The 111,855-nt window shown below is 64.2% G+C and carries 108 protein-coding genes, 1 tRNA gene and 1 pseudogene (2 of these 110 running past the window's edge); 28 read left to right on the top strand and 82 right to left on the bottom strand.

The genetic code is table 11. The features are described 5' to 3' along the window. The 5 genes and pseudogenes from MacB4_RS04085 to MacB4_RS04110 all read right to left on the bottom strand — a co-directional run. Nucleotides 1–218: the 5' portion of an IS1595 family transposase gene (locus tag MacB4_RS04085; RefSeq protein WP_206864567.1), read on the bottom strand. 730 nt of this gene lie to the left of the window's left edge; only the first 218 of its 948 coding nucleotides appear in the window; its start codon is at nt 216–218; the stop codon falls past the left edge of the window. Between the two features lie 565 nt (nt 219–783). After that, a complete protein-coding gene (locus MacB4_RS04095; RefSeq protein ID WP_206864568.1) occupies nt 784–1,770 on the bottom strand; it encodes an NAD-dependent epimerase/dehydratase family protein in 987 nt (328 codons plus the stop codon). Nucleotides 1,771–1,898: 128 nt separating this feature from the next. Further along, nucleotides 1,899–3,143: a WcaI family glycosyltransferase gene (locus tag MacB4_RS04100; protein WP_206864569.1), complete on the bottom strand. Its 1,245-nt coding sequence runs from the start codon at nt 3,141–3,143 to the stop codon at nt 1,899–1,901. Between the two features lie 184 nt (nt 3,144–3,327). Further along, nucleotides 3,328–4,595: pseudogene (locus MacB4_RS04105) on the bottom strand (RNA-guided endonuclease InsQ/TnpB family protein). Then, nucleotides 4,589–5,224 carry an IS607 family transposase gene (locus tag MacB4_RS04110; RefSeq protein WP_206864570.1) on the bottom strand — a complete coding sequence of 212 codons (636 nt, stop codon included), beginning with the start codon at nt 5,222–5,224 and terminating at the stop codon, nt 4,589–4,591. Before MacB4_RS04110 ends, MacB4_RS04105 begins: the two are co-directional and overlap by 7 nt. 318 nt (nt 5,225–5,542) lie before the next feature. On the opposite strand from MacB4_RS04110, the gene MacB4_RS04115 reads away from it, so the two are divergent. From MacB4_RS04115 to MacB4_RS04140, 6 genes are all read left to right on the top strand, one after another. Beyond that, nucleotides 5,543–5,872 carry a hypothetical protein gene (locus MacB4_RS04115; protein WP_206865049.1) on the top strand — a complete coding sequence of 110 codons (330 nt, stop codon included), beginning with the start codon at nt 5,543–5,545 and terminating at the stop codon, nt 5,870–5,872. A 322-nt stretch (nt 5,873–6,194) separates the two neighbouring features. After that, on the top strand, nt 6,195–6,503 hold the full coding sequence (locus MacB4_RS04120; RefSeq protein ID WP_206865050.1) for a hypothetical protein: 309 nt from the start codon (nt 6,195–6,197) through the stop codon (nt 6,501–6,503). A 274-nt stretch (nt 6,504–6,777) separates the two neighbouring features. Continuing rightward, nucleotides 6,778–7,077, top strand: a complete 300-nt coding sequence (locus MacB4_RS04125; RefSeq protein ID WP_206864571.1) for a transposase — start codon at nt 6,778–6,780, stop codon at nt 7,075–7,077. Beyond that, nucleotides 7,077–8,639: a zinc ribbon domain-containing protein gene (locus MacB4_RS04130; protein WP_206864572.1), complete on the top strand. Its 1,563-nt coding sequence runs from the start codon at nt 7,077–7,079 to the stop codon at nt 8,637–8,639. Before MacB4_RS04125 ends, MacB4_RS04130 begins: the two co-directional genes overlap by 1 nt. A gap of 115 nt (nt 8,640–8,754) precedes the next feature. Continuing rightward, nucleotides 8,755–9,126, top strand: coding sequence for a hypothetical protein (locus MacB4_RS11210; RefSeq protein ID WP_242529325.1), 372 nt, complete (start codon nt 8,755–8,757; stop codon nt 9,124–9,126). Between the two features lie 320 nt (nt 9,127–9,446). After that, a complete protein-coding gene (locus MacB4_RS04140; protein ID WP_206864573.1) occupies nt 9,447–9,692 on the top strand; it encodes a hypothetical protein in 246 nt (81 codons plus the stop codon). Between the two features lie 148 nt (nt 9,693–9,840). Here MacB4_RS04140 and MacB4_RS04145 read toward each other — a convergent pair whose 3' ends face one another. Next, on the bottom strand, nt 9,841–10,272 hold the full coding sequence (locus MacB4_RS04145; RefSeq protein WP_206864574.1) for a hypothetical protein: 432 nt from the start codon (nt 10,270–10,272) through the stop codon (nt 9,841–9,843). An 86-nt stretch (nt 10,273–10,358) separates the two neighbouring features. Here MacB4_RS04145 and MacB4_RS04150 point away from each other — a divergent pair, with 86 nt between their 5' ends. After that, entirely contained in the window at nt 10,359–11,033 is a 675-nt protein-coding gene (locus MacB4_RS04150) for an acyl-homoserine-lactone synthase (protein ID WP_206864575.1), read from the top strand. Here the strand turns inward: MacB4_RS04150 and MacB4_RS04155 are convergent. The 3 genes from MacB4_RS04155 to MacB4_RS04165 form a co-directional block, all read right to left on the bottom strand. Beyond that, nucleotides 10,994–11,986: an autoinducer binding domain-containing protein gene (locus tag MacB4_RS04155; protein WP_206864576.1), complete on the bottom strand. Its 993-nt coding sequence runs from the start codon at nt 11,984–11,986 to the stop codon at nt 10,994–10,996. The genes MacB4_RS04150 and MacB4_RS04155 overlap by 40 nt on opposite strands. A 238-nt stretch (nt 11,987–12,224) precedes the next feature. After that, nucleotides 12,225–12,980 (bottom strand): response regulator transcription factor, encoded by a 756-nt coding sequence (locus tag MacB4_RS04160; protein ID WP_206864577.1) that lies wholly within the window; start codon nt 12,978–12,980, stop codon nt 12,225–12,227. 974 nt (nt 12,981–13,954) lie between these two features. Beyond that, nucleotides 13,955–15,223, bottom strand: a complete 1,269-nt coding sequence (locus tag MacB4_RS04165; RefSeq protein WP_206864578.1) for a nucleotidyltransferase family protein — start codon at nt 15,221–15,223, stop codon at nt 13,955–13,957. Nucleotides 15,224–15,358: 135 nt separating this feature from the next. Between MacB4_RS04165 and MacB4_RS04170 the strand changes: the two genes are divergently transcribed. Continuing rightward, nucleotides 15,359–15,946, top strand: coding sequence for a lasso peptide biosynthesis B2 protein (locus tag MacB4_RS04170; RefSeq protein WP_206864579.1), 588 nt, complete (start codon nt 15,359–15,361; stop codon nt 15,944–15,946). A 116-nt stretch (nt 15,947–16,062) separates the two neighbouring features. Here the strand turns inward: MacB4_RS04170 and MacB4_RS04175 are convergent, their stop codons facing one another. The 34 genes from MacB4_RS04175 to MacB4_RS04335 form a co-directional block, all read right to left on the bottom strand. Beyond that, nucleotides 16,063–17,967, bottom strand: a complete 1,905-nt coding sequence (locus tag MacB4_RS04175) for an asparagine synthetase B (protein ID WP_206864580.1) — start codon at nt 17,965–17,967, stop codon at nt 16,063–16,065. A gap of 5 nt (nt 17,968–17,972) precedes the next feature. After that, nucleotides 17,973–18,209: a PqqD family protein gene (locus MacB4_RS04180; RefSeq protein WP_206864581.1), complete on the bottom strand. Its 237-nt coding sequence runs from the start codon at nt 18,207–18,209 to the stop codon at nt 17,973–17,975. 105 nt (nt 18,210–18,314) lie between these two features. Further along, entirely contained in the window at nt 18,315–18,500 is a 186-nt protein-coding gene (locus MacB4_RS04185; RefSeq protein WP_206864582.1) for a lasso RiPP family leader peptide-containing protein, read from the bottom strand. Nucleotides 18,501–18,523: 23 nt separating this feature from the next. Next, entirely contained in the window at nt 18,524–19,594 is a 1,071-nt protein-coding gene (locus tag MacB4_RS04190; RefSeq protein WP_206864583.1) for a radical SAM protein, read from the bottom strand. Then, on the bottom strand, nt 19,591–20,556 hold the full coding sequence (locus MacB4_RS04195; protein WP_206864584.1) for a hypothetical protein: 966 nt from the start codon (nt 20,554–20,556) through the stop codon (nt 19,591–19,593). The genes MacB4_RS04190 and MacB4_RS04195 overlap by 4 nt, the downstream gene beginning before the upstream one ends. Nucleotides 20,557–21,542: 986 nt before the next feature. Beyond that, entirely contained in the window at nt 21,543–22,205 is a 663-nt protein-coding gene (locus MacB4_RS04200) for an FkbM family methyltransferase (RefSeq protein WP_242529326.1), read from the bottom strand. Between the two features lie 875 nt (nt 22,206–23,080). Then, the gene (locus tag MacB4_RS04205) at nt 23,081–26,539 is read right to left on the bottom strand and encodes a beta-galactosidase (protein ID WP_206864585.1); all 3,459 of its coding nucleotides are present in this window, start codon (nt 26,537–26,539) and stop codon (nt 23,081–23,083) included. 155 nt (nt 26,540–26,694) lie between these two features. Beyond that, entirely contained in the window at nt 26,695–27,303 is a 609-nt protein-coding gene (locus MacB4_RS04210) for a putative colanic acid biosynthesis acetyltransferase (protein WP_206864937.1), read from the bottom strand. Nucleotides 27,304–27,361: 58 nt separating this feature from the next. Then, nucleotides 27,362–28,120 (bottom strand): class I SAM-dependent methyltransferase, encoded by a 759-nt coding sequence (locus tag MacB4_RS04215; protein WP_206864586.1) that lies wholly within the window; start codon nt 28,118–28,120, stop codon nt 27,362–27,364. Nucleotides 28,121–28,241: 121 nt separating this feature from the next. After that, nucleotides 28,242–29,327 (bottom strand): exostosin family protein, encoded by a 1,086-nt coding sequence (locus tag MacB4_RS04220; protein ID WP_206864587.1) that lies wholly within the window; start codon nt 29,325–29,327, stop codon nt 28,242–28,244. A 21-nt stretch (nt 29,328–29,348) separates the two neighbouring features. Further along, nucleotides 29,349–30,632: a glycosyltransferase family 4 protein gene (locus MacB4_RS04225; RefSeq protein WP_206864588.1), complete on the bottom strand. Its 1,284-nt coding sequence runs from the start codon at nt 30,630–30,632 to the stop codon at nt 29,349–29,351. A 124-nt stretch (nt 30,633–30,756) separates the two neighbouring features. Next, nucleotides 30,757–31,605 carry a bifunctional 2-polyprenyl-6-hydroxyphenol methylase/3-demethylubiquinol 3-O-methyltransferase UbiG gene (locus tag MacB4_RS04230; RefSeq protein ID WP_206864589.1) on the bottom strand — a complete coding sequence of 283 codons (849 nt, stop codon included), beginning with the start codon at nt 31,603–31,605 and terminating at the stop codon, nt 30,757–30,759. Between the two features lie 62 nt (nt 31,606–31,667). Continuing rightward, on the bottom strand, nt 31,668–32,489 hold the full coding sequence (locus tag MacB4_RS04235) for a glycosyltransferase family 2 protein (RefSeq protein ID WP_206864590.1): 822 nt from the start codon (nt 32,487–32,489) through the stop codon (nt 31,668–31,670). 219 nt (nt 32,490–32,708) lie between these two features. Continuing rightward, complete coding sequence (locus MacB4_RS04240; RefSeq protein WP_370569417.1) at nt 32,709–33,050, bottom strand: transposase; 342 nt, start codon at nt 33,048–33,050, stop codon at nt 32,709–32,711. Continuing rightward, on the bottom strand, nt 33,051–34,544 hold the full coding sequence (gene ltrA / locus MacB4_RS04245) for a group II intron reverse transcriptase/maturase (RefSeq protein WP_206863265.1): 1,494 nt from the start codon (nt 34,542–34,544) through the stop codon (nt 33,051–33,053). Nucleotides 34,545–34,841: 297 nt separating this feature from the next. Further along, nucleotides 34,842–35,966: an IS1380 family transposase gene (locus MacB4_RS04250; protein WP_242529327.1), complete on the bottom strand. Its 1,125-nt coding sequence runs from the start codon at nt 35,964–35,966 to the stop codon at nt 34,842–34,844. Beyond that, nucleotides 35,963–36,421 (bottom strand): hypothetical protein, encoded by a 459-nt coding sequence (locus MacB4_RS04255; protein ID WP_206864591.1) that lies wholly within the window; start codon nt 36,419–36,421, stop codon nt 35,963–35,965. Before MacB4_RS04255 ends, MacB4_RS04250 begins: the two co-directional genes overlap by 4 nt. Before the next feature lie 33 nt (nt 36,422–36,454). Next, on the bottom strand, nt 36,455–37,657 hold the full coding sequence (locus MacB4_RS04260) for a glycosyltransferase (protein WP_206864592.1): 1,203 nt from the start codon (nt 37,655–37,657) through the stop codon (nt 36,455–36,457). Next, entirely contained in the window at nt 37,654–39,180 is a 1,527-nt protein-coding gene (locus MacB4_RS04265; RefSeq protein ID WP_206864593.1) for a hypothetical protein, read from the bottom strand. Before MacB4_RS04265 ends, MacB4_RS04260 begins: the two co-directional genes overlap by 4 nt. Next, nucleotides 39,177–40,316 carry a glycosyltransferase family 4 protein gene (locus MacB4_RS04270; RefSeq protein ID WP_206864595.1) on the bottom strand — a complete coding sequence of 380 codons (1,140 nt, stop codon included), beginning with the start codon at nt 40,314–40,316 and terminating at the stop codon, nt 39,177–39,179. The genes MacB4_RS04265 and MacB4_RS04270 overlap by 4 nt, the downstream gene beginning before the upstream one ends. Nucleotides 40,317–40,395: 79 nt before the next feature. Next, nucleotides 40,396–41,571, bottom strand: a complete 1,176-nt coding sequence (locus MacB4_RS04275; protein WP_206864596.1) for a glycosyltransferase family 4 protein — start codon at nt 41,569–41,571, stop codon at nt 40,396–40,398. A 136-nt stretch (nt 41,572–41,707) separates the two neighbouring features. Then, nucleotides 41,708–43,390 carry a murein biosynthesis integral membrane protein MurJ gene (gene murJ, locus MacB4_RS04280; RefSeq protein ID WP_206864598.1) on the bottom strand — a complete coding sequence of 561 codons (1,683 nt, stop codon included), beginning with the start codon at nt 43,388–43,390 and terminating at the stop codon, nt 41,708–41,710. Between the two features lie 261 nt (nt 43,391–43,651). Continuing rightward, on the bottom strand, nt 43,652–43,834 hold the full coding sequence (locus MacB4_RS04285) for a transposase (RefSeq protein ID WP_206864601.1): 183 nt from the start codon (nt 43,832–43,834) through the stop codon (nt 43,652–43,654). 723 nt (nt 43,835–44,557) lie between these two features. After that, nucleotides 44,558–45,103 carry a TylF/MycF/NovP-related O-methyltransferase gene (locus MacB4_RS04290; protein WP_242529328.1) on the bottom strand — a complete coding sequence of 182 codons (546 nt, stop codon included), beginning with the start codon at nt 45,101–45,103 and terminating at the stop codon, nt 44,558–44,560. 41 nt (nt 45,104–45,144) lie between these two features. Continuing rightward, nucleotides 45,145–46,353 (bottom strand): ISL3 family transposase, encoded by a 1,209-nt coding sequence (locus MacB4_RS04295; RefSeq protein ID WP_206864604.1) that lies wholly within the window; start codon nt 46,351–46,353, stop codon nt 45,145–45,147. Nucleotides 46,354–46,529: 176 nt separating this feature from the next. After that, nucleotides 46,530–46,847, bottom strand: a complete 318-nt coding sequence (locus MacB4_RS04300) for a TylF/MycF/NovP-related O-methyltransferase (protein ID WP_206864606.1) — start codon at nt 46,845–46,847, stop codon at nt 46,530–46,532. Nucleotides 46,848–46,996: 149 nt separating this feature from the next. Then, the gene (locus MacB4_RS11215) at nt 46,997–47,482 is read right to left on the bottom strand and encodes a transposase (protein ID WP_242529329.1); all 486 of its coding nucleotides are present in this window, start codon (nt 47,480–47,482) and stop codon (nt 46,997–46,999) included. 13 nt (nt 47,483–47,495) lie between these two features. Beyond that, nucleotides 47,496–48,104 (bottom strand): transposase, encoded by a 609-nt coding sequence (locus MacB4_RS11220; RefSeq protein WP_242529330.1) that lies wholly within the window; start codon nt 48,102–48,104, stop codon nt 47,496–47,498. A 355-nt stretch (nt 48,105–48,459) separates the two neighbouring features. Next, nucleotides 48,460–49,848, bottom strand: coding sequence for an O-antigen ligase (locus MacB4_RS04310; protein ID WP_206864608.1), 1,389 nt, complete (start codon nt 49,846–49,848; stop codon nt 48,460–48,462). Between the two features lie 55 nt (nt 49,849–49,903). Further along, on the bottom strand, nt 49,904–51,076 hold the full coding sequence (locus MacB4_RS04315) for a hypothetical protein (RefSeq protein WP_206864609.1): 1,173 nt from the start codon (nt 51,074–51,076) through the stop codon (nt 49,904–49,906). Then, a complete protein-coding gene (locus tag MacB4_RS04320) occupies nt 51,054–53,327 on the bottom strand; it encodes a polysaccharide biosynthesis tyrosine autokinase (protein WP_206864611.1) in 2,274 nt (757 codons plus the stop codon). Before MacB4_RS04320 ends, MacB4_RS04315 begins: the two co-directional genes overlap by 23 nt. 6 nt (nt 53,328–53,333) lie before the next feature. Continuing rightward, on the bottom strand, nt 53,334–54,443 hold the full coding sequence (locus tag MacB4_RS04325; RefSeq protein WP_206864613.1) for a polysaccharide biosynthesis/export family protein: 1,110 nt from the start codon (nt 54,441–54,443) through the stop codon (nt 53,334–53,336). 52 nt (nt 54,444–54,495) lie between these two features. After that, the gene (locus tag MacB4_RS04330; protein WP_206864615.1) at nt 54,496–55,488 is read right to left on the bottom strand and encodes a hypothetical protein; all 993 of its coding nucleotides are present in this window, start codon (nt 55,486–55,488) and stop codon (nt 54,496–54,498) included. Between the two features lie 129 nt (nt 55,489–55,617). After that, nucleotides 55,618–57,072, bottom strand: a complete 1,455-nt coding sequence (locus MacB4_RS04335; protein WP_206864616.1) for a sugar transferase — start codon at nt 57,070–57,072, stop codon at nt 55,618–55,620. An 889-nt stretch (nt 57,073–57,961) separates the two neighbouring features. Here MacB4_RS04335 and rmuC point away from each other — a divergent pair. Beyond that, nucleotides 57,962–59,446 carry a DNA recombination protein RmuC gene (rmuC, locus tag MacB4_RS04340; RefSeq protein WP_206864617.1) on the top strand — a complete coding sequence of 495 codons (1,485 nt, stop codon included), beginning with the start codon at nt 57,962–57,964 and terminating at the stop codon, nt 59,444–59,446. Nucleotides 59,447–59,510: 64 nt separating this feature from the next. On the opposite strand, the gene MacB4_RS04345 is transcribed toward rmuC, so the two are convergent. Beyond that, nucleotides 59,511–59,915, bottom strand: a complete 405-nt coding sequence (locus tag MacB4_RS04345) for a hypothetical protein (protein ID WP_206864619.1) — start codon at nt 59,913–59,915, stop codon at nt 59,511–59,513. A gap of 276 nt (nt 59,916–60,191) precedes the next feature. Here MacB4_RS04345 and MacB4_RS04350 point away from each other — a divergent pair, with 276 nt between their 5' ends. Further along, nucleotides 60,192–60,779, top strand: a complete 588-nt coding sequence (locus MacB4_RS04350) for a C40 family peptidase (protein ID WP_242529331.1) — start codon at nt 60,192–60,194, stop codon at nt 60,777–60,779. On the opposite strand, the gene MacB4_RS04355 is transcribed toward MacB4_RS04350, so the two are convergent. From MacB4_RS04355 to MacB4_RS04380, 6 genes are read right to left on the bottom strand one after another with little or no spacing between them, the layout of a single operon-like run. Beyond that, on the bottom strand, nt 60,776–61,261 hold the full coding sequence (locus MacB4_RS04355) for a hydrogenase maturation protease (protein ID WP_206864623.1): 486 nt from the start codon (nt 61,259–61,261) through the stop codon (nt 60,776–60,778). The genes MacB4_RS04350 and MacB4_RS04355 overlap by 4 nt on opposite strands. Continuing rightward, nucleotides 61,258–62,547 carry a Ni/Fe hydrogenase subunit alpha gene (locus tag MacB4_RS04360; protein ID WP_206864625.1) on the bottom strand — a complete coding sequence of 430 codons (1,290 nt, stop codon included), beginning with the start codon at nt 62,545–62,547 and terminating at the stop codon, nt 61,258–61,260. Before MacB4_RS04360 ends, MacB4_RS04355 begins: the two co-directional genes overlap by 4 nt. After that, nucleotides 62,537–63,316 (bottom strand): oxidoreductase, encoded by a 780-nt coding sequence (locus MacB4_RS04365; protein WP_206864626.1) that lies wholly within the window; start codon nt 63,314–63,316, stop codon nt 62,537–62,539. The genes MacB4_RS04360 and MacB4_RS04365 overlap by 11 nt, the downstream gene beginning before the upstream one ends. A gap of 2 nt (nt 63,317–63,318) precedes the next feature. Further along, on the bottom strand, nt 63,319–64,146 hold the full coding sequence (locus MacB4_RS04370) for an FAD/NAD(P)-binding protein (protein ID WP_206864628.1): 828 nt from the start codon (nt 64,144–64,146) through the stop codon (nt 63,319–63,321). A 3-nt stretch (nt 64,147–64,149) separates the two neighbouring features. After that, complete coding sequence (locus MacB4_RS04375; RefSeq protein ID WP_206864630.1) at nt 64,150–64,614, bottom strand: cyclic nucleotide-binding domain-containing protein; 465 nt, start codon at nt 64,612–64,614, stop codon at nt 64,150–64,152. After that, complete coding sequence (locus MacB4_RS04380) at nt 64,607–65,752, bottom strand: 4Fe-4S dicluster domain-containing protein (RefSeq protein WP_206864631.1); 1,146 nt, start codon at nt 65,750–65,752, stop codon at nt 64,607–64,609. The genes MacB4_RS04375 and MacB4_RS04380 overlap by 8 nt, the downstream gene beginning before the upstream one ends. A gap of 164 nt (nt 65,753–65,916) precedes the next feature. On the opposite strand from MacB4_RS04380, the gene MacB4_RS04385 reads away from it, so the two are divergent. Both MacB4_RS04385 and MacB4_RS04390 read left to right on the top strand, forming a co-directional pair. Next, nucleotides 65,917–66,585 carry a hypothetical protein gene (locus MacB4_RS04385; protein WP_206864633.1) on the top strand — a complete coding sequence of 223 codons (669 nt, stop codon included), beginning with the start codon at nt 65,917–65,919 and terminating at the stop codon, nt 66,583–66,585. 12 nt (nt 66,586–66,597) lie between these two features. After that, nucleotides 66,598–68,085, top strand: a complete 1,488-nt coding sequence (locus tag MacB4_RS04390; protein ID WP_206864635.1) for a hypothetical protein — start codon at nt 66,598–66,600, stop codon at nt 68,083–68,085. Between the two features lie 106 nt (nt 68,086–68,191). Here MacB4_RS04390 and MacB4_RS04395 read toward each other — a convergent pair whose 3' ends face one another. The 4 genes from MacB4_RS04395 to MacB4_RS04410 form a co-directional block, all read right to left on the bottom strand. Beyond that, the gene (locus MacB4_RS04395) at nt 68,192–68,356 is read right to left on the bottom strand and encodes a hypothetical protein (protein ID WP_206864637.1); all 165 of its coding nucleotides are present in this window, start codon (nt 68,354–68,356) and stop codon (nt 68,192–68,194) included. A gap of 129 nt (nt 68,357–68,485) precedes the next feature. Further along, complete coding sequence (locus MacB4_RS04400) at nt 68,486–68,677, bottom strand: hypothetical protein (RefSeq protein WP_024807867.1); 192 nt, start codon at nt 68,675–68,677, stop codon at nt 68,486–68,488. Nucleotides 68,678–68,991: 314 nt separating this feature from the next. Further along, entirely contained in the window at nt 68,992–70,014 is a 1,023-nt protein-coding gene (locus tag MacB4_RS04405; RefSeq protein ID WP_206864638.1) for a ParA family protein, read from the bottom strand. Beyond that, nucleotides 70,011–70,166 carry a helix-turn-helix domain-containing protein gene (locus MacB4_RS04410; protein WP_370569405.1) on the bottom strand — a complete coding sequence of 52 codons (156 nt, stop codon included), beginning with the start codon at nt 70,164–70,166 and terminating at the stop codon, nt 70,011–70,013. Before MacB4_RS04410 ends, MacB4_RS04405 begins: the two co-directional genes overlap by 4 nt. A gap of 358 nt (nt 70,167–70,524) precedes the next feature. Between MacB4_RS04410 and MacB4_RS04415 the strand changes: the two genes are divergently transcribed. After that, nucleotides 70,525–73,620 (top strand): DNA polymerase III subunit alpha, encoded by a 3,096-nt coding sequence (locus tag MacB4_RS04415; RefSeq protein WP_206864639.1) that lies wholly within the window; start codon nt 70,525–70,527, stop codon nt 73,618–73,620. Nucleotides 73,621–73,661: 41 nt separating this feature from the next. Here MacB4_RS04415 and MacB4_RS04420 read toward each other — a convergent pair whose 3' ends face one another. Beyond that, complete coding sequence (locus MacB4_RS04420; RefSeq protein WP_206864641.1) at nt 73,662–74,054, bottom strand: SCP2 sterol-binding domain-containing protein; 393 nt, start codon at nt 74,052–74,054, stop codon at nt 73,662–73,664. Between the two features lie 116 nt (nt 74,055–74,170). Between MacB4_RS04420 and ppk1 the strand changes: the two genes are divergently transcribed. Next, a complete protein-coding gene (gene ppk1 / locus MacB4_RS04425) occupies nt 74,171–76,357 on the top strand; it encodes a polyphosphate kinase 1 (protein ID WP_206864643.1) in 2,187 nt (728 codons plus the stop codon). Between the two features lie 21 nt (nt 76,358–76,378). Here the strand turns inward: ppk1 and MacB4_RS04430 are convergent, their stop codons facing one another. From MacB4_RS04430 to MacB4_RS04440, 3 genes are read right to left on the bottom strand one after another with little or no spacing between them, the layout of a single operon-like run. After that, nucleotides 76,379–76,690 carry an FmdB family zinc ribbon protein gene (locus tag MacB4_RS04430; protein ID WP_206864645.1) on the bottom strand — a complete coding sequence of 104 codons (312 nt, stop codon included), beginning with the start codon at nt 76,688–76,690 and terminating at the stop codon, nt 76,379–76,381. 23 nt (nt 76,691–76,713) lie between these two features. After that, a complete protein-coding gene (locus MacB4_RS04435; RefSeq protein WP_206864647.1) occupies nt 76,714–78,540 on the bottom strand; it encodes a GreA/GreB family elongation factor in 1,827 nt (608 codons plus the stop codon). Nucleotides 78,541–78,591: 51 nt separating this feature from the next. Continuing rightward, a complete protein-coding gene (locus tag MacB4_RS04440; protein WP_206864648.1) occupies nt 78,592–79,332 on the bottom strand; it encodes a metalloregulator ArsR/SmtB family transcription factor in 741 nt (246 codons plus the stop codon). Nucleotides 79,333–79,561: 229 nt separating this feature from the next. Between MacB4_RS04440 and serA the strand changes: the two genes are divergently transcribed. The 3 genes from serA (at nt 79,562) to MacB4_RS04455 (ending at nt 82,112) form a co-directional block, all read left to right on the top strand. After that, nucleotides 79,562–81,157, top strand: coding sequence for a phosphoglycerate dehydrogenase (serA, locus tag MacB4_RS04445; RefSeq protein ID WP_206864649.1), 1,596 nt, complete (start codon nt 79,562–79,564; stop codon nt 81,155–81,157). 179 nt (nt 81,158–81,336) lie between these two features. Continuing rightward, on the top strand, nt 81,337–81,720 hold the full coding sequence (locus tag MacB4_RS04450) for a hypothetical protein (RefSeq protein WP_206864650.1): 384 nt from the start codon (nt 81,337–81,339) through the stop codon (nt 81,718–81,720). After that, the gene (locus tag MacB4_RS04455) at nt 81,720–82,112 is read left to right on the top strand and encodes a DUF488 domain-containing protein (protein ID WP_206864651.1); all 393 of its coding nucleotides are present in this window, start codon (nt 81,720–81,722) and stop codon (nt 82,110–82,112) included. Before MacB4_RS04450 ends, MacB4_RS04455 begins: the two co-directional genes overlap by 1 nt. Here MacB4_RS04455 and MacB4_RS04460 read toward each other — a convergent pair. From MacB4_RS04460 to MacB4_RS04485, 6 genes are all read right to left on the bottom strand, one after another. Beyond that, nucleotides 82,109–82,804 (bottom strand): HAD family hydrolase, encoded by a 696-nt coding sequence (locus MacB4_RS04460; protein WP_206864652.1) that lies wholly within the window; start codon nt 82,802–82,804, stop codon nt 82,109–82,111. The genes MacB4_RS04455 and MacB4_RS04460 overlap by 4 nt on opposite strands. A gap of 11 nt (nt 82,805–82,815) precedes the next feature. Then, nucleotides 82,816–83,439 (bottom strand): histidine phosphatase family protein, encoded by a 624-nt coding sequence (locus tag MacB4_RS04465; RefSeq protein WP_242529332.1) that lies wholly within the window; start codon nt 83,437–83,439, stop codon nt 82,816–82,818. A gap of 35 nt (nt 83,440–83,474) precedes the next feature. Continuing rightward, a complete protein-coding gene (gene tkt, locus MacB4_RS04470; RefSeq protein WP_206864653.1) occupies nt 83,475–85,529 on the bottom strand; it encodes a transketolase in 2,055 nt (684 codons plus the stop codon). Between the two features lie 248 nt (nt 85,530–85,777). Beyond that, the gene (locus tag MacB4_RS04475; protein WP_206864654.1) at nt 85,778–86,731 is read right to left on the bottom strand and encodes an AAA family ATPase; all 954 of its coding nucleotides are present in this window, start codon (nt 86,729–86,731) and stop codon (nt 85,778–85,780) included. Between the two features lie 36 nt (nt 86,732–86,767). Beyond that, the gene (locus MacB4_RS04480) at nt 86,768–87,184 is read right to left on the bottom strand and encodes a ribulose bisphosphate carboxylase small subunit (RefSeq protein ID WP_206864252.1); all 417 of its coding nucleotides are present in this window, start codon (nt 87,182–87,184) and stop codon (nt 86,768–86,770) included. A gap of 16 nt (nt 87,185–87,200) precedes the next feature. Beyond that, nucleotides 87,201–88,655 carry a form I ribulose bisphosphate carboxylase large subunit gene (locus MacB4_RS04485; protein WP_206864939.1) on the bottom strand — a complete coding sequence of 485 codons (1,455 nt, stop codon included), beginning with the start codon at nt 88,653–88,655 and terminating at the stop codon, nt 87,201–87,203. Between the two features lie 552 nt (nt 88,656–89,207). Here MacB4_RS04485 and rplU point away from each other — a divergent pair. The 4 genes from rplU (at nt 89,208) to MacB4_RS04505 (ending at nt 91,300) form a co-directional block, all read left to right on the top strand. Beyond that, entirely contained in the window at nt 89,208–89,540 is a 333-nt protein-coding gene (rplU, locus tag MacB4_RS04490) for a 50S ribosomal protein L21 (RefSeq protein ID WP_206864655.1), read from the top strand. 6 nt (nt 89,541–89,546) lie between these two features. Next, on the top strand, nt 89,547–89,801 hold the full coding sequence (gene rpmA, locus MacB4_RS04495; protein WP_206864656.1) for a 50S ribosomal protein L27: 255 nt from the start codon (nt 89,547–89,549) through the stop codon (nt 89,799–89,801). Nucleotides 89,802–89,864: 63 nt separating this feature from the next. Further along, nucleotides 89,865–90,950, top strand: coding sequence for a GTPase ObgE (obgE, locus tag MacB4_RS04500; RefSeq protein ID WP_206864657.1), 1,086 nt, complete (start codon nt 89,865–89,867; stop codon nt 90,948–90,950). Then, a complete protein-coding gene (locus tag MacB4_RS04505) occupies nt 90,947–91,300 on the top strand; it encodes a hypothetical protein (protein WP_206864658.1) in 354 nt (117 codons plus the stop codon). Before obgE ends, MacB4_RS04505 begins: the two co-directional genes overlap by 4 nt. A 354-nt stretch (nt 91,301–91,654) precedes the next feature. On the opposite strand, the gene MacB4_RS04510 is transcribed toward MacB4_RS04505, so the two are convergent. The 13 genes from MacB4_RS04510 to pyrF all read right to left on the bottom strand — a co-directional run bounded on the left by MacB4_RS04510 (nt 91,655) and on the right by pyrF (nt 103,012). After that, nucleotides 91,655–92,062, bottom strand: a complete 408-nt coding sequence (locus tag MacB4_RS04510; protein ID WP_206864659.1) for a YraN family protein — start codon at nt 92,060–92,062, stop codon at nt 91,655–91,657. A 2-nt stretch (nt 92,063–92,064) separates the two neighbouring features. Beyond that, nucleotides 92,065–92,751, bottom strand: coding sequence for a ribonuclease HII (locus MacB4_RS04515; RefSeq protein ID WP_242529333.1), 687 nt, complete (start codon nt 92,749–92,751; stop codon nt 92,065–92,067). A 92-nt stretch (nt 92,752–92,843) separates the two neighbouring features. Further along, nucleotides 92,844–93,182 (bottom strand): 50S ribosomal protein L19, encoded by a 339-nt coding sequence (gene rplS / locus MacB4_RS04520; RefSeq protein WP_206864660.1) that lies wholly within the window; start codon nt 93,180–93,182, stop codon nt 92,844–92,846. After that, a complete protein-coding gene (trmD, locus tag MacB4_RS04525; protein ID WP_206864661.1) occupies nt 93,160–93,876 on the bottom strand; it encodes a tRNA (guanosine(37)-N1)-methyltransferase TrmD in 717 nt (238 codons plus the stop codon). Before trmD ends, rplS begins: the two co-directional genes overlap by 23 nt. Before the next feature lie 19 nt (nt 93,877–93,895). Beyond that, nucleotides 93,896–94,174 carry a 30S ribosomal protein S16 gene (gene rpsP, locus MacB4_RS04530; protein ID WP_206864662.1) on the bottom strand — a complete coding sequence of 93 codons (279 nt, stop codon included), beginning with the start codon at nt 94,172–94,174 and terminating at the stop codon, nt 93,896–93,898. 24 nt (nt 94,175–94,198) lie between these two features. After that, the gene (gene ffh, locus MacB4_RS04535) at nt 94,199–95,527 is read right to left on the bottom strand and encodes a signal recognition particle protein (protein WP_206864663.1); all 1,329 of its coding nucleotides are present in this window, start codon (nt 95,525–95,527) and stop codon (nt 94,199–94,201) included. A 27-nt stretch (nt 95,528–95,554) separates the two neighbouring features. Continuing rightward, the gene (locus MacB4_RS04540) at nt 95,555–96,964 is read right to left on the bottom strand and encodes a proteasome accessory factor PafA2 family protein (RefSeq protein ID WP_206864664.1); all 1,410 of its coding nucleotides are present in this window, start codon (nt 96,962–96,964) and stop codon (nt 95,555–95,557) included. A 3-nt stretch (nt 96,965–96,967) separates the two neighbouring features. Beyond that, nucleotides 96,968–97,744, bottom strand: a complete 777-nt coding sequence (locus MacB4_RS04545; RefSeq protein ID WP_206864665.1) for a proteasome subunit alpha — start codon at nt 97,742–97,744, stop codon at nt 96,968–96,970. Nucleotides 97,745–97,973: 229 nt separating this feature from the next. Beyond that, complete coding sequence (locus MacB4_RS04550) at nt 97,974–98,771, bottom strand: proteasome subunit alpha (protein WP_206864666.1); 798 nt, start codon at nt 98,769–98,771, stop codon at nt 97,974–97,976. Between the two features lie 4 nt (nt 98,772–98,775). Continuing rightward, on the bottom strand, nt 98,776–98,952 hold the full coding sequence (locus MacB4_RS04555; protein ID WP_206864667.1) for a ubiquitin-like protein UBact: 177 nt from the start codon (nt 98,950–98,952) through the stop codon (nt 98,776–98,778). A 29-nt stretch (nt 98,953–98,981) separates the two neighbouring features. Beyond that, nucleotides 98,982–100,532, bottom strand: coding sequence for a proteasome accessory factor PafA2 family protein (locus MacB4_RS04560; RefSeq protein WP_206864668.1), 1,551 nt, complete (start codon nt 100,530–100,532; stop codon nt 98,982–98,984). 38 nt (nt 100,533–100,570) lie between these two features. After that, the gene (locus MacB4_RS04565) at nt 100,571–102,226 is read right to left on the bottom strand and encodes an AAA family ATPase (protein WP_242529334.1); all 1,656 of its coding nucleotides are present in this window, start codon (nt 102,224–102,226) and stop codon (nt 100,571–100,573) included. A gap of 87 nt (nt 102,227–102,313) precedes the next feature. Further along, on the bottom strand, nt 102,314–103,012 hold the full coding sequence (pyrF, locus tag MacB4_RS04570; protein WP_242529335.1) for an orotidine-5'-phosphate decarboxylase: 699 nt from the start codon (nt 103,010–103,012) through the stop codon (nt 102,314–102,316). On the opposite strand from pyrF, the gene ispE reads away from it, so the two are divergent. From ispE to MacB4_RS04585, 3 genes are all read left to right on the top strand, one after another. Continuing rightward, a complete protein-coding gene (gene ispE, locus MacB4_RS04575; RefSeq protein ID WP_206864670.1) occupies nt 102,981–103,880 on the top strand; it encodes a 4-(cytidine 5'-diphospho)-2-C-methyl-D-erythritol kinase in 900 nt (299 codons plus the stop codon). The two genes, pyrF and ispE, sit on opposite strands and share 32 nt — an antisense overlap. Nucleotides 103,881–104,022: 142 nt before the next feature. After that, nucleotides 104,023–105,198, top strand: a complete 1,176-nt coding sequence (locus tag MacB4_RS04580; RefSeq protein ID WP_206864671.1) for an NAD(P)/FAD-dependent oxidoreductase — start codon at nt 104,023–104,025, stop codon at nt 105,196–105,198. 13 nt (nt 105,199–105,211) lie between these two features. Continuing rightward, on the top strand, nt 105,212–105,892 hold the full coding sequence (locus MacB4_RS04585) for a radical SAM protein (RefSeq protein WP_206864672.1): 681 nt from the start codon (nt 105,212–105,214) through the stop codon (nt 105,890–105,892). Nucleotides 105,893–105,950: 58 nt separating this feature from the next. Here MacB4_RS04585 and MacB4_RS04590 read toward each other — a convergent pair whose 3' ends face one another. The 5 genes from MacB4_RS04590 to MacB4_RS04610 form a co-directional block, all read right to left on the bottom strand. After that, complete coding sequence (locus tag MacB4_RS04590; protein WP_206864673.1) at nt 105,951–106,172, bottom strand: hypothetical protein; 222 nt, start codon at nt 106,170–106,172, stop codon at nt 105,951–105,953. Nucleotides 106,173–106,283: 111 nt separating this feature from the next. Further along, nucleotides 106,284–107,024: a hypothetical protein gene (locus MacB4_RS04595; RefSeq protein WP_206864674.1), complete on the bottom strand. Its 741-nt coding sequence runs from the start codon at nt 107,022–107,024 to the stop codon at nt 106,284–106,286. Nucleotides 107,025–107,121: 97 nt separating this feature from the next. Further along, nucleotides 107,122–107,949 carry a PDZ domain-containing protein gene (locus MacB4_RS04600; RefSeq protein ID WP_206864675.1) on the bottom strand — a complete coding sequence of 276 codons (828 nt, stop codon included), beginning with the start codon at nt 107,947–107,949 and terminating at the stop codon, nt 107,122–107,124. Then, on the bottom strand, nt 107,946–108,299 hold the full coding sequence (locus tag MacB4_RS04605) for a DUF167 domain-containing protein (RefSeq protein ID WP_206864676.1): 354 nt from the start codon (nt 108,297–108,299) through the stop codon (nt 107,946–107,948). The genes MacB4_RS04600 and MacB4_RS04605 overlap by 4 nt, the downstream gene beginning before the upstream one ends. Continuing rightward, nucleotides 108,296–109,222, bottom strand: coding sequence for an aldo/keto reductase (locus MacB4_RS04610; RefSeq protein ID WP_206864677.1), 927 nt, complete (start codon nt 109,220–109,222; stop codon nt 108,296–108,298). The genes MacB4_RS04605 and MacB4_RS04610 overlap by 4 nt, the downstream gene beginning before the upstream one ends. A gap of 283 nt (nt 109,223–109,505) precedes the next feature. Between MacB4_RS04610 and MacB4_RS04615 the strand changes: the two genes are divergently transcribed. The 4 genes from MacB4_RS04615 to MacB4_RS04630 all read left to right on the top strand — a co-directional run. After that, entirely contained in the window at nt 109,506–109,889 is a 384-nt protein-coding gene (locus tag MacB4_RS04615; protein WP_206864678.1) for a 6-carboxytetrahydropterin synthase, read from the top strand. After that, a complete protein-coding gene (gene lysS / locus MacB4_RS04620) occupies nt 109,886–111,340 on the top strand; it encodes a lysine--tRNA ligase (protein ID WP_206864679.1) in 1,455 nt (484 codons plus the stop codon). Before MacB4_RS04615 ends, lysS begins: the two co-directional genes overlap by 4 nt. A 75-nt stretch (nt 111,341–111,415) precedes the next feature. After that, nucleotides 111,416–111,488: transfer RNA gene (locus MacB4_RS04625), tRNA-Ala, on the top strand. Nucleotides 111,489–111,533: 45 nt separating this feature from the next. Further along, a protein-coding gene (locus tag MacB4_RS04630) for an O-acetyl-ADP-ribose deacetylase (RefSeq protein WP_206864680.1) crosses the window boundary here: on the top strand, nt 111,534–111,855 show its 5' portion. 227 nt of this gene lie beyond the right edge of the window; only the first 322 of its 549 coding nucleotides appear in the window; the start codon lies at nt 111,534–111,536; the stop codon falls past the right edge of the window.

Raw genomic sequence — 111,855 nt, forward strand, 5'->3', positions numbered from 1 at the left:
CGGTGCATCGGCGTGCCAGCGGTGACCGAGAACTGCCGGTAGCACGCGGTGCATTGCCAGCGGCGGATCGTCCGCAGCCAGCAGGCGTGGTTGACGCATCCGCACACCGGGCAGATCGGGCCGTCCGGCCAGCGGGCGCGCTCAAACCACGCCCGCGCGGCGTCCTCGTCCGGGAAGAGATCGTGGAAGGCGCGGAGCGTGAGGGCGGTGCTGATCATGATCAAAATCTAGGGATGGTGGCGGTCTGCGTCAAGCTGATAGGCCCGCCGGGAGATACCGCTGCAGGAGGGAGCGAACGATCCGCCACTCCGCAGGAGAGACGGCGATCGGAAACTCCGCCTCGTCCTGGCTCATCGAAGCCTCCTCTTCCGCTGACCGAGCAGATGCTTCCCTTCTCCCAGGAAATCGGGGATCGAGGCCATCACCGTACGAGCGGCTTTATGGGCAAGCTCGTAGGTGAGCTCAAAGCGCTAAATCCACCCATCGCGCAGCGGGAGATCGGCGCTCTCCCCCCGGTAGCGTTCCCAGCCCTCCTCGAGCCTGGCGACCGCCTTTTCCAACGGTTCGACCGAGATCATGCTTTTCGACCGTTCCGCATGACCGCAGGAAGGTAGGCCCCTTTCCTACGAGAAGCGCAATCGACTTGCGTCATTCCCTTTCGATTCGGATGGATTCATTTTGCCAGCCGAAAGCCCAGAGGGAGCTCCCCCCGGAGGAGATCCCGCCGATGTTGCCGCCGCTCGGGCCCTCCTCCGCCCAAGCGAAGCGCGGCAAGGCCACGCTCTACGCCGTAGGCTTCTTTGCTCCCCGGTCTCGCGCCACCTGCTCGGCGATCCAAGCATACGTGAGCGCAATCCCTTTTTCCAACGGCTGCGCGGGTGCCCAGCCGAGCTTCTCCCGGATCAGCCGGTTGTCCGAGTTCCTTCCCCGGATCCCCAAGGGCCCCGGAATGTTCCGGATCGAAACGCTCTTCCCCGCCACCCGGGCGACCAGACGAGCCAGGTCGTTGATCCGGATCATCTCCTCGGATCCAATGTTGACCGGCCCGGAAAAGCCTGAGCGCATCAGCCGGCAGCTCCCTTCCAGGCACTCGTCGATGTAGAGGAAGGAGCGGGTCTGCTGACCATCCCCCCAGACCTCGATCTCCCCGCCCTCGGGGATCTGCGCGATCTTCCGGCAGAGGGCGGCGGGTGCCTTCTCGCGACCTCCCCTCCAGGTCCCCTCGGGTCCGAAGATATTGTGGTAGCGGGCCACCCGCACCTCCATCCCGTAGTTCCGGGCGAAGGCGAGGTAGAGACGCTCGCTGAAGAGCTTTTCCCAGCCATACTCGCTGTCGGGAGCGGCCGGATAGGCGCTCTCCTCGGTGCAGAGCGGGTTCTCGGGGTCTTCCTGGTTGTAGGCCGGATACATGCAGGCCGAGGAGGAGTAGAAGATCCGCTTGGCGCGCCTCCGCCGGCAAGCATCGAGCATGTTGAGGTTGATCGTCGCCGAATTGTGGAGAATGTCCGCGTCGTGCTCGCCGGTAAAGACGAAGCCCGCTCCCCCCATGTCGGCCGCGAGCTGATAGACCTCGTCAAAACCCCGGTCGACGACGAGCCGGCAGAAATCCGGATCTCGCAAGTCTCCCTGGACGAAATCATCGGCCTCGGTCGGGCTGAACTCGGGGAACTTGAGATCGACCCCCCGAACCCAAAATCCTTCCTTCCTGAGCCTCCGCACCAGATGGCTCCCGATGAACCCCCCCGCCCCGCAAACGAGTGCTTCCGGCATGAGTCCTCCTTCTTGCTCCGTTTTTGGTCTTCCTCTTCTGAGGCCAGAGATTCCGCTCGTCAAGCCCACGCAAGCGAATCCCGGTCTTCCTCAGAGGCGTTCGTTTCCGTCCGCCTCTGCCTCCGGATTCAGGGTGCTCCTTTCCGAGAGCCCAGCTCCTCGATCGCCCGCTCCATCGCCGAGAGGGCCGCCTCCCGCGACCAGCGGGCCTCTGCATGGTTCCGTCCAGCAATCCCCATCCTCCGCCGTCGCTCGGGATCGCGCCAGAGCGCAACCACCGCCTCCGCCAGCGCCTTCCCGTCCTCGGGCGGAACGCTCACCCCGGCTCCCGACTCCTCCGCGACCCGCGCGACCTCGCTCCCCGGCCCGACGGAGACGACCAGCGGCCGACCGGCGGCCAAAAGGGTCATCACCTTCGAGGGGAAGACGATGTCCCCGACCTCCCGTTTCTGGGTGACCAGGCAGAGATCGCTTGCCGCCAGCAGCCGATGGAACTCCTCCCGGGGGAGGAGCGGCAGGAAGACCAGGTTCCTCAAGCCCATCGCCCGGGCTCGCTCCTCGAGCCCCGGCCGGGCCGCCCCATCGCCAACGAGCAGGTAGAGGATCTCGGGATTCCCCGCAGTCGCCCGGGCGGCCTCCAAGACGACCTCCAGGCCCTGCTTGATCCCCATGTTGCCCGAGTGGACGACCAGGAATCGGTCGGTCCATGCCCGCTCCTCGCAGATCCCCTTCTTCTCGATCTCCAGCGGGATCGAGAAGAGGCTCGGGTTGGCCCAGTCGGGAAGGAGAACCACCTTCTCGCGCAAGAATCCCTTATCGAGGATCTTCCGCTCCATCCCCTGGGTTAGCGTCGCCACCCTTCCCGCACCCGCGTAGGCCGCCTTTTCGAGGCCATAGAGCAGGGAAAGAAACGGTCCCGGCCGAAGCATCCCCAGATCGCGGGCGGCGTCGGGCTGGAGATCGGCCACGTGGAAGAGATAGGGCACCCGCCACATTCCGGACAGAAAGCGCGCCGCCATGCCTAGCGCCAGCGGGGGGGAGACAACGTAGAGGAGATCTGGCTTCCGGGAGCCCAAGGCCCGCACGGTCGCCGAGGCGACGAAGCTCGCCTCGTGGAGGATCCGCTTCTTGGCATCGACCCGCTCGGGCACATAGAGGGGGCAGCGGAGGATCCGAACCCCGTTCCGCTCCTCGGAGACGAACCCCTTTCCCCGATACTCCGCGGCCACCTGCCACTGGGGGTAGTAGGGGAGCCCCGTGACCATCGTCACATGGTGGCCCCGGCTCGCCAGGTACTCGCAGCGGCCGGTGTTGAAGACTGCAATCCCGGTCTCCTCCGGCCAGTAGTTGATGCCCAGGAAAAGAATCCGCATGGTTTCCCCTCTCCCCCGACCGACCGGCGCAGACCGGCTTGCCGCAGGTCATCCGCGAACCCAGGCATCATAAGGCCTCTGCCCCATTTGGCGAACCCAATCTGGAGCGCTCCGCCGCAACGGGTCAGAACCCGGCTCTCCTCTTCCCCGCTTGTCTCCCTCCCCTCTTTCCCCCGGCCCCTCATTACCGACGGGCTCCCGCCGAAGGGGCGGTCCGCTCCCGAACCGTTCCGTCAGACTTGCTCATTCCTGCTAGAACAGGAACAAAGCCGACTTCCTGCTTCGCAGAGGCTGGTTTCACCCGGCGCTTGCGTGCCGAGCCAGAGCCCTCCTCTCCACAGGCTGATACCGTGGAACTCACGGCCACATTCTTGAGATTCATCGCGGCGTTCACGTCCCGGTCATGCTCCGCTCCGCAGGCCGGACAGGTCCACTCCCGCACCGAGAGCGGCAAGCTCTCCAGCCGATGGCCGCAGTGGGAGCCGGTCTTGCGGCTGGAGAAGAACCGATCGGCGACCACCACCTCTCCGCCCCGCATCGCGGCCTTGTACTCCAGCGGCCGCCGCAACTCGAAGAAGCCCATGTCGCCGATCGACCGGGCCAGACGCCGGTTGCCCATCATGCCGCGCACGTTCAGGTCCTCGACGCCGATGAGCGAAAACCGGCGCCTGAGGCCAGCCGACTGCTTGTGCAGGGCGTCCAGGCGGCCATTGGCGATTCGGGCGTGCAGCCTCGCCAGCTTCTCCTTGGCCTTGCGCCGGTTGGCCGACCCCTTCCTCTTGCGGCTCAGGCTCCGCGAGAGCCTGCGCAAGCGGCCCAGCCGCGCCTTGTGCGGCTTGGGGCCAGGCACCTTCTCCCCTGTCGAGAGCGTCGCCAGCGCCCAGACGCCCAGATCCACGCCAACCACGCCTTGGCTTTCGGCTTCTGGCGGACGCAACCCCTCCGGCATCTCGACAACGATGCGGACGAACCAGCGGTCGGCCACCCGGGAGACCGTAGCTGACATCACCGTCCCAGGAAAACGCAACGTCTCGCGCAGGCGCACCCAGCCAAGATTCGGGATGCGCATGCGGGAGCCGTCGAGAGGTCGAACTGGTCGTTGGTGAGCGTGAACCGGTCGTGGAAGCCCTTCCTGCGAAAGGTCGGGTATCTGGCGCGACCGGCCAAAAAGTTCTGGAATGCCTTTCCCAGCTGGATGATCGCCATCTGCGGGGCGCACTTGGTGACTTCGAGCATCCAGGGGAAGCGCTCGCGCTTGATGGCGTTGAGCTGGCGGCGCAAAGAATATTGCGATGGCTTGGGCAATCTCTTGTCGGCCTTCCCTGCCTCGTATTGCCCTTTCCACTCCGCAAGCGCCCAGTTGTAGGCGAACCGTGCCGTGCCCGCAGCTTTGGCGAAATAGGTCGCCTGCGCGTTGTTCGGATCGAGGGCGATCTTGTGGGCGATCAGCATTGCGCCGCCTCCACGGCGGCCCTGACACCTTCGAGCAGCTTCTGGCTCTTGCGCGAGCGAGCTCCGTACAGCCTGGCGCTGAAGACCGTGATGATCTCGAGCACGTCTTTCGCCAAGTCTTCCTCGAAGGTCGTGTCTTCGCCTTGGCAGAGGATCACGACCTCGACGCCCTTGGCCTCGCAGATGGCAAACACAAGCTCCGCCCCAAAGCGCAGCAGCCGGTCCTTGTGGGTGATAACCAATCTGCCGACTTTTCCGTCGAGGACGGCATCGAGCAGCTTCTTCAGTCCCTTCTTGTGATAGTTCATGCCCGAACCCAGGTCCGAGATGACCTCGAACGTCCATCGTTGCCGGGCGCAGTAGCGTTCCAGAACCTGCTTCTGCCTCTCCAGGTCCTCCTTCGGGTCGTGGCTGGATACGCGGGCGTAGGCGATGGTTGGACGCGGCGCCTCGGGCCCACGGAACCCCTCAGGCCGCAGCCGCGCCAGGTCGTAGCGCCGTCGCCCTCCAGGCGTCCGTTCGTGCGGCATGAGCCTTCCCTCGCGCTCCCATCGCCGCAGCGTCTGCGCCGCGACGCCCAGAAACTCCGCAGCCTCGCCAATGCTGACCATCTTGCGCGACAAACTCATCAAAGTTACCAAATAAGCATGAATAAGCATGAACGAGCAAGACGTTTGTTAACTGCTCGAGCCCTCGGCGGCGGCTCCCGGAGAGAATGGAAAAGCTTTTTTTGAACATCGTTACCGACGACTGCGTTTCTTCAATTAGAAGCCTCGAACGAGTCGTTTTCCTCCTCTAACGATTCCCGAAAGGACGGCGCGGTACGCAAACCGCGCCGTTCCTTTTTGGAAACCCCTGACGACAAGGGCGCGGTCGCGGTCTCTCCCTCTCGATCGGGTGGCTCCATTCTGGTTGCCGATCCCACCTTTTCGCACTACACATAAGACATGGACTGGCCCCAAACCCTGACGCTCCTCGGTGGGCTGGCCGCCATCCTCTTTAGTCTCTTCCATCAGTTCGACAAGCGCTTCGAACAAGTCGACAAGCGCTTCGAACAAGTCGACAAGCGCTTCGAACAGGTCGACAAGCGCTTCGAACAGGTCGATAAGCGCATCGATGATCTCCGAGCGGAGATGATCAACCGCTTCGAGCAGGTCGACAAGCGCTTCGAGCAGGTCGACAAGAGAATCGGCGACTTGCGAGCCGATACGACCACCCGCCTCGATCGAATCGAGCGGCTCCTCGAACGGCTTCTCAAGCCCGAGCTGAGCCGCTAAGGACCATGCCCTCGGCCTTCCCTCGGGAAGGCGCTCTTCGCCCTTCGACTGCGACGCTTCAGGCAACCCGAAAGCTGCAGGGGACGACCGGACGAAGAGGAATTTTGAACGCCAGCGCCAGAGGCCGCGTCAAACTTTCCAGAAGCCTCGAACGAATCGTTTTCCTCCTCTAACGATTCCCGAAAGGACGGCGCGGTACGCAAACCGCGCCGTTCCTTTTTGAAAACCCTCTCACGACAAGGGCGCGGTCCCGGTCTCTCCCTCTCGATCGGGTGGCTCCATTCGGGTTGCCCCTGCCGCCCTTTCGCACTACAAATAAGCCATGGACTGGCCCCAAACCCTGACGCTCCTCGGTGGGCTGGCCGCCATCCTCTTTAGTCTCTTCCATCAGTTCGACAAGCGCTTCGAACAAGTCGACAAGCGCTTCGAACAAGTCGACAAGCGCTTCGAACAAGTCGACAAGCGCTTCGAACAGGTCGATAAGCGCATCGATGATCTTCGGGCGGAGATGATCAACCGCTTCGAGCAGGTCGACAAGAGAATCGACGACTTGCGGGCCGACACAACCACCCGCCTCGATCGAATCGAGCGGCTCCTCGAACGGCTGCTCAAGCCCGAGCTGAGCCGCTAAGGACCATGCCCTCGGCCTTCCCTCGGGAAGGCGCCCTCTCTCTCCCGCTGCGGCGCTTCAGGCAACCCGAAAGCTGAAGGGGACGACCGGGCGAAGAGGAATTTGGAACGCCAGCGCCAGAGGCCGCGTCAAACTTTCCAGAAACCTCGAACGAATCGTTTTCCTCCTCAAACGATTCCTCGAAGCGGCGGCGCGGCAGAAGACCGCGCCGTTCCTTTTTGGTAATCCTATCCGGGCCTATCAGCTTGACGCAGACCGCCACCATCCCTAGATTTTGATCCTGACCGGCACCGCCCTCACGCTCCGCGCCTTCCCCGATCTCTTCCCGGACGAGGACGCCGCGCGGGCGTGGTTTGAGCGCGCCCGCTGGCCGGACGGCCCGATGTGCCCGGTGTGCGGATGCGTCAACCACGCTTCCTGGCTGCGGACGATCCGCCGCTGGGAATGCACCGCCTGCCACCGACAGTTCTCGGTCACCGCTGGCACGCCGATGCACCGCACCCACCTGCCGATGCTCACCTGGGGCGGCGTTGGGCGCACGCTGCCTTACCGCTTTCTCACGGGAACCGCCTGATGGCCCGCACGAAGCCCGAGCATCCGCCCGTCCATCGCACCGACCTGCTGCCGTCGAACCTGACGGCCAGCAAAGAGGCGGCCGTGCGCGCGCTGCTCAGAGCCTACCGCCGGGGTGCGGTGCTACTGGGCCGGGAAGAGTGGCGGCTCTTCTTTGAGACGGGCCGCTTGGAGAAGAACCACGACGTGGACAAGGTCACCTTCGCCGCCGTCATCGGCGCGGCCAACCGCGTCCAGATGGCCCGCTGGCAGGTCGTCGGGCAGCTCCAGGGCTGGATCGGCAACCGGGCCAACGAGTTTCGAGACCTGGTCAACCACAGCACGCTGGCACCCGCCACCAAGCAGATGCTCCACGCCATCAACGGCATGGGCGCGTGGTTCTGGCGCGGCGAGGTGGCGAGGAGAGAGACGGGCGAGGTGATTCCGGTCTCCGTGCGACGGCTGGCGCGCGCCATGATGCGCCACTGCATGGCGCGGCATCGCCGCCCGGACCTCTCGCGCATCTCCATGCGCCTCGACCACCGCGCGGGGAGCATCGCCCGCCCCATCCAGGCGACGCAGCGCGGCAGGGTCGGCTGGTGGGTGAGCCTCTCCACGCTCGAGAAGGGGCGCAAGATCGCCATCCCGCTGCTCACCTACGACTACCATGCCAAGCGCCCTGGCCGCGTGACCAACGGCATCCAGGTGAACGAGCGCGAGGGTCGCCTGAGCTTCGGCGTGGTGACCGACATGGGCGAGCTCTGCGCCAAAAGCCGCGCCGCCTACGAAGGCCACGGCGCGCTGGCGCTTGATTTTGGGCTGTCCACGCTCTTGGCCACATCCGATGGCCGGTTGCTCGGCCAGGGATGGCTCAAGCGGCTCAAGCGGTACGACGCGCTGCTTGCCGTGATCGCGGCCAGCCAGCACCGTGCCGGACGCAGGCCGCGGGAGAGCCAGCGGTATCGGGCGCTGGTGGAGGATGTGCGCGGCTTCCTTCGCACCGAGGTTGGCCGCGTGCTCAACCGCCTTGTCGAGCAGGGCAAGCCCAAGGAGTTGGTGCTGGAGCGGCTCGACTTCCGCTACTCCGACCTCTCAAGGCGGCTCAACGCGATCCTGCGCAACTGCGGACGCTCGATCGTCCAGGAGAAGTTGCGCGACCTGGAGGAGCGCTTCGGAATCCCCTCCGCCGAGGTCAACGCCGCATACACCTCTCAGGCATGTTCCAGTTGCGGCTATGTGGACCAGCGGAACCGCCGCGACCAGAAGACCTTCGTCTGCCTTTGGTGCGGTCACCACATGCACGCCGACCTCAATGCGGCGGCCAACATCGAAGCGCGCCGTGCGCGCCCCAATGGTTGGCTCTTCCAGGGGAAGGCTGCGGTCCTTGCTGAGCTCGTGCGCGAGTTCGGGGAGCGACCTGTCCGGGCGCTGGGCCTGGGCAGAACCGGGAGCCGGGGTGCCCCCGCCGACCCACGATCCACCAATCCCTACTTCGGTGGAGTGCCGTCGACCGTGGTGAGGTCATCCGAACGCCGCGAGGCGTCCATGAAATCGCCCGATCCTCCAGCCCTTGTGGCTGCCTGAGTCAACGCGATAGTACCCATCCTATCACAACAAGCGCGCGGTTCCAGATGCTTCCTTCCGCTCGGAGATCTCCATTCGGGTTGCCCCTGCCGCCCTTTCGCACTACAAATAAGCCATGGACTGGCCCCAAACGCTCACGCTGCTCGGAGCCCTTGCGGGCGTCCTCTACGGCCTCTTCCATCAGTTCGACAAGCGCTTGGAGGCGGTGGATAAGCGCTTCGAGACACTCGACAAGCGCTTCGAACAAGTCGATAAACGCTTCGAACAAGTCGATAAACGCTTCGAACAAGTCGATAAACGCTTCGAACAAGTCGACAAGCGCTTCGAACAGGTCGATAAGCGCATCGATGATCTCCGAGCGGAGATGATCAACCGCTTCGAGCAGGTCGATAAGAGAATCGGCGACTTGCGAGCCGACACGACCACCCGCCTCGATCGAATCGAGCGGCTCCTCGAACGGCTGCTCAAGCCCGAGCTGAGCCGCTAAGGACCATGCCCTCGGCCTTCCCTCGGGAAGGCGCCCTCTCTCTCCCGCTGCGGCGCTTCGCCAAACCAGAAACCAGAGGGGGACGACCGGACGAAGAGGAATTTTGAACGCCAGCGCCGGAAGCCGCGTCAAACTTCACAGATACCTCGAACGAATCGTTTTCCTCCTCTAACGATTCCTCGAAGCGACGGCGCGGGTAAAACCGCGCCGCCCTTTTTTCTGGATGCTCGCTCCCGCGACAGCGCCTCCTCGCGTCCCCCTTCCCGTGCGTCCGATCCCTTTCGGTTGCCCCGCCAAGGCCTTCTTACCACAAGTATGCTATGGGCTGGCCCCAAACCCTGGCGCTCCTCGGTGGACTGGCCGCCATCCTCTTCAGCCTCTTTCACCAGTTCGACAAACGCTTCGAGCAGGTCGATAAACGCTTCGATGATCTTCGAGCGGAGATGATCAACCGCTTCGAGCAGGTCGACAAGAGAATCGGCGACTTGCGAGCCGACACGACCACCCGCCTCGATCGAATCGAGCGGCTCCTTGAACGGCTGCTCAAGCCGGAGCCAAGCCACTAAGGAGAGCCGTCTGCTCCCCTCGCTCTTCCTTCCGCCCCGGCAAGCCGCACCCTTGAGCGCGGGGAACGACGCGAAGCTTTGAACGCCGTGCCGTTCTTTTTTGGACGGGTGGATTTCCGACGCGGCCATCCGGCCGGCTCAGGCGGCGCTAGGTAGATCGAGGGCGCTGACCGGTCAGCGGTCGGCTTCCCCGCGCCCTTTTGCTTGGGTGCCGCCTCTCCAGAATCTCGAGCTTCTCCGAAAGGCGATCGAGCTCCTCCGCCAAGTGCCCTACGGCTCGCCAGAGCCGATCATTCTCGGAAGCCACCTCCTTGCCTTCTTCCCGAAGCCAGGACGCACCCTCGCTTCCGGCCCCGATCCATTCCCGGACCATCCGCTGTGCGCTCTCGATCTCCTCCTGCAACAGAAGGGTCTCCTCGATCGCCCGCTCTGCCGGACCGGCCTCTTCTCCCAGGCCGAATCCCTTCTCCGATCGAATCTCTTCCCAATAGGGCAGGGCGTGTACCCAGCCCCGCAGCAGGCGCACATTCGGGCGGTTCTCGCCGTTCGACTCGTCTTCTTTCTTCGCACTTCGCCCCATGAGGGCAACCTACCTCAGGGGCGCCCAGGTGTAACCTATCCCTTCGGGTAGTTTTTTTGCCCGCTGCTTCTCCCCATGCTCTCGCCATGCACTACCAACCCGTTCATCTGCATGAGCAAGAGTTCTGCCTTCGAACCCTCACCAGCGAGAAGGAAAGGGAGCTCGCCTACCGGTTTCGCTATCGCATCTTCTGCCGCGCGCTCCGTTGGATCTCTCCTTCCGCGCCAGGGATCGACCGGGACCAATATGACGATGGGGCGACCCTCCTCGGCGTCTTCGAGGAGTCGGGACAGCTTCGCGCCATGGTCCGCATCCTGCCGCCGACCCGGCCCTTCATGCTGGAAAGCGATTTTGCCCCGCTGCTCGCTCCCGAGCATTCCGTCCGCAAGTCTCCTGACACGATCGAGCTGACCCGGTTCGCGGTCGATCCCTCGGCAGCACAAACACGCGGGCTTTCCCAGAGGCTCTCCCTCTTGCTCTACAAGGGCCTCTACCAGTGGTGCCATCTCAACAAAGTTCGATATGCCTACCTGGTCGTCGAGAAATACTTCTTCCGCGCCATCCAGCTAGCGGGTTTCCCCTGCCGCCGCATCGGTCCCCTCCACCGGCTGCCCCCGGCGAACGTCGAGTCGCTGGCCGCGATCTTCGATATGGATCATTTTGCCTCGGAGGCGCGCACAAAGCGCCCGCAATTGGAGGCGTGGTTGAACGCGGCCCCGAATCAGAGCGCGCGGTGCTCCATCGCGAGCGCAATGGCATGAGAACGGTTGGAGGCCTGCAGCTTGGCCAGGATGTTCTTCACATGGAACTTGACCGTCGCCTCGCTGACGCGAAGGATCCGGCTCACCTCCCAGTTGCTCTTCCCCTCCTTCATCCAGCGCATCACCTCGAGCTCCCGGAGCGAGAGCGCATCGATCCGGGCCGGGTTGGCGGGAATCCCGCTCACCCGAATGATCGCCCCATTGAGATGGGGGATGAGATGCTGGAATACGGAGCGGTGACGGATCTCGCTTTCGAGCTCCCTTCCCGACACCGAAAAAAGCGTTGCTTGGCAAGACTTCGCATCACGAATACCGCAGGTCAAGCCATACGCCATTCCAAAGTCCTTCGCTTCGCGGGTGAACGCACTAGCTTGCCTGCTCTGAGCCTCCCGGAGCACCGGAGACCAAGCTACCATTTGGAAGGTTGCCGCATACCTCTGAACAATGGGATCGAGCCTCACATACCCATTGCAAAAGTATCGGCGCAGCCACTCCTCGGGATAGTCATGCACGGCGCTCGTCGCCAATCGCGCCTCTTGGCGAGCCGGATCAAAATAGCTAGCTACCGCGAGGATGCTCGTCGCGGGAATGAGCTTGGCGACGCGGGCGAGAAGCTCCGGAAATTCAGCGGGATCCCGAAGGCAGGCCAACGCATAGTCGAGTTCGAGCAGCTCCCCCAGCTCCTTCTTGGTCAAGAGCAGCTCCAAGGACCGGCCCGAGCGCCGCACCGGAGAAGTCGCCGCTCGCCGCAAGGCTCCGACATCTCGCCCCATGCCCGGAACCCGCAACCGCGAGGATGGGATCGTCCATCGCTCGCCCTGATGCGCAAAGGGAGCCTCCGGCGTGGATCCCCCATGGGCGGCCGGGAGAGAAACGTCCTGGGACTCTTGCAAGACGCCCTGCAGCCGAACTGTGCCTCCCTGACCCGGCTCCTGCGGGGTGGGGGAGGGCATGGCAACTCGATTTTCCGGCCTTTCCATCTCTTGAATCTCCCCCCCGCTACCCTTCGGGCTTGTGGCGACCGCTCTGCGCTCTCAGGAATGGATACCGCTTCTTTCCTATATTCGCCAAATCTTTCTTTAATCCCGGAGCCCGACATGGCCACCGTCAAATGCAGCAACTTCCCCTCAGCCCTTGCCCCGTCGAAGCCCTTGGGACAATCGCATGGCTCCACTCCTCGACGTGACCCCCTCACTCGCGCGGAAGCAGAAAGAGGGAATCGCCGAGCTGGTAACCGACGCCCCGAATGGTTCGAATCGGATTGATTTGCTCGTTCTGCTTCAGCTTCCGACGCAGGTTCGAGAGATGGACGTAGATCACGGACTGCAGGGGGGTGATCCGGTTGGGCTCTCTCCAGACATCGCGCGCGAGCATCTCCGGGGTCACCACCTCGTTGACATGCTGGATGAGATAGAGCAACAGCTCGAATTCCTTCGTCGTCAGGGAGATCTCCCGCGACCCAAGCCAGACCCGGTGCATCCCGATGTCGATCGTGAGGTCACCGATGCACTTGCGCAGCGCCGTCGTTTCCGCATTCCTCCGCAGGAGGGCTGCGACGCGCGCGAGGAGCTCGTCCTCCGGCAAATCGAGCGAAGCCACATCGTCGGCTCCGGCCGCCAGCGCCGTCACCGCATGCGCGGAGCAATCCCGAGGTCCCAGGGCCAATTTTGCCACGTGTCGGAACCGGCCCTGGAGCACCTCGAGCAGCTTCTTCCCGCTGCGGCTCACCACCTCGGACCCGATGATGACCACCGAGATCGCCTCGGTCGCCAAGCAGAAGAACGCCTCTTCGGTCGTCCGCATGACCACGCAGCGGTATCCGTGCCTTTGAAGCGCTCGCTGCATCACCCGAGCCCGCTCGGCTTGCGCTTCGACGATCAAGATGACCCCGGTCCCGCCGCGCCCTTGCTCCGCCACGGAGCCATTTTCGGATTCAGCCACAGCCATGCTTTAGGTTCCCTACCCCGGCCATCGAGCAACGCCGCAGATCAAGCCGGCGGTATGGGCTACGTGGAGGGGCACGGCGAACAGTCTCTGTGATGACGCCGATCATAGGTTTCCCACCCATCGTCCGGAAGCATGCCGAGAATAGCTCCGCGTCGTGCAAGAGCGAAAATGAGGTAGCGTATAGGAAAGACCCCGAGGCGCTGTCAACGGTTTTTCTCTTAACGGAGCCTGCGGCTCCCCGGAAAGGCCCGCCCCTGCGCTGCGTGCCGCTCCCTCGGAGCAGAATCCGTTGCCGATGGATCCTTAGACACATTTTTTGGCAATCGTAACTCCATATAGGAATTACACAAGGGACTTTTGGGGCGGGAATCCGCGGCGAATGCCCTCGCCTCGGTCCCCTTTTTGCGGATTCTTCGGCCGCGATTTGTCCCCATCGCGGGGTTTCGCGCACCTGAGAGGTGGCCCGAGTCGATTGGGAGGATTTGCGCCTGCGAAGCGCTCTTCGTGAGCGGGCATGGAGCAAGATTTCTGCTCGATTTGGCTGCATGCGTGCTCTGGAAAGGGCAAAAGGTCCGCTTTGGGAGCAAGGCTTCCCGCGATGGAAGAGGTGGGTTGTGGAGAGAGGGGCCAGGACAATGGGCGGATTCTCTCCTTTTTCCCAGGCCTCGGCTTGGGAGACCACCTCGGGCTCCCTCGACCAGCGGCTCAAGGTGCGATCGGCAAACTGGGGGTGGAAGCGCGCCACCTCTTGTCCATAAAGAGGGATGTCGGTGGCATCCAGCCCGAGCACCACCGCCTTGGGCGGTTGGGGATGCGAGGCACGGGAGAGATCGACCAGCAACCGGTCGATCGCTTCGGTCGCGCCGTTGATCTTGTAGTCGCGCAAGGCGAAGACCCAGCCGTTCCAGGCGGCTTACGCGGATCTGTGCCCGTCAGATCCTCTTCCCGATCCCTTTTGTGGCTCAGGTGAGCCATCAGCGGATCGGTGCGCAGTGGCTCCTGTTCCTGGAGCTCCTCCCCGGCGTAATCCCGAAGATGCGCCGCAGCCGCGCTCCCGCCCGTCGCAAATAGAGCCAAGGCAGCCAGCGCGGTTTGGCTCCCGCATACTTCCACCGCATGTAGGGCTCAGGAGGAAAACAGAGCTCCACCAGGAACTGGAGCTTGTTTCGCATGCCGGCGATCGCCTGGAAATCGGCCCGGAACCGGCAGGAGGCGGACGCCTGGAGATAGCGATCGGCGCGTCCCGGAGACCCCGGCAGGGACAGCGCCCGATCGGCGGATTCCGGCAGGAGGGTGCCGAAGAGCGTGCGGGCCCGCTCGACGCTCTCCCGGCAGGTCATGCGCAACCCCTTCCGTTCCGCAAGCTCCGCGAATTCCCGGCACTCCGAAGCTGAGAGTTTTCCCAGGAGACAATGGATGTCGTAGAACCAGATCAACCGATCGCCGCCATAGTGGCGCACGCCATCCACGTAATAGGGCACCTGCTGATGAACGGCCGGATGGAGACAGGCGAGGAGAAGCGCATAGACCGGCCGGACGGCGATCGCCTCCGTGCTCAAGCCCGGGAGAGTCTCGGTTTCAGCGCAGACTTCCTCATACGACAAGAGATGCGACAGGAACTCGGAATTGCTGATCCGCCAGTGCAGATCAAGGACATGCTCCTGATGGGAAACCGAATCGATCCACTCAAATCCCGCCTCATAGGTGATAAACTCCCCGCTCACGTTGGGCTGGCGGATGAGCCCCAAGGATCCGAGCTCCCGGATTGCCCGATCCCGCTGATCGGGAGGAATGACCAAATCGGTATCGCCCCGCGTGCGCAAGAAGGGCGCGGGGTAGAGGGAGTAGGCCAACGCCGTGCCTTTAAAAAGAACGGGCCTTGCTCCGATCTTTGACAGTCGTCCCAGCGCTTGCTGCAAAAGCCATCGGTGCCGCAGTTCCCACATCGCTTGCGCGAAGGCCTGATTCCGGCAGGCCTCGGAAACGGCTCGCGGCATGCCCCACCCACCACCCCCAGATCCGGTCTCCTGCAGCCGGTGGTGCACCAGCGCCTGAACGCCGTGGTAGGCGCTCCGCTCCAGAAAACGGCTCGCGAACTCCTCCCGCTCCCGAGATGGCCACTGGGGGTTTTCCCCGCGCAAGATCGCGCAGATCAGTTCTTCCACGTCCGTCATGGCAGCCCCCTGCCCATCCCCGGAGCCAGGAATCAACCGCTTTCCGGCTCCACAGACCCGCACGGCCATCGGATCCCAAAAACCATTCCTCTTCTCCTTTCCCTCGTCCTTCCTCGCCCTTACAATTGCGCCCCATACAACGGCATGCGCTCGACGACAAGAGGTTTGCCATTCGAGTGCATGTTTTAGAACGACCCTCTCTCCATGGATCGCATAACCACTCTTTCTGCGAATCGTCCTTCTCCAGCCCCCTCCGGAGATCCCGCGACCACGGCTCGATACGATACGGGAGGCTCCTGCGGACCCCTCTCCCGGCAAGCGGCCACGCCGACGGGACACATCCTCCCGCTCATCCTTGCAAGATCGACCTGGGTCCGCCTCCTCCACCTAGGTCCCCGGAAGCTGGCAGCCCTCGCTCTCGCCTATCCCTCTCTTTGGACGGTCCGCATCGGGCTCCGTCGGCTGCCGTTCTCCCGCTTCCGAAGCCTTCTCGCCCGGGTTTCTCCAGCGGGCCTTCTCCCTCCCCTTCCCCTCTGCTGGGCCATCGAAGCTCTCTCCCGGCGCCTCCCCTGGTCGAGCTGCCTCATTCAGGCGGCGGCGGGTCACCTCCTCCTCGCCCTCTCCGGTACCCCGAGCCAGCTCGTCATCGGAGTCCGCCAACACGGAGCGGAGCTTGAGGCGCATGCCTGGCTCGAAAGCGGCGGACGCGTGATTCTCGATCCGATGCCGCAGGGGCGGTTCCAAAAGATCGACAGGATCGGTTCTGCGCACCCTCCCGAGACGCTCACGTAGGTTCTCCGACTCTGGGGGCCTGTCCGGGAGAGAGCGCTTCGCGCGAACTACTCTTCCTCAGCACCTCCCGGAGAGACCAAGCCGCTGCGCCGGCTCTTCCCTCCCCGAGCAGAGCCTTAGCCCGTTCCCCGCTTGGGACGCGGAGGCCGCTCCATCCAGCCCTTGCCCGATTCGAGTCCCCGGAGCCAGAGAGCGAGAACCTTGGCCCGCCAGAGCGTCATGCAATCTGCCGGGTTCGGGGAGCCCTGGTAGCGATGCCAGGCCTTCTCGAGCTCTGCCCATTCCCAATACGGTTCCAGCAGAGGCTTGTCCTCCTTCCATAGGCCCTGGAGCTGCACCTGGTCATGCCGGTGGAGCAGGAGCGTCAAGGCCTGGCTCTGATCGCTCTTGTCCCGGCGCAGCCGGACCTTCTCGGGCACGATCCCCCGCACCGCTTCGCGCAACACATGGCGGGTCAGCCCATCCCGGAGCTTCTGGGCGCTCGGCAGCCCCAGGCACCATTCGACCACCTCGGGATCGAAGAAGGGGTGGGCCGGCTCGATCCCCCACCAGGCAGCCTCCTTGTCGAGCCCTTCAAAGATCGTCGAGAGGACCGCCGCCTCCAGGCGATGGCGGTGCATCCGCTGAACCGATCCTCCCACCGCAAGCTGCAAGCGCCGCGCGGCAAAGATCCGATCGGCAAGATGGTGCTTTTGGGCCAGCCCCCGGTTCAGCAGCGAGGGGAGCCCCTCTCCCCCCGCTTGCCGAATCCGGAACCATGCTTGGCGTGCCCATGCCGGCAGCGCGGGCCGGAGCACGTGTGCCCTCCAGACATCCGCCGCCGAAAAGCCGTGTCCGGCAGCCAAGAGCCGCGCCTCCCGGGAGAGAGTCCGCCATCTTCCCCCCCGAGCGAGCTCGGCGAGCCGCTCCACTCCGTGAGAGACGACCGTGTCCCCATCGAACCCGTCAAAGATGAGCTCCACTCCCGCGGCCGCTGCCTCCCGATAGAGAGCCACGTTGAGAAAGAGGTTGTAGCCGAGGACAAGCCCGTCCTGCCGATAGAGCCACTGCTCGATCTCCCCGAGCGGATCGAGCAAATCCGCCCGAACCCGATGGCACCGCAGGCCATGATGGGCGACCACCTCCTCGAGAAAGGCGCTCTCGTCGCATTCCGGGATCGTCGGAAAGACCGCGGCAATCACCTCCGGCCCTCTCCCATCCGCCAACTGCTCCGCAAGCAGCCCCGTAATCGAGGAGGAATCGATCCCGCCACTCAGGAGAACCCCGGCGCGCCCTCCGGGCCGGAGTCGGCGCGCAACCGCCCGAGAGAGCCTCCGGTAGAGCTCCTCCGCCATCTCCCGATCGTTCGCCTCCCCGATGGTTGCAGGGCCAAGCGTCCAGTATCGTTGGCTCCGGACTCCCTCTCGGTCGACCTCCATCCAGTGCGCCGGCGGGAGCCGAAAAATCCGCTCATAGGGCGTTCCCGAGGCCTCCGCCGCCATTCCGGCCACGAAGTCGACGATCGCCGACTCCCTCGGCCGACGAAGAACCCCAGGGACGGCAAAGAGCCCCTTGATCTCCGAGGCAAAGGCAAAGAAGCCGCCGCCTCCAGGCTTCCAGAAGTAGCAGAGCGGTCGAACGCCGAAGCGATCGCGGGCCAAGTAAAGGGTTTCCCTCCGCGCATCCCAGAGCGCGAAGGCAAATTCTCCCCGGAGGCGCCCAGCGCAGCCGCGCTGCCAGCGCGCATACGCCTCCGCCACCAGCAGCTCGACCGAGGCTTCCGGCGGAAGATCGAGCTCTGCCCGCAGCTCCTCCTGGTTATCGATACGGCCATCGAAGACTACGGGCGCTTCCGGCTGGGGAGACCTCGGGCCCACGCCCGAGGCGCCTGGGGGCGCGCCCTCTTCGAAAAGGCCAAGCCCCTCCGAGGTGAAAAAGCGCCTCCCCCCCTTTCCGCGGTGGGCGAGGGCTTCCGCCATCGGGAGCAGGGCCGATTCGAAGGCTCCCCCGCCGGGGGACCAGATACCTCCGATCGCGGCCATCGGAGCTACCGCGTGGCCCCGACCCGTCGCACCATGCGCCGTTCCAGCAACTCTTGGAGCAGAGCCTCGGCATCCGCCGAGCAGCGGTCCTCCTCCACCTCAAACTCCCCGACCAGCGCCGTTACCAGCGCCTCGAGGGAGATCGGCTCGGCCAGCAGCTCCCAAACCCGGGTCCCCACGCCATCAAGCTGGTAGTAGATTCCCTCCTCCGTATGGAGGATCACCACCGACTTCTCGACCATGATCGAGACCGCTTCGCTAGCTCTTTCAACGCGATCGCCCTGAGCAAAGCTCACTCGGGCACCTCTTCGGAACTCTCTTCCCAAGCGACCACAGACCGCCGGGCCTTAGCCAAGGACAGTAGCCGTCGAGACGATGCTTCCTGTCAGAAGCGTATCGGTGAGCAAGACGCCGCTATTCTTTGTGAGCTCTTCGACCGAGCCATGGACAATCAGCTTTGGCGCCTCGTAGGGCTTCCGGCGTTTCTCCCCTGCCTTTTGATTGCGTTCAGGCATTCCGTTTTCGTTCTTCATCTCGTTTCCTCCTGTTTGTCGGTTCATCCACATCCTCTAGCGCAGCCAGACAGGCTCGCGCCGGCTGCTCTCTCTTGCCCTGCCCCCATCCGTGCCGCTTCCGCTCGCACGCCCATGGGCTTGCCAGCCCTTCTCGCCAACAAATGGGCCGCCAGCACTAGGCGGATCTGCGGATCGGCAAGCCTCTTCCGGATTTTGGCCACAAACGACGGATCGTTGGTGAGCCGCAGGCAAACTTGACAGATGCCCGCAAATCGTTGCGACGAGAGCTCGTCGTTTTCCTCAATCAGCTTCCCCATCGCCCGGGGGCCGATGGCGTAGATCGCGTGAAGCACCGGATCGGAAGCTCCCCGAGCGAGGATCCGATCGAGCGGCTCCTCGAGCGCATTCCCCAGGATGAGGGGAGAGCCAGGCTCGGCCTCGAGCGAGGGACCGCAGCAGGCATAGACCGTGCCATCCCAACGGACGACCGGCAGGACGACCGAAGGGCAGAATCCCGCCGGGGGCCCGCTCGACCAGTCGAAGCTTTCCACGGGCAGGCTGGCGGCCCGTCCAACCGGCACGACCTCCATCGCCTCGTGCGCTTGGGCAGAAGCAGCAAACTCCGCGTAATATGCCGCGCGCGCCTCCGGAGAGTCGCTGGCCCGGAAGGCGGAACGGATGATCGGACGAAGCCCCAGGTTCGCCGCCGTTTGGGCCACTCGGACCGCAGCCTCCCTCCGCAAGAAGACCTCATGGAAGGGATCCCAGCTGATCACCAGCTGCCGGAGGCCCGCCTCCGCCAGCTCCGAGAGCACAGGCTCGATCCGCTCCTCGTCTTTGGCCCAACCGCAGCCGGTCACAAGCGAAACAGTCAAGCCGAGTTTGCTTGCCAGGGCGACCAGGCTCCGGATCTCCTCCGGGTAGAGCAGCGGCTCCCCGCCGGTGAAGCAGAGCTGCGTGCTGACCCGTGCCGCCTCCCCGATGTAGCGCGCCGCATCCTTGGGATCCATCTTTCCCTCGTCCCCGGGAGAAGAGCGGGTGACGCAGTGGCCACACGCCAGAGGGCAGCGCCGCGTGTACATGAGGCCCACGGTCTTCCAGGCAAAGCTCATCTTGCTCCTGTTGCTTCGAGCTCGAGCTGGCGGTAGAGCAGCTCCAAGACCGCTTCCAGCTTCCTCCGGTCCCTGGGAACATCGAGCCCGACCACCGGAAGCTCCCGGGACAGCTTTCCAAGCCCCTCGAGGTCTGGCCGATCGCGCCAGCGAAAGCGCGCGATCCGATGCGCACAGAGCTGGAGCAACGCTTCCGGCAATGGTAAGAGGCGGATAGCGGGTGCGGACCAGCCGGGCACTGGCCGTAGCAGGCAGAAAAGCGCTAGCGGCACGGGTTCCCCAGCCGGGTCTTCCACCCGGCGGCCCAAGGATTCGGGCAGCCGCTCGGGCCGGTGGTAGGGATGGGCGGGCAACCCGTTCCACTCCCCATGGGAACAGACGATCGGGAGCTTGTCGTCGCAAACAAAGCGGTGGCCGCGACTCATCGCAAAGCCGGTCAAGGTCGTCTTTCCGGCGCCGCTGCCACCGAGGAAAGCGACCCCGCGACCCCCGACCTCGATGCAGCCGGCATGGAGGAGGGTAAATGCCCCAGCAGAGGAGAGGAAGAGCGGGAGAACATGCTCGGTCAGCCAGTAGGGGAGAACGCCACGATGCTCTGGATGCATCCTCCAGCGGATCTGCTGCGACGCCACATCCCAATCAAAGACGCCGCGACCTTCCACCGCCATGCGAATCCTCTGGGGATCCCCCTCTTCGGCAAAGCGCGCATAATGAATCCGCCGTCCTTGGCATCGACCCTCCGAACGGTCCAGCGGCTCCTCTCCCTCCCAGAGCTCTCCCTCCCGAATCGTGAGCGGTCGTCGCCCCCGGCCTTCCCAAAGGCCAGAGGGTAACGGAGGGAGTGGTGCTGGCAGCCGGATCGGCGCTCCATAGGCAAAGGTCACTGGCTCGGGCCTGTCGGAATGGCGGCATGGATCTTCTACCAGGGAGGAGAAGGCGCTCTCGTGGGTTCCACCGCTCATGAACCGGCAAGGTTTGTATCCTAAAGGTACCTTTAGCTCAAATAGAAAGCGATTTGCCCAACTTCCCCCTCTCTTGGATTTTCGCTCCGGGGCGCAAAAACAATCACAGCACCAAAGCAGAGCTCCGCTCGCTCCCTCTCTTGACTCAGGACGGGCGCCCGATCATGGCGATGGCTCTCCTCTTGGCGAAGGACGCTCTACGCTGTCTGCCCGGGGCCAGCGTCTCATTGGTCCGGTTCGAGGGAACCTAGGCATCCCCCAGGCAGAAGACCTCCCTCGTCCACCATCTTTCCTGGATCGATGCGAACCTCGGCCTGACTGTCGCCGCGGTAGAGCTCGACCCGCAGACGAATATCTCCGCGATGTTCCGGGAAGCAGACCGTTCGAAGAACTCTGGCTCGACAACCGCCATCCCGATACGCTCCTCGCCGTCATGAATTCCCCGGCCCGAAGCCTTCCAGGGTGGACGCCGTAGAGCCGAAGCTGCTGGTCATCGCGCCTTCCTCTTTTCCGACGGATCGATGATCAGAATCCCGCAGCCATCATAATCGCGCTCATTGCGAGTGGCCACGGGAGCCTCATGGATTCGAGCGATGGCGGCAATCCGGGAGCAAAATTGACCGATGCGATGCCGCGTAGGCTCTGGCGGCCGTGCAGCTCTGAAAGGCCGGTTGCGATCATGGAAGTCTTTCTCAGGAATCTCCTTCATGGTGCGGCAACGCCGACTTTCGGGCAGGATCGTCGCCCCGCAGCGGAATTCGGCCTCCCCGGCCGCATGAAAGAAATGGACGACGTCATCGATCGGATGGCCGAACGCGTGGCGATAAGGGCGACTGAGGAAGCCAGAGGCAGGGTTCCCCCGGAAACAACGGAGCCGGGGAAGAGAAGATCCTGAGAGGGAAGAGCTCAAAGGAAGCGGGGTCCGCTCTGGCGCACACGAGCTCGCCCTGGTCTCCTCTGAAGCTAGTCTTAGCAGGAGACGCGCCTTACCGATTCGGGCATCCTGTTTTTAGAGGCACCGGACTCGATTCAGCCGATCCGGGATTCCTTGGCTCCAGTCGCCAATGCCCACCCGGATCGATCGGGTGGAACTCGTAGTCCGGCAGAAGCTTTCTTGCCTCCGCGAGCAGTTCTTCGCTGTGAAATTCCACAAGAAAGAGAGGCTTTCGCTCCCGTAGGAGAGGTCCCATTCCGCGGAACACTTCGATTTCCGCCCCTTCCACATCCATCTTCACCACATCCGGAGCACCGATACGCTCCGCGAGCTTCTCCATCGTAGAAACGGCAACCAGGATCGTCTCGGCTGCCGTCAATTTCTCCTGCCCCATGCGCAAGTGGCTCATGGGACCAGATCTCTCCAACGCCATCGTCCCTTCGCATGAGCTTAAGGCAGTCTCCACCACTTGGACATTTTCCAAGAGATTCCTCGCCACCGCAGCCCGAAGGCGCCGGACATTCTCCGGATCGGGCTCAATCGCGATGACCTGCCCTCGGGGCCCAGCACGCTGACTCCCGAGGAGGGTGTAGAAACCAACATTCGCTCCGATATCCCAATACGACATTCCTGGCTGGATCGCGCGACTGAGGGCCTCCTGGAACTCCTCCTCCCGCCGGCCCGTAAGAAAACCCTTTTCCGTTTTGAGGTTCAACAGGAGCCACCTCCCCCGGCACGGACCGAAGGCCACTCGCGCCCAGGATGGACCCCCCGGCAGCAACGGATCCAGGACCGGCCGAAGGAGCCGGGAGCCGAATCTATCGTATCGAAACCAAGCGGTTACCCAGGGCGGCACATAGCCTAGGGCCTTTCCGAGAAGATTCGATAGCGGATTCACCATGTTCTCCAATTTGGCATACTTGATTCCATGCGCTTGCCTCAACGCGTCACAATCGCTTTATTGACGAAGAAGTAATTCGGTCGAACACTATTCCCTCCGAAGCTGAAGCTGACTGCAAAGGCAAAAGCGGCTTCTTCCGAATCTAAGCTGTGCCCATCACTTCATTCGTAGCCGCACAGCACGGCCTGTTGATGCGCAGGCAGAATCCCCTGCGCAGCGGAGCGGAGCAGGGCGTTTCCCCAAGAACGACTGAAATGATCGGTACGCTGGACCTTCCTCCCCGTTCATCCGCATAGCCGGAGCATTCGGTGTCTGATTGCCCAGCGACGGATGCGGGGGCCGCCGTCGTGAAAGGCGACATACCCGCCTAGCGCAAGCGCAGGCTCGGCGAACCGCCTCGCATGCTGCCTCTTCGCTGTTTCAAGTCGGTAGGGACGGAAGATCACCTTCCCTTCCGAACCCAGTGGCAGCGCCGCAGCAAAAAGCTTGTTTGCGTCCATTCCGCAAGCAGCCACCAGGGAGCCCGGCCTGGCCATCCGCCGTCAAGGATGATCGACGAAGCCGAAGTGTCCTTGACGGCTTCCTCTCTCCCAAAAATCCATCGAAGACGGAGGGCAAGAACCCCACTTCTTGCCATCCGTTCACGGAAAATCCGCTTTCCTTACCCACTCCATTCAGCGGAGCAGGATTCATTCTATCCGTTCGAGCCGGAGGATCGCGACCTCCCGGGGCAAGAGAGCTACCGGCAAGCCCTCTTTCCTGAGGGAATCCGCGCTCACGATGCCGCGGTTGGACCGGGTAATGAGCTCCGAAACCTGGTAACGCCCTTCCGGGAGCAGCGGAAGGCGAATATTCCCTCTTTCGCTCTTTTCTCCATTGTCGAACCACATGAGCCGCCCCGCGAGGCAATAGTAGATCTCCTTCGACTTGCTCTTGAGGAGGTTCGGCCAGAAATGAACGTTTGTACTTTCGAGAAAGAGAGGCACCCCTCCCCAGGAAGCCACGTCGCGAAGGAAGGGATAGGAGGGATCTCCCGTGCCATGTCCTTCGCTCACCAAGGGCGGGACGATCGCGGAGGCCCAGATCACCACTACCTTGCCCTTTCCGAATGGCCTCCAGCTTATCGCCGGTTCTCCAGGCTCATCCACAAAGCGCGCCAGAGCCTGGGCGTCTGGCGGCGATGCATACCCCTGTCCGCAGGTATGCAACTCGAATGGACCAGCGCCTGCGGGAAAGATGGTCCCCGGAACCGCCTTGGCTTTCGCATAATAGCGCACTTCTGGATTGACAGGTGGCTGAAAGCCGAGCGCGCGGAGCAGAATCCAGTCCTCTCCCGGTCGATCCGGACTCTTTCGGCCGGCCCCGGCGCACAAAACAAGAATCCCACCGTTTTTTGCATAGTCCACTAGCTCCTGAATGCGTCTTTCTCGCAACCGTTCCTGCTCCGCCTGAATGACAAAGAGCATCTTGCCTTGCCAAGCCTTGGGTAGGGAGCCGACACCGAAGGTCAGAGCGGACTGCGCCAGGGTCATCATATCCCCGGGATCGCAATTATGAAAACTCTCAGAGAAGAGATACGCGTCATAAGGCATCGAAGCGGTTGCTCTTAGCTCCCCCAGGATCGGAACGAACCGCTCCAGGCGATCGAGGGATGCCGGCGGGTTGTACCAGCTCCCGGGATGATTCGGATCCTTCGGCCAGAGATAGGTTCTCAGGCCGATGCAATTCGCTCCACCGCCCAAAGCCGCAGTGAACACCGTGTCATCGATCCGCGTGGGATAATCGCCCCAGACCATCGAAACCGATTCGCTTCGTTCCTCAAATCCGATCTCGGCCCGCTCCATCATGGCGCCCCCAAGGGTAGCCGGATCCTGCGCCCCGCCGTTGGCCATCGCGCAACCGTGGTCTCGCATCCACTGCTCCACCTCCCAGGAATAGAATCCTTCGACAAAGATCAGCCGCTTCGGATCCTCCTTGCGGATGGCTTCGACGATCTTCTGGTGAAAGGAGCCCAAACGCGCGGAATAGAAGTCCGACCAGTCCGCCTTCCAGCTCTCCGAAGAAGCCGGCGAAGGAGCTTCCACCTCCTCCCAATGGGCGAACTTGGTCCGCCAGCGATGATTCAGCTCGTCCAGCGTCGTCCACCGTCGTTGACATTCCTCCCGAAACTCAGCCTGAGTTTCCGGTTCGTAGCCGGCCGGCACGCGGCCGTAAGTCTCATCCATGACGAAATAGCCGTGGAGCGCCGGAGAGGCGCGATATCGAGCAGCCAACCGGGAAAAGAGGGCCACGATTCGCTCCTTGAGCGGCGGAGCCAGGTAATTGAGTCGTCCCCCGTGGAAGAGATAGATCGGAGTGATCCCGAACATCTGGTGATTCCTGTCTTCCGCGTAGTCGGAAGGCACCCATTCCGGCAGAGCTTCCGCTTCAAAGGTAATCCAGAGGAAGATGCCGATTCTTTTTTCCTTAGCGTGATTCAAGATGCGATCGAGCTCACTCCAGTCGTACACTCCGGGATAGGGTTCGAGAACCGACCAGGGGACAACCCATTCGATTGCGCGAAAGAGAGGCGGCAAGCTCGCCACGGCGTCGGCGAAACTCTTCCAGCGATGGGGCACGTCGGCCGTCCTGTCGAAGATTGGCGTAACGGAGAGCAGCGGTGTCTTTCGCTCCAGCTCCTCTTGAAACGAGGGGACCTCGGCAGGAATCGGCTCGGACCTCTCGGCCAGGCCTGAAGAGCCATCCAATTTCGCAAAGAGACGGGTCACTCGATCGAAAGGACGCATCCCCGTCCCTACCTCGGCTTCGATCTCGTAGAGCCCGGGGGACAAGGTCCGAAGGTCGAGCGTATAGACGAACGGATCCTCCCCCTGCCAAGCGGGTTGCACCTCGATCGATCGAAGCTCCTCTCCCCACGGGTAGCGCCGAACGCGGATCTTGTAAAGGAACTCGCCCGGAGGACGAAAAAAGGCCACCGGAACGAGAAAGGGTTCCTGCGGGCTGTAGAGATACGAATGATCGCGAGCCGTAGAGCCGATCCTCACGTATTGATTGGGAACCTGCCGAGACAACGGCCACTGTGCCGCCTTCTCCCCGGGCCTTCCGGGGATGAAGAGGCGATATTCCCTTTCTTCTATCTTGTCGGGCAGAATGCTCTCGATGTTGGACTCTCGAGCACGGACCAGGACCCAATAGGTTCCCGGGTTCCGAACGGGAATCCTCAACGGCTCGGTCAACTGGACCAGATTCACCCCTTGGCCCTCCTTTCCTGGCTCCAAATCATAGGTGGCTCCGCCGGCGAGGATCGGCATCGCGGCATACTCGTCTCGAACCTCCCAGCTAACCTGAAGCATGCGTGCCGAATCGCTGCAATCAGCCAGGGTCAGCGACGGGGTGGGATCCAGTTCTCCGTAGCTTTCCTGATCATTCAGCTGATAGTAAAATGCGGATTCGGAAGGGACGAGCCGGGCGACCGCAAAATCCCAGAACAGAAGGTTGGTCGGCCGGTCCACGCCTTCATAGTGTCCTTCCAGATAGAGTCCGAGCAGCGTATAGGGTGGATGGGGCGGGGGATTGCCCGGAATGGACGACGCATATCCGCCCTTTTCCACATCGCCGAGCGCCGGGACCCGAAATCGGACGACTCCCACGGAAGTGAATGAGGTCGTATAGCGACTTCCCCGATAGATTCCTTCCTGGCCCGAGCCGATCGACTCGGTATAGAAGCGATATTCCCTCCCCGCGCCGTCCCGGATCAGCAGGTCAAGCTTGAGCTGGGTTGCGTGGGGATTGTCCTTGATCCCCAAAAAGGTCAGGGTATTGGCCCAGCGAGGGATCTCGAGCGGCTGCTGCAAAAGCAGCCTCTGCATATTTCCTGGACGGCAGGAGAAAACGAGGTGCAAACGGCCTCGTTCCTGGTTGTAAACGAACCCGTTGGTCGGGCTGGGAGCCTCCCAACTCTCGACATTGACCAAGCGAGGGAGCGGTTCGATCCGGATCCCCGTCCCAGGTGCAGCGGCAAGGCGCCCGCTCAAGAGCAAGAGCAGCCCCGCTCCCCACACGGCATACCGCAGGAGCGCGCGCTCATGGAGCCGAGGGCGCAGGCAGCGCACTCTTCGCCCACTGCCCCTTTCCGCGTCGCTATGCATGACGCTTCTCAGGCTTGCATCTCGGAAGAGCCTGCGGCCCGCCAAAAAGGCGAGCGGCGCGTTTCCCGTCGGTGTTGAGCCCCCTTGATCAGGGGATGCGGCGGAGGATTCTTCTCGATCCCTCATCGCCCAGGCCAGCCCGAACCGATGCCTGTCTATCCTCCGGATGCTTCTCTTCTTGGCCCCGACTCACCCGCGCAGCCACTCCGCTCCCGCCTGCGCCGGGGGCGCGCGGGGTTCCCGTAGCAGATCCATCCGGAAGGTAAATCGGCAAAAACGCTGCTTCGGGCTCCAACCACCGCGCCGGAGCCGATCCGCACTCCGGGCGCAACGAAGACGTCCGTGGCCAACCATACTCCGTCCTCGAGGTGAATCGCCTTGCCGAAAATCGGAAAATCCGGCTGCTCCGGGTCGTGGCTCCCTGCACAGAGATAGGAACGCTGGGACACCACCGAGTGCGCGCCGATCTCGATGGGACCGAGGCTATAGAGGACCGCCTGATCTCCGATCCAGGAGTAATCTCCAATAACGGTCTTCCACGGATAGACGATCTCCGCCGTAGGACGGATCCGCACGTGTTTGCCGATCCGAGCTCCAAACAGCCGCAACAGCAGCCTTCGCCAGGGATAGGCAAATTGGGGAGAGAGCCGAAAGAGAGTCGCCTGGACAATCCACCAGAGCTGCACGAACCACCCGGGCCGGCCGCGGAACCCGGGGGGGAGCCGGAATTGATCGAGCCGTTGCCACGGTCCGACCGACGCCATTTCCATTTTCTCGGTGGTGGGCGGAGAAAACGCCGCTTCGTCCATCGCCATCTCCTCCTTAGCTTGACTTCGGGGACAGCGGCCCCGAAGCGGGCCTTCGTTGCGCAAAGACAAACAAGGTGACGGCCAGAAACGAGGGAGCCCATCGCTGATAGAAGCTCCCCATCCGATAGGCAAGGCGCGAAAAAGAGAGATAGGCGGGCTCCGCGTTATGGCCCAGGACCTGTCCCTCGAATCCAGACCGGGCCAAAGCCGTCCGCAGGGCGGGAATCGTGTTGCAACGATAGAACGTCCGCCAAGCGGAAATCTCCTTTCCCTCCGGCCGTTCTTGAACCTGATTGCGCATGCTCTTATGCCAACGGTTGGGAATCAGGGCCGAACAGAGCCCAAAGTAGCTCCAGAGGTTGGGAGTCCTCAGGCAGAGGAAGCCTTCCGGCCGCAGCACCCGCGCGCTTTCTGCAAAGAAATGGCTCGGCTCCTCCAGATGCTCCACCACCCAGTCGGCCAGGAGCAGATCGACGGACCCGTCCTCGAGCGGCCACCGCGGCCCCTCGATGCGCCGGAACTCGTCGACCAGAGGGTTTTCCGCTCCTGCCGGATCCAGATCCAGACCGATCACATGCCGGGAGGGGCCACGCAGCATGCGAAGCTTCCTCCGCACCTCTACCGGGTCGCGAGCGCCTTCCCCTACTCCGCAGCCGACATCAGCGATCTCCCGACAAGAAGGGAGCAGTGCCTGAATGCGAAGATAGAAGGCCAGCGTCCCGTCGACGGCCGTAAACCCTCCAAAGAGACTTTCGGGGTAAACCTTTTCCATGAGGCTTCCCCGATCCAGGGAAAGCTGACGAGGCCATTGACTCATTCGATCCTCTTCACTCCTTTCTCCTACCACGATTGCGTGCGCCTACGCCATGTCAGGCCAGCACCCTGCTGAGCACCTAGCGCTCGCCCTTCTCCTTGAATCGCGGCCCGCCTCGCCAAAGGATCGATAGTCCGCGTTCGCGGACTCCGCGATTCGCCCGGTCAAGGGCGGCGCCCAAGGAATGGTGGCGCAGCAGCTCCACTCTCCGACGGACGTCGTGGCCAAGCCCCGAGCGAAAACGCCACCTCTCGACGAGCGACCGCTCCCATTCTCCGGCTAAGCCCCGAAGGACAAACTCTCCCACCTCCCTTTGCAGCTTTGCCTTGTAGAAGCGCCACCATTGGCGGATCTCCCTCTGAGAGGCGTCGAGAGACGCGGGATCGGAAGCGAGCCTGCGCATATAGGACGCCCCCTCCCCCCAGCTCCTCACCGAAGGCAGCGGGTTTTCGCCAAGCAGCGACCGAAAATAATCGAAAGCGAACCGATGCTCGACGATCGGGATACATCCTGCTTCCAATGCCTCATAAACCCGAAAGGTCTCAAGGACGACATTGCCCATCGGGCAGGGGCAGAATGCGGCGTCCCGAAGCCAGCTGAGATATTCTTCTCGTGAGAGAGGGGGACTGCCGCCGGGTTGGCTCAGCCGGACCTGGTTCGGAACCACATGCACAAGCTCGGCAACCATCTGATGCCGTGCCCAGTTCCGGTTTCCGGCAAAGGTCCAGATCGACCGCCTTCGACTGGCGGGATCCGCCTCTTCCTTTTCTTGGGTTCCATTGGTCCAACCTAGCGGGACGACGCAAATGCCCGGATGGGCAAAGAGGCGCGCATGATAGTTCCGGAGGATAAAGCGAAAATGCCGATAGGCTTCGTATCCACCGCAAAACCATTCATCGGAGAGATGGAAGAGCCCGATTCGAGGCAGGCTCGAGACCTTTCGGAGAAAGGCGGGATCGAGTCGATCCAAGGGATGCACGTTGCTGCTCAATACCAGGAGCGAATTTTCCTCGAGCGGATCGAGATCGGGGATTCTCCGCTCGGTGAGACGCCAACCCGAAAAAAGAAAGCGGATCCACTCCTCTTCCAGAACCCCGGTTTGACACCAGAGAAGGGTCAGCGAGGGGGGCGCTTCGTTCCTCTCCTTGGCCATTCTCGTTTGCATAGGGACTCACAAGATCTTCGTTCAGGAGGTTGGTTCGGCTCCGATCGGGCCGCGGCTTCTTGCGGAGCGCGGCCGCTCCTTGCGCTTGGCGAGCGCATCCAAGACCCGCCTGCCATACGTCTCCCAGGAATAGGCCTTCTCCACCTTCTTTCTCGCCGCTTCCCCCATCCTCCGACGGAGGCCAGGATCTTCTGCCAGATGGATCAATGCCTCCCGGAGGGCGGCTCGATCTCCTGCCGGCACCACGAAGCCTTCCACGCCCCCCTCGAGGATCTCTCCCGAACCGGCATGGGTCGTCGTGACCACCGGCAGGCCACTCGCCATCGCCTCCAAGACCACCAAGGCACAGGCGTCTTCTAACGTGGGCAGAACGAAGAGATCGGCTTGACGCATCTGCGCCGCCACCCTCTCAGGCAGCCCGGCTCCCTCGTACTCGACATTCTCCGGTAGATTCTCCAGGACCTCCGGGCTGACGACCGGTCCCAGCAGCTGGAACCGAATCGGCATCCCGACCAGGGAGCGAGCGGTTTGGAGCAGAAGAGGGATCCCTTTCCGGTGCGCCATCTGGCCGACATAGAGGCAGCGCACGAAAGAATCGCCCCTTTCGGGCTTCCGGACAATCGGATGGAAGGCGGACAGATCGACTCCATAGGGAATCTGTTCGATCGCCTCCTCCGGAACTCCTCTTCGTCTAAGCTGTTCGGCAACGAAGCGGGATGGGACAAGCACCATGTCTGCCGCCTCGAGCTCAGCCTCTACCCGGCGAGCCACCCATGGAGGAACCAGCTCCTGATGGGCAGCGCCCCGCAGACCCGCTAGCTCGCGCAAGTAGCGATTCTGGTCTGCTGGATGGCTATTCACGAAATTGAGGCAGCACAACAGGCCGCGGCGGCGAGCCTCGCGGAAGCTCTCCCAACTGGCCGCGTACATTCCAATCAGACAATCGGCGGCTTGCCATGGCAGGCGAGAGGCTACCCCCTGCGCAAATCGCTTTTTCACCCAGTACATCATCGCATTGGATACCGGCGGCAACTTGCGGCCGACCATCCGTCGAGCGAGGACATGCAGGAGCTCCTCCGGGCTTGCCACGGTCCGAATCCTGCTTGCCGAAATACCCGGAAAGGCCCTCCTCCCCAACTCCGCTCCGATTTTCCGACCGAAGACGGGGAGCCGGGAAGCCCAGGGCTGGGCTCCGGCGAAATAGAGAGTGGTGTAGAAGCATTCGAGGGAGCTCTCCCCATCAGCGGCCCGCGCAATGGCAAGGATCGAATTCTCCCGATAGGGAGTGGTGACGACAAGGCTCATTGGCTTTTGACTCCGTGCTTGGTCCGCCTTCTTCCGCAGCGTCTTCGCACCACCTCCCGATCCAACGAATAGAGCGATGATGCTTGCTCGTCCCGGCTTCGGCGACTCTCCGCTCCTTCTTCTATCACGCCGCATCCGATGGGGCTGCAGCGCCATCCTCCGGAAGCCCAGGAGGTGGCGGGGAGCCCGGAGTCGGATAGCGCGGCTTGTAGGCGACCAGCCCGATGCTGAAAAGGGGCCAGTGCAGCAAGGAGCTGATCCACGGATCGCAAAGGGCGATCGCTGGCCGAAACGGGAGAGCGACTCCCCACCCTAGCCAGGGATGGAGAGAGCCGACCTTCCGCATCAGGGCCGTCACCTTCTGGCTACACCATCCGCTGCAGTAAGAGATCTCCTCGACCCACAGGCCCGCCTCCCGGCAAAGCTCCCGCAACATCGTCGGGGTATATCCCCTCCGCACATGCCAACCCAACTCCTCCCGCTGAAAGGGTCCATCGTCCTCCCTGCTGATTGCCCGATAGAGAAAATTGGGGGTCGTCAGCAGGAGCCGACCCCCCGGAACCAGGCATGCCGCCATGGACCGGAAGAGAGCGGCATCGTCCAGAATGTGCTCCACCGCCTCTAGACAGAGCACGACGTCAAAATGGCCTTTCCACGGTTTCTGCTCGTGGAGGAGCCGAGCATCCCACACCAGGAACTTTGCCCTCTTCGCGCCCGAAAGATCGGCTCGGGCGGCCGCCGCGTCCAAATCGGCCTTGCTCCAGCTCATCCCGAGCGCCTCGTATCCGCGCAAGCTTGCGGCGATCGTAAATGCTCCGCTTCCGCAACCAACATCGAGCAGCCGTTCCCCGTTGGCGGTTCGAGGAAGCCGCCGGCAGAGCCAGCGCCACCGGTCCCAGACCAGCGTGTCCCCGTGCAACAGCCCGGCCCGATACCCCAGCATATGGAACAAGAGATGACGATCGATTCGCATTGGTGCTCCCACTTTCTTTCGCCATGCATGGCCTGGCTCGCCAAGCCGCCCCAGCGCGGCTCCTACCCCTCCCGATAGGGACGCCACGTTACCGCTCGCCCCCGTAGCGAGAGAGAGGCCGGGGGTGGGCCATACCGGCCCCGCAAGAAGTCGATGAGCGCACGCGCCCGCCCAAGCCCGAACTCGCCAACGCGATAGTTCTTAGTATCGATACAAAGGAGACGCACCGTGTTCAGCAAGAAGAGCGACGCCCGAAGCCCCGCTGCGATCGGTCCGCCGTACCGCAGGGCCAGGAAGAGCGAGTTTCGGCCATGCAGGTAGGAATAGATCAGAGAAGGAGCTACCCGGCCCGGGTTGTCCACCGTGGCCCCCCAGACGAGGACGACGCGCCACCCCGCACGGCTCGCCCGCAATCCAAAGTCGTACTCTTCCCCGTAGCAGAAGAAACGCTCGTCGAAGAACAGGTCGAGATCTCGGATGCAGCGCCTTCGGACCGCAAAGAGGGTCGCGTTCGCAAAGACCACGTCCTTCTGCTCTCCCTTTTTGCCGGCTTGGCAGCGAATGCTCCTCGGCCCGCGAACCGGAGAAAAGTGAGGATAGACCGGAGAACTCTCCGCATCCTGATCTGGGCATGCGATCCCGATCGACGCGTCGGAGAGCATCGCCTCTGCGAGCAATTCCATGCAGTCGTTCCGAGGCATGACATCATGCGAGGCCAAAAAGCAGAACTCATCTTCGGAGGGTTCCGCAAGCCACCGCCGAAGCAGGACATTGAGCGCTCCTCCAAATCCCCGGTTTTCGGGAATCTCGACGAGCTCCACATCTTGCGGCAAGCCGCGGCGGAGCTGCGCTCGCTTCTCCGGCTCCGAGCCGTTATCCGCCATTTCTCACCAACGCGAGCTTTCGCGCAAGAAAGGAAGGGCCGAGTCGATTGCGAGGATGTTCGGCGAGGAAAGGGTCTTCGTGAGTGGGGATGGAGCAAGATTTTTGCTCGATTTGGCTTAATGCGAGCTCTGTAAAGGGCAAAAATCCGCTTTGGGAACAAGGCTCCGCCCGATGGGAGGCTCTACTGCAGGGGGAAGCGCTCTGGTTTTCAGGGATGCTCAGCAACGCAGCATCTGGAAGACGTGGGTGAAGAGGTGCTTCCAAGGATAGGCGCTGCTCATCGACAAGAGGACGCGTCGGACGCTGACACGGACCAGCGTGCCGATCTTGACGAGCTTGAGCCGGAGGGTGTCGACCTGGGCGTTGGCCCACTCCGTTCCTTGCAGAGCCAGCCGTCGCAGCGCTTCGACCAGGGCATAGGCCAAAGCCGAAAAGTAGAGGCGAAGCTGATTGCTGGCCATTTGCGCGGTCGAGAGGCGCTCGGCAAAGAGGTAGAGCTGTTTTCCCGGTAGGGACGCTCCTTGCGGAACGCCCCCCGGACAGATCCGTGCAAGCCCGATTCAGGCACACGGCTCCCACCTTGGGTGCTTGACGGCGAAGCGACGCTCGGGCCAAGGATGCAGAATACGCGGTGGTGGCAGCCAGGCATCAACGAGTTTGGGCATTTGCTTCCAGGTCAACTGACCGCGCTGGCCACGCCGTGACAACGCGCGCTTCCAGAGCTGTGCAATGCGAACCCGAAACAGCCGCAGCGCCGGATAGTTCGTCGGCACTGCGTGGTATGCATAAAAGCCCCTGACCACCTGCGCCAGCCATTTTCCTTGATCAGGAATCGGCTGGTGCCGCCTTCGCTGCAATTCCTCTTTCACGCGCTGTATCGTGCGCTGCAGACGGTCGCGGCGGGTTCTTCGCAGAAGTTGGAAGCCACCCGTGCGCTTCTGGCCACAGATCATGGTAAAGCCGAGAAAGTTGAAGGTCTCCGGTTTGCCCCGACCACGTTCTTTTCGATTGAGAGCCGCAAAACGGCCAAACCGAATGATCCGTGTCTTGTCCGGATGCAGTTGCAGCGAGAATGCCTTCGACCGCGTCCCCATCTCCGCCAGAAACCGCTGGGCATCGGCTTCATACTCAAAGCCGAGGACACTATCATCGGCGTAGCGCACTACGATCATGTCCCCGCGGGCGTGGCGTTTCCGCCACTGTTGCGCCCAGAGATCGAACACGTAATGCAAATAGACGTTGGCCAACAGGGGCGACACCGTCGCACCCTGAGGCGTGCCTGCTTCGCTCTCCGTGACAACCTCCGCCTCCAGTACTCCCGCCTTCAGCCATTTGCGGATCAGACGGAGGATGCGCTCGTCGCCGATTCGATGCTCCAGGAAACGAATAAGCCATTCATGACTCACCGTGTCGAAAAAGCTTCGATAATCTGCGTCGAGTATCCAGTTCACCTTCCGTCGTTGAATGCCGGTTGCCAAAGCATCCAGCGCATCGTGCTGACTGCGCTTCGGCCGGAATCCATACGAGAACCCGAGGAAATCTTCCTCGTAGATCGCATTCAGCACCGCCACCACCGCCCGCTGGAGGAGCTTATCCTCCAACGACGCGATGCCCAACGGCCGCTGCCGCCCATCCGGCTTTGGAATGTACTTCCTCCGGCTGGGCAGTGCCCGGTACGCGCCCCGACGAACCCGATCATGCAGACCTTGCAGATTGCTCTCCAGGTTTGCCTCGTAGTCCGACCATCTCACCCCGTCCACTCCGGGAGCCGCGTTGCGCTTGAGTGCGTAAAACGACTGACGGAGTAGATCGACGCTGATATGGTGGAGCAGCGCAGTGAACCGTTCCTTCTTCCTCGCCTTTGCTACTTGCCGTACACGCTCCAGCGCCTGTGACACGCGAACCCGGCCCTGAGTCCGGTCCGTGCTTTGCTGATGCGTGTTCCCCTCGGTCCTCGCCCTTGGCTCCACCGGCTCCGCCGCCGGTTTCCCGGCCTTGTTCGTCGGCTTCTCAGCTACTATGGCGAGGTCAGACTTCTTGGGTCCGTTCATCATCGGCTTTGGCTCCTCACCTTCCCGATGCGGACCGGTAGTGCTTGCCGGTCAGGCCCAAGATCTCCCGGTTCCCGTACGAAGAGCGTGCGCACATGCCAGGTTCTAAAGACCACGCCGAACCGATCGAAGGCTCGCGTTATCGCCTCCGGCCGTGTTGCCTTCCACGTCAAAGACCGTGTCAGCGTTCGGAACATAAACCATTTTCGCGGCTCCATGGCTGGCCTGTGCGTACCCTTGTCAACGCTTCACCGTTGTCCTCACGGTCAACGGCGCATGACTCAGGGCCACTGTGATTCGCTATTTCTTCAGTGTAGTGGACTTGCACCACCTACTCTTCGCCGGTTTTGCCGGCGCACCCTTGATCCGATTCTCCATCTCTCCGCGCGCGCAGTAGAGCTTCTCGTAGAGGGCCTGGGCGGGCCACTCCTCGGTGGAGAGAGAGGTGACGACAAAGCGCGGATTCTTTCCTTTCTCCAAGTACTCAGCTATGGAGACCACTCGGCGCTCCCTCGACCAGCTACTCAAGGTGCGATAGGCAAACTCGGAAAAGACGCGAGCCGGTTTGCCCGTGGACTCGTGCAGACGACGGGCCTGCTTCATCGACGCCTCAATGGGTCGGCACAAGCGCTCGTTGCGAATCAGGCCGAAGAGGAAGTCGACCTGATTGGCTTCGCACCAGGCCATGATCTCTTCCCGGCAGAAGCCCGAGTCGGCCCGGAGCACGATCTTGACCTCGGGCCAATGGGTGCGGAGTTGTCCCACGATCCGGATGATCTCGGCAAGGGATCCCTCCGCCGCATCCTGGTTCGATGGCCGAAGCCGCACGCCGAGGAGCTGATCTTCGGCGAAGATGTAGAGCGGCAAATAACAATACGCATCATAATAGCCATGGAAGAAGCGCTCGGGCTGATGGCCGTAAAGAGGGATGTCGGTCGCATCCAGATCGAGCACCACCTCCTTGGGAGCCTGGGGATGCGATTCAAGGTAGAGATCGACCAACAGCCGGTCGATCGCTTCGGCCGAGTAGTCGATCTTGTGGTAGCGTTCGCTTCGACCTACCAGTTCCAGGCGGTTGAGCGTACTCTTGCCCGCCAGATCCGCTTCCAGATCCCTTTTACCGCTTAGGAGAGCCACCAAAGGATCGGTACGCAGCTGCTCGTGGTCATTGAGATCCTCGTAGCCCAGCGCAATCCCGAAGATGCGCTGCGCTAGCATCTCCCGCACCCGATGCACAATGCGCCCCGGATGGCGTCGATCCCGGAAGCAACGCTCCAGCCGTCTTAACAACCCGATCTTCCGATCCGCTTCTCGTAAGAGGATCGCGCCCCCATCACTCGAAACCCGACCCGCGGTAAATCCCGCTTCCACCCGACGCGAAAAATGGGCTGTAAATCCAAAAGTCTCTTGGCTACACTCTGTCATCGAAGGCCGCTTTCCTTCCTGGTTGTAATAACGTATCGTTCACGCACTTTATACCAGGGAAAGGCGGCCTTTCCTATGCTCTTTTGCAGGCTTTTTGCTTCCCGTTTTGGTCGGCCTTCGTGAGAAATGGCGGCTAGCCGTACCGTGATCTTCTCCTGCCACTCTGGGTAGTTCTCGACCGTGACGACAAAGCAGCCGTGGGCGGCAAAGAAGATGGTCGATCCTCCGCCTCCAAACTCGAAAACCTTCATTCCCGGACGAAGGCGCCTGGAGAGCCAATCGATGCAAGAGTAGGAAATCCATGGCAGACCCAAGGCGAGCGTTCCCTTCCCATCGAAACGATTGCCCAGATACCGGATCCCGTCCTGCGGGCGCTCGAGGAGCTGGATCGCGGCGAGCAGCATGCGCGTTCCCCGGCTCTTTCGAATCAGAGTGACCTTCCACGCTGCGTCCATTGGCTTTCTCTCCTCCTCCTCTTTTTGGATGCTTCATTCCGCCCGATTGCCTCTCCCCTCGCCCGTTCCGGATCCGCGGGCCGGCCCCGAAAGGCGTTCATAAAAGGAGAGCAGATCGCCCCGCACGGCTTCGCAGGAGTACCGCTCCGCAAAGAAGCGGCGTGCGTTCCGGGACATCCTCTCGCGTAGCTCCGCATTCCCCAGGATTTCCAGCATTCGCCCGGCTACTCCATCCAAATCTTCCAGGCGCACGAGGCATCCTGCTCCCGCCTCGACGGCCGCCCCGACATTGGCTTCGGCGGTGATCAGGATGGGCACTCCGGCACCGAGCGCCTCGATCACCGCCATGGGCAGGCCTTCGTTGCGGGAAAGCGTGACAAAGAGAGAAGCCGAACTGAGAAGAGCCCACTTTTCCGCGTCATACACCGGGCCGACAAAGTGCACATGGGCTTTCCCTGCCATCTGGGATGCTTGGGTTCGTACCCATGCGCCGTAAGAGCCCTGGTCGGGTCCCGCAACGACCAGATGCACATCGGGCCGACTCCGGTAGACGCGCTCAAAGGCGCTGAGAATCTCAAGGACTCCCTTCTGCGGGCTGATCCGCCCCAGGAAAAGGATCACCGGCCCATCCCATGAGATCCTCGCCGCACCCCGTTCCTTTTCTTCCTGGGAGAGGGACGGAATCCTGACGAAGTTGGGGATGACGACCGATCCGGGATGCGGAGGAAGGGCGCAGAGCTCTTTTTCCTCCTCGACCAGGAAGCGGATCGCGGCTGCGCGCCGCCACGCCTCTTCCAGCAGGAGCTTTTGAAAGAGAAGCTTTTTCCAGAGTTTTTTCTTCCGATCCTGTCGAGAGGCTTGCCCATGCGGCGTGAACACGTAGGGGACTCCGCTCTCGAAAGCGGCGCGCGCGGCGGCAACAGCCACATCGAGCCAGACTCCTTGAATATCCAGGAGGTCGTAGTCGCGAATGTGGCTCCGGACCCAACCGATTAGCTCCGGAGAACGATACATCCAGCGGTTCCATCCGTTTCCCACGGGGAACACCGAACAGCTGGCCCGCGCATCGAGCCGGGCTCTCTCCTCGTCCCGGCTCGCTCCAAGGTCGGTCGTCAGCACCCGCAAGCCCCACCCCGCCGAGCAGAGGAGCTCGCTCAGGGCCGAAACGGCGCTCGCCAATCCTCCCGAGCTCCGCGCCAGAAGGGGAGCCAGCACGAGGACCCGAGGGGGCCTCACGGAACTTCCGCCCTCCGTTTCCTCTCGACGATCATCCGCAAAGCGCCGCAGCTCACGATCAAGATCGCCAAGATGACGAGGCCGGCTTGATAGGTCGTTACCGCTCGAAGCTGCATCTGGAGCAGCAGCAGGAGGTAGGCGTAGCAGAGCATGGCTCCCTCCCTTTTGGGAAGCGGGTAAAGGGGGCCGAGAAGCCAGCGGGTTCCCAGCCCAAAGACGAAAGCCCCGACGAACAGGCCGCTCAGCCCTCCGGCCCCGACCAGATCGCCGACGATCGAGCGGCTGGCCCACCAAGAGCGGGTATCATCGCCCAGGTCGCGCGGATCGGGTTTTCCCGGCCAAAAGACCCTGGGAACAAAGGTGATGGCCACAAATTTCCCAATCTCACCCGCAGCCCAGAGAAAACCGATCGGTCCCTGGTGAGACTCCACTCCCCCATCCCGCTCCAAGGAGTCGACCAAATTCGCGATCCAGTAGAGATTGTCATCCCGCTTGGATCCCCCAAGCTCGAGCTCGGGCCTTTCGATATCCTGGGCCGCTTCCCATCCGTAGCCCCTCACCGACACCATGAAATCGGTCAGGGGAGTCAGCACGATGAGTCCGGCGAGCGTCCCGGCCAGAAGCCGCCGGAGATTGCCGCGCCGTTCGATGAAGCGCACCATGAGAGGCAAGCCGATCGCTTGGAGAACAGAGCCGCGCGCTCCCTCCAGGACGAGCGTCACCAGATTCAAGGCGACAACGCCGGCCAAGATCGCTTTCCTTCCGAAGGAAAGGTCGGAGGTCCAAGCCCGCATGGCGCAAAAGGGGACCAGGAGAAAGAAAGTCTGGGTAAAGAAGAGCAGGCCTCGCCAGTCTCCGACCGGTCCCGAATGCAATTCGTTCCCCTCGAGCCCGACCGACCGGGACGCAAGCAGATCCTCCACAACTAAGGCAAAGTTCCCGTTGGCCAGGAGCAACCGCTTGGCATACTCCATCCCGAACGTCAGCAGCGCCGCCCAAAAGTAGAGGCCGGGCTTCAGGCTAAAGTCTGCCCAGCGGAGCAGGCCCGCGAGCGGGCTCCGCTTCGGACGAAAGGCCGACCAGCCCAGGAAGGCGAGGGCGACGAAGAGCGCACCCAGCGTCTCCGAGAGAAAAACCACTCGAAGGGGAAATCCCTCCATTCGCCGGAGCAGGGCCATATCGAGGACGAAGAGATAGATGCAGCCAGCGCCCAGCACGACGCCGGGGCTCACCAACGCCCCCGGGTCCTTCCAGAGAGCAGCTACGATCCCCAGGCAAATGGCCGCCAGGGTGCCCACTCCGATCGCCTGTGCCAAGCCTTCGGACGGCCCCACGATCCCCTCGAGCAGCCAAGCGCCGAGCACCACCGAAAGGACTCCCGCCGCTATCCAGACCCCCCAGAGTGAAGGAAGCTCCGGAATGGGAGAGTCGGGCCGCCCTTTCGCCCTCCCCTCCCGGAAAGCAGCCGGGTCCCGATGCGCCTGCCCTCGAATGACCCTGGAAAACGCCGGCTGCACGCTCATCCGCCTCGAGCCTCGCGCGCGGCGCGGGCTGCACTCATGAGCCCTTTCGCCCATTGCTGCGGGCCGAAGCCCTGAATGATCCGCTCCGATTCCTTCCCCAAGGCCCTGCGCTCTTCCTCGGCCATCGAGGCCACCCGCATCAGGAGCGCCGCCAGGCCGTCGGTGTCGCCCGGGGAAAAAAGGAAGCCGTTTGCCGAGCCGACGAGATCGGGAGCGGACCCGCAGGTTTCCGATGCGACGACCGGCAGCCCGGCGGCCATCGCTTCGTTCACGACCAGGCCCCAAGGCTCGATCGTGCTGGGAAGAACCAAGCCATCGGCAAATGCGTAATAGGGCGGGAGATCCGAAGTCGGGACAAATCCCCGCACCAGCACCTCCGGGATCCGATGCTCCTCGATATGACGCTCGAGATCCGCGCGCTGGGGACCATCGCCCAAGAGAAGCAGGCTCCTATCCCCCCCCCGGTCTCGATAGGAGCGGTAGGCTCGCAAAAGACCAAAGACGTTTTTTTCAGGCGCCAGCCGCCCTACGAAAACAAAATAGCGCGGCGGAAGCCCGAGTCGTTTCCGCCAAGTTCCTTCCTCCGCGCGAGCTCTGCTGACACCCGAGGCAAAGAAGTCGTTATCGACGATGGAGTGTGGTCCCCAAATTCGATCGGAGGGGATACCCAATTCGACGAGATAGTCGCGATGCGCGCGCCCGCCGACGAACCCGGTGTTGTACAATCGGGGAACGATCGACCGCTTGAGCGCTTCCACGAAAAAATTCCGCTGCTTGTCGTGTCGCGTTGTCTCAAAGAGCAGGACGCTCCCCCGCCGCCTCCGCAAGGCCCACCATGCTGGCGCGCGAAGGACACCCCAACCGTATCCGGCCGTTGCCACTACATCCGGCGCAATCCGGTCGAGAAACTCCCTCATGCGGGAGCAGGCTTCCTTGTGGTCGATCTGCTCGAGCGCCCCCGAGCAAAGGCTGAACAAGGGAATGCCCCGTTCCTCGCTTTCGCCAAGCCACGGATGACTCTTCTGGTTTTGGGAAAGCTCAAGAAAGACCGGGTCGACGCCGCCCTCGTTCAAGAGCGCCCGCGCCCTTGCCATGTGATAGGGCCCGAAATGGGCATAGAATACCAGAAGCTTCATTGTCTTGCGAATGGCTCGATCATCGCCGGAGCTCTGCTTTTCGACCCTTCCTTCTAGCGATCCTTCTAGCGATCCACCTCTAGCCTTGTGTGGCTCCACCCATCAATCTTCCATAGGCTTCCCCGAGGAGCCTCGCATAATTCTCCCAGCCGAACGCGCGTTTCGCTTCCCGCGCCGCCTCCTCTCCCATCCTTGCGAGGAGCGTGCGATCACGATACAGGCTCTCCAGTGCCTCCCCAATCCGCTCCGGAGAACGAATCGGAACCACGAAGCCGGTGCTCTTCGGGACGATCATATCGGCCGCACCCGTATTTTCCGTTACGATCACCGGAAGCCCGCAAGCCATCGCTTCCAAGCAAACCACCCCAAAGCCATCCTCGATCGAGGGGAGAACGAAGACCGATGCGCTCCGATAGTAGCAGGGAAGCTCGCCGTTGGCGATGAAAGGGATATGCTTGTACTGCCCCTCGTACCGCCTTAATGCGCGTCTCATCGGTTCGCTCATGGTTCCGATGAGGAGAAGCTCAGCATCCGGCAGTCCAAGCAATCTCCAGGCCTCGAGCAGGTCGATATGCCCTTTTCTTGGGGAGATATGAGCGACGCAGAGAACGCGAAAGGGAGCGCGGACCGGCCGCTCTCGAGATCCCGGCGTAAACCGGGCCAAGTTGACCCCGTAGGGAAGAAGGTGGATGCGTTCCTCGGGGAAGCCGTTTTGAAGAAAGGAGCGCTTGAGCCATCGGGAAGCGATCAGCAGATGATCGACCGATTCCAATTCCTCCAGCAACCGCTCGTTGCCCGATCGCACCTTGTCGCCGGAGGCAAACCCAAGACGGTCTTCCTCCTCTTGCAGGAGGGCTGCCAACGCGCGGGGATGCGCGTTGACGGCTTCGCCGAGGAGAACGCTTCCCTCGGCCTTTCCCCTCCGCAGGATGCGCCGTGCTGTGCCGTGAAGCAGGAGGTGCCAAAGAGGAGCGGGCGTCCACGAACGAAGTACTCCCGCCTCCCACCAGTCATGGAGGGAGGGAAGAAGCCGCTGCGTCGGCGCCTCTCCGAAGAGGCGAGCGCTGGCCCGCATGAGGTACTCCTTTCCCCACAGGTTGACGCCGACGCCCGGGCGGGTAGGGAAGAGCTGCGGGCCGATCCGGTGCGAGTAGTAAAAACGGTTGAGGACCTCCCATTCGGCTAGATACGGCGCGTAGTTATGGAAGTGAAATCTTCCGCAAACCCCTAAATTGACCCATCCGCGATGCCGCATAGACCGCGCTATCCTTACTGGACAGGGCAACGAAGGCCAAAATCTGACGGGCTTCCGGAAGAGAGACGATCGCCCTCGCACAGCGCTCCCGCTCCGGGAGGCTTTGTCCATCTCCGCCTCTCGGCCCTCGCCCATTTTACCCAAACAGCCGCAATCCCCTTAAGCCCCGCTGCCAGGAAAAGGCGCATGTCTTCATGATCGCTCGCAGCTGCCATCCGGCGTACACGAGCAGGCGAGCCGCCTCGGAAAGGCCCAGAGCGCTGAGGATAAGAAGATAGGTGATTACGGAACAGGTAGAAGCAAGCCCCAGCCGCAGCACGGAACCGACCAGGGATCCAGAGGAGATCCATTGGCTGGCCCAGTAGGCGACCAGGCCCGCGGCGGTGCTGGCAACAAGCATCCTCGCCAGAAAGTGGCTCCAGGCCTGCCCTGATCTCGAATCGGCGCTTCGTGAAGAAAAGGCCAAGCAGAGGAAGGTCATCCATCCAATGCTCGGATTGAGCCACGCCAACCCGAGAAGGCCGAACTTCCGCGCCGTTGCCTCGGACAACGCCATCACCAGAATCGCTCCCAACACCGAAATGATGCTGGGAAAGAGGGTTTCGCCGCGAGAGTAGAAGCCTTTTTGCAAAAAGGCGGTTCCCGCGGCGGCCGGAATCGCAAGGCCCAAAATCGCGACCACCATGCTCGTTTCTTCGATGGCCGCCCCCGAAAAGGCACCTCGCGCAAAGAGCACCGATACCAAGTCGCGGCTCAGGATGACGCAAAGAAGCATGAGTGGAGTCGAGAGAAAGATCATCCACCGCAACCCCTCCTGCCAGAGCCGCTGGAATTCCCCTGGCTCTCTCCCGCCCCACGCCTCCGACATTCGCGGAAAAAGCACCGTCGCAAGCGCCCCCGGGACAATCAGCCCGAGCTGCAAGATCTTCCACGCATATCCAAAGCTGGCAACCGAGCCTGCGGCGAGCAGAGATGTCGCCCGCGTCAAGAAGATGACACCGACGTATCCGACACCCATGGTCAGAAAAAGCGGCACTCCATTCCAAAAAAATGCTCCCAGCCTCGGCGAGCAGATCCTTCCAACCCAAGGAGAGACCCCTCCTCGCCGCGCCAGCGGCAGGAGCCTGCCTAGGAACAAGATGCCGACCAGAGAGCATCCGAGGATCGGCGCGAGAACCAGGCGATCCGGCCCGCCCCAGAGAATCGCTCCGAGCAGGATCAGGTTGTAGAGTGCTTGCGCGGCGGGCTGGACCCAGAAAATGCCATGGCATTGAAAGAGCCCGGTCAAGATCCCGGACCAGGCGAGCGGGAGGATTGCCAGGCAGAACGAGCGCACGAAGGCGGTTGCGGCGGTGAGCCCGGCCGCATCAAGCCCAGGGGCGAGCCACCGAGCAAGGAGGGGAGCGCACAGGCTTCCTCCGATCGCAATCCCAATGCCGATCGCCAAGAAAATGAGCCCGAGCTCGGAAATGACCCGCCAGCCTTCGCTGGCCCGCTTCTCCCGCGTCGCTTCGGAGAACAACGGGACCACAAGATTGGGCAATATCCCCCAGGCGACCGATTGCGCGAAAAGGAAGAAGACAAGCCCGACCCGATACCCGTCAACCAGGGAACCGACGCCATAACGCCATCCCAGGGCGATCTCCACGAGAAACCCGGATAGCGGACCCAGGACCGAGAGGATGCTGAGTCCAACCGCACTCCGCGCGATGCGATGGGGAGCCGACTCTTCCCGATCAGGAAGAGCATTGCCCCCGGCTTCCGCCTCGGACGGAAGCGACACAGAAGCCAGCATCGACTCTTCCCGATCGGTTTCCATCCTCAATTCTTCCTCTCCATCAAAGGATCCGCATGCGCCAAGCCCTAGGCGCTTCCAAGCCTCGGCCCCCGAATCTTCCTCTATGTACCGTTCTTGTCGGTATATCCAGAGCGCGCACCGACCGGGCTTCGTTTCTTATCCGCCAGCTGCAGATCTCCTCGGCAACAGCCCTCCGGGCACTCTTGCGGCGGTCCGCGCCGAGGTAAGGTGCATGCTTCGCGACGGGAGTCGAAGCGCAGCTTGCGATGCCCCTTGGCTGTTTCAAGCAGGTTGAGCCGGAAAATGGAGCCGCAACTTCCCGGCTTTGAGGAACGCGGCAATCTGCAGGTAGCGGAAGCTCCGAAAGTTTCTGGCCATCCTTTTGGCAAGCTGAATCAGCCCGTGGATCGCTTCGTTGGTTCCGTTGGTGATCCAACTCTGAAGAAAGGTGATGATTCCTCCCATGCGCTCTTTTGATTCTGCTGGACAGTCTTCGGAAGGAAGGCAAGCCGGCTGTGATCGTCCCACGGCAGCCACCAGCAAAGCTCTTGAGGATCCTCCCGGAAGAGGATCTCTTGGGGCGCATCTCGCAACCCAATTTCTCTTGGCCAGAACGGGTCCTCGCTCTTTTGTGTGGGTAGTGCCGTCGAAGGAAGCCGGCGTCCCGGACGGAGGAACCGATGACCCCGCTTGAAATCGCGCCGGATCTTCCGAGTATGCTCCTGCGAGCGGAGCTCGCTCCCGGTCACCTTCCATTCGGAACCGGGTGGCAGTGCCGCAGCGAAAAGCTTGTTCGCGTCCATCCCTCCAGCATCCACTAGGCAGCCCGGTGTGGAAATCCGTTGTCAAGTAGGATCGGCGAAGCCGAAGTGTCCTTAACGATCTGCTCTCTCTCCACAATCTGTCAGAAACGGATGGCAAGAAGCGGAGGGCTTGCCGTCCTCACAATGGAATATGAAATCTCAAGCGCTCTCTATCCACTCCATTCACCGGGGACCCCGGACTCTTCCTCTTTACTCGACTGAGATTAAGTTACATCGAGCCCACATCTTGCTCCATCCCCGCTCACGAAAACCCCTACCCTGCCGCAACTCGTCTCAATCGCGTCAACCTACGCTTTTTCGCGCGAAACCTTGCGATGGTGAGAAATGGCGGCTAAATGACTGCACAACGCAGCAAGCAGCCTGTTTAGGCTTTTTTCTGGAAAAAGACCCCGCTTCCATCGATCGTTGCTATACGTAACGTCAGGCCACGTCCTGCGAGGAAGTCCGTAACGGCTGTTTTACACATCGGGACGACATCGTAATCATCAACTATAATCCAGCCACCCTCGGGGATTTTATCAAAAAGATGCCTCAAGGGATCGATCGTCGACTCATACATGTCGCCGTCCAGACGCAACACGGCGATCCTTTCGGAAGGGAAGCTGGGCATCGTGTCCTTGAACCAACCCTTAACGAAAACAACCTGATCGTCCAAGAGTCCGAATTTCTGGAAATTGCGTTGCACTTCTTCGAGTGAGACGGCGAGTTCGCGATATTCGTGGAAGGGTGAACCCGCGTCCGCAGGATACCGATTTGTGTCCGGGCGGGGTAGGCCTTCGAAGGAGTCCGCAAGCATCACTCGCCGATCATGAATGTCGTATGCGTCCAAAACCGCTCGAGCCATAATGCACGCGCCTCCGCGCCAAACGCCCGTCTCCACGATATCGCCGGGAACCTTGTCGATGATCACCCGCTCAATGAGAGAGCGAAAATTTTTGCCTCTTCGCTGTTTCAAGTGGGTAGAGCGGGAAGATCGAGCCGCAACTTTCCGGCTTTGAGGAACGCGGCAATTCTCAGGTAGTGAAAGCTCCGAAAGCCTCTGGCCATCCTTTTGGCCAGCTGGATCAGCCCGTTGATTGCTTCGATGGTTCCGTTGGTGATCCGGCTCTGGAGAAAGGCGATGATTCCCCCCAGATGCTCTTTGATGGTTTTGGAGAGTCTTCGGAAGGGGGCAAGCCGACTGCGATCAGCCCACCGGAACCACCAGCGGAGCTCTTGGGGATCCTCCTGGGAGAGGATCTCTTGGAGAGCCTCCCGCAACCCAATGGCTCTTCCCAATCGAGGATAGGCGGCGCAAAGGGAACTCCGCAGACCCTTCTGCTCCTCGCTTCGCGTCCATTCGTTGCCTCGGAGCGCCCAGAGGCTTCCTTTCGGCAGCAACCCTTGACGCCCGAACTCCTTGCGCACCTGGTCCACCGCCTCTCCCGCCATCTGCATGACATGGAAATGATCGAAAATCCTCTCCGCCTTCGGAAAAAACTCCCGGGCTCCAGAGATGTAGGAGGGGCTCATATCCATGCAGATCGCTTCGATCTGCCCCGGATCGGCATTATGTTCCTTCATCTCCTTGGCGAAGGCTTCCAGAGCCTCCTTTCCTCTCCCCTCGGCAAGGAAGAGCAGCTTCCGGCTCTCCGCATCGGTAACGACCGTCACGTAACGGTGGCCCCGCTTGCTACTGGTCTCATCCACCAGGATCTTCTTGACCTCGCTCCAGTCCTCGCGTCGGTAGGCCTTTTCCACGTAGTGCCCCAAGACCCGCCAGAGCCGGGTATCTTGCTCCTTGAGCATCTCCGCCATCGCGGAAACCGACATCTCCCGGGAAAGCATCAAAATGACCGCCTCCATCATGAGAGTAAACCCGCTCCCCGCCCTGGCCCAAGGAACCTCCACCAGCCGAACTCCATGCTCCGGACAGTCGATCCGAGGAACCCGAGCGATCAACTCGGTCCGGTACTGCCAGAAGTTCATGTGCCTCCACCGCTTCTCCACCGTGTCGTGTACGGGGGAAGCTCTTCGACATTCCGGACAGGGAAACCGATGACCTTGCTGAAAATCGAGCCAGATCTTCAGAGTGTGCTCCTTCGCGGAGAGCTCACTCCGGCTCACCTTCCATTCCGAACCCAGTTGCAGCGCCGCAGCAAAAAGCTTGTTCGCGTCCATCCCGCAAGCATCAACTAGGCAGCCCGGTCTGGCAATCCGCCGTCAAGGAGGATCGACGAAGTCGAAGTGTCCTTGACGGCTTCCTCTCTCCCCAAAAATCCGTCGAAGACGGATGGCAAGAACCCCGCTTCTTGCCATCCCTTAACCGAAATCCGCTCTCCCCTTACCCACTCAATTCAGCGAGGAGCCAAATTTTTCATGCGCGCCGCGCCAATCATGGAGAATGCGCTTGACGGCCAGTCGAGACCTAAACTACGAGCATCTGGATCGAATGACTTGACGCCGCTGCTCGGAAGCGGTGGGTCTTCCGAAATCGATCCGATAAGCGTGGCTTCGATAAGGTCAAGGTAGCGGCTTCTCAGCTGCGCGGCACACTTTATCAGCCCGACACGCTGAGCGGAGTCCTTGTCGGGGCCTGCGACGGAGCTAAGTTCCAAAAGTTGAGCAGCGAGCAGATCGCATTGCGAGCGCAACTGCTCAGCCGTTGCGGCCATCCCAGTAATTTGCCGCTCCCTTTCTCGAAGTTTTGCGAGCAATTCTGGATCGCGCCTATTCAAGAGGGCGGCCTGCAACCTTTGACAATATCGGGAGAATCTGGATAAGATTTGGAACATGTGTAACATAATGTTGCCCTTTGGCTGTTTCAAGCAGGTTGATCCGGAAGATGGAGCCGCAACTTCCCGGCTTTGAGGAACGCGGCAATTCTTAGGTAGGGGAAGCTCCGAAAGCCTCTGGCCATCCTTTTGGCAAGCTGGATCAGCCCGTGGATCGCTTCGATGGTTCCGTTGGTGATCCGGCTCTGGAGAAAGGCGATGATTCCCCCCAGATGCTCTTGGATGGTTTTGGAGAGTCTTCGGAAGGGGGCAAGCCGACTGCGATCCGCCCACCGGAACCACCAACGGAGCTCTTGGGGATCCTCCTGGGAGAGGATCTCTTGGGGCGCATCCCGCAACCCAATGGCTCTTCCCAATCGAGGATAGGCGGCGCAAAGGAAACTCCGCAGACCCTTCTGCTCCTCGCTTCGCGTCCATTCGTTACCTCGGAGCGCCCAGAGGCTTCCTTTCGGCAGCAACCCTTGACGCCCGAACTCCTTGCGCACCTGGTCGACCGCCTCTCCCGCCATCGGCATGAGCGGGAAAGGATCAAAAATCCTCTCCGCCTTCGGAAAAACCCTCCCGGGCTCCAGAGATGGAAGAGGGGCTCATATCCATGCAGATCGCTTCGATCTGCCCCGGATCGGCATTCTGTTCCTTCCTCTCCTTGGCGAAGGCATCCAGAGCCTCCTTTCCTCTCCCCTCGGCAAGGAAGAGCAGCTTCCGGCTCTCCGCATCGGGAACGACCGTCACGTAACGGTGGCCCCGCTTGCTACTGGTCTCATCCACCAGGATCTTCTTGACCTCGCCCGAGTCCTCGCGTCGGTAGGCCTTTTCCACGGAATGCCCCAAGACCCGCCAGAGCCGGGGTTCTTGCTCCTTGAGCATCTCCGCCATCGCGGAAACCGACATCTCCCGGGAAAGCATCCAAATGACCGCCTCCATCATGAGAGTAAACCCGCTCCCCGCCCTGGCCCAAGGAACCTCCACCAGCCGAACTCCATGCTCCGGACAGTCGATCCGAGGAACCCGAGCGAGCCACTCGGTCCGGTACTGCCAGAAGTTCATGTGCCTCCACCGCTTCTCCACCGTGTCGTGTACGGGGGAAGCTCTTCGACATTCCGGAGAGGCGAACCGATGACCTTGCTCAAAACCCAAGCCAGATCTTCAGAGTGTGCTCCTTCGCGGAGAGCTCGCTCCGGCTCACCTTCCCTTCCGAACCCAGTGGCAGCGCCGCAGCAAAAAGCTTGTTTGCGTCCATTCCGCAAGCATCCACCAGGCAGCCCGGTCTGGCCATCCGCCGTCAAGGAGGATCGACGAAGTCGAAGTGTCCTTGACGGCTTCCTCTCTCCCCAAAAATCCGTCGAAGACGGATGGCAAGAACCCCGCTTCTTGCCATCCCTTAACCGAAATCCGCTCCCCCCCTTACCCACTCAATTCAGCGAGGAGCCCTGCTTTCCTTCCGGGCCTTTTGTACTAACCAGCTGCTTTTCATCGAGAGATGGAACGAACATCAGGCAGCTTGCTCCTGTTCGCGGCCTGCTCCCTCACTACTGCCCATCCCCAGCTTCGCCGCTTTGCCCATCACCACAACGGCTGCACTTACATATAACCAGTTAGCCATGATGCTTAGATCAAAGTTTGCCAGGCCTTGCAAGCAGGCGCCAACCACCGAAACGACACCTCCCAGGAACATTTTCTCCCTCCAGCTGCTCTTTGATTCCCCGACCGCATGCCATCCGTGAGCCAAAAGGGCTACCACCAGCCAGATCGCCAACCCGAGCCCAACGACTCCCGTATCGCAGAGCAGCTGCACGTAGTCGCTCTCGGCGTGCGTCACACCGTGGTTTCCCGGGAAGACCTTGCGCACCAGGTGAAATGCGGGTTCGAAGGTCCCCATGCCGCTTCCGGTCCAGGGGAAGCGCTTCCAGAGATCCAGAGCCTGGCTCCAGAGGGCGATCCGGTTACTCTCCTTTGGATCGAGGACTTCTGCCGCCAACCGCTCGGTCGCTCCGAAAAAGAGATCGGCCGCAACCCACAGGGCGGCCAAAAGTGCGGCCAGCACAAAGGCCACGATGGCAACGGCGCCAGTGCGTCCCTCCCGCCCTCGGGAGGCGAACCAGAGCGCCATCAGAAGGAGGCCCAGGAGAAGGCTCGTCAAGGCTCCCCGCGATTTCGAGGTCAGCACCCCAGCCGCCATCAGCAGCAAGAGAAGCGGAAGAAAGAGCCGCTCGAAGAGCTCCTTGGCCGGTAAACGCACCCATGCGCGCCAGTCGAAGCGTTCGCCACTCTGCCAACGGGCGGCTTCTGCGGAAAAGAAGCCCAAGCCCAGTGGGATGATGAGCAGGAGCAGGCCACCCATGTGGGTCCGATTGACGTAGGGCCCAAAGGGATCGCCACCCAGATGAATCGGCCGCACCCAGTAGATGGCCCCTCCCCAGGTCGCTCTCTGGATGATCGCAAAGAGCGTCAAGAGAGCGCCGTTCGCGATGATGGCGAGCAGAAGGCGGCGGAGCTGGTCGCGGTTGACGATGACGTTCCAGAGAAGAAGCGTAAAGAGGGCAATGCCCAGGAATTCCCATAGGTAGTGCCGCGTGAGCACGGGATCGACCGAGAGGGTCAGCCAGCTCGGCGCCTTGGCTCCGAGGAGCCCTGCAGCGATCTGCTCGAGCCGGAAGCGCTCTGGGGAGAGCAGGGCGACCAGTGGAGCGGGAATCGGGATCGCCTGGCAGGCGATCCAACTCAGGAAGCAGGCCGCCGGCAGCCAGCCCGGCGGGAGCTGCGATGGCCTCCCAGTGACGGCTGCTCGGGCCACCTGGGCTGCCAGCAAAAGAGAGGTGGCGCAATACAGTCCCTCCTGTGCCCAGAGCTCGACGGCGCCGAAGAGCCAGGGCGCCAGCACGAGGACTCCGAGCGTTCCCCACTCGACGAAGCCGTCCGCCCAGCCAGCCAGTCGACTAGGGAGCGCGGATTCCGGGTCCCGCCGAGGCTCCCTTAAACTCGATTCCCGGTGCAGACTCGATGATCTCCAGCTCATCAAACCACGCCATGCCGTAGGTCGGGATTTCCCAGCCGGAGGTCCCTTTCCATTTGATCTGCAAAAGGGCTACGCTCTGGTCGGGAGGGACTACCACCGGGGCCGAGAGCTCCGTCCAGTCAGTCGTCGCACCCAGAATCGGGGTAGTGGCCCACACGGTCCCAGTTTCCCGGTCGCAGATTTCGATCACCAGCCCCGAGCTGCTCGTGATCTCCTCGGCCTTGCCCTTCGCGCGCAGCTCGTAGCGATGGTTGGGGGACAAGAGGATCGTCTGCTCGGCAAACACGTGGTCGGTTTCGGTCGAAAGACCGGCCAGGCGGATCCGGAGGGAGGCCTTCCCCGCCGAAGCCCGCTGCCGGTCCCGGCGGATGCCCACACCGCCCTGCGGCTTGATCCTCCATCCGAAGCCCCATCCCACCAGCTCCTGCTCGAATCCCCCGTTCCAGACAGTTCCTCCCCCCGGGTAGAGCGCATCCCAGATCTTCCTCGCATCCGACAACTGATCGGCTTCGCAAAGCGCTTCGATGTAACGGCGGGAAAGGTCGGGGTCGAACGGCTTTCTTTCCCGCTGCGCCCGTGCCCAGAGAGCGGCGGCTTCCTCTGGCCACCGCTCCTTCAGCGCGAGGTCGAAGTAGGCGGCGCGCAGCGGGGTGTCGTTTGCGGGCACGAGCCGAAGCCCGCCGTCCCTCCCCCAGGTCGCCTTCGCGAGATAAACCGCTTGACGGCGCAGGTCGGGATCGTACCGAAAGACGAAGCGGAGATCCCGGAAGGCCGTCTGAAGGTCCCCCAGCTCGATCGCCAGAATCGCTGCCTCGAGGCGGATCGGGCTAACCGGCCCCGCTTCCCTCCGGCACTCGGCGAGCATCGCCTTGGCTGCTTCGAGCCTTCCTTGATTGGCCCGCTCCTGGGCGAGGGCGAGCCAGCGCTCGGGTTGCAGCGGGGCGACAAGCAGGCTCTCCTTGGGGCTTGGCCAATCGAGAAGACGAAAGACCAAGAGAAGAAGGACGAATCCGCTCCCCAGAAGGCCGAGGCTCCGGCTTCGCCGCGGGACCCTCGGGCCACTTTCCTCCTCAATCGGCTTGCTCAGAAGCATCCACGTTTCCGGACGACGCGGAGAGCCCGTGTGACGACGGGGGCCGCTGCCTCTCCCCGGGAAGCCGGTAGGCGTAGTAATAGGCGTAGTAGGATGGGCTCGGCGTCTGTACTCGATTCAGGACGACCCCCAGGATCCGCGTATTGACGACCGAGAGGGTATCCACGGCCCGACGCGCTTCCGATCGGTCGACCTCCCCATCGCGAACGACCAGGACCGCTCCGTCCACCAACATTCCCAGGACGGCAGCATCGGGTATTCCAGCCAAGGGAGGGCAATCGAGCAGGACATAGCTAAAATGGGAGCGGGCCCATTGGCAGAGGTAGGCCATCGCTGCGGCACCGAGAAGATCGGCGGGGTGGCAGGGGGTGCGTCCCGCTCCGATCGCCCAGACGCTGGGAAGGGCCGTTTGCTGGATCGCCTGCTCCAGGGCCGCCTGGTTGGTCAGCAGCTCCGAGAGTCCCGGATGGGTACGGAGCCCTAAGGTCTTGTGGATATTGGGGCGGCGCAGATCGCAATCAACGAGGAGGACCGTTCCCTGCTGGCCGAGAACGGTCGCGGTGTTGATCGCCGTCGAGGTCTTCCCCTCTCCTGATTGGGAGCTCGTGACCAGCATCACCTGCGGTCGCCGGTCGGGAAGGCTGTAATGGAGCAGGGTGCGGATCTGGCGAAAGGAGTTGCTCAAGGCCGAATCGGGGGCCACGTGCGCCGCCAGGGCGATGGGAAGATCGGTGGGGATCTCGTCGATGCCTCTGGCTCGGAGCCTTTCGGAATCGGGGACCACTCCGAGGACGGGAAGGCCCAGGGCCCGCTCGACCTCCTCCTTCCCCCGAAGCCGAGTATCTAACTTCGCCAAGGCGATCGCCAACCCGATCCCGCCGAATCCCCCTCCCAGAAAGCCGAGCAGCAGGTTGCGGGCTTTCTTCGGACGGGAGGGGAAGCGGGGAATTTCCGCACTCTCGACTACCTCGATGTTGCTCGAATTGAGGGCCGAGGTGATGTCGGTCTCCCGCATCCGCTTCATGAGGCTTGCATACATCTCCCGGTCGGTGTCGGCCTCTCGCTTCAGCAGGGCATACTGGCCAAGGGCTTTGTTCTCCCCTCGCACCTTTTCCATCGTGTGCTCGAACTCCGCCTCGAGGCTTTCATAGTTCGCCTTGGCCGCCTCGGAGTCGGCCTCGAGGTCGGCTACGCTCCCCTCCTTTTCCTGGGCAAGCGCGCTCTGCAATCCTTCGATTTCCGCATGGAGCCGCGTCATGCCCGGATACTCGGGCTTGTAGGTCTCCTCCATCTGCCGGTACCGCGCAACCTCTTTGAGGAGCAGCTTCTTGATTTCGAGCGTGTAGGGATTTTCCGGCACCCCCGCCTTGCCTTCGGCGAGTGCGGCTTTCGCCCGCTCGAGCCGGATCGCCTTTTGGAGCATCAGAAGCCGAGCCCGGAAGAGCGAATCCCGAATCTGGCTCAGCTCCTTCTCGGCGGGACCCTTCTCCTGGGGGGACAATCGGGAGAGACCCACCTGCGCCATGAAGTCGGCCAGCCGCTCCTCGCTTTGGGTCATCTTCTTGCGCAAGGCATCCATCTGACCCGCCAGGAACTTTTTCGCATAGCGGTTCGCCTCGAGCTTCCGGTCGAGGCCAGAGCTGATGAACGATTCGGCATATCCGTTGGCGAGCTGAGCGGCCACCAGCGGCTGCCTGCTTTCGCAGCGAATCCGGACCAGCCGCGTATTCCGGACCGGCTCGACCTTGAGAGACGCCATGAGGACGCCAGCCAAGGGCGAGAGATGCACCTCCCCATCCGCTTCGGCCTTTCGGGCGGCCTGCCGCCAGCTCGGCTTGAGGCCAAACCACTCCGGATGCTCTTCCAGATCGAGGCGCTCGACCACCCGAGAGGCCAATCCCCGGCTCTTGAGAATCTCCAGTTCGGTCCGGTAGAAGATGTCATACTCGTAGAAGTTGGCCGACTCGTCGCCGACCTGCCGGTAGGGGAGGATCGTGTTCCCTGTCCCGGTGCCGATCTTCACCACGGCGACCCCTTCGTAGACCGGCTTTTGCGTGAAGGTAGCCACGGCCGTCAATACGAAGACGCAAGCAAAGAAGACCAGAGCGGCTCCCCGATAGCGGTGGATATCGGAAAAGAGCCCGCGAACGCTCTCCCAGCCCCCGCCTTCCTCGAAAGGCTCCGCCGGAGCCGGCCTCCCGGGACCGAGCGGCCCAAGGCTTTGCCGTGGCCTTGGTTGAATTTCCTCCATAGGAGCCTAGAGGCCAAAGAGCCACGCGGCCATGATCGCTGGGTACATGAGGTCCTTCAAGGTGGTCAAAGCCACCATGGCGCCACTGGTCCCCACCATCACCACGTCGTCCTTCTGCACCGGAAAATCGATTCGTGCGCTGTTATTCTTGCTCAGGTCGAGCTTGATCTCCTGGCGCTGCCCGGAGGGGAGCAGGCGATAGACCCTGACCTTGGCCATCGCCGCCAGCTGAGTCGGCCCGCCGGCGGCGATGATCGCCTGCTGCGTCGTCATCTTCCCCCCGAGGATATCGACCGCCTTTGGATTCTTGACATTGCCCCCTACGTAGACGGTCCCCGCACGCGGCACTTCCACGATATCGCCGGGACGCAGGAGAAGATTTCCCCGGTCGGCCTTCCCATCCAGCAGCTCGCGCAGGTCGATCTCCACCATGCCCGGAGCGAGTGCGCCTGGCGGGAGCGCTTTTGCCGCTTTTGCCGAAGCCGGGGAGGCGGAGGCCTCATTGGGCGTGGGAGCGGCTCGCTCCAGCTGGCGGCGTATCAGGAAGACACGTGGCGAGGCCTCATCCTTGAGGCCTCCGGCCATCCCGATTGCATCGGCCACCCGCATCCGGCTGTTCATGTCGAAAAGGCCTGGATGATTGACCTCGCCCATCACGGCGACCTTGTGGCTCCGCATCTCGGCAACGGACACCGAAACCTGGGGATTCCTCACATACTTTTCCGCAAGCAGCGTGCGCAGCTTCTCGTGGAGCTCCTCTGCTGTCATCCCCTCGACCCGGAGCTGGCCAAGGAGCGGCAGCAAGATGGTTCCCGCAGGGGTCACCCTCACCTTGAGATCCTTCAGCTCCGGGACATCCGCCACGTGGATCTCGAGGAGATCCCCTCCTCCCAAGGGAGCTTCGTTGCGGTCGGGCTCCTGGGTCGCCTGCCCCAGGACGACATGGTTGATCCGACTGTTGGGGGAGTCGAGGCTGCCTCCCGGAAAGGTGGTGACCAGGGGAGGGATCGGCGCCTTGGTGCTCGAGCAGGCGCCGAGAGCGAGCAGAGCGCTAAGCGTGAGCAAAGCACCGGTGAGGGCCGCTCGCGCGGACCGACGGTGGGAGCGGCTCCTCATGCAGCAATTCCGGAAAAGATCGGGCCTGGCTCTCACCGGCCTCCGAGCGAGCCTAGGGACTGGTTGGCGTTACGGGCGGTGCAGACGGCTGCCTGATGACCGCGGCGGCCGACCCCACGCCGGCACCGACACCCGCCACGACCGCGCCTACGACGATGAAGGGCGTGAAATCGGGATCGTTTTCGAGCTTTGCGTTAAATACTCCGGACTTCACGAAGCCGAGGTAATTCCCATGCTTGTCGAAGACGGGCGTCGCACCCGGAAGCATCGAGGGAATCTTCGATTCGGCGATCGGGTGGGAGAGCGGAGGCACAACTCCCGGGCTCGACACGAATCCGCCCCCCTTGGGGATGTAGCCAAGCGAGCGACCGTCGGCTCCGAAAACGGGCTTGGCCCCGGCAGGAAGCTCGGCGTCTCCCTCCGCCAGCCCCGCAGGATGCGGGGTGCGCCGGATCTTCGCGGCCCCGGCACCTAAATCCACCGGGCTCGCCACGGTAGCGACCGAAACCCGATGCGTTCCCAATTCTTCGACGGGGAGGCTCCCCTGGGTCATGAAGACCGAGGTGCTCCCGAGGGGTCCCGCAAGGATTTCCCCATCCCGCACCTGAGCTCCTTCTGAGACAGCATGCATCCTTTCGGTCTGAAAAGAGGCATGGACGCCGGAAGGCAGATGGAAACGGAGGAGACCCGACGCGACGGTGGCGAGCAGCCCCGATGGCGTTTTTTCTAGAGTCGCTGCTCCGTAGGGGCCGAGCTGGACCCAGCTTCCATCGAGAAGGTTGACCCGAAGCGCTCCGCCCTGAGTTTCCAGCCGTGCGCCGCTGGCCGCCGGAAAGGCGCCTCCATCCAAGGGAACCCGGAGACCGTTTTGCACGAGCGTACCCACGCCCCGCACCTGGCCCAACGGGACCGCCTGAGCCGCCTCAACCCGCGGGGCAGTCGCTCCGCCGGATAGCCCCAACCCTCCCGCAAGAGCGATCGCTGTCCAGTTCCGGAACGCTTTCCGTCGATGCAAGAGACCTGGTAATCGGCCTTTGTTTTCCATGGGTTCCTCCTTGTGGTTACTCTTACTGCACAGCTTCCCAACGGATTCCGGGGATGAACATACTGAATCTGCCGAACGAGTCAATGGTTGAGACTTTGTTTTCCACAAGGTTCTTTAGATTCGGCAGGCTCACCTCCCCCTCCCGCCGAAAACGGCGGGAATGGTGCGGACGAGGATCGCGAGATCGAGCCAGGGGCTCCAGTGCTCGATGTAGTAGCGGTCGAGCTCGACGGCCCGCTCGAAGCGGGGATCGCTGCGGGCCTCGACCGCCCAGAGGCTCGTGATTCCCGGCTTGGCGTCGAGCCGGCGGTAGTAGCCCACGCTCAGCTCCTCGTAGCGCTCCACCTCGTCAGGGGTGGGGGGTCGGGGTCCGACCAGGCTCATCTCCCCCTTGAGGACGTTCCAGAGCTGGGGGAGCTCATCGAGGCTATACTTGCGCAGTATCCGGCCGATCGGGGTGATCCTCGGATCGTCCGTGATCTTGAACATCGGTCCCTGCCGCTCATTCCGGGCGGCGAGCTCCGCCTTCCTGGCTTCCGCGTCGGGCACCATGGTCCGGAACTTCCAGCAGAAGAAGGTCCTCCCCTTGCGCCCGATGCGGATGGAGCGATAGAAGACCGGACCTCCGTCGTGGGCCTTGATCGCGATCGCCAGGCCGAGGAAGAGGGGAGAGAGGACCAGGAGTCCCGCAAGCGATCCCGCGAAATCGATGGCGCGCTTGAGCAGAAGGCAGAGGACCGGCACGGGCTCCCAGTGGAGCGGCACGATCGGCCGGCCGCCGATCATCTCGAGGGCCCGCCAGTCGGGCCGGATCGAGGCTCCTTCCGCCGGATGGGTCGGAAGGAGCCAGACGTTCTTGCGCCGCTGCCGGGTTTCGGTCAGGATGGTTTCCCACTGGTCCATCTGCGGCGGGCTGGAAATGAAGACCTCGTCGACGAGGTAGCGGTCGAGGATCCGGGGAAGGTCGGCAATCCCGCCCAGGACCCCCTCGCCCTCGGAGTCATCGACGAAGCCCCGGACGAAGACCCCCAGGTGAGCGGAGGCGGAAAGCATCCCCGCCAGCTCCCGACCCCGGGGGCCAGCGCCGACGATCACGACGTGACGCCAACCGTTGCCCGCGTCGACATCGCGCCTGGCGATGTTCCAGAAAAAGAGCCGCCACGCGGGCAGCGCGAGGAGCGAGATCCCGCAGAGCCAGAGGACCATGAGGCGGCTGATCGGCATGCGGGCCAAGTAGAACGCCACCATGAGGAGGAGCGCTCCCTGCACCACGCCTTTGACGACCGCCCAGAGCTCCCGGCTCTCCCCCCGCGCCCAGGCGAGCGTGTAGACCCCTTCGCGCTGGAGAAAGAGGAGGACGAGGACCAGGTAGAGCAAAAGAAACCCGACGTGGCGGTAGCTCCGGTCCCAGGTGATCGTCCCGCCCTCCCATGCGGTGCGCAGCCAGAAGACCAGGATTCCGGCCGCGAGGATGAGCAGGCTGTCGACGAGCACCGCGAACCGGTCCTGGCGGCCACCCCGACGGCTCGCGGATCTCTCGGAGGGGGCGGGCGGACCCGCGACCCAGGAGCTGCGCGTTCTCATGGGCTCCGCCTTCCCACGATTGCCGATTGCTGGGAGTAAGCTGCCGCCCTTGGCGCTTCCGCTTGCCGGAAGGCCAAACTCTCCCGCTTCGAGGTGCAACGTGTCACAGGTGCTGGGCTTACGTCCCAGCCGACGCGACGAACCCCTTGTTGCCCGGCGGCATTTCCCCGAGGGAGCGGGCGAACGCTAAAAAGCGATCCCCCGCCTCGCTACGAACCTAAAGTCTATAAAGGATTGCTTAGAGGATTGCACGGAGAATCTCGCTTTCGCGAGCAAAAATGTGCGCGCCGCTCCCAGGGCCGAAGCTAGGGCAGCGGCTCTTCGGCAATGGGGCGTGCGGCCGGTCGATCGACCGGAGCGACCGGGGGTGGGAGCGGCTCCAGACCGAGTGACGGCTGGCGGCGGCACCGAAGGTTTCGCATGGGAACCGCCCGACCCGTCGGTCTTCCCGGCAGCGCTCCTTTCGTTCCGGCGCGGCGTGACTCAGCCGGGCTTCCCGAATTTCCCTCGACCGGAGCCCAGTGCGTGTTGCCCATCCTGGCCTCGGCGGGATCCAGAACTTGGCTCCTCCATCGCGACGGAGGACATGGACCCGCCTGCTCGTTTCCCCCTATGGGAAGAAAAAGAGACCGAAACCCACGGAGTTTCCTCGGGGAGGAGCTCCGATCGGAGGGCATCCCTCCTGTCCGGATGCTCCCGGAGGGTCACGGGCGTCCCGTCCGAGGAACGAATCGGGACGCTCTCGGCATGCCGTAGCCCGATGTGGGAGGGAGCCACGGGTAGCGGGGCTCGGAACGCCGACACCGGGAGGCGAAAGATGGGACCTTTCTCGGGTTTTCCGTTGACCGCCATCGCCCTTGCGGGGACCCTCCCAGAAAAAGGGAACATCATGGAACTCTGGGGAATCGGGATGGTAGGGGCGGCGATCGGCGCGGCCATCGCCTGGCTTTCTGCGCGGGGGAGCCTCGCCGCGCTGCGGGCCCAGCTCGCCGAAGCGGAAGCCGGGAGGGCCCGGCTGGAGAGCGACCTGGGGGAGATCCGGAAGGCCCGGGAGGTCGGGGAAGCCCTTCTCCGGGCGGAGACCGAGCGACGGGCGGCCGCCGAGGAGAGAGCGAACCGGCTGGCTGGAATGGAACTAGAGATCGAAGAGAGCCGGAGGGAGCTTGGGGAGGCGCGGACGCGCCTGGCCGAGCTTTCCAGCAGGATCGCCGCGTCAGAAAAGGCAGCCCAGGAAAAGCTCCAGCTCCTGGAGGAGGCCCGGGCCAAGCTCGGGGATGCCTTCCGGGGGCTCTCTGCGGAGGCGCTCCGGCAGAACAACGAGGCCTTCCTGACGCTCGCCCGGGAGAACCTCGCCCAGTTCCAGGAAGGGGCGAAGGCCGATCTCGAGGCGCGGAGGAAGGCCGTGGAAGTCCTGACCGAGCCGATCCGGGAGTCGCTCCTCAAGGTCGACGGGAGGCTTGGCGAGATGGAGAAAAGCCGGATTGGCGCCTACAGCGCCCTCCAGGAGCAGCTCAAGGCGCTCGTGGAGACCCACCTGCCCCTGCTCCGAAACGAGACCGCCAACCTGGTCAAGGCGCTCCGGCAGCCGGCCGTCCGCGGGCGGTGGGGGGAGATCCAGCTCCGGCGGGTAGTCGAGATGGCGGGGATGGTCGAGCATTGCGACTTCTTCGAGCAGGTGGGCCTCGAAGGGGAAGAGGGGCGGATCCGGCCCGACCTGATCGTCCGGCTCCCCGGGGGCAAGCGGATCGTGGTCGATGCAAAGGCGCCGGTGGCCGCCTACCTGGAGGCGGCCGAGGCTCCCGACGAAGCGTCCGCGCGGCTCCGGCTGGCCGACCATGCCCGGCAGGTCCGGGAGCATATCGCGAGCCTGAGCCGGAAGGCCTACTGGGAGCAGTTCGCGCCAACGCCAGAGTTCGTGGTGCTCTTCCTGCCGGGGGAGATGTTCTTCTCGGCGGCGCTCCAGCAAGATCCGGGGCTCCTCGACTACGGGGTCGGGAAGCGGGTGATCCCGGCGACCCCGACCACGCTGATCGCCCTGTTGCAGGCGATCGCCTACGGCTGGCAGCAGGAGGCGCTCGCCCAAAACGCCCGGGAGATCAGCGAGCTGGGCCGGACGCTCTACAAGCGGATCGCCACCCTGGCCGACCATTGGGAGGGCGTGGGCAAGGGGATCGAGCAGGCGATCAAGTCCTACAACAAGGCGACGGCGACGCTCGAGTCGCGGGTGCTCGTCACCGCCCGGCGCTTCACGGTCCTCCAGGCGGCACCCGAGGGGGGAGTGATCGAGACGCCCGAGCCGATCGACCATTCGGCCCGGCTCCTCCAGGAGCCCGAGCTCCTGGAGGAGGAGCGGGAGGGCAAAGGCACGGGATAGCTCTCATGGTCGGAGGAGCACGATGGCCGCTCCCCCGCCAGACGATCGGGCACGCGGGCCCGTGTCACTTCACCGAATACATCTCGGCCAGCAGATCGATGTAGGCGTTGGCCGCCTCCGCGAGCTTGTGGCTGTAGGCCATTTCGCGGCTCTCCCCCTGGCCTTGGCTATGGAGCTCGGCCATCGCCTTGCTCTCCATGACCTTCTTGACCAGGGCCTTGGCTTCGCGAATCGCCCCTTTCCCATGCTCGACCGCCAGCTCGTCCGTTCCGGGAGCCATCTTTCTTTCGCCCAGCATCACGAGGTTGGAGCCTTCGGCCGCCATCTCGACCGCATGGTTGATGACGGCGTGCATGTGATGGAGCTGGAGCGAGCTGTCGGCATGCTCCTCCTGGGAATAGAGCGAGCTTGCGCCCGGTCCGATTCCGAGGAGAAGGATCGAAGCCAAGAGAAGGGTCGGCATTTTCATCGTTTTCTCTCCGTTCTTCTGGGTTAGATGTTTTTTGCTGGGTCAGGAATCCCTTCCTGTTGGCAGGACCGTACAATGACCGTCAACGAAGCCGCAAACGCAATCTCGACCCGCTTCCCGCGGCTGCCCCCCGCCAGTTCGCCGCAACCGCTACAGTCCCTGGGGAGGGTCGCCAGCAAAGGATGCTGGCTGATCCTCGCCCTCTTCCTTCCGGTTACACCCCTGAGAGCTCAAGGGGCACCGCAAGCCGCGGAAGGGGAAAGACGCCCCGCGGGGATGGCGCCCGACGCCTCGCTTCGGCCTGACGACCTGATCGACTTCGAGAAGCAGCCGGCGGCGGTGCAGGAGCTGATCCGCCAGGCACTCCTCTTGACCGAAAAGGATCTCACCTACCGGTACGGCTCGGCCGATCCCGAGAGCGGAGGGATCGACTGCTCGGGCTTCGTCTACTTCGTCCTCCGCCGGTGCGGGATCCCGGACGTGCCCCGGAGCGCGAGCGGCCAGTATGCCTGGGTCCGGAAGGCGGGGAACTTCCGGGCGGTCTTGAGCCGGAACCCCGAGAGCTTCGAGCTGGACGAGCTGCGTCCGGGGGACCTGCTTTTCTGGGAAGGCACCTATGCGACCCAGAACGATCCCCCGATTACCCATTCGATGATTTACCTGGGACGGGAACGGGCCGGAGGCGAGCGGGTGATGGTGGGATCGAGCGACGGACGGACCTACCATGGTCAGCAGCGGTGGGGGGCCAGCGTCTTCGACTTCTGGCCAATCTTTCCCGGGCAGAAGAGGGCTCCGGGGAGCAGCCGCTTCGTCGGCTATGGGAAGATTCCGGGGCGGGGAGCCGGGGAGGGATCCGCCCCTTAGCCCGCCCGTCGGCGCTCCTCTGCGATCCGCTCCACCGCCTCGTCCACCGCGGCGGCGACGGAAGGCGAAAGCGGCGCCCCGGGAGCAAAGGATGATCCCTCCACGGCGTAGAGGATGATCTGCCCAGGCAGCCGGCCCAAGGTGCGGCCAAGCTCGATCGCCTCGGCGAGCCCGAGCCCGTGGGTCGAGGCGGAGGCGGCCGGAGGCAGGAGCTCCCAATCCCAAAGCGGGTCGATCCGGTGGAGCCGACCGGGCTTTCCCTGCGGGAGGGCGGCATCGAGGACGAGCACGAGCCCCCTCCCCTCCCAATGATCGAGGAGGTCGAGCGGCCGTCGGAAGGCAAGGAGATCGACTTCCGGGAGGGCGAGGCGGGCCAGGTGTGCGATCACCGCGGGCCCAAAGCCGTCGTCGCCCCGGTCGGGGTTGCCCAGCCCGGCGACGAGGAGGGGTCGCGGACGGGAGGGTTCCGAAGAGATCGTCATCGGCCATGAATCCGCAGCCGGAGGAAGTGGGTCGAGCAGGAGATGCAGGGGTCGTAGTTGCGGATCGCCTGCTCGCAGCGGGCGCGGAGGCTCTCCTCGGGCAGCGCAAGGAGGCTCTCGGCCAGAAGACGGAGATCCTCCTCGATCGAGGCCTGGTTCTGGGAGGTGGGAGGAACGATCCGGGCCTGCTCGATGGTTCCCTCGGCGTCGAAGCGGTAGCGGTGGTAGAGCAGCCCGCGTGGAGCCTCGGTTGCGGCGTGGCCCTCGCCCGCCCCCCGGGGAAGGGGGAGCGCGGGGGCCTCGGGCGGCTCGTAGAGGGAGAGGAGCCGGAGCGCCTCCTCGCAGGCGAAGAGCACCTCGACCGACCGGACGAGGATGCTCTGGAAGGGGTTGTGGCAGGTGGGCCCGAGGCCCGCTTCCCGGGCGTGCGCCTGGATGGACGGGGGGAGGCGGTCGAAGTTGAGGTTGTAGCGGGCCAAGGGGCCGACCAGGTAGCTTCCCCGCTCCCGCAGCGAGCAGTAGAGGGCGGTCGAGTGGGGGAGATGGCGCTCCTCGAATGCCGTGTCGAACTCCTCCGGAGCGAGGGAAAGCCCCCGGCTCGAAGCGATCTCTCCCTCGTTCATCGGATATTCGGAGGGGTGGCGCAGGGCGATGAACTCGTAGTCGCGCTGATATTCGGGCATGGGGAAGGTGGCGACCCAGCGGAGGAGCGCCACCGCCTCCTCGCGTGCCCTTTCGAGCCTTGCCCGGAGGGCCGAGAGCTCCGCCGGGCTCGGCAGCCGGTAGAAGCCCCCGACCCGGACGTTGATCGGGTGGATCTCCCGGCCTCCCAGGACGCGGACGATCTCGTTGCCCGCGCGCTTGAGCGCCAAGGCCCGCTCGACCTCCGCGCGGTGATCGCGGGAGATGGCGATCGCGTCGGGATAGCCCAGGAAATCGGGGGCGTGGAGCAGGACGATGTGGAGGACATGGCTTTCGATCCACTCCCCGCAGTAGAGCAGCCGCCGGAGGAGCCGGAGGGGGCCGTCCACGACGACGCCCAGCCCATGCTCGAGCGCATGGACGGCACTCATCTGGTAGGCGACCGGGCAGATGCCGCAGATGCGCGCCACGATGTCGGGGACCTCGGCGGCCGCCCGGCCCCGAAGGAAGGCCTCGAAGAAGCGCGGGGGCTCGAAGATCCGGAGCCGGGCGGTCTCCACCTTCCCGTCGTGGAGGAAGAGCTCGAGGCTCCCCTCGCCTTCGACGCGGGCGAGCGCTTCGAGCGAGAGCTTCTTAGTCGGCATGGGCCTCGCTTTCCCTCCGGAAGGGTGCTGCCGCCGCGTTGAAGGTGCGGAAGACGCGGTGGAGATCGCGTTCGGAGGCGCCGAGAGCGCGCCATCGGAGGGAGAGGCTCGGGGGGTTCGGACTCTCCATCGGCCCGTAGCAGCCGTAGCAGCCGCGCGCGTAGCCGGGGCAGATCGCCCCGCAGCCCGCATGGGTGACGGGACCCAGGCAGGGAGTTCCGCGGGCGACCAGGACGCAGGGATGGCCCGCCCGCTTGCATTCGAGGCAGACGCTATAGTGGGGGATCGCCGGGCTGCGGCCGGAGAGAAAGGCCGAGATCACCTCCAGGAGCTGGAAGCGGTGGATCGGGCAGCCCTGGAGCTCGAAATCGACCGGGACATGGGCGGCAATCGGGGTCGAGCGGTCGAGGGTCTGGATATACTCGGGCGAGGCGTAGACTGCGGAGAGGAAGTCCCCAATGCGCGCGAAGTTGCGCAGGGCCTGGATCCCGCCCGCGGTCGCGCAGGCGCCGATCGTGACCAGCTTCCTCGAGGCACGGCGAACCTCCTGGATCCGTTCGGCATCCTCGGGCGTGGTGATCGAGCCTTCGACGAGCGAGAGGTCGTAGGGTCCCGGGAGCGTCTTCCGGGAGGCTTCGAGGAAATAACCGATCTCGACCTTCTCCGCGAGCGCGAGCAGCTCCTCCTCGCAGTCGAGGAGGGAGAGCTGGCAGCCATCGCAGGAGGCGAACTTCCATACGGCGAGGCGGGGACGGGGTGGGTTCGACATGGTTAGATCTCCCGGAGGGAAAGCAAGCGGGCAATCCGGCTGTAGGGAAAGACCGGACCGTCGCGGCAGACGAAGGTCGGCCCCATCTGGCAGCGGCCGCAGACCGCAAAGGCGCACTTCATGTTCCGCTCGAGCGACAGGAAGATCCGCTCGGCCGCAACCCCGGCACCGAGCAGCGCCAGGGCGGTAAAGCGCATCATCACCTCGGGCCCGCAGACGAAGGCGGTGGCCCGCTCCGGGGCAAAGCGGGCGTAGGGGATCCGCGAGGGGACTACACCGACCGAGCCCCGCCAGGCGGGAGAGGCATGATCGACGGTCACCTCGACCTGGAGGTCGGGTCGCGAGCGCCAGCGGCCGATCTCGGGGCCAAAGGGGAGCCCTTCGGGGCTGCGTGCCCCGCAGAGGAGAGCGATCCTCCCGTAGCGCTCCCGCTCGGCCAGGGCGGGAAGGAGGGCGGAGCGGATGGGGGCCAGGCCGAGGCCGCCGGCGATGAGCAGGAGATCGCTTCCCGCCGCCTGGGCGAGCGGCCAATGCGATCCGTAGGGGCCGCGAGCCCCGAGGACGTCGCCGGCCTCGAGCTGGCAGAGGGCCTGGCTGACCGGGCCGACCGCTCGGATCGTGTGGAGGAGCGGGCCTTCGCCCGAAAGTCCGCTCACGCTGACGGGGATCTCCCCGATCCCGAATGCGTAGAGCATGAAGAACTGGCCCGGGAGGAAAGCCGGGGGAGTCCCTTGGGTCGGGGAGAGCGCCAGGGTGACGGTGTCGGCGGTCTCCCGAGAGACCCGCTCGACGCGAAAGAGGCTTGGGACGAAGGGATCGGCGGCGCGCATGGCTCAGGCGGGCGATTCGCCATAGACATCGAGGAGCTGGAGCCGGACCGCCTCCAGCCGCTGGACGAAAAGCGGCAGGAAGCGCTTGAGCAGCTCGTAGCCGAGCTGGGGATCGGATTCGGATTTGCCCCGGAGGCAGCGGGCACCAATCGCAATTCCCTCGATGGGTTCGACCGCGCGCACATCGCAGCTCCACCGGTAGGGCGCGATGACCCAGGAGGTGCCGACCACCTCCCCCTCGCGCAGAGTTTCGAGCACGATCGGCATCCGGCCCGGTCGGTGGAGCTCGAGCGCGACGGTGCCAGACTCGAGGAGGAAGAAGCCGGAAGCGGGCTCCCCTTCCCGTGCGAGGAACTGGCCGGCTGGGAAGGAGACCCTGTGCGCGCATTCGGCGAGCGTCTCGACGATGGCGGGATCGATCCCGGCGAAGAAGGGGTGCTTGGCGAGGTTGGGCTTCGGATCAGGCATGGGTAGGCTCCGGAAGGGAGGCGCGGATCGCCCGGGCCTCCTCGGTGAGGTCGATGCCGACCGGGCACCAGGTGATGCAGCGGCCGCAGCCGACGCAGCCCGAGCTGCCGAACTGGTCGAACCAGGTCGAGAGCTTGTGGGTCATCCACTGGCGGTAGCGGGAACGGATCTCTTTGCGGACGCTCCCCCCATGGAGGTAGGAGAAATCGAGGGTGAAGCAGGAGTCCCAGAGCCGCGTCCGCTCGGCACCCTCGCCCGTGAGGGTGGTATGGTCCTCGACCGTCGAGCAGAAGCAGGTGGGGCAGACCAGGGTGCAGTTGGCGCAGGCGAGGCAGCGGGCCGCTACCTCCTGCCACCGGGGATGTTCGGGATGATCCTGGAGAAGCTCCCGGATCCCCCGGGTGTCGAGCGAACGGCCCATCCGGGAGGCGGTAGAGGCGAGGAGCGCATCGGCCTCCCGCCGGTCGGCCGCGCCCGCCGGGCGGTGGGGAATGGCCCCCAGGATCTCCTCGCCCGCAGGGCTGCCGACCTCGACCAGGAACCGGTGGGAGCCGGGCGAAAGGAGCTCGGTGAGTGCCAGGTCAAAGCCCGAAGCGGCCTTCGGGCCCGCCTCCATCGAGACGCAAAAGCAGGTGCCGGAGGGCTCGCCGCACTGGAGGGCGACGATAAAAAGGCCCCGCCTCCGCTCGGCATAGGAGCGGTCGGGATGGCTTCCCCCGAGAAAGACCCGGTCCTGGATCGCCAGCGCGCGAAGCTCGCAGGCCCGGACCCCGAGGAAGGCCCAGCGATCCGAGGGTGGCGCCTCCTCGAGGATGGCAAAGCCCGCACCGGTCCGCTGGGCCCGCCAGAGCCGCTGCTGCGGGGGAAAGAGGAAGCGCTTCCAGGAATGGGGCCCGACCGCATAGCCGAAGAGCGCCCGGTCCTTCCGCCGCTCGAGCCGGTAGTGGCCCCCGTCCTGCCGGTCGGTCCAGCCCTCGGGAAGATCGGCGACCTCACGCACGGCCTCGTAGACGATCGCCTCGTCCCGGACCCGGGGGCCGATCACGGAAAAGCCGCGGGCGCTCAGCGCATCGAGAAGCGCCTGGAGCCCTTCCCGATCGATGATCGCTTCGCCGGCGGTCGGGGCTTGGCCTGGCACGGTGCGATTCTCCGCTTTCCGTGATAGCTCATGGGGGGAGCCCGAACAAGCCGAAGCGTCCCGGGGCGAGCTGCTGGCGGCAGTCGATGCCAGAGCGATTGCCGGGAGCCGCAGTGGGGAACCGATCTGCTTGCTTCCATATAATACATCTATATAATGCCTTTGTGCTTCCTCCCCCGCTCGTCGAGATCAGGGCCCGGCTCGGCCTCCTCGGGCTCCCGCGGGCACCCCTCCGGAAGCGGATCGTGCGTTGGGAAGAGAGTCCCGATCCGTGGCTCCGGCGGGGGTTCCTCTCCCATGCCCTCACCGAAATCGTGGCCCCCGGGCCGGGAGGGGGGCTCTTGCTTTCGGCCGCTCTCCGCTTTTGCGACCAAAATGGGTTGGGCCTGCCGATGGCGCTGATCGACGGGACCGATTCGTTCGATCCCAAGAGCGCTCTGGCCGGCCCGATGCCCTTCCTGCTCTGGGTCCGCTGCCGCCTCCCCCGGGAGATCCTCTCCGCAGCCGACTTCCTGCTCCGGGACGGGAGCTTTCCCTTGGCCTGGATCGATCTTGCCCGGCTCCCCTCCCGGGAGCTCCGCCGGATTCCCCCGACGACCTGGCACCGGTTCGGACGCCTGGCGGAAAAGAAGGGGTCGGCGGCCCTTCTGCTCACTCCGTTTCCCCTGATTCCCGCCGCTCGGGAGCGCTACCGGATCGAGGCTTCCCTCTCCCTGGCTTGCTTGGAAGAGCCGAGGGAAGCCCTCCGGCAACGGCTGCAGCTCGTTCCCTTGCGGCTTACCCATTCCCAGGAGCCCGGATCGTCCGCCCCCCTGGCGGCAGCCGCCGAATAGGAAGGCAATGTCATGTTTGCCGCTCTCCTGCTGCCGCGCTTTTTCCTCCAAGCCGCTCTCCGCTCCCATCCCGAGCTGGAGCGGGAAGCTACGGCCCTCGTGGAGGGAGAAGGCTCCAAGGCCCTGGTCCGGGAAGCGAGCGAGGCCGCCCGGGCGGAAGGGGTCGAGATCGGGATGGGCGCAGCTCAGGCGCAGGCCCGCTCCCCCCGCCTGCACTTTCTTTCCCGAAGCCGACGGGAGGAAGAAGGGCTCCGCCGGCTCCTCCGGGAATCGGCTTGCGCCTGCTCGGGGCAGGTCGAGGAGCGGGCGCCCGGGCTCTGCCTCCTCGATCTCCGCCGTCATCCGAGCTGCCGCCACGGGCGGTGGGAACCGAGTGGACGCGGGGCCGATCCTTCCGATCCCACGGCCCTTCCCGCGCTCTTCCAAGCCCGCGGCCTCATCCTCCAGGTCGGGATCGGACCCACGCCCGAGATCGCCCTTTGGGCGGCGCGGGTCGCCCACCCCTGCCGGATCGTGGAGAAGGGAGAGGAGATCGCGGGCGAGCTCCCGATCGAGGAAGCGGCTCCTCAGCCCGAGCTCGCCGCGCTGCTCCGCCTCTGGGGAGTGACGACCCCCGCCGAGCTGGCCCTCCTGCCCCGGGAAGGAATCGCCGAGCGGCTGGGACAAGAGGGGCTTACCCTCTGGGAAGCGATCCAGGGGAAGGCGCACAAGCCCTTGCATCTCCTCCTCCCGGAGGAGCCCTTCGAGGAGGGGCGGGAGTGGGAGCGGCCGATCGAGGAGATCGCCCCGCTCCGGGAGGCGCTCCGCTCTTCCTTGGACAAGCTTGGGCAGCGGCTGGAGCGGGAGGGCAAGGCGGCCGCCTCGCTGCGGCTGACCCTCTTTCCGGAAGGCGAGGCGGCAGAGGAGCGCTTCTTTTCGGTGCCGACCCCGACCGCGGAGCCGCAAAAGCTCTTCGAGCTCCTCGACCCCTTTTTGGAAAACTGCCGCACCTCAGCGCCCTTGGCGGGCTTCCGGCTTCGGCTCGCCCCAGCACTTCCGCCTTGGCATCAGCCGACCTGGGAAAGGGGGGCTATTCCCGATCCGACCCGCCTTTCGGCGACCTTGGGACGCCTCTTGGCGCTCTTGGGAGAAGACCGGGCGGGCGTCCCCCTGCCCTCGCCCGACCACCGACCGGAGGGCTTTCTCGTGAAGCCGTTCGACCCCAAGCTTCGCCCGGACCCTCCTGAGCCCACGGCACCTCCCCTCTTGGGAGCCCCCCTGCGCCGCTTTCGCCCGCCGATCCGGGCGACCGTGCGGTGCGGGAATGGGAGGCCCGAAGAGCTGCAAACCCCGGATGGGATGTGGAGGATCGAAGAAGCAGCAGGACCCTATCCCCTGTCGGGAAGCTGGTGGGAGGAGGCGTGGACGCGCCAGGAGTGGGATGTCGCTCTTGCCGACGGGAGGCTCCTCCGGCTGGCGGAGCTTCCGGAGAGCTGGCAGATCGAGGGCGAGTATGGATGAGTCCCCGGCCGCAGATGCCGGCCGACAACGATCCGGCGGGGAAGCTCTTATCGAACTCCTCGTGATTGCCGATCCAGAACTCTATCCAGGCTCCCGGGAAGATTGGCTAAAGGTCCTTCGGGCGTGTCTTGGGAAATTGCTCTGGGTCTTCTTGTAGGCCCTGCTCCAGACGATCGAGCAAGCGGCTCAAGCTCGGTCGCGGGGCGGGATTGTGGATGATCTCTGTCCATTCCGGGCTGTCGATCTCCGTAACGATCCCGACCTTCCCCATTGAGCTCCTGTGTTCCCCCAGTTGTGGATCTGACGCGCGACCGCCTCTTCCCGGTGATTCGAAGGCATGGTCTGGCATGCGTACTGGTTCCAAGAAGGAGGCTGGTCGGAGAATGGTGTCTGAGCCTGGCTATGCACCCACCCGCTGCCCCAACGCCGCTTCCAGCAGCCTTTCGAGCCGGTCGAATCGCGAGCTCGTCTGCGCCTGCCAATCGTCGATGCGCTTGTCCAGCTGCTCGAATCGCTTGTTAATCTGGGGGAAGATGCCGGAGATGACGGCGGCCAAGCCGCCGAGGATCGGGATGGCTTGCGGCCAGTCCATAGCCAATTTCTATCCGATGGGCTCGCGGAAAGCAAATGGCGCCAACTTCCCGCGACACCATCCTCCGCCACGCGCCTTTCCTCCCGGCCGGGCTGGTTGTCGACGAGATCGGGCCCATCCCAGTCAGGGTGATGGCCGACCACTCACCGCTTTCATGGAGGCGGCTCTCATCCTCCGAAAGCTACCGGTTGAGCTCTCTGGCTTTCTGCAAGACCTGCTTCCTTGCTCCCCGATACTACCTTCGCATGGCGGCCGAAACGGCTGCGCGCAAACTCGGATTGTCCTCGAGCAAAAGAGTAATCCAACCCAACGGCCTACAATCCAGGAGCACCACCCGCCGACGGCACCGCGACTCCGCAGCGCTCCGCGATCCGGCGGGCCAGCTTTGCGAAATCTTGGTAGCAGTCCCGGACGGCGGCGGCATGCGAGCCGATCGCCCCGTCGGCGGGCCGGAGGAGGAAGATCGGCTTGCGCGCCTCCATCGCCATCGGCATCAGGCTCGGGTAGTGCTTGAGGCTGGCCAGGCAATCAGGGTCATCCTCCACCCGCATCCCCTCTTCGGCTTTGGCATCCATCAGCGCTTGCCGGTACTCCGTCGGGATCCGTTCCATCCAGCGGGCATACGATTTCACGGGCCGGTCGAGACGGACCGCGTGCTGCATCACGACATAGCCTGCGGGCTGCATCTCCGGTCCAGGGAGCTCAAGCTCGGGATTGGGGTTCTTCCCCAATCGCTCTGCCCATTCCTTCCGCCAGGTTCGGAACGTAGGTCCGAGGTTGCGCAATCCTTGGAGCGAGAAGAGATCGGGAGCCAGGGGAATCACGACATGGTGCGCGGCGATGATCGCGGCACGGTTGATTGCGCCCAGGTTTGGGCCGACGTCGACCAGAACGAGCTCGGCCTCCCGCGAGCGGGCCGCAGCCAAGAGAGCTCGATAGAAGGCCGAGATCGCCCGGAAGGCGGCTTCGTCGGCGGCAGTGCAACGGAACCAAGCGTCGGAAAGCCTGCCTTCGAAGGCGGAAAGGCCGAGATCGCCCACGAGAAGGCCGACGGAACGGCCGTTGCTCTCGACATCTTCCAAGTGGGGCGGTGCGATGTCCCCGGTTCCCTTGAGGATCGGTTGAATGACGCCCAGAAGCGTGTCGGGATGGCGGCTGTCGGGCCAGAGCTCTTCCAGCCGGTCTTCTTCCAGGAAGATCGTGGAGAGGTTCGCCTGCGGGTCGAGATCGGCCGCGACGACGTTCAGCCCAAGATCCGCATAGATCCAAGACAGATGGTAGACGAGGGAGGTCTTGCCGACTCCGCCCTTGTTGTTGAAAAACGCGATGATCTTCATGGCCGCCCCGGCTTCCGATGGTCGGGAAGATCGTTGGCGAAGGCGCAGATCGCCTGCCGGATCGCGCTGCGATCGGCGGCTGACCGTTTTCGTTCGACCCGGTCCGACTCGAGATCGAGAAAGAGTGCTTCCAGTTCTTCCGGGCTCAGCATGGGGGATCCTCTTCCGCATCTTTTACGCAACTCGAGCATCCCCTCGCAATCCAAGGCGGAGGCTCGGCGTTCCCCCCGGTCGGGGACACCCGCCTCGCAGGGAGGGGGAGCTGCCATCCCGAATCCTCGAAAGCCTGCGGTGCGGCAGGCTACCAGGAAAATCGAGCATTCCGGGAAAGCGCTGGTCAGGTCGATCCCGAAGAGGAGCGATGGCTGGGTTTGGTCGGAGGTTCAGATTGCGCTCCATCTTTCCGCCACGCAGGTCCTAGCCTGGCCCTCGCTCTCGACCCCGCGGAAAGAGGGTTGAGTAATTATACATGTGCATATATCATGAGCGAGAACCTTCCTTTGCCTCGCGATGCGCCCTTCCCCTTCCTACGTCGAGCTCCATGCCCGGAGCGCCTTCAGCTTCCTGCGGGGGGCTTCCCACCCCGAGGAGCTGGCCCGGGAGGCGGCCCGATTGGGGTTGCCCGGGCTGGCACTCTGCGACCGGGATGGGGTCTACGGGATCCCCCGGCTGCAGGCCGCGGCGCGGGAGGTGGGCATCCGGGCGCTGGTCGGGGCGGAGCTCACCCTGGAGGACGAATCGGTCTTGCCCGTGCTCGTCGAAACGCGGGAGGGCTACCGGAACCTCTGTCAGCTCCTCACCGAGGCCAAGCTCCGCAGCCCCAAGGGGGAGGCCCGGATCGGGTGGGAGGAGCTGGGGAACTTTGCTCCCGGCCTTTTGGCGCTCACCGGGGACGAGGAGGGGCCGCTCTTGCGCGCCCTCTCCCGGGGAGAAGACCCAGGGGAGCCGGCACGGAAGCTCCTCCGGCTCTTCGGGCGGGAGCGGCTCTTCGTTGAGCTCCAGCGGAGCGGGCTCCGGGGGGAGCGCTTCCGCGACCGGAGGCTCGGTGCGCTCGCCCGGGAACTCGGCCTGCCCGTGGTGGCGACGGGGGGTGTCCTCTCTGCGAAGGCCGAGGAGAGGCCGCTGCTCGACGTCCTCCACTGCCTGCGGACCCACACCCCCTTGGATGCGGCAGGGAAGATTCTCTCCCCAAACGACCGGAGGCACCTCCGCTCGCCCCGGGAGATGGAGGTGCTCTTCGCCGATCTCCCCGAAGCGGTCGAGACAAGCGTGCGGATTGCCGCCCGGATCGGCTTTTCCTTGGAGGAGCTCGGCTACTCCTTCCCCCGCTATCCCACGCCCACGGGGGAGAGCGAGGACGACCTTTTGGAAAGGGTGGCCTGGGCCGGGGCGCGGAGGCGCTACGGCCCCCTCTCCCCGGCGGTCCGCCGGCAGCTTTTCCATGAGCTCGGGATGATCCGCCGGCTCGGCTTCGCCGGCTATTTTCTCATCGTCTGGGACCTGGTCCGCTGGTGTGCGCAGGAGGGGATGCTGGTCCAGGGGCGGGGGAGTGCCGCCAACAGTGCGGTCTGCTATAGCCTGGGGATCACCACGGTCGATCCGGTCGGCAGCCGGCTGCTCTTTGAGCGCTTCCTGAGCGAGGGCAGGAAGGGCTGGCCCGACATCGACCTCGATCTGCCGAGCGGGGAAGCCCGGGAGCGGGTGATCCAGGAGGTCTACCGCCGCTACGGGCGCCGGGGGGCGGCGATGACGGCGAGTGTGATCTGCTTCCAGGGACGGAGTGCTGCCCGGGAGCTGGGCAAGGTCCTCTCCCTGCCAGGCGAGCTTCTCGATCGCTTCTCCGCCCTCTTCCCCGGAGGGGACTATCCCCACACCCTTTCCTGGGAAGAGCATGGCCGGCAGTGCGGGCTCTCTCCGGCCCACCCCCGGCAGGCGGCCTTTCTGCGTCTCTACCCCAAGCTCCTGGGCCTGCCCCGCCACTTGGGCCAGCATCCCGGGGGGATGGTGATCGCCCAAGGGGAGCTCGACCGGATCGTCCCCCTGGAGAATGCCGCGATGCCGGGCCGCTCAATCCTCCAATGGGACAAGGACGACTGCGAGGAGCTCGGGATGGTGAAGATCGACCTGCTGGGCCTGGGCATGATCGCGGTGATCGAGGAGGCGACGGCGCGCTGCCGGGACCGGGGGCGGCCAGTCGACCTCGCGCGCCTGCCCAAGGACGATCCCGAGACCTTTGCGCTCCTGCAGCGGGTCGAAACCGTCGGGGTCTTCCAAGTGGAGAGCCGTGCCCAGATGTCGATCCTCCCCCGGCTGCGCCCGCGCTGCTTTTACGACCTGGTGGTCCAGATCGCCATCGTCCGTCCGGGACCGATCCACGGGGGGCTGATCGGCTCCTACCTGGCCCGCCGGAGCGGCCGGGAGCCGGTCGGCTATCCCGATCCGCGCCTTGCTCCGATCCTGGAGCGGACCTTGGGGATCGTGCTCTTCCAGGAGCAGGCGCTTCGCATCGCGATGGTCCTCGGGGGATTCTCGGCGGCCCAGGCCGAGGAGCTGCGGCGGGCGCTCGGGTTTCGCCGGGACTCCCGGCGGATGGAGCGGGCGATCGAGCACCTCGCCCAGGCGATGCGGGCGCGCGGCGTTGCTCCTTCGACCATCGAATGGGTGGCCCGCTCCCTCTCCTCCTTTGCGCTCTACGGATTTCCCGAAAGCCATGCGATCAGCTGGGCGGGCCTCGCCTATGCGAGCGCTTATCTCAAGGCGCACCATGGGCCCGAGTTCTACGCGGCCCTCCTCAACCATCAGCCGATGGGCTTCTACTCCCCGGCCACCCTGATCCAAGAGGGGAAGCGGCGGGGGGTGCGCTTCCGGCCGATCTCGGTGCTCGCTTCGGAGGACTCCTGCACGATCGAGGAGGACGGCTCGGTCCGCCTGGGACTCCGCTTGGCGCGCGGGCTCTCTGCCGGGGCGCGCGAACGGATCCTCGCTGCACGGAAGGAGGGACCCTTTGCTTCGCTCGAGGAGCTCCGGCGCCGGGTTCCGCTGAGCCGAAACGAGCTGCGGCTCCTGGCTTCCTTGGGCGCCTTCCAGGGGCTCGCCAGCCACCGGCGGGAGGCACTCTGGCAGGTCGAGCGGCCGCTCTTCCCGGAGGAGCTCCTCCCCCGACCGCCCGAAGGCCCTTCTCCTCTTTCGCCCATGACGCCGCCCGAGCGGCTCGCCGCGGACGGCGCGGGAACGGGGATCACCCTGGGCCCCCACCCGATGGCCTATCTGCGCCCGAGAACGGCCGCAACCCGGAAGGCCGCCGACCTCCGCGGGCTCCCTCACGGGATGCGCGTGCGGGTGGCCGGAGCGGTCATCTGCCGGCAGAGGCCGGGCACGGCCAAGGGCTTCCTCTTCCTCTCCCTGGAAGACGAGACGGGGATCGCCAACGTGATCGTCGCTCCGGATCTTTTCGAAGCCCACCGCCTCCTCCTCTGCCTGGAACCCTTCCTGCTGGTGGAGGGAATCCTCGAAAAGGCCCATGGCCCGATCCAGATCCGGGGAGAGAAGATCGCCCGCTTGCCTTTCCGGGGCCTGCCCGAGCCGAGCTCGCACGACTTCCGGTAACGGCGGCGAAGAAGGCGGACGAGCCATGAGGAGCCCGCCGCCTAGGCGATGCCCGAGAGGCCCCCCGCCTTCCGGGCCGCGTCGAGCAGGGCCTTCGCGGCCCCCGCATGGCTGGCCAGGGAGAGCAGGTCGCCCTTCGGGACCTGGACCTTGCCGCCCAGGACCGCACCCACCATCTTTTCCCGGCCTTCGATCAGCGCCCGCCAGGTCTCCTCGCTCGCCGAAAAGACGGCGTCGGCCCGCGTAACCGTCTCCTCGGACGAAAGTACCGTCGCCGAACGGCAGCCGCCGCCTTCCAGATCGAGGAGGATTCCCTTTCCCTCGGCAATCAGGCCCAGGCGGATCTTCCACTGGCGTCCCTCCTTTTGAAACCCTTCGCTCTCTCCGATGGCCTTGCGCCAGGCATCCGCCGCTTCCTGCTCAAATGGGTTCATGGCTCCTCCTTGCGCTTACTGCCCGACCGCCTTCGCTGTCAATGTCGGCCGGCGCCCCGGAGCCCGAGATTTCGGTCGGCGGGCGGCTCAACTCATGCTTTACTCAAGCGTTGCCGATGGCTAGCGACTTCGAGGATCCTGCCTACTACATCAACCGGGAGCTCTCCTGGCTCGAGTTCAACGCCCGGGTCCTGGAAGAGGCGGCGGATACCACGCAACCGCTCCTGGAACGGCTTCGCTTCCTCTGCATCTTCAGCTCGAATCTCGACGAGTTCTTCGAGATCCGGGTCGCCGGGATCAAGCAGCAGGTCGAAAACCAGAGCGACCAGGAGGGCCCCGACGGACTGAGCCCGGAAGAGGTCTGCGATGCGATCCAGCAGCGGGCGCACCAGCTCGTCGCCCGACAGTACGACATCTGGCGACACGAGGTCGAGCCCCAGCTGCGGAAGAACGGCATCGTCCTCTGCCAACGGAACGATCTTGCGGCGGAGGAGCGGGCATGGGCGGAGCGCTATTTTACCGACGAGATCCTGCCCGTGCTCACGCCGCTGGCGGTCGACCCGAGCCATCCCTTCCCCCAGGTGACCAACAAGAGCTTCAACCTGATCGTCACGCTGCGCCGACCGGTATCGGCCCATCTGGCGGGTTTCGAGATCGTCCAGGTCCCCCACAACCTGCCGCGCCTGCTCACCCTGCCGGGCAGCGGCCAGGATCGGTATCGCTTCATCCAGATCAAGGAGGTGATCGGGCTCTTCCTCGGCAGCCTCTTTCCGGGAGATGAGATCAGCGACGTCAACGGCTTCCGCGTGACGCGGAACAGCGACCTCTACATCGACGACGAGGAGGCCGAGAACCTGCTGCAGACGGTCGAGGAGGAGCTGCGCAAGCGGAACCGGGGCAACGCGGTCCGCCTGGAGATCGAAGAGAGCTGTCCTCCCGAGATGGAGGAGTTTCTTCTCCAGGCGCTCCAGCTGAAGAAGGCGGACAGCTACCGCCACTTCGAGCCGCTCAGCTTCCTCCATCTCCTGCCCGTCTGCGCCCACGAGGCCTTTCCGCATCTGCGGGATCGTCCGTGGACTCCCGTGATTCCGAAGGAGCTGGCCTCCCATTCGGATCTTTTCGATCTCATTCGCCGCCGCGATGTCCTGCTCCACCATCCCTTCGAGAGCTTCGGCATCATCGTCGACCTGTTGCGCCGGGCGGCGGACGATCCCGGAGTGCTCGGGATCCGGATGACACTCTACCGGACGGGAGGGGAGTCGCCGATCGTCCGCGCCCTGATGCGCGCAGCACAGAACGGCAAGCAGGTCACGGCCCTCGTCGAGATCAAGGCGCGCTTCGACGAAGCCAACAACATCGTCTGGGCGAGGCAGCTCGAGGAGGCGGGCGTTCACGTCGTCTACGGCCTCCTGGGCCTCAAGACCCATTGCAAGATGCTCGAGATCATCCGTCGCGACCCAGATCGGATCCGGCTCTACGTCCACCTGGGGACGGGGAACTACCACGTCGGCACGGCCCGCCTCTACACCGACCTGAGCCTCCTGACGACCCGGGACGATCTCACCAAGGAGGTCGGCACCCTCTTCAACATCCTCACGGGCCTCTCCCGCTTCCACGGGATTCGCAAGCTCCTGGTCGCCCCATTCCGCATGGCGGAGGAGTTTCACGAGCGGATCGCCGCGGAAACCGCCTTCGCCCGGCAGGGGAAGCCGGCGCGCATCATTGCGAAAATGAACGCCCTGGTGGATCCGGAAATCATCAAGGCGCTCTACCACGCCTCCGCGGCCGGCGTCCGGATCGACCTGATCGTCCGCGGCATCTGCTGCCTCCGGCCCGGGATCCCCGGGGTGAGCGAGCGGATCCGTGTCGTCAGCATCGTCGGCCGCTTCCTCGAGCACTCCCGGATCTTCTACTTCGAGAACAATGGGGATCCCAAGATCTACCTGAGCAGTGCGGACTGGATGCCGCGCAATCTCTACCGGAGGATCGAGGTCGCCTTCCCGGTCGAGGACCCCGAGATCAAGAAGCGCCTGAGGGGCGAGATCCTCGAGCTCTATCTCTCCGATTGCGTCAAGGCGCGGGAGCTCCAGCCCGATGGGAGCTACCTGCGGCTCAAGCCCGCTTCCCATCGGAGCCCCGTCCAGGCGCAGCTTCAGCTCCGCCACCTCGCTCGAGCCCAGCTCGGCTTCGACCGTCTCCCGAGGCCAGAGAGCATCGCAATCGTCCCGCAGCAGCGGCCGACCCTGCCGCCTCCCCCGACGGAGGCGTCTTCTCCCCTCCCGGAAGAGCCCGACCTCTTTTAGACGACGTTTTTAGACGGCGTTTTAGGCGGCGGGCTTCTTGGCCTCGCTGCCGGAGGACTTCTTCGCAGCCGTCTTTTCGCCGGAGGAGGATTCGTTCTCGGCTTTCGCGGCCTTCTTGTAGCCCTCGCTCCGGTAGTCGGTGAGGTAGAAGCCCGATCCCTTGAAGAGGAGACCGGCTCCTCCGGAGATTCTCCGCTTGAGCCGGCCGCCACAGCGGCCGCTCTCCTCTCCGCAGAGCTCCTTGGGGCACTCCTCCAAGGGAGGATCCGAGATCCGTTGAAAGACCTCGAGGACCGCCCCGCAACGTGCGCACTCGTACTCGTACGTAGGCATAACCAGACCTTCCCGCCGGTCCCTTACGCCGGGATCGGGCCCGCCGGCTCGATCCGCTCGACGCGGACCAGGGAGCCCTTTCCCTTCCCTTCCGACGGCAGCTCGACTTCCTCGCCGGGCCTGCGTCCGAGAAGGGCCTGTCCCAGACCAGCCAAATACGATACCACTCCAGCCGCCGGATCGCTATCCCAAGCCCCGAGAATCGTGACCCGCCGCTCCTTGCCCGTTGCCAGATCCTGAAGGATGACCCGGGTTCCGACGTTGACGGAGTCGATCGCCACCTCGGAAAAATCGGTCGCCCGGGCCCGCGCCAGGGCGGCTTCGAGCTCCGCCTTCCGGCGCAGGAGGACTCCCTGCATCTCCTTTGCCGCCTTATACTCGTGGTTCTCGCGCAGATCCCCATAGGATCGGGCGATCGCAATCTCCCGGGTGTTTTCCGGGATCTGCTTGGTGACGAGGGTTTCGAGCTCCTGCTTCTTCTCCGCCAGGCTCTTCCAGGAGACGATCAGGGAGGCTTCGCTATTCTTCTGCTGATCGCCCGTCACAAGGTCCTGAACGCCGGGATGCTTCTTGATGATCGCTCCCAGGAGGGAGCGCTTGTCCAGCTCCCGCAGGGCGGGGCTCGCGAGAGCGGCCCGAGCCACGTCCCGCGCATCGGTTGGCTGCGCACCAGCGAGAATCGCATGCAACAGATCGAGCTTGCCCGTAAGCAGCTCGTAGAGCTTCGAGCCCTTCTTGGCGACGCCGCTGCTTTCGCGCTCCAGCAGATAGAGGATGCAAAAAAAGAGGTCGGGACGGAAGAGCGGGCGGAAGAGCTCGTCCCGGGTCCGGCAGATCCACGCCAAGGCATCCGACCCGATCGTCCTCTCTCGCACGGCGCGCTCGAGCCGTTCAAGAAGCTCCTTGGCCCTCCCCCCCTCGGCCAAGACCGTGACGATGGCGTCCGCGGTCCGCGCGGAGGCGCCGGGCAGAAGATCCAGGAGAAGGGAGACCGCCCCGCCCTTCTCTAGGACGAGGCGGCGCAGCACCTCTTTCTGCGCCGAGCTGGCCATGACCGACAGGGCTTTCTGCAGCCCCGGCCGGTCTTCCGGAAGCCATTGCGAAACAGCAAGCTCTCCCGACTCGGGCCCTTTTCCGATCGCCGCCAGAAGCTCATCTCGAATGACCGCCAGCTCGAGCAGCTCTCCCGAGCTCGCACCGCCGCCCGACGAAAGAATCCGATCGATCGCCGCCACCGCCTGCTCTCGGCCTCCCGCGGGAATCTTCTCGGCCTTCGCAAGGGCCCGGGCCGCTTCGACGGCGGCCTTGCTGGAAGCCGACTGATCCAATGCGAAAAACAACTTTTGCCAAGCGGGAACGACGGTGGTCACGATGCGGATCGGCTGGTTCTTCCGGCTCGGGACCTCGAATCGGCCCTCCCGGCGCATGACCCGGCGAACCCCGTCCCACCACTTCTTCCACTCTTCCTGGGCGACGACCGTCGGAGTCAGCGCCTCTTGGAGTGCTTCGGGAGTCGCCCCCTCGCCGAAGCTGCGGACACAGATCTCGACGACCGCCACCGGGTCGGACGCCGCTTGCTCCCGAAGCGTGGAGAGCTTCTCGGCCTTCCAGACGAAGATGTGATCGCGGGAGACCGGTTCAAGGGATTGGAGCGCGTACTCCCACTGCATCCGGTGACGCGGCTTTTCCTGGAAATCGATGATGACCGAGCCGGCATCGAGCGAGATCTCCCGGATGAGCCCGAACCCCCAGCTCCGGTGGAGACAGTAGTCTCCAACCGACAGGGGTAGGCTTTCCGCAGCAGGAGCCGAGGTTATCTCCTCGGATGAACGGCCCTCTTCGGACGACATGTGTTAATTGAATCTAATATCGAGCCGTTCCATTTCCCGCAACGATTTTTTCTAACTCTTCGCTTCGACGGCGGGAGCAGGAGCCGCGACGTCCCCGTGCTCCACCGCTTCTGCGGGAGGCTCGCCGGCCGAGGTGTGGCCGGGCGGACGCTCTCTGGAGCCCAACAGGAGAAAGACGACCTTGAGCGCGCCTCCCGCCCGGTCCTCCCGTCTTTCGACTCGAGCATCCAGCAGCTGCTCGAAGAGCCTTCGCTCGAGCTCGCGCGTTCGCGGGAACCGGTCGAGGATCTCCAGGACCGGAGAGTGAAACTCGAGGATCTGTCCGGCGGGGGCGCCGGCCGGCTCGTAGCGGCTCATGCAGCCCTCCTCTTCTCGGGCCTGGGCCAGTTGCCGAGCGCGTTCCTCCAGCCCGGCGCCCGAGACCCGGGATCGCAGTGCCTCGACGCGGCGGCGGTAGAGCCGGTGGAGGAGCCGGTCGACGGCCAGAGGGCCGTAGACGTCCTCGACCGACTCCAGAAGCTCGAGGGCAAAGGGGGTCCCTTTTTGCGGGAAGAACTGATTGGCCTTCTCGGTCAGGACATAGACCTTCTCCGGGCGGCCCACCCGCTTCGCCCTTCGCTGGGTCGAGAGAAACCCCTCCTTCTCCAGGGAGTTGCAATGCTGCTTGACCCCCATGTAGGAGAGGTTCATCCGCTCCGCCAGCTCCCCCACCGAAAGCCCGTTGCTCCGCTTGATTTCGGCGAGGATCGAGTATTTCTGGTTCCGAATCGGCGAAGAGTTGGCACTATCCATAACTGACGAAGGGGAAAGGGCTTCGGATTTCTTGTAGCAGAGATGGGTCCAACTCGTTAATTGCTTTTTGAATTGCTTTTTGAAGAGGAGGGGGGAAAAGGAGCTCTCGCTTCGCTCTGGGGCGGCGGCCGGGTCCCACCGGATCATCAAGGCCTGGGTCGGTCCCGGCCGGAAGGAGAACAACAGCTTTGACAGGGGGCCTTCTCCTCGCTAGGCTTTGGAGCTTCCTATGTCCGCTACATTCACCATCCTGATCGCCGACTCGATCAGCCCGAAGGGGGTCGAGCTTCTCTCCGCCAATCCCTCCGTCCGCGTCCTCGAAAGGACGGGCCTCTCCGAGGATCAACTGGTCGAGGTGGCTCCGTCGTGCGACGCGATCCTGGTCCGAAGCCAAACCAAGATTACTCGACGGATTCTCGAGAAGGCGGAGCGCCTCCGGGTCGTCGGCCGAGCCGGGGTCGGCGTGGATAATGTCGACATCGCCGCGGCGACCGAGCGCGGGATCGTCGTCATGAATACCCCCGGGGGAAACACGATCGCTACGGCCGAGCACGCGGTGGCGCTCATGCTCGCGCTGGCGCGCAGCGTCCCCCAGGCCGATGCCTCGATGCGCGCAGGTGCTTGGAACCGGAAAGCCTTCGAAGGAGTCGAGCTCTGCGGCAAGGTGCTGGGGATCGTCGGCATGGGACGGGTCGGCACGGAGGTGGCTCGGCGCGCCCTCGGCTTCAACATGCGCGTGATCTGCTTCGACCCCTATCTCTCCCCCGCTCGCGTCCAGAACCTTCCGGTGCAGGTCGCCGAGGATCTCGACACCGTTCTGAAGGAGGCCGACTTCCTGACCCTCCACTCCCCGCTGACACCGGAGACCAAGGGGCTGCTCGATGCGCACCGGCTCGCCCTCTGCAAGAAGGGTGTCCGGATCGTCAACTGCGCACGGGGAGGGCTGATCGTCGCCAGCGATCTTCGTCAGGCGCTCGATTCGGGCCAGGTGGCGGGAGCCGCCCTCGACGTCTACGATCCCGAGCCGCCACCCGCCGACTTCCCCCTCCGCTCGCTCCCGAACGTGATCCTCACCCCCCATCTGGCCGCCTCTACGGCGGAATCCCAGGAGCAGGTCGGAATCGAGATTGCGCACGCGGTGCTCGATCTTTTGGTGAACGGGACGATTCGCAACGCCGTAAACATCCCCAACGTCGATCCGCGGACGGCCTCCCTCCTCCGCCCCTACCTGTCGCTGGCCGAGCGGCTCGGTCTCTTCATGGGCCAGTGGGCGCCGAACCGGATGAGCCGGGTGACCCTTTCCTATGCCGGGAAGGTCAACGACCACGACACGACCCCCGTGACGCGCGCCGCCCTCAAAGGGCTGCTGCGGAAGGTGGCCGGGGCGGAAGTCAACGAGGTGAACGCCGCCTACCTCGCCGACACCTTGGGTATCGTCGTCAGCGAGACCAAGACGACTCAAGCCGGCGAGTTCACCGATTGGATCGGGATGGAGATTCAGGTCGATTCAGCCACGCTGCAGGCGGGTGCGACGTTCTGGGGAACGGCGCAGCGGCTGGTGCAGATCAACGGCAACCCGATCGAGGCGCCGCTCGAAGGAGCGCTGCTGGTCTTGGAAAATCGCGATCGGCCCGGCATCGTCGGCCGAGTGGGCTCGATCCTGGGCGAGCGCTCGGTGAACATCGCCTCGATGTCCCTGGCTCGCGCCGAGCATGGCTCCCGAGCCGTCAGCGTGCTTCACGTCGACGGTGCCCCCGGGAACGAAGTGCTCGAGGAGATCCTGCGGGTCCCGGACGTCTATTCGGTCCGGCTGGTGCAGATTTAGGTGCGCGGCCCAATGGGCGTGCCTCCCCTGTCCAGGGGGCATTCCTCGGCCGCGCCTTGGGCGCCATTGCCCCGAGCAGAGCCGGGGAAACCGGCGTTTCCTGGAGCGCGTCCTTCGGGACGATGGGCTTGTCGGTCCCGCCCTTGACCAGCCATCGAACTTGCCCTTTATTGGAACCAATGCGCATCGTCCCGCTTACGCTCGTCGGCTTCTTTCTTGGAGCGGGGCTCGCACCCGCCCAGCCGTCGGAGGAGACCGGGACGGAGCCCGCCCCCCCTCCCCGGGCTTCGGCACCGCACCGGATCGAGAAGAGGCCCGAGGCACCCGCCCCCGAGAAAGGGAAAAAGCCCGCGGAAGCACAACCGCCCAAGCTCAAAGGTGTGATCCCGGAAGGCATCCGGAAGGGTCCAAACATGATCAACCCCGTGGCCCCCAAGGAGTATGGATATGGGGAGCGTTTCCTGTCCAAGTCTCCGATGACCCCGCACATCCCCTATGCGGCGGGCATGACCGAAGTCATGACTCCCGGGGGAGGATTGGAGCTTTTTACCTGGGAGTGGTAATGCCTTCGCACCCTCGGATTCGGATCCGGCGCATCTACGAAGCACCGGGAGCCGATGAGGGCTATCGTGTCCTGGTGGATCGCGTCTGGCCCCGGGGGATTTCCAAGGAGAAGGCAGGAATCGACGCTTGGGACAGAGATCTGGCTCCCAGCACGGCGCTCCGGAAATGGTTCGGCCACGAGCCAAGCCGCTGGAAGGAGTTCGCGCTCCGCTACCGGAGCGAGCTTGCGGGAAAGACGGAGCGGCTGCACGAGCTCCTCCGGGCCGCGGGCTCCCGCGATCTCACCCTGCTCTACGGCGCACGGGACACGGAACACAACCAGGCGGTGGTCCTGCGGGAGGCGCTCGTGGATCTGGCGACCGGCGCCCGCACCCTCTCCGCCACCGATTAAGACGACCGGATCTCCCTCTCCAGCCGGTCGAGGGAATGATCGGCAAGATCCGTTCCCACCCAGGTTGCCCCTGCGAAATCCTGACCGGCCGTATAGTCGTTTTGGGTAATCAGGCAGGGGATGCCCGCCGCACGCGCCGCGCGCAATCCGACCGCCGAGTCCTCGATCGCCAGGACCCGCTCGGGAGGGAGCCCCCACTCGGCCAGGCAGCGCCGGTAGAGCGGGGAGTCAGAAGCGGTCTTCCTCCCGGACTCCTTTCCCAGGATCGGAGAGAACCAACCCGCCTCTTCCGGGAGATGGAGCGCCAGCAGGGCCGCGATCTGCGCCTCGTCCGTGGTCGAGACGATCGCCTGCCGCATTCCCTTTTCCCGCGCCTCCCGGATCCGCGCCCGGATCCCCGGTCGAAGAACGGTACAGGGAAGAAAGCGTTCGAGGTAGATCTTCCTCTTCCATTGCCCGAGCTGGCGGGCCAGTGCTTCGAGCTCACCCGGAGGAGGGGAGAGGGCTTCCAGGGCGCGCCGCATCCGCAGCTCGTTTCCCGGGATGGTCAAGAGCCCCTGGAACTCCTCCCAGCTCCAGCGGATCGGGAGACCCAGCGCCGCAAAGGCCGCGTTGCAGGCGGGGAGATGCCCCTCGCGTTCGGTCAGCGCGATCGTCCCGTCGAGATCCCAGATGAGCCCATCCCAGCGCATGACGATGACCGTTACCGGCAGAGCCTTGCCACGCGATCGGGCGGCAGCTCGGAAGGCGCTGTCGGCTCCACGATCTCATCCGAAAAGCGGGAGAGCGGCAGGTCGAAGACCGCGCAGTGGAGCAGGGCTCGGATATACTTGTGGAGCACGATCAGGACCCCGCGCTCCGGACGGCCGACCAGCGAGCAGAGGGCGCCGACAACGCGCTTGCGCGCGCCGCCGATATCCTCTCCCCCGATGGGAGGCAGCGGCACCCGGGAGGGATCGGCCAGCCACCGTTCGTACTCGGCCGGCTCCCGAGCCGAGAGCTCCTTGCGCGTGTGGCCCTCCCACTCCCCCATGTGCACCTCGATCCACTCCGGCCATGCTTCGATGGGAACCCCTAGCGCTGCTCCGTAGATCTCCGCGGTCTGTCGACCGCGGGCGAGCGGGCTTGAAAAGATCCGGTCGATCGGGAGATCGCGGAGAAGCACGCAATTCGCCCGGGCTTCCCTCAGCCCCTCCTCGCAAAGGGGGATATCGGTTCGCCCCTGGATCCGATGCTCCAGGTTCCACGACGTCTTGCAATGCCGTGCCACGAAGATGCGGGGGTATCGAACGGCCTCGCCCCTCTCTCCCTGCTCTCTCCTCGTCACCTTCGCTTCTCCGGTGCGTTTCCCCGCGCTTCGGCCTAGCCCCGTGTCCGGGCCAAGGTGCGGCGAGCGGCCTCCGCCACCGCTTCCCCCGTGAGGCCGAACTCCTTGTAGATCGTGGCATACGGCGCCGATGCGCCGAAATGGTCGATGCCGACGGCTTCGCCGTCCGATCCGATCCAGCGCGGCCAAGCCAGCGTCACCCCGGCCTCGACCGAGACGCGGGCGCGGATCCCGGCGGGGAGCACCTGCTCGCGATAGGAGGCGGGCTGCCGGGCGAAGAGCTCCCAGGAAGGCAGCGACACGACCCGGGAACGGATCTTCTCTCCGGAAAGGAGCTCTCGCGCCGCGAGCGCAAGCGACACCTCGGAGCCCGTGGCGATCAGGATGACCTCTGGTTCCGCGTCCCCGGCAAGCACATACCCTCCGCGCCGGGCCTCCGAGGCGGGCGCAAAGCGGCTCCGGTCGAGCACCGGAAGGGCTTGACGGGTCAGGATGAGGGCGGTGGGGCCATCTTTCCGCTCAAGCGCTACACGCCAGCCTTCGGCCGTCTCGGTGGCGTCCGCCGGGCGGAAGACCACCAGGTTGGGGATCGCACGAAGCGCGGTCAGCTGCTCGACCGGCTGATGGGTGGGCCCATCCTCTCCCAAGCCGATGCTGTCGTGGGTGAAGACGTAGACGACCGGCACCTGCATCATGGCGGCCAGCCGGATCGGCGGGCGCATGTAGTCTGAGAAGATCAGGAAGGTTCCCCCGTAGGGGCGAATGCCCCCATGAACCGCCATTCCGTTCATGAGGGAGCCCATCCCGTGCTCGCGAATGCCATAATGGAGGTAGGCCCCCGTCAGGTCATCCGGGCGGATCTCCTTGACCCCCTTGGCCAGCGTATTGTTGGATGGGGTCAGGTCGGCGGAGCCGCCGAGAAGGTAGCCGACCTTCTCGAAGATCCCGTTGAGGACGGCCCCGGAAGCGGCGCGCGTGGCGAGCGGCTTCTCGAGCGGGAAGCCAGGCATCCCCTGATCCCATCCCGCGGGCAGATCCCGGCGCAGGGCGATCTCGAACCGTTCCGCTTCGAGGGAGAACTCCTTCCGGTAGGCCGCAAAGGCCTCGAGCCAACGGCTCCGCTCGTCCGCCCCCTTCTTGGCAACAGCCCGGAAGAAGCTCCGCACCTCCTCGGGGACGTAGAAGGCCGGATCGACCGGAAGGCCGAGGCGCTCCTTCGCCAGCTTCACCTCTTCCGCCCCCAGAGGCTCTCCATGGGCCTTGGCGGTGTTCTCCCGGTTGGGGCTTCCGAAGCCGATCACGGTCCGGCAGGCGATGATGGTCGGCCTCTCTTCCTGGGAGGTCGCCCAGGTCAGCGCGGATTCGACCTCGGAGCGGTCGAGCCCGTTGATCCTTCGGACATTCCAGCCGTAAGCAGCGAAGCGGCCGAGAACGTCTTCGCTGAACGAGAGCGAGGTCGGCCCATCGATGCTGATGTGGTTATCGTCGTAAAGCACCACGAGCTTGCCCAGCCGCAGATGGCCGGCAAGAGAAGCCGCCTCGTGGGAGACGCCTTCCTCGAGATCGCCGTCGCTGGCGATCACGAAGGTCCGGTGGCGGACCACCTCGTGGCCCGGCCGGTTGTACTTCTGGGCCAGCCACCGTTCGGCCAGCGCCATCCCGACCGCGTTGGAGATCCCCTGGCCCAATGGCCCGGTCGTCGTCTCCACTCCCGCCGTGTGACCATATTCCGGATGGCCCGGGGTCCGGCTGCCCCACTGCCGGAAGCGCTCGAGCTCGGCCATCGGCAGGTCGTAGCCGCACAGGTGGAGCAGGCTGTAGAGGAGCATCGAACCATGCCCGGCCGAGAGGACGAACCGGTCGCGATCGGGCCAGTGGGGATCGGCGGGATCGAAGCGCAGGAAGCGGGTCCAGAGAACGACGGCCGCATCGGCCATTCCCATGGGCATCCCGGGGTGGCCCGAATTCGCTTTCTGGACCCCATCCATCGCCAAGCCACGAACGACGTTGGCCGCCAAGGCGGTTAACCGGTCTTCCTCGGAAGCAGGGGACAAGCTGGGGGCAACTGGGGGGGGAGTTGTACTACTCATTTTTCATCTCTTTCGTAGTGAGTTCTCCTTGACGGCGAACTCGTAAAATCGCCTCGACGGGCGCCGTGCAGGAAATCTCTGCAGCCTCTTCCTCCGCTCCCGGCAAAGGGCGGCGAGAGGAAGCCGCGGAGCCGACGCGGGCGATGGGCTCGGACCGACTCCTCGTCGTTGCGGTATAGCGGCCCGCCCGCATGGTGTCAAGCGGCAGCAGGAGGGTGATTTTCCCGGATCCGCGGTCCCGATCCGCATCAAGCCTTTCCGACCGTTTCGCCCTCCCGTCCTTCCGGGATGAAGACCCGGCTCTGCCGGATATCGGATTCGTCGATCCGCATCAGCTCCTTGGCGGGAACCTTGCCGCCCGCGGCGACGAGCCGGGCGGCCTGCCGCAGCTTGATGCGGTCGATCGCATTCCGGACGCTCCGGGCGTTGGCGAAAAGCGGCTGCTTGCGCCGGAGCTCCAGGTACTCTCGGAAGGCTTCGGCGGCGGCTGGATCGAAAAAGTAGCCTTGGCTTCGAACCATGAGATCCCCGATCGAGACCAGCTCATCGAAGGTATAGTCGGGAAAATCGATGTGGTGGGCGATCCGGGAGCGCAGGCCCGGATTCGAGCTAAAGAAGGCCGCCATCCGGTCCCGATAGCCCGCGAAGATCACGACCAGGTCGTTTCGATAATCCTCCATGGCCTGCAGGAGGATCGCCACCGCCTCGAGCCCGTAGTCGCGCTCGCTTTCGGGTCGATAGAGCGAGTAGGCCTCATCGATGAAGAGAACCCCGCCCATGGCCCGCTTGATCGCCTCCTTGGTCTTCGGGGCGGTGTGGCCGACATATTGTCCGACCAGATCGTCGCGGGCGGCGACGACCAGGTGCCCTTTCCGCACGTAGCCCAGCCGGTGGAGAATTTTCCCCATCCGCAGCGCGACGGTCGTCTTTCCCGTGCCCGGAGAGCCCGTGAAGGACATGTGGAGCGTCGGCGCCTGGGTCTGGAGCCCGACCGAGCTCCGCAACCGCTCGACCAGGAGGAAATCGGCAACCTCCCGGACCCGGCGCTTGACCGGCGCAAGGCCGATGAGCTCGGCGTCGAGCTCGGTCAAGATCTCCCCCACCCCGGCGCCGCCGAGCGCCTGATCGAGATCGACCAAGCCACTTCCGTCGGCGGCGGCCGCTGGAGGGGTCGCCTGGGATTCTTTCTCCGCTTCTTCCATGATCCTCCAGAGCCTATGGTATCGTAGCGCTACGGTTTAGTACCGCTGGCCGGGAGGCTTCTGGGCGGCGTAGGGGCGGGTGGTGTAGCGGATCTGTCGATCCGCGGCCTCCATCCGGTCGAGGAAAAAGCCGGGCTCCTCCTTCGGCCGCTGCACCAGAAACGAGAGCATCGTGCTCTGATACCCCTGCTGCCGGTTGTAGCCGCTAAGCCGGATGTAGTCCTGAGGACGCGCCTTCCGGCACTCCGCCAGCTCGTGCATCACCCCCGCCGGATCCTTCAGGTCGAACATCGGCAGCCCCCACATCTCCCAGTAGACATTCCGCGGATGCGGATCATCGGTAAACTCGATGCTCACCGCCCATCCGTTGCGCAAGCAGTACTCCACCTGCGCCCGAATCTCCTCCTCGGTCAAATCCGGCAGATACGAAAACGTCCCTTGCGTCAGTCTCATTCGCTTGCCTCCTTCCTTAGACGAGCTCCGGAGTCGCCACCGCATCCGGCACGTCGGTCGACTCAAACTCAAAGCTCACATCCTTCCAAATCTCCAGGGCCTTCCGAAGCGAAGGCGAATGCCGCGCAGCCTTCTCCAGGATCTCCGGCCCTTCGTGCAGGTAGTCCCGCCCTTCGTTGCGCGCCTGAATCATCGCCTCCAGCGCCACCCGGTTCGCCGTCGCCCCAGCCGCAATCCCGTCCGGATGCCCAATGGTCCCCCCGCCAAACTGCAAGATGCAATCCTCCCCCAAGTAGTGGAGCAACAGATGCATCTGCCCCGCGTGAATCCCGCCCGAGGCCACCGGCATCACCGCCGCCATCGACGCCCAGTCCTGCTCGAAGTAGAGCCCCAAGGAGGGCTCCGCCTCGGTCCGGTTGCACCGCAAGGTCCGGTAGTAGCCCTGCACCGAGTGGACATCCCCCTCGAGCTTCCCCACCACCGTCCCCGCATGAATGTGGTCCACCCCCGCCAGCCGCATCCACTTGGCAATCACCCGGAAGTTGACCCCGTGGCTCTTCTGCCTCGTGTAGGTGCTATGACCCGCCCGATGCAAATGAAGAAGCAACCCATTGCGCCGAGCCCACTTCGCCATCGACTGAATCGCCGTAAAGCCCGCCGTCAGGTCGACCATCACCACGACACTCCCCAGCTCCTTCGCAAAGTCGGCCCGCTCGTACATCTCCTCCATCGTCGCCGCCGTCACGTTGAGATAATGCCCCTTGACCTCCCCCGTGTCCGCCTGCGCCCGGTTGACCGCCTCCATCGCAAAAAGCCACCGGTCCCGCCACCGCATGAAGGGCTGGCTGTTGATGTTCTCGTCGTCCTTCGTAAAGTCCAACCCCCCACGCAACGCCTCGTAGACCACCCGCCCGTAGTTCCGAGCCGAAAGCCCCAGCTTCGGCTTCACCGTCGCCCCAAGCAGCGGACGCCCATACTTGTTCAGATACTCCCGCTCCATCATGATCCCATGCGCCGGCCCCTGAAAGGTCTTGGTGTAGTGCGGCGGAATCCGCATATCCTCCAACCGCACCGACTTGAGCGCCTTGAACCCAAAGACGTTCCCAATGATCGAAGAGGAGAGGTTCGCAATCGAACCCTCCTCAAATAGATCCAGGTCATAGGCGATATAGGCGATGTACTGGTCGCTCCCCGGCACCGGATCGACCCGATAACACTTCCCCTGATAGTGCTCGTAGGCCGTCAACCGGTCGGTCCATACCACCGTCCAGGTCGCCGTCGAGCTCTCCCCGGCCACCGCCGCCCCCGCCTCCACCGGATCCATCCCCGGCTGCGGCACCAGCCGAAACGCCGCAATGATGTCGGTCTCCTTCGGCTTGTAGCCCGCGTTGTAGTACCCCATCTCCGCATACGGACTCACCCCGGCCGACCACCGGCTCTTCTTCTGCCCCTGCCCATCGTGCTTCACCATCGCCATCGCTCTTTCTCCTTTCTCGCTTCCCGGCTCGAGGCCTCCTCCCGCCCCCACCGGCTCCTTCGCTTATACCCCGCCACCATGAATAATACTATTTGATTGTTTTTATCGGGTCCATAAGTCCTATAAATGCCTCCTCACTTCCCCGCGCTCCCGCGGAGATCTGGGGGGGCGGACTGTTCTGGACCTGTTCTTACCCGGTACCCGACGATTCCATGCTACCGTTGCCACCAATGCTGTCAAGGCGACTCCGCTTCCGGTAGCATCGAGAGCTCCCCATCCTTTCCGCGCGTCGCCCGCAGCTCTTGCGCCCGGCCAAGATCGGCGCCAGGGATTCGCGGACGGGAAAGCTCCCTTATCCACTGGACAGTTTCTCGGAAACCCTTATGATTGGCCGACGAGTCGCTTGCCAAGGACGAAGAGGCTTGGCCCGGCGACTCGTGTTTATCGGATTGGGCGGAGAACCGCCCCGGGCTCGTGCGAGCGGGCCAAGCACCCTTCATCGGCGCCGCAAGGATGTCCGATGGGGTGGGAGTGCATCGGAGGACTATGATTGCAGTGATTCGCGCCGGCGGGAAGCAATACCGCGCGGAAGAGGGGGCCGTGCTCGAAATCGAGCTCCCGAAGAAGGGCATTTTAGCCGGAGAGAGGCTGACCACCGAAGAGGTGCTCCTCATCGAAAGCGACGGGAAAACCGAGGTCGGCACCCCTCGCGTGCCGGGAGCGAGAGCGGTGTTGGAAGTCCTGGAGGAGATCCGAGCCCCCAAGGTAGTTGCTTTCCGCTACAAGCGCCGCAAGGGGTATCACCGGACGGTGGGTCATCGACAGCGACTGGCGCGCGTCCGCGTGGTGGAGCTCGCCATCGACAAGAAAGGAAAGTAGACGGCCATGGCACACAAGAAGGGGCAGGGAAGCACGCGGAACGGGCGCGACAGCCACAGCAAGCGCCTGGGGGTAAAGCGTTACGGCGGGCAGCGCGTCCGCAGCGGCAACATCTTGATCCGGCAGCGGGGAACGCGATTCCACCCGGGGGAGAATGTCGGGCAGGGGCGGGACTTCACCTTGTTCGCCCTCGCCGACGGGATCGTCCGTTGGGACCGCCGGAACCGAAGAGTCCACATCGAGCCCCAGCCGCGCGCCTGAAGCGGAGCGGCACTCGGTCCTAACGATCTCCTTGTGCGTTTCCTGTAGCGCACGGAAACTCTCATGTTTGTCGATCGAGTGAGGATCTTCGTCAAGGCCGGGGACGGCGGCCGCGGATGCGTGAGCTTCCGGCGGGCTCCCTACGAGCCGCATGGCGGCCCCGACGGCGGGGATGGCGGAAAAGGAGGCGATGTCGTGCTCGTCCTCGACCCCCACCGGAACGATCTTTCCCATCTCTTCCTCGCTCCGCACCAGGTTGCCCAGGATGGGCGTCCCGGCATGGGCGCCACGAAGGCCGGACGCAAGGGTGCGGAGCTGGTTTTGCCGATCCCGCCGGGAACGGTCGTGAGCCGGATCCCCGGCTCCCCCGAGCAGGGTTCGAAGCTGCTTCCCCTGCCCCCGCGAGACGCGGAGCTCGACCGGGTCGCCGACCTCACGCCACCGACCCGTCGATTCGTCCTCTGTCAGGGCGGAAGAGGGGGATGGGGCAACTGGCATTTCCGTGGTCCCCGGAACCAGGCTCCCCGCCGCGCCGATCCCGGAAAGCCGGGGGAGTCCGGGCAATTCGTCCTCGAGCTCAAGCTCTTGGCCGATATCGGGCTCGTCGGGCTTCCCAACGCAGGGAAGTCGAGCCTGCTGCGCCGCCTCACCTCGGCGGAGCCGAAGGTCGCCGACTACCCCTTCACGACGCTTTCGCCAACCGTCGGCGTCCTCGAATGGCCCGACGGACATCGGCTCACCGTGGCGGACATTCCGGGGCTGATCCGCGATGCGCATCTCGGAAAGGGGCTCGGGGATGAATTTCTCCGCCATGTCGAGCGGTGCCGGCTCTTGCTTTTCGTGCTCGACCTCTCCGGAAGGGATCCCCTGGACGACTTTCATCTCTTGCGGCGAGAGCTCGAGGCCTATGGTCACGGGCTCGCCGAACGACCCTTCCTGGTGGTGGGGAACAAGACAGACCTGCGCACCGCGCGCAGAGCCGCCCTGCGGCGCGCCCGTCCCGGCGGGGAGGAGCCCCGCTTTGTCTCCGCCTTGACCGGAGAAGGCATCACCGAGCTCACGACCGCCTTTCGGCACCGGCTCGACCCGCACCCCTTCCCGGCAAGCCGCCAGGAAGCCGTCTGCGTTTCGGCCGAGGAGATTGGATGAAGGAGGTCGCCCGGTGGCTCATCATCTATGGGCTCGGGCTCGTCGCTTTGGGCACCATCGGCTATCTCTCGAATCCGAAGAAGGCGAAGACCGCGCTCTACTCGGGCGGCGGCTTCGGCGTCATTACGATCTGCCTCGGGATCTTGACCCGCCGCGGCGTCTCCTGGGCCTTGCCGACAGCCCTTTTCCTGGTGGCCCTCTTTTCTCTTCTCTTGCTTTGGAGATCGACTGTCGTCTGGAGGGCGGTCGCCGCAGGCGAACGGAGGAAGACCTTCGTCGGCGCGCTACTCGCCCTGATGCTGCTCTTTTCGGTCATCCTGCTCCCCTACCTCTTCCAGGCTTGGCGATAGCGAGCTGAGCCTCCAATGCGCCAGCAGCCGGGTGTCCGCCGACGCTCCCGCACCGCGTCCGCGCTGCTGCAGGCGCATAACCTTCTGGCACAGCTGGTCATCCAAGGTAAGCTCGCTCTCCACGGTACGCGGCGCGGCGCGTTTTATAAGCTAGTGTCCAAAAATATGAGCAGGTCCAAATCGAATATGGATAGGTCCATAATTCCGTCCAAATGGTTCAAAGCGAATGGGCTCCCCGCTGAATTTCAACTGGCGAGCGGGAGCTTCATCGCTGGATCGACCAATCCGGGATTCGGGCGCAAGGCGGCGGCACCTTCGGTTCCCGGCGGAGGTAGGGCTCTCAAGACGGAGCGGTCAAGAGCCTGGCGGACCGAACGCATCGGGCAGATGTCGGAGGATCGGCTTTCCGGAACCCTGGGCGAGCACCTCGACGATGTCGAAGCGGTAGGTCACCTCGTCCCGTCCCAGCTCCTCCAGGTAGGCGTAGGCGGCCCGCACCAGGCGCGCCCGCTTCCCGGGGTCGACAGCCTCGCATGGCTCGCCATGGCTCGTCGAGCTGCGGGTCTTCACCTCGACGAAGACGAGCACGGACCCATCCCGGCAGACGAGGTCGATCTCCCCGCCCCCGATCCGCACGTTGCGCAGGAGGATCCGGTAGTGCTTGCGACGAAGGAACCGTGCGGCCTCGCGCTCCCCCCACGCTCCCAGGTTCCTCTTCTGCAGCAGGGGTCGTGGGAAGAAAGCCCAAGGGAGGCCGAGCATGTTCAGACCCCTTTGTCCCACGGAAGATCGGGCATCGCTTCCGCGGAGAGCCGACCGAGGAAGCTTCGGCGGTGTAAAGGGGTCGGGCCGTGAATCCGTAGGGCATCCCAATGCTCTGCGGTCCCGTAGCCCTTGTGGCGGGCGAAGCCGAAGCGGGGATGCTCCCGGTCGATCTCGGTCATCCACTGGTCACGCCTGACCTTGGCCAGGATCGAAGCGGCAGCGATGCAGGCGCAGCGGCCATCTCCACCGATGATTGCGCGAACGGGCAGCTCGAGGGGGGGAGCCTCCCTACCGTCGACCAGGACGACTCCGGGCCTTTCGGGCAGTGCCGCAACGGCCCGAGACATCGCGAGCATCGTCGCCCCCAGGACGTTCCAGCGATCGATCTCCTCGACGGAGGCAAAGCCGACTCCGTACGCCACACCCGGCAAGCCGACGATCCAGTGGCAGACCTCCGACCGGTGCCGCGGCTCGAGCCGCTTGGAATCGTCGAGCTTCGGGTGGAGGGGAATCCCCGGAGGCAAGATGACGGCTGCAGCGACAAGGGGCCCGGCGAGGCAGCCGCGGCCCACCTCGTCCACGCCCGCGGCGGGCGAGAGGCCTTGCTCGGCAAGCAGGAGCTCGAGCCGCCGGTCGACTCCCCGCCTCCGGGGATTCGATTGACCCGCAGGCTCCGGTTTCCGCACGGCGCGAGTATGGGGGTCCTCCCTCTGCGAGGCAAGTTGCGCGGGCAGAACAGCGAGAAGAAGAGGAAAAACGACCCGGAGGGACCTGCGGCCTATTTTCGACCGAGGACGGCCTCCTTGCCCTTCCTGCCCCGCAGGTAATAGAGCTTGGCCCGCCGCACCTTGGAGCTCCGTTCCACCTCGATCTTCTCGATCCAGGGGGAGTGGAGGCGATAGATGCGCTCGATTCCCTCTCCATAACTGAGCCGCCGAACGGTGAACGCCGCATGGATTCCGTGTCCCTTGCGGGCGATCACGATGCCCTGAAAGACCTGAACCCGCTCCTTATCACCCTCGCGAATGCGTGAGTGGACCCGCACGCTGTCGCCGACCGCAAACCGGGGAAGCTCTTTCTTGAACTGCTCCTGCTCAATCCGCTCGATTACGTTCATCGCTCTCTCCTTTTCCTCTCCGCTCCCACAAATCCGTTCTCACGCGCCGCGTCTTCTCTTCCGCCATGGAGCGGCGCCACCGCCCGATCGCTCCGTGATCTCCGGACAGAAGGATTTCGGGCACCCCCCACTCCCGGAAGACGGCCGGCCGTGTATATTGCGGACCCTCTAGAAGAGCATCTTCGAAGGATTCGTGCAACACCGATTCTGCATTTCCCAGAACGCCGGGAAGCAGACGGGCGACCGCGTCGATGATCGGCAGGACGGCTACGGCCCCGTTGGCGACGACGAAGTCTCCGATCGAAACCTCCTCGTCAACCCAATGGTCGATCACCCGCTGATCGACTCCTTCGTAGTGGCCGCAAACAAAGATCAGCCGAGGAGCGCGGGAAAACTCCCAGGCCATGGCCTGATCGAAGGTTCTTCCTCCCGGAGACAGGAGGCGGATGGGCGCCTTCTCCGCCAGGGCTTGGACCGCCTCGATCGCTTCGACCAGGGGCTCGCATTTGAGCACCATCCCCGGTCCGCCCCCATAGGGCCGATCGTCGACGGTCCTGTGCCGGTCACGGGCGTAGTCCCGGAGCTGGTGCACGTGGAAATCGAGCCGCCCGCTCCCAATCGCCCTTCCCAGGATGCTCTCCCGCGCCGCCGCCTCCAAGAGCGCGGGGAAGAGGGTGATGACATCGATCCGCACGACTCCCCCGCGCGATGAATCACGACGCCGCCGGGGAGGCTTCTTCCTTTTCCGCAGGCTCGCTCGGAGCGGTCTTCACGATGCGCGCAACGGTCTCGCTCATCTGCGCTCCCTGCTTTCTCCAGAATTCGATCCGGTCGAGCTTCACCTGAACCCCGCCTTCCTTCACGACCGGATCGTAGGTTCCGACTGATTCCAGGAACTTGCCGTCCCGAGCCGCCCGCCGGTCGGCGACCACGATGCGAAAGAAGGGCCGGTTCTTGCGCCCCTCCCTCCGTAAACGAACTACCACTGCCATATGCCTCGCTTTCTTCCTTGCTCTTCATCCAGACAGGGCTCCGGGAAAGCCCAGCTTCGGCCAGCCCCTTCCCGCTCCCTTGGAAATCTTCCGCATCATCTTCCGCATCGAGTCGAATTTCCGCAAGAGATCATTGACATCGGTGACCTGCGTTCCGCTCCCGCGGGCGATGCGCAACCGACGACGTCCGTTGAGAATCCCCGGGCGGCGCCGCTCCTCGGGCGTCATGGAGAGGATGATCGCCTCGACCTGCTTGACCTTCTTCTCATCGACCTTGACCGCTTCCTTGCCAGGAAGCCCCGGAAGGAGCGCCAACAGGCTCTCGAGCGGTCCCATCTTCTTCATGAGCCGGAGCTGCGTGAGAAAATCCTGGAGGCTGAATTCATTGCTCTTGAGCCGCTTGGCCATCTCCTCCATCGACTGGGTGTCGATTTCCGACTGAGCCCGATCGACGAGGGCCACGATGTCTCCCATGCCCAGGAGCCTTCCGACGAATCGCTCGGGGACGAAGGCCTGCAAGGCATCAGGCTTCTCTCCCACGCCCAGGAACTTGATCGGAATGCCCGTCACCTGCTGGATCGAGAGAGCCGCGCCGCCCCGGGCGTCGCCATCGGCCCTCGACAGGACCAGCCCGGTAAGGGGCACCTTGGCCGCAAAGGCTTCCGCCACCTTCACCGCCACCTGTCCGGTCGCCGCATCGACGACCAAGAGTGACTCTCCCGGCTCCCAGAGCCCGGCCACGCCCGCAAGCTCCTCGAGCAGCTCGGCGTCGACATCGAGGCGGCCCGCGGCGTCGAAAATCAAGACATCGACTCTTTCCCGCTCACCTCGTGCCCGTCCTTCCCGAACGACCGTTTCGAGCGGGGTCCCCTCCGGCCAGGAATAGACCGGAACCTGGATCTGCTCACCGAGCCGCTGGAGCTGCTCGCGCGCAGCGGGACGGGTCAGGTCCCCAGCGACCAGCGCCACCTTCTGGTGCTGCTTCCGGAACCAGAGGGCCAGCTTTGCCGCCGTCGTCGTCTTCCCCGAGCCGTTGAGCCCGCAGAGGAGGAGGCGAATGGGCCGCTCGGGCCGGATCCCGCGCTCGCCCTCTCCCAGCAGGCGCACGAGCTCGTCGTGGAAGATCTTGACGAACTGATCTCCCGGTCGAATGCTGGCCAGCGCTTCCCGCCCGAGGGCGCTCTTCTGGATCTCCTCGCAGAGCCGCTTGGCCACCGGGTAGTGGACGTCGGCGGCGAGCAGGGCGAGGCGGATCTCGCGGAGCGCGTCGGCGACGTTCGCCTCGGAGAGCTTTCCGTATCCGCGAAGGTTGCGGAAGACCGATTCGAGCTTTTTCTGGAGGAGTTCGAGCATGGGGGATGGGCCGCGCCGACCCCTTCGCTATTTGGAGCGGAGCTCCAGGTCCTCGCACAGGCCCGGTAGCTCCGCCTTCGACGGTACGGCACTCACGAAGGGATCTTCCAAGGAGTAGTAGCCGCTGTTGCCCACCTGCACATAGTCCCAGTCGATCACATACGAGATCTTGCCTGCGGCCATTCGCCGCATGAGCTGGCTCCGTGCGTGGGCCCGGGTATTCCGGGGCGCGTCCCGCTCCGGATCATGGTCCCCCAGGCCAGGCAAGCCGAGGGCCTCGAGCGAAGGCTGGGGGATCAGAGCCGCCAAGCTCCGCTTTTCATTGAGGTTGTGGTATTCGAGATCGAGGCTCTCCATCCACGGATCGTCCCAACCTACCCCTTCCTGGGTGCGAAAGAGCTCGAGCAGGTGGCGCTTGGTGATCCAGTCAACCTTGCCCAGGAGAGCCTCGGTGTCCTCGCGCAAGCCGCGCAAGACCTCTTCCCAGGCAAGACAGGTCCAGACCGTGTCCCGATCCTCTTCCCGATCGAGCCGGCTGGCCGCCGTCAGGAAGTGCTCCAGAAGCTCCACAGCCGTCCATCTCCTTCCGTCGGAGAGCTCGATGAGCCAGGGGCCGTCGGGACAGTGGCTGATCTGATGCATCGCGCGCACCGGGTCGGCCAGGGCGAGGCGAGGCATCCGGTCCGCCTCCAAGAGGTCGAGCACGAGGGAGGTGCTGCCGACCTTGAGGGCCTGGCAGAACGGAAGCATGTTCGAGTCCCCAAGGAGGAGATGGAAGCGGCGAAAGCGGCAGGGATCCCCCAAGGGCTCGTCCCGGGCGTTGATCAGCGCTCGGTTGAACTGGACCCACTCGTAGATCTCGGTCTGGATGTAGTCGGCGCGCTGCATCACCTGAAACGGCAGGGCGCGCGTGCGGGCTCCCCGGTCGACCCCCCTGGGCACCATCACCGTCCCGACCCGGCCGGCTCCGACCATCAGCCCTCGGACAGCCAGAAAGGCGAGCAGCGCGTCGACGTTTCCCTGGGAAAGCGGGGCGTCGCGCTGGAGAAGATAGTTTTCGTGGCAGCCGAAGGTCGCGCCCGTGTAGTGATCGATGTTGTTCTTGATGAACGAGGACTCCCCCGCGATGCCCAAGTCGTTCAGGGCCCGTTGCAGCAGCTTCTCGCCCGCCCGGTCGGAAGCGAGCAGATCCCCCAGGAAGCGACATTCGGCGGTGCAATATTCGATGTGCCCCATGTCGAGATAGAGCCGGCCACCGTTGAAGAGGAACCCGCCGTTGCCTGCGGGCTCGTCGTAATCCCGGTCGTGGACATCGATCAGGCCCACGCCCTCCCGGTAGAAGAGATGGTCGCGCACCCGCTCCGGCACGGGCGGACTCTCCATGGTCCGCTGCGAAAGGCAGCCATATTCCGTCTCCAGGCCCGCAATCCGCCGCATCCCCTACTCCTTTTCCTCCGGCCATCCCAGTTGCTGGGCCTCCGGGACCAGGAACGCGGGGCCGCCTTGGGCCGCGACCTCCCGGGAGAGCGCCCCGACTTCAAATCGGTCGCAGAGCCTGGGAGCGAGCCAATCCTTCGGAGGCGCGAACTGCGCCCACGGAACACGCTTCTCTCCCTCCGCCTGGGCGGACCAGGCGAGCACGCGTAGCGCGTGCCCGGCAAGCTCCTTCCAGTCCTTAGCCGAAGGAGGCGGGGATTTCCGGCTCTCCTCCTGCCAGACCGACGAAAGATCCTTGCGCGCACCGAAGAGGACTCCGCGGCGGAGCTGCTCGGGCTCGAGCCCCGCATAGCCGCCATCATATTCGAGGAGCCACGCTTGATCCGCGGAGGGCGAGCTTCCTAGCTCCACGAGAATGCCCCGGAAGAGCAATGGGGCGGAGAAGATCTGCTCAAAGGCGCTTTTCAGGGCTCCGGCCAGGCCATAGCTCACGATCCGCCGCGCGCTCACGTCGGCCCGCGACCGGGAGAATCCCTCGACGTGCGCCGCCTCGATCGCAGTCTGCCGGATCTTTTCCACGTCGGCGGGATGGCCGACCGCCCCGAGGGCCAAGTGGTCGTAGACCTCGAAAACCTTTGGCGTGGACGCCTTGCCGGCGACCAGCAGGACGCCGGGCTCTCCGCTAACGGCAACGACGGGCGCGGCACCGCGAAGTTGATCCTCGATGTACTCGCGCCGATTCTGGACCGCTTCCAACCAGCGATAAGGTTCCTCGATCACGCTTAGCCTCTTGCTCGCCGCATCTCTCCCTTCCCCCCGCAAGGCGTCGGACCGCGCACCACCCCTGCCCGAAGGAAAACGGAAGTTGGCAGCCTACCACCTCCTGGACGGAGTTCAATGCAAATGCGCGCTCGATGCTTCCTGCCGGCACAATCGCCCTCCCGTGGGTTGGTCGATCCTCCCCCCATTCCCGGACCAGGCCCTCGGCCGGGCCGTCCGGCCAGGGTCCTCAGGCCTCCGCCGGGAGGAGACGGCCCAGCTGCTCCTCCGCGATCGACCGAACGCCGGCCTTCCGGATCAATTTTATCTGCGGGTAGATCCGCGTGCGCCGGTCGATGCCCCCCGTGGCGGTGTCGGATTCCGCCGCAACGTCCAAGAGCTGGAGGGCCAGGAGGATTGCCTCCTCCTCCGTGCGCTCGGCCGGAGGCGAACCGCTCCACCGGTTGAGGTATTGGAGGACGCTGCGGGCCGCCGGAGATCCGGAGCCCGAGACGGCGAAGTCGACCGCTTCGAATTGCGCGCCCAGGGCGTCGTAAAAGAAGATCTTCGGACCCCCCTTGCCCAGGGGATCGACCAGGGCGAGGACGGGAACCACGACCCCGACCCCTTGCAGGGTCATCGCAAGGTTCTCCTTGAGCAGCTTCCCGACCATCCTCACCTTGGCATCGAGCGACAAGGGCTGGAGCTGGCTCCGGCGGTAGTACTCGAAGGAGTGCTGGAGGACGCGGGCAATCTCATAGGCGGTCGCCGGAGCCCCCGCGATCGCCATGACCGTCGAACGGTCGATCTCGATTACCTTGTCCGCTCGATCATGAATGACCGTGTGCCCCATCGTGGCTCGCCGATCTCCCGCGACGATGACCCCGTCCCGATAATGAAAGCTGAGCACGGTCGTCGACTCCGGCATCGGGAGCGCAGCACCCCCCGCCACCACCCCCTTCCCTTCGGGGAAAAGGAGATTCCTCGACCGGAGCACGGCAAAGAAATCGCCCGTCTGCGCCCCGGCTGAGACACCGATGGTCTCCACGGTGCTATTCCCCAGTCCGCTGCCGATAGCGCTTCGCCTGATCGGGGTCGACCTTGCGCATCCGCTTGAGGATCTCTTCGGTGTTCGGCCGATCGACTCTCGGCGCTCTCGGGCCCGGTCCCTCTCCTCCCGGACCCGGGCCGGGACGGACCGGATGTGTCTTTTGCACTTGTTCTGGCATCAGCATAGCCCTCCTGGGTTTAGTGAAATCTAGCCGCCGATCGGCTCGAGCTTCAACTCCTCGATCATATCGGAGACGAGCTGGGCGCGGTCGATCACCTCGCAGTAGCGCTCCAGGTCGACTCCCGGAAAGGCCGAAGAAAGCTCGACCCGGTAGGTCTGCCCCTTCCAGCGGAAAGCGATGTAGTCCCATTGGACGTTGACCAGATCCCGGGCGAACTTTTGAATGCACTTGCCCCGGACGTAGGCGCGGGAGGCGTTGGGCGGCTGCTGGATCGCCCGGTAGATATCCTCTTCCCGGGAAATCCGGCTGATCTCGCCCCCCGATTCGAGGGCGTAATAGAGACCCCGGTCCCGATCCATCAGGTGATATTCGAGGTCGACGCTCTGGAGCCAGGGGTCGTTCCAGGAAAGGTTCTGCTCCTCGCGGAAGGTCTCCAGCAAGGATCGCTTGGCGACCCAATCGAGCCGATCGCGCAAGGCATTGGGACCCTTTTGCAGCAGCTCCACCGTCTCTTTCCAGCTCTTCCAGACCGCCCGCTTCTCGGGGTGGTCGAGATCGACGTAGCGGCCGACCCAATCGGCGTAGTCGTTCTGCAGCTCGGTGGCGGTGGTCGCCCCCGAATGGGCGAGATCCACCTCCCAGCGATTGGTCTGGTCCCGAGAGATGCTCCGATGGGCGTAGAGCGGATCGGCCAGGAAGAAGCGGCGCGGCACGCGGTCGTACTGGAGGGCCTCCAGCACCAGGGCCGTGGTACCGACCTTGAGCCAGGTCGCATACTCCGAAAGGTTGGAGTCACCCACGATGACGTGGAAGCGCCGGTAGAGCTTGGGGTTGGCGTGGGGCTCATCCCGCGTGTTGATCAGCGGCCGCCGGTTCATGGTGTCGATGCCCACGAGCTCGGTGAAAAAGTCGGCGCGCTGGGAAATTTGAAAGCCACCGACCATTCCCTGGTCTTCCTTCTCCCAGCCGAGCTTTCCGGCCCCCCCGAAGATCTGGCGGGTGACCAGGAAGGCCATCATCCCCTCGACGATCCGATCCCAGGGGATCATCCGCGGGATCAGGTAGTTTTCGTGGCAGCCGTAACTGTGCCCGGCGAAATCGCTGTTGTTCTTGTAGAGGCAGACCGTGTGATTCCGCTTCCGGCTCGCCGCCCGGGCACACTCCTCGAGGATCCGTTCCCCCGCCTTGTCCTGCGCCACCAGCTCCAGGAGGGTGGAGCATTCCGGGGTCGAATATTCGGGATGGGTGTGGTCGTTGTAGAAGCGGGCTCCGTTGCGCAGGACGAAGTCGCTCTTGATCTCCTCGAAGCTGTAGGGCCGCTGGCGGTCCTGGGAGAAAAAGTTCGCCTCGTCCCCGTCCTGGCGCAGCTCCTTCGCCCGGAAGCCGCGGGCGTCACGGTGGGGATCCTCCCGCGTGTAATCCCAGAGGTTGGGGCTGCCGAGCTGAGCGGCGGCCCGCACCAGATGGATCGACTCCTCGACGACATCGATCTCCGCATTTTCCCGAACCGCAATCCCGAATTCGGTCTCCAATCCAAAATAGATCGGCCACGCTGGTATGGGTCTTTGCTTGTCCATGGCGCCGCGCTTCCCTCCGGTCACTGGTTCCCGAATGCTCAAACGACCTGACGCATCGTCCCCCCCTCCCGCCGCACCACCGGAGCCAGCCGAACTACGTTCTGCGGATCGCAGTCGACGAGCTTCAGCCAGTCTTCCGTGATATCCGACGGCGGGAAGATGTCATTCTCAAGATACTCGATATCGAGCGCTGTCAACAGGTCCTCCAGCCGCAAGCCGTGATCCGACGGATCGGAGATCGCCCGCTTGATCGCCAGCTCCTTGGCCCGCTCGACGATCGAGGCGATGATGGCCCCGCTGATCAGGTCGCCGCGATAGAGGTATTCCTTTCTCCCGCTCCGGTAGGTGATCTCCAGGAAGCGGTTCTCTTCGGCACGGGCGAACTGGGCGTCCAGCACCCCTTCGACGAGCAAGTCGATCGCCTTTTGCCGATCCTCGCCCGCCTGCTTCAAGAGCTCCGGGGCATAGGGGAGATCGGCGTGAAGGTAGATTCGATAGATTTCGCCCGATCCCGCGCGATCCGGCCGGTTGACCTTGATCTTTCGATCGATGCGGCCCGGTCGAAGGATGGCCGGGTCGATCAGATCTGCGCGGTTGGAGGCCAGGATGATCACTACCTCGCGCATCGACTCGATCCCGTCCATCTCGGCACAGAACATGGGGACGAGCGTATTGAGGATGCTGTTGAAGCGTCCTGCGCGCCGGGTACCCAGGATCGATTCGGCCTCGTCGATGAAGATGAAGGGGAGAAAGCCCTCGCGGGCCAGCTCCCGAGCCTGCTCGAAGAGGTCACGCACCTGCCGCTCCGACTCGCCGACCCACATGTTGAGAATCTCCGGCCCCTTGACGTGGAGGAAGAACTCCTTGCGCTCCTCTCCGGTCCGTTCCCGAAGCTGGCGCGTCAGGTTGTACGCCGTCGCCTTCCCCAAGAGGGTCTTCCCGCATCCCGGCGGCCCGTGGAGCAAGAATCCCTTCGGGACGTGGTGGTGATACTTGGCGAAGAGGTCCGCATGGAGGAAAGGCAGCTCCACGGCATCCCGAACGGCTCCCACCGCCTCCTTCTGGCCCCCGATCTTCTCCCACGGAAGCTCCGGGACCTGGTCGAGCAGACGGTGCTTGGTCCTCGAGGTCGCCACGACCTCGAGTGCCACCCGGGAGAAGCCGTCGATCCGGATTTCGAGCCCGGCCTTGATCCGCTCCTTGGCCAGCGGGGTCGAACGAATCACCACGAAGCTCCCGCCCACGCCTTCGTGGCCCACGCGCAGCCGGTTGTCCGGTAGCACGTCGAGAACCTTCACCACGGGGCCGGAAAAGTCGAAGCCGAGATCGCCAACGACCGCAAACGCCTCGTTGAGCAGCACCCGCGTTCCCACCAAGAGCGTCTCGTGAGCCAGCCGCGGATCGATCAGGCAGTAGAATTCGGTGCCACCCTGGACCACCAGCGCGATGTCTTTCTTGGGGAGGCCAAGGAGGGTGCCCACGCGGTTCGCCGGGGCGGAGAGCTTCTCGACCGCCTCGTTGAGCTTTTCCAGGGCCTGGTGGGCCTGCTCGCTCGTCTCCTCGAGCTCGGCGACCCGGCGCCGCAGGTAGAAGAACGCCTCCCGCGAAACCGCGTCGAAGGAGAGTGATTGGCCGATCAGGTCGACGACCTGCAGAGCGGAGGCCGACTCCAAGTTTTCGAAAGACAAAGGCATGTCTGCTCCGAATCCCTTTTCTTTTCTCGCCATGCTTTCAACAATAGGCGCATGCGCTTCCCCCCGCAAATCGCCTCCTAGGCGAGGTCATTTCCCCACTTGAAGCAAGTTCCGCACCAACTTGACCGGGTCCGCCGATTCGAGCACGGGCCGGCCGACGACAATGTGGGTAGCTCCCAGGGCAAACGCCTCACGGGGGGAGACGGTGCGGCGCTGATCATCTCCTTGCCGCTCCGCGAGCCGGATCCCCGGGGTCACGATCACTTCCGGCCGGATGCCGGCCTCCCGCAGGGAAGTGAGCTCGCGGGCCGAACAGACGATGCCGGGAACGCCACATTCTCCGGCGAGCGCCGCCAAGGAGCAGACCCGTCCGGGGATGCCGCCGCTCAGGCCGACCTCGGAAAGTTCCTCCTCCTCGAGGCTCGTCAGCACGGTCACCGCGAGGATCTGGGTCCCGCTGCCCACCGCGGCCTCGGCGGCGGCCGTCAGCATTCGCCTTCCCCCGAGGGCATGAACGGTCAGGAAGCCCACTTCCATCCGCACGCAAGCTTCGACGGCCCGGCCGACCGTAGCCGGGATGTCGTGAAACTTGAGATCGAGGAAGACTCGCGCCCCCAGCGCCCGGAGCTCCTCGACGACATGCGGCCCGCCGCGCAAGAAGAGTTGACTTCCCACCTTGAACCAACTGACATACTCGCTCAGTCGGCGCGCGAGGGAGAGCGCCGTCTTCACCTCGAAGAGATCCAAGGCCACGATGAGCCCATCCACTAAGGGCAGGGAGGACACCTCGCGTGGTATTGAACTCTTCGCTCCCGCGAAAATCAACCTCGACCTGCGGATCCTCGGCCGCCGCACCGACGGATTCCATGAGATCTCGACCCGGATGGCCCCGGTCTCGCTCGGCGACCGGCTCCGCGTCCGCGCGCATCCGGGACGGGAATTTACCTTTCGCTGCGACGACCCGCGAATACCAGCGGGAGAGGAGAACCTGGTCTGCCGGGCCACCCGCCTCTTCGGCGAATCCTTCGGTCTCTCGTGCGGCCTGACGATCTCTCTGGAAAAGCGGCTCCCCTCGGGAGCCGGCCTGGGGGGAGGCAGCAGCGATGCGGCCGCGACCCTCCTGGCTCTCCGCACCCTCCTCGGCTATCCCTCATCCCGAGATGCCCTCCTGCCCCTGGCAGCCTCCTTGGGAAGCGACGTGCCCTTCTTCCTCCTCCAAAGGCCCGCGCTCTGCCAGGGCCGCGGGGAGATCGTCTCACCCGAACCGTGGGTCGGCCCCGGCCACGGCCTCCTCCTTTTCCCCGGGTTTTCGGTGTCGACTCCCTGGGCCTACCAAGCCTATGCCGCAAATCCCCGCCCTGGGGAGGAACGAGGAGCCCCTCCCTGGGGGCCGGTTCGGAACGACCTGGAGCCGGCCGTCTTCGAAAAGTATCTGTGGATCGCCACCGCCCGGGATTGGCTCCAAAGGGAAGCGGGAGCCGCCCTTGCCATGATGAGCGGCAGCGGGAGCTCGGTCTTCGGGTTGTGGGAGCGCGCTCCCGATCCGGAGATCGTGACGCGCGCCCGGCTTTTCCTTGGGGTGGATGCCTGGATCAAACCGTTCGTGATCCTCGGCGGAGAGGTTTCGACTGACCTCGGGGCTTTTCTTCCTTGAGCGCTCTCTCTCGCGTCCCGATGGAAGACGCGGCCATCCAAAGTTTTGCTAAGCAGAGCCCCGCAAGCTGGACTCGTCGCGGAAAATCGTTAATATAACGATAAAGGGATTCACTCCCGAAGCACGTAGCTAAGTTTTTCCTATGCCCCACTATACCTATCTGATCATCGGCGGCGGGATGGCGGCCGATGCGGCCGTTCGCGGAATCCGGGAAGTCGATCCGACGGGGTCGATCGGCCTGCTCGCTTCCGAGCCTGAGCTTCCCTACAACCGGCCGCCGCTCTCCAAGGGGCTCTGGAAAGGGGAAGCCTTCGACTCCATCTGGTGCCATACGCCCGAGGCGGGAGTGACCTTTCACCGCAGCTGCACCGCCCGCTCCCTGGATCTTTCCGCCAAAACGGTCACGGCGGAAGGGGGTGCCACCTTTTCCTTCGATAAGCTGCTGCTCGCGACCGGCGGGGATGCGCGCCGTCTTCCGACAGCCAGCCAGCGGATCCTCTATTTCCGTACGCTGGCCGATTACCGGAAGCTCCGCTCGTGGAGCGAGTCGGAGGAGAGGATCTGCGTGCTCGGGGGAGGCTTCATCGGCTCAGAGATCGCCGCAGCCTTGGCCCTCCAGGGGAAGCGCGTAACCCTCCTCTTCGCGGAGGCGGGAATCGGCGGCAGGATCTTTCCCGAGGGACTCTCGCTGTTTCTCAATGACTATTACCGCCAGAAGGGAGTCGAGGTGCTCGCCCGGCAGACCGTCTCCTCCGTTGAGGAGCAGCAGGGGCTACTGACCCTACAGCTCGGCCAGGGGCGACTTTCGGTCGGCGCCATGGTCGCAGGCATCGGCATCTCCCCCAACGTCGGGCTAGCGAAGGAAGCACGCTTGGCGGTCGAAAACGGCATCGTGGTCGACGAGCTTCTCCGCACCGGCCATCCCGATGTCTATGCCGCAGGGGACGTGGCGGCTTTCTTCCAACCCGCCCTCGGGCAGCGGCTCCGCTTCGAGCATGAGGACAACGCCCGCCAGATGGGCCTCGCCGCCGGTCGAAACATGGCCGGGAAAGAAGCGAAATACGACCACATCCCTTTCTTCTACTCGGACCTCTTCGACCTCGGCTACGAGGCCGTCGGTCTCCTCGACAACCGGCTCGAGGTCTTCTGCGATTGGAAGGAGGAGTACCGCAGCGGGGTCATTTTCTACTTGGACCGGCGGCGGGTCCGCGGGGTGCTGCTCTGGAACGTCTGGGGCCAGGTCGATGCAGCCCGCGCGCTCCTTGCCGAGCCCGGACCCTTCCAGGCCGCCGATCTGCGCGGGCGGATCCCGGCCTGAGTGCCTGCAGCCCATGGATGCATCCTCCACCGATGCGCCCTGCCAAGAACCGGCAGTCGTGGTCAACGAGATCTTCCACAGCATCCAAGGGGAGAGCAGCTTCGCAGGCGAGCCGTGCGTCTTTATCCGTCTGACAGGATGCGATCTCCGCTGCCGCTGGTGTGATACGACCTATGCCTTTTTGGAAGGGAAGCGGCTACCTCTGAGCCTGCTCTTGCCGGAAGTGGAGCGCTTCGGCTGCGGGCTCGTCGAGGTGACCGGCGGAGAGCCTCTCCTGCAGAAAAACAGCCGCATCCTCCTCCGCCGGCTCTGCGATGCGGGATACACCGTGCTCCTGGAAACCAGTGGAGCCCACTCGATCGCCGGGATCGATCCGCGGGTGCACCGCATCGTCGATTGCAAGTGCCCCTCGAGCGGGGAGTCCTCTCGGAATCTCGCCGCCAATTTGGAGCTGCTGGGACCGCGGGACGAGGTGAAGTTTGTGATCGGCACCGAAGAGGACTATCGTTGGGCGCAAGCGCGGCTCCACGATGCCGCGTGGGCGAGGGTGGTTCGGGCCGTCCACTTTTCGCCCGTGCAGGGCGAGCTCTCCCTGGAAATCCTGGCCGGATGGCTGCTCCGCGACCGCCTGCCCGTCCGCCTGGGCTTTCAGCTCCACAAGCTCATCTGGGATCCCGGCCGCCGAGGAGTATGATCGCTCGCGTACTCCCTGCGGGGCGACGAAGACCCGAGGCCAGCGTTCGAGCCGCTGGCTAGTAGGGAGCCCCGGGAGTGGTTCCCATTCCGCCCAGATAGGCTCCAGCCGCACCCGCCTGCTGCCAGGACGGAGGTCGGTTCCATGGGAGGTCGGACACCTGCTGGCCCTGCTTCGCCGCCTGCTTTTTCGCCGCCGACTGGTTGTCGGAGGAGGCGCAGCCCCCGAACAGGATTGCTCCAGCGACGAGCACCATACCGAACTTCGCCTTTGTCATCATCTTCCGCATTGTTCTCGATCTCCGGGAGGAGCGATCCATCCCCTTTTCCTGCCGACGCAGCCGCCCGGGCTGCTTGAACGCCCTCTTTATAATGATTTCAGGGTTCTCCGCTCAATTCAACACATCATCACCGGGTTGGATGCCTCCCTGGCCCGATCCGGCCTCGACGTCCGCGACGGCCGTATTGGCCTCGGTGGAGACGATCTTCACCTTTCCGACCGGCTGGCCGCTTCGATAGACATTGAGCAGGCCATTTTCCACCAACCCATCCTTCTCGCCGACGTTCAAGACGACAAAATTCCAGTTGCGGTTGACCGACACGACCTTGCCTCGAATCCCCGACCGCATCGACACCGCCCGGGAGGCCGAGGGAGCCACCTCGCGCATCCGTCCGAGCTCTCCGGTCAACTTGGCGAGGTTATCCTCCAGTGCCTGCTTCTCCTTGAGCAGGCTTTCGACCTTGGCGGTCGCCGCCTCGCTTGCCGCCTTCTCCGATTCCAGCTTGCTCCCCAGCTCGTCGATTTCCGCCTTCTCCTGTTGCGCACGCTGCTCTGCATCCTTGGCGCGCTTCTCCGCCTCCTCGACGCGGCTGTCTCCGCTTCCCGCCTGGCTCTCCGCCTGAGCCAGCTTTTCGCTCGCCTCGGCCATCTTGGTGCGCAGCTCTTCGAGCTTCTTCTGGCTTTCCGCCGCCAGAACCTTGCCCTCTTCGGCCTGCTCGGTCACGGACTTGAGTTGCGCAGCCGCTTTTTCATACTCCCGCCGCAACGCGTTCCGCTGGTTCGCAACCAGATACCCGAGCACCGCGGTCGCCAAGCTGCCAATCAACGCAATTCCCAAAAAGAACTTGATCACGAACCTTCCCGCCTTTCGCTTCGCCCTTCCACCGGTCTTTTTACTCTCCCCTGCCCGAAACTCCACCCAAAAGCTTCTCCGCGCGGCCATCCCAGAGTCATTCCGAGCGGCCGCGCCCGATCTCCGGAGCAACGTCCAGGAGACTCTGCTGCAAGCTGGGAGGGAGGGGAAGCGAGACGGCGACCGGCTCCGCGCTTCCCTCCCGGTAGACGGTAAAGCGGAGTGAGGGGATCTCTCCCGATTTTCGGCCGAGGTTGGCTCTCCGATAGACTTCCAGGAATTCCTCGAGCGTTCCCAGGAAAGGCTCTCCCTGGATCGTGATGATCCGATCCCCGGGCTGGAAGCCGCCGCGCTCCCCGGGCTCTCCCGCCTGGACAGCCAGGACCGCAATGCGCCCGTCGACCGCAGCCAGCAACAGGCCGGCGGGCAGGCTCACCGGTTCGTCGCAAACCTTCTTCTCTTCTCCCCGCTCATAAATCAGCCGGATGTCCGAGCCGTTCAGGACCTCAAGCGCCTGGAGAAAGGTGGTCTTGGAAGGCCAGACCGTGCGGGTGAACTTTTGCAACGCGCGCTCCGCAGGAGTTACGCTCAAGGGATCGGGCGTCGACTTCCGCGAGTAGGCCGCCTCCTTATGCTCTTGATTCTGCTGCGCTTCCTCGACCTTTTCCTCGAGCTCGGGCTTTACGTAGAGAGTCCGAAGCTTGTCCTGCGGGTGAACGATGGTCTGTTCATTGATGGCGACAGGATACCGGAAATGGACGCCACCCGGGCCGTCTTCCACGGGGAAGACCATGATCATGGGAGGATTGGTGACCAGGGGCCCTTCCGCCGCCCGCCCGGGGCTCGGGATCGCGATCGAGCCGCCCAGAACGAGGACGCAGAACCAGGCCCAGGACCAACCGCGCCGCCAAGCCTTCCGGCTCATGGGCCAATGCCCCCTCTCCTGGACCCCTCCGCCGCACGGCGCATCGCATAGGATTCGGCGGACTCGTCGTTTGCCTCCCTCGGCTCCCACCCTTCGATTGCGATCACCTTTTCGCGCGATTTCTCACCCCGCACGATCACAACGCTCGATCGCCGCGTCCCGAAGACCTCCGCAAGGAACCGGATCAACTCCTCGTTGGCCCGTCCTTCGACGGCCGGCGCCTGGAGCCGCACGCGCAGCACTCCGTCCGTCCACCCTGCGATCTCGCTCTTCCGCGCATTCGGAACGACCCGCACGGCGAGCCGGTTCCGAGAGGGCGCTGTCCCGGCGCCTGCTGCCTTTCCTTTCATCGCAACCCTCCCCACCGTTCCGCCGACCGGCTCTCGGCTTGAGCAAAGGCTCGGCGCAGCCGCGTCACGGCCTCCTCGGGCAGGGGACCGCGCCGAGCGGCTTCCAGGTTGCCGAAAAGATGCTCCAGGCGAACGCTCCCAACCAGGGCGACCTGAACCCCCGGCTGGGAGAGGACGAAGCGGAGAGCCATTTCCGCCCACCCCATCTCCTTGAGCCCCAGCTCGGCCAAGGTGATCCCCATCGCTCGGAAACGCTCGGCGTAGGGCCGCGCATATTCGCGATAGACGGGATCGATCTCTTCCGCGCGTCGCCAGGCCCCGTTGGCTAGTGACCGCTTGGCGAGGACTCCAACCCGGGCTTCCCGGGCCGCAGGCAATACCGTCTCGAGGTTCGCCTGATCGCAAAAATTGATGCTGGTCTCGATGACCTCCACCTCGTCCTGCCGACAGGCGAATGCCGCCGCTTCGCCGTCCCCCGAGTAGCCGATGAACCGGACCTTGCCCGCCTCCCGCGCCCGCTGCAGGGCAGCCATCGCATCGCCGCGCTCAAGGATCGCTTGGTCGCAGGAGTGGAGCAGCATCACATCGATATGGTCGGTCCGCAGCCGCCGGAGCGACCGCTCGATCGACAGCCCGATCTGCCCCGCGGTCCAGGGCCCCGGATCCGCCTCCCGCTCCTCCGCCCATCCGCATTTGGAGACGAGCACGCACTGCCGTCGCCGGGGACCGAGCGCCTTGCCGATCCGCTCCTCGGAGCTTTCGTAGCCCGCAGCAGTGTCGATCACGTGGATCCCGTGGTCGATCGCAAAGTGGAGCAGCTCGGTGGCCGCCGACTGCTCCATGCCCGTGAAGCCGATTTCGGCGGCTCCCAGCCCGAGCGGGGAAACCTGGAGCCCGGTCTTGCCAAGCGGTTGGAGCTGCATCTGGCCGGAAAGCTTAATGCAATGCGAGCAAACTGACGATGAGGATCTTTGGGATCATCTCGGAAAGCGGGAGAGCACGCTCCGGGTGCGAGGGAAGAGCTGCGCCTGAGCCCATGCCGGTTCCCGCCCCTTGCTCCTCGCGGAGAGCGGGATCGAGGCCTCGCCGTGAGCAGAAGGAGCTCTCTCCGAGGCCAAGGAACCGTCCCCCGATGATTTTGGTCTGCTGCCCGAGCTTGCACGCACGCGGGGTTCCGCCCATAAGAGTGAGCTCGGTCCTTGCTCCATGCGCGTAACGATTGAAAAGGATTTTGGCTTCGAGGCGGCGCAGCAGCTGCCCGGCTTCCCGGAAGGCCACAAGTGCCGGCGCCTCCACGGCCACAGCTTCGAGGTCCGCATTGCGGTCGAGGGCGAAGTCGACCCCGCCACTCACATTCTCTACGACCACGCGAGGATCTCCCGGGCGGTCGAGCCGCTTTTGGTGCAGCTCGATCACCAGCTCCTCAACGAGATTCCTGGCCTCGAAAACCCGACGATCGAGTCGATGGCCCACTGGTTCTGGGAAAGGCTCGAGCCGCTCCTCCCGGGTCTTTCCCGGATTTCGATTTGCGAAACCCCGCGGGTCCGCTGCCACTATCACGGCCCCAGCGCCTCCCGAACTGGCCCATGAGCGCAAACGAAGAAGCCAGCGAGCTGCTCCGCCTCCGCCGGGAGAAGCTCTCCGCCTGGAGGAGCCGCGGCGTCGACCCCTTCGGCAGCGCTTTCCCCGGCACCCGGGCGATCGCCGACATCCTGGCGGACTTCGCCGAGGCGCGCGAAGCGCGGCTGGCGGGCCGGCTCCTCTCGATCCGGGAGATGGGCAAGAGCGTCTTCGCTCACGTCCAGGATGCAACCGGGAAGATGCAGATCTACGCCAACCTCCAGTCGCTCGGAGAGCGGTTCGCCGACCTCAAGCTTCTCGACCTGGGCGACATCGTTGGAGTCGAGGGGGAGTGCTTCCAGACGAAGACCGGCGAGAAGACGGTGCGGATCCGGAGCTTGACGCTGCTCTCGAAGTCGCTCCGACCACTCCCCTCGCAGTGGCACGGTCTCCAGGATGTGGAGGCGCGCTACCGTCAGCGCTATCTGGATCTGATCGCCAATCCCGAGGTCCGCGAGATCTTCGGCAAGCGGATCCGGATCATCCGGGAGATTCGCCGCTTCCTCGAGGAGCGCGGCTTCCTCGAGGTGGAAACCCCGATGATGCAGCCGATTCCCGGCGGAGCGGCGGCCACGCCCTTTGCCACCTTTCACGAGGCTTTGGGCATCCCGCTCTATCTGCGGATCGCCCCGGAGCTCTACCTCAAGCGGCTGCTCGTCGGAGGCTTCGAGCGGATCTTCGAGCTCAATCGGAACTTCCGGAACGAGGGCATCTCCCGCAAGCACAACCCCGAGTTCACGATGCTCGAGGCCTACTGGGCCTATGCGGACTTCCCGCAGATGGCCGAGCTGCTCGAGTCGCTCGTCTGCCATCTGGCCCAAACGGTCTGCGGCGGCCTCCACCTCTCTGCCCCCGGAGGAGCCTTCCCCTCGATCGACCTCTCCCCTCCCTGGCCGAGGAAGAGATTCGCCGACTGCCTCCGGGAAGCGACGGGGAAGGACTGGTTCGCCCTCTGCGCCGAGGAGCGGCGCCGGCTTGCCGAGACGCTCGGGGTAGAGCTCCTGCCCGATGCCGAGGAGATCGACGTCACCCGACACACCTTTGAAAAGCTCGTGGAAGCCCGGACCGCCGGCCCTCTCTTCGTGACCCATCTCCCCACCGAGCTCGTTCCGCTCGCCCGGCAAAACCGGGACGATGCGTCAGTCGTCGACGTCTTCGAGCTCATCATCGGGGGGCAGGAGGTCGCCCCCGGTTACAGCGAGCTCAACGACCCGATCGTGCAGCGCGAACGGCTCGAGCACCAGGCGGGGGAAGAGCGGCAGAAGCTCGACGAGGAGTTCCTCACCGCACTCGAATACGGGATGCCCCCCGCGGGTGGCATCGGAATGGGGATCGACCGGCTGGTCATGCTCCTGACAGGAAGCGAATCGATTCGGGATGTCATCTTTTTTCCCCTGCTGCGCCCGAGGGAGACGGCTTAGCCGTCCCGTACCGCACCGTGCGAAATTGCGGTTCCCAACCGCGCTTTTCTTTTGTAGAGTTCGCGATAGATCCTTGGGGGTTTAGCTCAGTTGGTAGAGCGTCTCGTTCGCAATGAGAAGGTCGGGGGTTCGAATCCCCCAACCTCCACAAGGCTCAGCTCGATTTCGCCGGCCGCTCCGAGTTCCTTGCACAATGCCTTCCCCGCTCGATCGAATCGACATTCTCTTTGGAGACATCACCCGCGTTTCCGTCGATGCCGTCGTGAACGCGGCTAATACGAGCCTCCTCGGCGGCGGGGGCGTCGACGGGGCACTCCATCGGGCCGCGGGCCCCGAGCTGTTAGAGGAATGCCGCGCTCTTGCCGGCTGCCCGGTAGGAAAAGCGAAGGTCACGAAGGGATATCGCCTCCCCGCCAAGTGGGTGATCCATGCGGTGGGGCCATTCTGGCAGGGGGGCGAGCAGGGAGAGGACGCGCTTCTGGCCAGCTGCTACCGCGAAGCCCTGGGTCTTGCCG

Source organism: Methylacidimicrobium sp. B4 (assembly GCF_017310545.1).
Taxonomy (GTDB): domain Bacteria; phylum Verrucomicrobiota; class Verrucomicrobiia; order Methylacidiphilales; family Methylacidiphilaceae; genus Methylacidimicrobium.

What these genes read in the sequence shown, in the direction of transcription:
- MacB4_RS04325 (WP_206864613.1), bottom strand. Translation starts at nt 54,443, where the DNA reads ATGAGGAGCCGCTCCCACCGTCGGTCCGCGCGAGCGGCCCTCACCGGT.
- MacB4_RS04095 (WP_206864568.1), bottom strand. Translation starts at nt 1,770, where the DNA reads ATGCCGGAAGCACTCGTTTGCGGGGCGGGGGGGTTCATCGGGAGCCAT.
- MacB4_RS04110 (WP_206864570.1), bottom strand. Translation starts at nt 5,224, where the DNA reads ATGAGTTTGTCGCGCAAGATGGTCAGCATTGGCGAGGCTGCGGAGTTT.
- serA (WP_206864649.1), top strand. Translation starts at nt 79,562, where the DNA reads ATGTCCGCTACATTCACCATCCTGATCGCCGACTCGATCAGCCCGAAG.
- MacB4_RS04285 (WP_206864601.1), bottom strand. Translation starts at nt 43,834, where the DNA reads ATGGGAGGAATCATCACCTTTCTTCAGAGTTGGATCACCAACGGAACC.
- MacB4_RS04205 (WP_206864585.1), bottom strand. Translation starts at nt 26,539, where the DNA reads ATGCATAGCGACGCGGAAAGGGGCAGTGGGCGAAGAGTGCGCTGCCTG.
- MacB4_RS04370 (WP_206864628.1), bottom strand. Translation starts at nt 64,146, where the DNA reads ATGCGCGCCGCCGATCCCTTCGTCCCAAGCCTCTTTCGCGTCGAGCGG.
- MacB4_RS04140 (WP_206864573.1), top strand. Translation starts at nt 9,447, where the DNA reads ATGGGCTGGCCCCAAACCCTGGCGCTCCTCGGTGGACTGGCCGCCATC.
- MacB4_RS04235 (WP_206864590.1), bottom strand. Translation starts at nt 32,489, where the DNA reads ATGGCGGATAACGGCTCGGAGCCGGAGAAGCGAGCGCAGCTCCGCCGC.
- MacB4_RS04450 (WP_206864650.1), top strand. Translation starts at nt 81,337, where the DNA reads ATGCGCATCGTCCCGCTTACGCTCGTCGGCTTCTTTCTTGGAGCGGGG.
- MacB4_RS04265 (WP_206864593.1), bottom strand. Translation starts at nt 39,180, where the DNA reads ATGAGCGTGCAGCCGGCGTTTTCCAGGGTCATTCGAGGGCAGGCGCAT.
- MacB4_RS04145 (WP_206864574.1), bottom strand. Translation starts at nt 10,272, where the DNA reads ATGGGGCGAAGTGCGAAGAAAGAAGACGAGTCGAACGGCGAGAACCGC.
- MacB4_RS04480 (WP_206864252.1), bottom strand. Translation starts at nt 87,184, where the DNA reads ATGAGACTGACGCAAGGGACGTTTTCGTATCTGCCGGATTTGACCGAG.
- MacB4_RS04130 (WP_206864572.1), top strand. Translation starts at nt 7,077, where the DNA reads ATGGCCCGCACGAAGCCCGAGCATCCGCCCGTCCATCGCACCGACCTG.
- MacB4_RS04160 (WP_206864577.1), bottom strand. Translation starts at nt 12,980, where the DNA reads ATGGCTGTGGCTGAATCCGAAAATGGCTCCGTGGCGGAGCAAGGGCGC.
- MacB4_RS04455 (WP_206864651.1), top strand. Translation starts at nt 81,720, where the DNA reads ATGCCTTCGCACCCTCGGATTCGGATCCGGCGCATCTACGAAGCACCG.
- MacB4_RS04580 (WP_206864671.1), top strand. Translation starts at nt 104,023, where the DNA reads ATGCCCCACTATACCTATCTGATCATCGGCGGCGGGATGGCGGCCGAT.
- MacB4_RS04435 (WP_206864647.1), bottom strand. Translation starts at nt 78,540, where the DNA reads ATGTCGTCCGAAGAGGGCCGTTCATCCGAGGAGATAACCTCGGCTCCT.
- ffh (WP_206864663.1), bottom strand. Translation starts at nt 95,527, where the DNA reads ATGCTCGAACTCCTCCAGAAAAAGCTCGAATCGGTCTTCCGCAACCTT.
- ppk1 (WP_206864643.1), top strand. Translation starts at nt 74,171, where the DNA reads ATGGCTAGCGACTTCGAGGATCCTGCCTACTACATCAACCGGGAGCTC.
- MacB4_RS04150 (WP_206864575.1), top strand. Translation starts at nt 10,359, where the DNA reads ATGCACTACCAACCCGTTCATCTGCATGAGCAAGAGTTCTGCCTTCGA.
- MacB4_RS04300 (WP_206864606.1), bottom strand. Translation starts at nt 46,847, where the DNA reads ATGGCCGCAACGGCTGAGCAGTTGCGCTCGCAATGCGATCTGCTCGCT.
- MacB4_RS04365 (WP_206864626.1), bottom strand. Translation starts at nt 63,316, where the DNA reads ATGTCGAACCCACCCCGTCCCCGCCTCGCCGTATGGAAGTTCGCCTCC.
- MacB4_RS04420 (WP_206864641.1), bottom strand. Translation starts at nt 74,054, where the DNA reads ATGAACCCATTTGAGCAGGAAGCGGCGGATGCCTGGCGCAAGGCCATC.
- rpmA (WP_206864656.1), top strand. Translation starts at nt 89,547, where the DNA reads ATGGCACACAAGAAGGGGCAGGGAAGCACGCGGAACGGGCGCGACAGC.
- MacB4_RS04355 (WP_206864623.1), bottom strand. Translation starts at nt 61,261, where the DNA reads ATGACGATCTCTTCGGAACCCTCCCGTCCGCGACCCCTCCTCGTCGCC.
- obgE (WP_206864657.1), top strand. Translation starts at nt 89,865, where the DNA reads ATGTTTGTCGATCGAGTGAGGATCTTCGTCAAGGCCGGGGACGGCGGC.
- MacB4_RS04615 (WP_206864678.1), top strand. Translation starts at nt 109,506, where the DNA reads ATGCGCGTAACGATTGAAAAGGATTTTGGCTTCGAGGCGGCGCAGCAG.
- MacB4_RS04475 (WP_206864654.1), bottom strand. Translation starts at nt 86,731, where the DNA reads ATGGAAGAAGCGGAGAAAGAATCCCAGGCGACCCCTCCAGCGGCCGCC.
- MacB4_RS04485 (WP_206864939.1), bottom strand. Translation starts at nt 88,655, where the DNA reads ATGGTGAAGCACGATGGGCAGGGGCAGAAGAAGAGCCGGTGGTCGGCC.
- MacB4_RS04230 (WP_206864589.1), bottom strand. Translation starts at nt 31,605, where the DNA reads ATGCGAATCGATCGTCATCTCTTGTTCCATATGCTGGGGTATCGGGCC.
- MacB4_RS04335 (WP_206864616.1), bottom strand. Translation starts at nt 57,072, where the DNA reads ATGAGAACGCGCAGCTCCTGGGTCGCGGGTCCGCCCGCCCCCTCCGAG.
- MacB4_RS04440 (WP_206864648.1), bottom strand. Translation starts at nt 79,332, where the DNA reads ATGGATAGTGCCAACTCTTCGCCGATTCGGAACCAGAAATACTCGATC.
- MacB4_RS04295 (WP_206864604.1), bottom strand. Translation starts at nt 46,353, where the DNA reads ATGGACGCGAACAAGCTTTTTGCTGCGGCGCTGCAACTGGGTTCGGAA.
- MacB4_RS04250 (WP_242529327.1), bottom strand. Translation starts at nt 35,966, where the DNA reads ATGACAGAGTGTAGCCAAGAGACTTTTGGATTTACAGCCCATTTTTCG.
- MacB4_RS04350 (WP_242529331.1), top strand. Translation starts at nt 60,192, where the DNA reads ATGGCGCCCGACGCCTCGCTTCGGCCTGACGACCTGATCGACTTCGAG.
- MacB4_RS04190 (WP_206864583.1), bottom strand. Translation starts at nt 19,594, where the DNA reads ATGAGCTTTGCCTGGAAGACCGTGGGCCTCATGTACACGCGGCGCTGC.
- MacB4_RS04330 (WP_206864615.1), bottom strand. Translation starts at nt 55,488, where the DNA reads ATGGAAAACAAAGGCCGATTACCAGGTCTCTTGCATCGACGGAAAGCG.
- MacB4_RS04315 (WP_206864609.1), bottom strand. Translation starts at nt 51,076, where the DNA reads ATGCTTCTGAGCAAGCCGATTGAGGAGGAAAGTGGCCCGAGGGTCCCG.
- ispE (WP_206864670.1), top strand. Translation starts at nt 102,981, where the DNA reads ATGAGCCCATCCACTAAGGGCAGGGAGGACACCTCGCGTGGTATTGAA.
- MacB4_RS04185 (WP_206864582.1), bottom strand. Translation starts at nt 18,500, where the DNA reads ATGAAGAACGAAAACGGAATGCCTGAACGCAATCAAAAGGCAGGGGAG.
- MacB4_RS04175 (WP_206864580.1), bottom strand. Translation starts at nt 17,967, where the DNA reads ATGGCCGCGATCGGAGGTATCTGGTCCCCCGGCGGGGGAGCCTTCGAA.
- MacB4_RS04195 (WP_206864584.1), bottom strand. Translation starts at nt 20,556, where the DNA reads ATGAGCGGTGGAACCCACGAGAGCGCCTTCTCCTCCCTGGTAGAAGAT.
- MacB4_RS11210 (WP_242529325.1), top strand. Translation starts at nt 8,755, where the DNA reads ATGGACTGGCCCCAAACGCTCACGCTGCTCGGAGCCCTTGCGGGCGTC.
- MacB4_RS04510 (WP_206864659.1), bottom strand. Translation starts at nt 92,062, where the DNA reads ATGCTCGGCCTCCCTTGGGCTTTCTTCCCACGACCCCTGCTGCAGAAG.
- MacB4_RS04170 (WP_206864579.1), top strand. Translation starts at nt 15,359, where the DNA reads ATGGATCGCATAACCACTCTTTCTGCGAATCGTCCTTCTCCAGCCCCC.
- MacB4_RS04120 (WP_206865050.1), top strand. Translation starts at nt 6,195, where the DNA reads ATGGACTGGCCCCAAACCCTGACGCTCCTCGGTGGGCTGGCCGCCATC.
- MacB4_RS04590 (WP_206864673.1), bottom strand. Translation starts at nt 106,172, where the DNA reads ATGATGACAAAGGCGAAGTTCGGTATGGTGCTCGTCGCTGGAGCAATC.
- rpsP (WP_206864662.1), bottom strand. Translation starts at nt 94,174, where the DNA reads ATGGCAGTGGTAGTTCGTTTACGGAGGGAGGGGCGCAAGAACCGGCCC.
- MacB4_RS04415 (WP_206864639.1), top strand. Translation starts at nt 70,525, where the DNA reads ATGCGCCCTTCCCCTTCCTACGTCGAGCTCCATGCCCGGAGCGCCTTC.
- MacB4_RS04255 (WP_206864591.1), bottom strand. Translation starts at nt 36,421, where the DNA reads ATGGACGCAGCGTGGAAGGTCACTCTGATTCGAAAGAGCCGGGGAACG.
- MacB4_RS04210 (WP_206864937.1), bottom strand. Translation starts at nt 27,303, where the DNA reads ATGGCGTCGGTCGGACCGTGGCAACGGCTCGATCAATTCCGGCTCCCC.
- MacB4_RS04225 (WP_206864588.1), bottom strand. Translation starts at nt 30,632, where the DNA reads ATGAGCCTTGTCGTCACCACTCCCTATCGGGAGAATTCGATCCTTGCC.
- MacB4_RS04215 (WP_206864586.1), bottom strand. Translation starts at nt 28,120, where the DNA reads ATGGAAAAGGTTTACCCCGAAAGTCTCTTTGGAGGGTTTACGGCCGTC.
- MacB4_RS04270 (WP_206864595.1), bottom strand. Translation starts at nt 40,316, where the DNA reads ATGAAGCTTCTGGTATTCTATGCCCATTTCGGGCCCTATCACATGGCA.
- MacB4_RS04405 (WP_206864638.1), bottom strand. Translation starts at nt 70,014, where the DNA reads ATGAAGATCATCGCGTTTTTCAACAACAAGGGCGGAGTCGGCAAGACC.
- MacB4_RS04180 (WP_206864581.1), bottom strand. Translation starts at nt 18,209, where the DNA reads ATGGTCGAGAAGTCGGTGGTGATCCTCCATACGGAGGAGGGAATCTAC.
- MacB4_RS11215 (WP_242529329.1), bottom strand. Translation starts at nt 47,482, where the DNA reads ATGCCGATGGCGGGAGAGGCGGTCGACCAGGTGCGCAAGGAGTTCGGG.
- MacB4_RS04165 (WP_206864578.1), bottom strand. Translation starts at nt 15,223, where the DNA reads ATGGCCGTGCGGGTCTGTGGAGCCGGAAAGCGGTTGATTCCTGGCTCC.
- MacB4_RS04460 (WP_206864652.1), bottom strand. Translation starts at nt 82,804, where the DNA reads ATGCGCTGGGATGGGCTCATCTGGGATCTCGACGGGACGATCGCGCTG.
- MacB4_RS04100 (WP_206864569.1), bottom strand. Translation starts at nt 3,143, where the DNA reads ATGCGGATTCTTTTCCTGGGCATCAACTACTGGCCGGAGGAGACCGGG.
- MacB4_RS04605 (WP_206864676.1), bottom strand. Translation starts at nt 108,299, where the DNA reads ATGAAAGGAAAGGCAGCAGGCGCCGGGACAGCGCCCTCTCGGAACCGG.
- MacB4_RS04155 (WP_206864576.1), bottom strand. Translation starts at nt 11,986, where the DNA reads ATGCCCTCCCCCACCCCGCAGGAGCCGGGTCAGGGAGGCACAGTTCGG.
- rmuC (WP_206864617.1), top strand. Translation starts at nt 57,962, where the DNA reads ATGGAACTCTGGGGAATCGGGATGGTAGGGGCGGCGATCGGCGCGGCC.
- MacB4_RS04560 (WP_206864668.1), bottom strand. Translation starts at nt 100,532, where the DNA reads ATGGACAAGCAAAGACCCATACCAGCGTGGCCGATCTATTTTGGATTG.
- MacB4_RS04555 (WP_206864667.1), bottom strand. Translation starts at nt 98,952, where the DNA reads ATGCCAGAACAAGTGCAAAAGACACATCCGGTCCGTCCCGGCCCGGGT.
- MacB4_RS04610 (WP_206864677.1), bottom strand. Translation starts at nt 109,222, where the DNA reads ATGCAGCTCCAACCGCTTGGCAAGACCGGGCTCCAGGTTTCCCCGCTC.
- MacB4_RS04565 (WP_242529334.1), bottom strand. Translation starts at nt 102,226, where the DNA reads ATGCCTTTGTCTTTCGAAAACTTGGAGTCGGCCTCCGCTCTGCAGGTC.
- MacB4_RS04600 (WP_206864675.1), bottom strand. Translation starts at nt 107,949, where the DNA reads ATGAGCCGGAAGGCTTGGCGGCGCGGTTGGTCCTGGGCCTGGTTCTGC.
- MacB4_RS04360 (WP_206864625.1), bottom strand. Translation starts at nt 62,547, where the DNA reads ATGCCGACTAAGAAGCTCTCGCTCGAAGCGCTCGCCCGCGTCGAAGGC.
- MacB4_RS04540 (WP_206864664.1), bottom strand. Translation starts at nt 96,964, where the DNA reads ATGCGGCGGATTGCGGGCCTGGAGACGGAATATGGCTGCCTTTCGCAG.
- MacB4_RS04320 (WP_206864611.1), bottom strand. Translation starts at nt 53,327, where the DNA reads ATGGAGGAAATTCAACCAAGGCCACGGCAAAGCCTTGGGCCGCTCGGT.
- MacB4_RS04395 (WP_206864637.1), bottom strand. Translation starts at nt 68,356, where the DNA reads ATGGGGAAGGTCGGGATCGTTACGGAGATCGACAGCCCGGAATGGACA.
- MacB4_RS04275 (WP_206864596.1), bottom strand. Translation starts at nt 41,571, where the DNA reads ATGCGGCATCGCGGATGGGTCAATTTAGGGGTTTGCGGAAGATTTCAC.
- MacB4_RS04115 (WP_206865049.1), top strand. Translation starts at nt 5,543, where the DNA reads ATGGACTGGCCCCAAACCCTGACGCTCCTCGGTGGGCTGGCCGCCATC.
- MacB4_RS04375 (WP_206864630.1), bottom strand. Translation starts at nt 64,614, where the DNA reads ATGCCTGATCCGAAGCCCAACCTCGCCAAGCACCCCTTCTTCGCCGGG.
- MacB4_RS04430 (WP_206864645.1), bottom strand. Translation starts at nt 76,690, where the DNA reads ATGCCTACGTACGAGTACGAGTGCGCACGTTGCGGGGCGGTCCTCGAG.
- rplS (WP_206864660.1), bottom strand. Translation starts at nt 93,182, where the DNA reads ATGAACGTAATCGAGCGGATTGAGCAGGAGCAGTTCAAGAAAGAGCTT.
- MacB4_RS04220 (WP_206864587.1), bottom strand. Translation starts at nt 29,327, where the DNA reads ATGCAAACGAGAATGGCCAAGGAGAGGAACGAAGCGCCCCCCTCGCTG.
- MacB4_RS04410 (WP_370569405.1), bottom strand. Translation starts at nt 70,166, where the DNA reads ATGCTGAGCCCGGAAGAACTGGAAGCACTCTTTCTCGATCTCGAGTCG.
- MacB4_RS04345 (WP_206864619.1), bottom strand. Translation starts at nt 59,915, where the DNA reads ATGAAAATGCCGACCCTTCTCTTGGCTTCGATCCTTCTCCTCGGAATC.
- MacB4_RS04390 (WP_206864635.1), top strand. Translation starts at nt 66,598, where the DNA reads ATGTTTGCCGCTCTCCTGCTGCCGCGCTTTTTCCTCCAAGCCGCTCTC.
- MacB4_RS04585 (WP_206864672.1), top strand. Translation starts at nt 105,212, where the DNA reads ATGGATGCATCCTCCACCGATGCGCCCTGCCAAGAACCGGCAGTCGTG.
- ltrA (WP_206863265.1), bottom strand. Translation starts at nt 34,544, where the DNA reads ATGATGAACGGACCCAAGAAGTCTGACCTCGCCATAGTAGCTGAGAAG.
- rplU (WP_206864655.1), top strand. Translation starts at nt 89,208, where the DNA reads ATGATTGCAGTGATTCGCGCCGGCGGGAAGCAATACCGCGCGGAAGAG.
- MacB4_RS04400 (WP_024807867.1), bottom strand. Translation starts at nt 68,677, where the DNA reads ATGGACTGGCCGCAAGCCATCCCGATCCTCGGCGGCTTGGCCGCCGTC.
- lysS (WP_206864679.1), top strand. Translation starts at nt 109,886, where the DNA reads ATGAGCGCAAACGAAGAAGCCAGCGAGCTGCTCCGCCTCCGCCGGGAG.
- murJ (WP_206864598.1), bottom strand. Translation starts at nt 43,390, where the DNA reads ATGGAAACCGATCGGGAAGAGTCGATGCTGGCTTCTGTGTCGCTTCCG.
- tkt (WP_206864653.1), bottom strand. Translation starts at nt 85,529, where the DNA reads ATGAGTAGTACAACTCCCCCCCCAGTTGCCCCCAGCTTGTCCCCTGCT.
- MacB4_RS04505 (WP_206864658.1), top strand. Translation starts at nt 90,947, where the DNA reads ATGAAGGAGGTCGCCCGGTGGCTCATCATCTATGGGCTCGGGCTCGTC.